Annotated in this window: 102 protein-coding genes, 1 tRNA gene and 2 riboswitches (2 of these 105 running past the window's edge); of the genes, 59 read left to right on the top strand and 44 right to left on the bottom strand. The window is 69.2% G+C overall.

The features are described from left to right. A protein-coding gene (locus tag HNR09_RS11110) for a hypothetical protein (protein WP_179542093.1) crosses the window boundary here: on the top strand, positions 1–204 show its end. 225 nt of this gene lie to the left of the window's left edge; only the last 204 of its 429 coding nucleotides appear in the window; the start codon falls outside the window, past its left edge; its stop codon occupies positions 202–204. Between the two features lie 10 nt (positions 205–214). Here the strand turns inward: HNR09_RS11110 and HNR09_RS11115 are convergent, their stop codons facing one another. The 3 genes from HNR09_RS11115 to HNR09_RS16390 form a co-directional block, all read right to left on the bottom strand. After that, on the bottom strand, positions 215–883 hold the full coding sequence (locus HNR09_RS11115) for an NADPH-dependent F420 reductase (protein WP_179542094.1): 669 nt from the start codon (positions 881–883) through the stop codon (positions 215–217). Next, on the bottom strand, positions 876–1,334 hold the full coding sequence (locus tag HNR09_RS11120) for a 23S rRNA (pseudouridine(1915)-N(3))-methyltransferase RlmH (RefSeq protein WP_179542095.1): 459 nt from the start codon (positions 1,332–1,334) through the stop codon (positions 876–878). Before HNR09_RS11120 ends, HNR09_RS11115 begins: the two co-directional genes overlap by 8 nt. A gap of 346 nt (positions 1,335–1,680) precedes the next feature. Next, positions 1,681–1,803 carry a hypothetical protein gene (locus tag HNR09_RS16390; RefSeq protein WP_281366350.1) on the bottom strand — a complete coding sequence of 41 codons (123 nt, stop codon included), beginning with the start codon at positions 1,801–1,803 and terminating at the stop codon, positions 1,681–1,683. Between the two features lie 119 nt (positions 1,804–1,922). Here HNR09_RS16390 and HNR09_RS11125 point away from each other — a divergent pair, with 119 nt between their 5' ends. Then, complete coding sequence (locus HNR09_RS11125) at positions 1,923–2,138, top strand: hypothetical protein (protein ID WP_179542096.1); 216 nt, start codon at positions 1,923–1,925, stop codon at positions 2,136–2,138. A 117-nt stretch (positions 2,139–2,255) separates the two neighbouring features. On the opposite strand, the gene HNR09_RS11130 is transcribed toward HNR09_RS11125, so the two are convergent. Next, a tRNA-Ser gene (locus HNR09_RS11130) sits at positions 2,256–2,344 on the bottom strand. Positions 2,345–2,512: 168 nt separating this feature from the next. Here HNR09_RS11130 and HNR09_RS11135 point away from each other — a divergent pair. Then, on the top strand, positions 2,513–4,522 hold the full coding sequence (locus HNR09_RS11135) for an FAD/NAD(P)-binding protein (protein WP_179542097.1): 2,010 nt from the start codon (positions 2,513–2,515) through the stop codon (positions 4,520–4,522). Between the two features lie 101 nt (positions 4,523–4,623). On the opposite strand, the gene HNR09_RS11140 is transcribed toward HNR09_RS11135, so the two are convergent. From HNR09_RS11140 to HNR09_RS11175, 8 genes are all read right to left on the bottom strand, one after another. Next, positions 4,624–6,531 (bottom strand): FAD-binding monooxygenase, encoded by a 1,908-nt coding sequence (locus tag HNR09_RS11140; protein ID WP_179542098.1) that lies wholly within the window; start codon positions 6,529–6,531, stop codon positions 4,624–4,626. A 2-nt stretch (positions 6,532–6,533) separates the two neighbouring features. Continuing rightward, on the bottom strand, positions 6,534–7,325 hold the full coding sequence (locus HNR09_RS11145; protein WP_179542099.1) for an HpcH/HpaI aldolase family protein: 792 nt from the start codon (positions 7,323–7,325) through the stop codon (positions 6,534–6,536). Next, on the bottom strand, positions 7,310–8,110 hold the full coding sequence (locus tag HNR09_RS11150; RefSeq protein WP_179542100.1) for a fumarylacetoacetate hydrolase family protein: 801 nt from the start codon (positions 8,108–8,110) through the stop codon (positions 7,310–7,312). Before HNR09_RS11150 ends, HNR09_RS11145 begins: the two co-directional genes overlap by 16 nt. An 11-nt stretch (positions 8,111–8,121) precedes the next feature. Continuing rightward, on the bottom strand, positions 8,122–9,231 hold the full coding sequence (hpaD, locus tag HNR09_RS11155; protein ID WP_179542101.1) for a 3,4-dihydroxyphenylacetate 2,3-dioxygenase: 1,110 nt from the start codon (positions 9,229–9,231) through the stop codon (positions 8,122–8,124). A gap of 57 nt (positions 9,232–9,288) precedes the next feature. After that, positions 9,289–10,830, bottom strand: coding sequence for a 5-carboxymethyl-2-hydroxymuconate semialdehyde dehydrogenase (hpaE, locus tag HNR09_RS11160; RefSeq protein WP_179542102.1), 1,542 nt, complete (start codon positions 10,828–10,830; stop codon positions 9,289–9,291). 41 nt (positions 10,831–10,871) lie between these two features. Further along, on the bottom strand, positions 10,872–11,555 hold the full coding sequence (locus HNR09_RS11165; protein ID WP_179542103.1) for a GntR family transcriptional regulator: 684 nt from the start codon (positions 11,553–11,555) through the stop codon (positions 10,872–10,874). Beyond that, entirely contained in the window at positions 11,552–13,042 is a 1,491-nt protein-coding gene (locus HNR09_RS11170) for a fumarylacetoacetate hydrolase family protein (RefSeq protein WP_179542104.1), read from the bottom strand. Before HNR09_RS11170 ends, HNR09_RS11165 begins: the two co-directional genes overlap by 4 nt. Before the next feature lie 159 nt (positions 13,043–13,201). After that, positions 13,202–14,683, bottom strand: a complete 1,482-nt coding sequence (locus tag HNR09_RS11175; protein WP_179542105.1) for an APC family permease — start codon at positions 14,681–14,683, stop codon at positions 13,202–13,204. 261 nt (positions 14,684–14,944) lie between these two features. Here HNR09_RS11175 and HNR09_RS11180 point away from each other — a divergent pair, with 261 nt between their 5' ends. Next, positions 14,945–15,922 (top strand): AraC-like ligand-binding domain-containing protein, encoded by a 978-nt coding sequence (locus HNR09_RS11180; RefSeq protein ID WP_179542106.1) that lies wholly within the window; start codon positions 14,945–14,947, stop codon positions 15,920–15,922. Between the two features lie 128 nt (positions 15,923–16,050). Further along, positions 16,051–16,725: a TetR/AcrR family transcriptional regulator gene (locus HNR09_RS11185; RefSeq protein ID WP_179542107.1), complete on the top strand. Its 675-nt coding sequence runs from the start codon at positions 16,051–16,053 to the stop codon at positions 16,723–16,725. On the opposite strand, the gene HNR09_RS11190 is transcribed toward HNR09_RS11185, so the two are convergent. Further along, positions 16,650–18,644: a primary-amine oxidase gene (locus tag HNR09_RS11190; protein WP_179542108.1), complete on the bottom strand. Its 1,995-nt coding sequence runs from the start codon at positions 18,642–18,644 to the stop codon at positions 16,650–16,652. The genes HNR09_RS11185 and HNR09_RS11190 overlap by 76 nt on opposite strands. 80 nt (positions 18,645–18,724) lie before the next feature. Between HNR09_RS11190 and HNR09_RS11195 the strand changes: the two genes are divergently transcribed. The 7 genes from HNR09_RS11195 to HNR09_RS11225 all read left to right on the top strand — a co-directional run bounded on the left by HNR09_RS11195 (position 18,725) and on the right by HNR09_RS11225 (position 25,758). Then, the gene (locus HNR09_RS11195; protein ID WP_179542109.1) at positions 18,725–19,246 is read left to right on the top strand and encodes a hypothetical protein; all 522 of its coding nucleotides are present in this window, start codon (positions 18,725–18,727) and stop codon (positions 19,244–19,246) included. A 37-nt stretch (positions 19,247–19,283) separates the two neighbouring features. Further along, positions 19,284–20,717, top strand: a complete 1,434-nt coding sequence (locus tag HNR09_RS11200; RefSeq protein ID WP_179542110.1) for an aldehyde dehydrogenase family protein — start codon at positions 19,284–19,286, stop codon at positions 20,715–20,717. 190 nt (positions 20,718–20,907) lie between these two features. Further along, positions 20,908–22,272: an MFS transporter gene (locus HNR09_RS11205; protein WP_179542111.1), complete on the top strand. Its 1,365-nt coding sequence runs from the start codon at positions 20,908–20,910 to the stop codon at positions 22,270–22,272. Positions 22,273–22,381: 109 nt separating this feature from the next. Further along, positions 22,382–23,458, top strand: a complete 1,077-nt coding sequence (locus HNR09_RS11210; RefSeq protein WP_179542112.1) for an ABC transporter substrate-binding protein — start codon at positions 22,382–22,384, stop codon at positions 23,456–23,458. Between the two features lie 158 nt (positions 23,459–23,616). Further along, the gene (locus HNR09_RS11215) at positions 23,617–24,561 is read left to right on the top strand and encodes an ABC transporter permease (protein WP_179542113.1); all 945 of its coding nucleotides are present in this window, start codon (positions 23,617–23,619) and stop codon (positions 24,559–24,561) included. A gap of 1 nt (position 24,562) precedes the next feature. Beyond that, positions 24,563–25,354 (top strand): ABC transporter ATP-binding protein, encoded by a 792-nt coding sequence (locus HNR09_RS11220; protein ID WP_179542114.1) that lies wholly within the window; start codon positions 24,563–24,565, stop codon positions 25,352–25,354. A gap of 113 nt (positions 25,355–25,467) precedes the next feature. Beyond that, positions 25,468–25,758 carry a hypothetical protein gene (locus HNR09_RS11225; protein WP_179542115.1) on the top strand — a complete coding sequence of 97 codons (291 nt, stop codon included), beginning with the start codon at positions 25,468–25,470 and terminating at the stop codon, positions 25,756–25,758. 8 nt (positions 25,759–25,766) lie between these two features. Here the strand turns inward: HNR09_RS11225 and HNR09_RS11230 are convergent, their stop codons facing one another. Both HNR09_RS11230 and HNR09_RS11235 read right to left on the bottom strand, forming a co-directional pair. Beyond that, a complete protein-coding gene (locus HNR09_RS11230; RefSeq protein ID WP_179542116.1) occupies positions 25,767–26,657 on the bottom strand; it encodes a transporter substrate-binding domain-containing protein in 891 nt (296 codons plus the stop codon). 110 nt (positions 26,658–26,767) lie between these two features. After that, positions 26,768–28,084, bottom strand: a complete 1,317-nt coding sequence (locus HNR09_RS11235) for a short-chain fatty acid transporter (RefSeq protein WP_179543164.1) — start codon at positions 28,082–28,084, stop codon at positions 26,768–26,770. 316 nt (positions 28,085–28,400) lie between these two features. On the opposite strand from HNR09_RS11235, the gene HNR09_RS11240 reads away from it, so the two are divergent. From HNR09_RS11240 to HNR09_RS16215, 4 genes are read left to right on the top strand one after another with little or no spacing between them, the layout of a single operon-like run. Beyond that, positions 28,401–29,603 carry an acetyl-CoA C-acyltransferase gene (locus HNR09_RS11240; protein ID WP_179542117.1) on the top strand — a complete coding sequence of 401 codons (1,203 nt, stop codon included), beginning with the start codon at positions 28,401–28,403 and terminating at the stop codon, positions 29,601–29,603. A 2-nt stretch (positions 29,604–29,605) separates the two neighbouring features. Beyond that, on the top strand, positions 29,606–30,469 hold the full coding sequence (locus HNR09_RS11245; protein ID WP_179542118.1) for an enoyl-CoA hydratase/isomerase family protein: 864 nt from the start codon (positions 29,606–29,608) through the stop codon (positions 30,467–30,469). After that, on the top strand, positions 30,466–31,359 hold the full coding sequence (locus HNR09_RS11250; protein WP_179542119.1) for a 3-hydroxyacyl-CoA dehydrogenase family protein: 894 nt from the start codon (positions 30,466–30,468) through the stop codon (positions 31,357–31,359). The genes HNR09_RS11245 and HNR09_RS11250 overlap by 4 nt, the downstream gene beginning before the upstream one ends. Continuing rightward, entirely contained in the window at positions 31,356–32,078 is a 723-nt protein-coding gene (locus tag HNR09_RS16215) for a Pr6Pr family membrane protein (protein ID WP_179542120.1), read from the top strand. The genes HNR09_RS11250 and HNR09_RS16215 overlap by 4 nt, the downstream gene beginning before the upstream one ends. A gap of 39 nt (positions 32,079–32,117) precedes the next feature. Here the strand turns inward: HNR09_RS16215 and HNR09_RS11260 are convergent, their stop codons facing one another. The 3 genes from HNR09_RS11260 to pdhA are packed head-to-tail and all read right to left on the bottom strand — an operon-like array spanning position 32,118 to position 35,954. Continuing rightward, a complete protein-coding gene (locus tag HNR09_RS11260) occupies positions 32,118–33,614 on the bottom strand; it encodes a dihydrolipoamide acetyltransferase family protein (protein ID WP_179542121.1) in 1,497 nt (498 codons plus the stop codon). Between the two features lies 1 nt (position 33,615). After that, entirely contained in the window at positions 33,616–34,710 is a 1,095-nt protein-coding gene (locus HNR09_RS11265; RefSeq protein WP_179542122.1) for an alpha-ketoacid dehydrogenase subunit beta, read from the bottom strand. A 2-nt stretch (positions 34,711–34,712) separates the two neighbouring features. Beyond that, complete coding sequence (gene pdhA, locus HNR09_RS11270; protein ID WP_179542123.1) at positions 34,713–35,954, bottom strand: pyruvate dehydrogenase (acetyl-transferring) E1 component subunit alpha; 1,242 nt, start codon at positions 35,952–35,954, stop codon at positions 34,713–34,715. Positions 35,955–36,154: 200 nt separating this feature from the next. Here pdhA and HNR09_RS11275 point away from each other — a divergent pair, with 200 nt between their 5' ends. From HNR09_RS11275 to HNR09_RS11285, 3 genes are all read left to right on the top strand, one after another. Beyond that, positions 36,155–36,646, top strand: a complete 492-nt coding sequence (locus tag HNR09_RS11275; protein WP_179542124.1) for an Lrp/AsnC family transcriptional regulator — start codon at positions 36,155–36,157, stop codon at positions 36,644–36,646. A 220-nt stretch (positions 36,647–36,866) separates the two neighbouring features. Further along, a complete protein-coding gene (gene paaZ / locus HNR09_RS11280) occupies positions 36,867–38,990 on the top strand; it encodes a phenylacetic acid degradation bifunctional protein PaaZ (RefSeq protein ID WP_179542125.1) in 2,124 nt (707 codons plus the stop codon). A gap of 103 nt (positions 38,991–39,093) precedes the next feature. Beyond that, positions 39,094–40,956 (top strand): OmpA family protein, encoded by a 1,863-nt coding sequence (locus tag HNR09_RS11285; RefSeq protein ID WP_179542126.1) that lies wholly within the window; start codon positions 39,094–39,096, stop codon positions 40,954–40,956. A gap of 10 nt (positions 40,957–40,966) precedes the next feature. Here HNR09_RS11285 and HNR09_RS11290 read toward each other — a convergent pair whose 3' ends face one another. The 11 genes from HNR09_RS11290 to HNR09_RS11340 form a co-directional block, all read right to left on the bottom strand. Continuing rightward, positions 40,967–41,737, bottom strand: coding sequence for an enoyl-CoA hydratase-related protein (locus HNR09_RS11290; RefSeq protein WP_179542127.1), 771 nt, complete (start codon positions 41,735–41,737; stop codon positions 40,967–40,969). An 82-nt stretch (positions 41,738–41,819) separates the two neighbouring features. Next, complete coding sequence (paaE, locus tag HNR09_RS11295) at positions 41,820–42,977, bottom strand: 1,2-phenylacetyl-CoA epoxidase subunit PaaE (protein ID WP_179542128.1); 1,158 nt, start codon at positions 42,975–42,977, stop codon at positions 41,820–41,822. Continuing rightward, complete coding sequence (paaD, locus tag HNR09_RS11300; RefSeq protein WP_179543165.1) at positions 42,977–43,510, bottom strand: 1,2-phenylacetyl-CoA epoxidase subunit PaaD; 534 nt, start codon at positions 43,508–43,510, stop codon at positions 42,977–42,979. Before paaD ends, paaE begins: the two co-directional genes overlap by 1 nt. Before the next feature lie 101 nt (positions 43,511–43,611). Continuing rightward, positions 43,612–44,439, bottom strand: a complete 828-nt coding sequence (gene paaC, locus HNR09_RS11305) for a 1,2-phenylacetyl-CoA epoxidase subunit PaaC (protein ID WP_179542129.1) — start codon at positions 44,437–44,439, stop codon at positions 43,612–43,614. Beyond that, positions 44,436–44,741, bottom strand: a complete 306-nt coding sequence (gene paaB / locus HNR09_RS11310) for a 1,2-phenylacetyl-CoA epoxidase subunit PaaB (protein WP_179542130.1) — start codon at positions 44,739–44,741, stop codon at positions 44,436–44,438. Before paaB ends, paaC begins: the two co-directional genes overlap by 4 nt. Positions 44,742–44,817: 76 nt before the next feature. Next, positions 44,818–45,849: a 1,2-phenylacetyl-CoA epoxidase subunit PaaA gene (gene paaA / locus HNR09_RS11315; protein WP_179542131.1), complete on the bottom strand. Its 1,032-nt coding sequence runs from the start codon at positions 45,847–45,849 to the stop codon at positions 44,818–44,820. A gap of 220 nt (positions 45,850–46,069) precedes the next feature. After that, positions 46,070–46,693, bottom strand: coding sequence for a TetR/AcrR family transcriptional regulator (locus HNR09_RS11320; protein ID WP_378937287.1), 624 nt, complete (start codon positions 46,691–46,693; stop codon positions 46,070–46,072). A 17-nt stretch (positions 46,694–46,710) separates the two neighbouring features. Continuing rightward, entirely contained in the window at positions 46,711–48,039 is a 1,329-nt protein-coding gene (locus HNR09_RS11325) for a phenylacetate--CoA ligase family protein (protein WP_179542133.1), read from the bottom strand. A gap of 3 nt (positions 48,040–48,042) precedes the next feature. Then, positions 48,043–48,501 carry a hydroxyphenylacetyl-CoA thioesterase PaaI gene (paaI, locus tag HNR09_RS11330; protein ID WP_179542134.1) on the bottom strand — a complete coding sequence of 153 codons (459 nt, stop codon included), beginning with the start codon at positions 48,499–48,501 and terminating at the stop codon, positions 48,043–48,045. A gap of 95 nt (positions 48,502–48,596) precedes the next feature. Next, a complete protein-coding gene (locus tag HNR09_RS11335; protein ID WP_179542135.1) occupies positions 48,597–49,598 on the bottom strand; it encodes an NAD-dependent epimerase/dehydratase family protein in 1,002 nt (333 codons plus the stop codon). A gap of 50 nt (positions 49,599–49,648) precedes the next feature. Then, complete coding sequence (locus HNR09_RS11340) at positions 49,649–50,398, bottom strand: M50 family metallopeptidase (protein ID WP_246348806.1); 750 nt, start codon at positions 50,396–50,398, stop codon at positions 49,649–49,651. A 249-nt stretch (positions 50,399–50,647) separates the two neighbouring features. Between HNR09_RS11340 and HNR09_RS11345 the strand changes: the two genes are divergently transcribed. From HNR09_RS11345 to metX, 4 genes are all read left to right on the top strand, one after another. Next, positions 50,648–51,829 carry an acetyl-CoA C-acetyltransferase gene (locus HNR09_RS11345; RefSeq protein ID WP_179542136.1) on the top strand — a complete coding sequence of 394 codons (1,182 nt, stop codon included), beginning with the start codon at positions 50,648–50,650 and terminating at the stop codon, positions 51,827–51,829. Positions 51,830–51,999: 170 nt separating this feature from the next. Continuing rightward, positions 52,000–54,411, top strand: coding sequence for a right-handed parallel beta-helix repeat-containing protein (locus tag HNR09_RS11350; protein WP_179542137.1), 2,412 nt, complete (start codon positions 52,000–52,002; stop codon positions 54,409–54,411). A gap of 103 nt (positions 54,412–54,514) precedes the next feature. After that, positions 54,515–54,631: riboswitch (SAM riboswitch) on the top strand. Between the two features lie 139 nt (positions 54,632–54,770). After that, positions 54,771–56,159, top strand: a complete 1,389-nt coding sequence (locus HNR09_RS11355) for an O-acetylhomoserine aminocarboxypropyltransferase/cysteine synthase family protein (protein ID WP_179542138.1) — start codon at positions 54,771–54,773, stop codon at positions 56,157–56,159. Positions 56,160–56,248: 89 nt separating this feature from the next. Then, complete coding sequence (gene metX, locus HNR09_RS11360) at positions 56,249–57,364, top strand: homoserine O-acetyltransferase MetX (protein WP_179542139.1); 1,116 nt, start codon at positions 56,249–56,251, stop codon at positions 57,362–57,364. Between the two features lie 25 nt (positions 57,365–57,389). Here the strand turns inward: metX and HNR09_RS11365 are convergent, their stop codons facing one another. Continuing rightward, positions 57,390–58,283 carry an SGNH/GDSL hydrolase family protein gene (locus HNR09_RS11365; protein WP_179542140.1) on the bottom strand — a complete coding sequence of 298 codons (894 nt, stop codon included), beginning with the start codon at positions 58,281–58,283 and terminating at the stop codon, positions 57,390–57,392. A 179-nt stretch (positions 58,284–58,462) separates the two neighbouring features. On the opposite strand from HNR09_RS11365, the gene HNR09_RS11370 reads away from it, so the two are divergent. Further along, on the top strand, positions 58,463–59,149 hold the full coding sequence (locus HNR09_RS11370) for an alpha/beta hydrolase (protein ID WP_179542141.1): 687 nt from the start codon (positions 58,463–58,465) through the stop codon (positions 59,147–59,149). Here HNR09_RS11370 and HNR09_RS11375 read toward each other — a convergent pair. Further along, entirely contained in the window at positions 59,118–60,638 is a 1,521-nt protein-coding gene (locus HNR09_RS11375) for a YfcC family protein (protein ID WP_218881927.1), read from the bottom strand. The genes HNR09_RS11370 and HNR09_RS11375 overlap by 32 nt on opposite strands. A 113-nt stretch (positions 60,639–60,751) precedes the next feature. Further along, the gene (locus HNR09_RS11380) at positions 60,752–61,000 is read right to left on the bottom strand and encodes an RNA-binding S4 domain-containing protein (protein ID WP_179542142.1); all 249 of its coding nucleotides are present in this window, start codon (positions 60,998–61,000) and stop codon (positions 60,752–60,754) included. Positions 61,001–61,084: 84 nt separating this feature from the next. Here HNR09_RS11380 and HNR09_RS11385 point away from each other — a divergent pair, with 84 nt between their 5' ends. From HNR09_RS11385 to HNR09_RS11410, 6 genes are all read left to right on the top strand, one after another. After that, the gene (locus tag HNR09_RS11385) at positions 61,085–62,059 is read left to right on the top strand and encodes a DMT family transporter (protein ID WP_179542143.1); all 975 of its coding nucleotides are present in this window, start codon (positions 61,085–61,087) and stop codon (positions 62,057–62,059) included. Positions 62,060–62,136: 77 nt separating this feature from the next. After that, positions 62,137–62,568 (top strand): VOC family protein, encoded by a 432-nt coding sequence (locus HNR09_RS11390; protein WP_179542144.1) that lies wholly within the window; start codon positions 62,137–62,139, stop codon positions 62,566–62,568. Positions 62,569–62,794: 226 nt separating this feature from the next. Beyond that, complete coding sequence (locus HNR09_RS11395; RefSeq protein ID WP_179542145.1) at positions 62,795–64,177, top strand: glycine--tRNA ligase; 1,383 nt, start codon at positions 62,795–62,797, stop codon at positions 64,175–64,177. A 144-nt stretch (positions 64,178–64,321) separates the two neighbouring features. After that, complete coding sequence (locus HNR09_RS11400; RefSeq protein ID WP_179542146.1) at positions 64,322–65,257, top strand: GNAT family N-acetyltransferase; 936 nt, start codon at positions 64,322–64,324, stop codon at positions 65,255–65,257. A gap of 48 nt (positions 65,258–65,305) precedes the next feature. Then, a complete protein-coding gene (gene dusB / locus HNR09_RS11405; protein WP_179542147.1) occupies positions 65,306–66,523 on the top strand; it encodes a tRNA dihydrouridine synthase DusB in 1,218 nt (405 codons plus the stop codon). A 21-nt stretch (positions 66,524–66,544) separates the two neighbouring features. Further along, positions 66,545–70,096, top strand: coding sequence for an ATP-binding cassette domain-containing protein (locus HNR09_RS11410; RefSeq protein WP_179542148.1), 3,552 nt, complete (start codon positions 66,545–66,547; stop codon positions 70,094–70,096). 7 nt (positions 70,097–70,103) lie between these two features. On the opposite strand, the gene bioB is transcribed toward HNR09_RS11410, so the two are convergent. Beyond that, positions 70,104–71,222: a biotin synthase BioB gene (gene bioB, locus HNR09_RS11415; RefSeq protein ID WP_179542149.1), complete on the bottom strand. Its 1,119-nt coding sequence runs from the start codon at positions 71,220–71,222 to the stop codon at positions 70,104–70,106. Positions 71,223–71,374: 152 nt separating this feature from the next. On the opposite strand from bioB, the gene HNR09_RS11420 reads away from it, so the two are divergent. Continuing rightward, positions 71,375–72,697, top strand: coding sequence for a deoxyguanosinetriphosphate triphosphohydrolase (locus HNR09_RS11420; RefSeq protein ID WP_179542150.1), 1,323 nt, complete (start codon positions 71,375–71,377; stop codon positions 72,695–72,697). 25 nt (positions 72,698–72,722) lie between these two features. Here HNR09_RS11420 and HNR09_RS11425 read toward each other — a convergent pair whose 3' ends face one another. After that, a complete protein-coding gene (locus HNR09_RS11425) occupies positions 72,723–73,118 on the bottom strand; it encodes a VOC family protein (RefSeq protein WP_179542151.1) in 396 nt (131 codons plus the stop codon). A 96-nt stretch (positions 73,119–73,214) separates the two neighbouring features. Between HNR09_RS11425 and HNR09_RS11430 the strand changes: the two genes are divergently transcribed. Continuing rightward, positions 73,215–73,811 (top strand): rhodanese-like domain-containing protein, encoded by a 597-nt coding sequence (locus HNR09_RS11430; RefSeq protein ID WP_179542152.1) that lies wholly within the window; start codon positions 73,215–73,217, stop codon positions 73,809–73,811. 29 nt (positions 73,812–73,840) lie between these two features. On the opposite strand, the gene HNR09_RS11435 is transcribed toward HNR09_RS11430, so the two are convergent. Together HNR09_RS11435 and HNR09_RS11440 are read right to left on the bottom strand one after the other, a co-directional pair. After that, positions 73,841–74,425 carry an aminoacyl-tRNA deacylase gene (locus HNR09_RS11435; protein ID WP_179542153.1) on the bottom strand — a complete coding sequence of 195 codons (585 nt, stop codon included), beginning with the start codon at positions 74,423–74,425 and terminating at the stop codon, positions 73,841–73,843. Positions 74,426–74,432: 7 nt separating this feature from the next. Then, complete coding sequence (locus tag HNR09_RS11440; protein WP_179542154.1) at positions 74,433–75,260, bottom strand: SAM-dependent methyltransferase; 828 nt, start codon at positions 75,258–75,260, stop codon at positions 74,433–74,435. Positions 75,261–75,386: 126 nt separating this feature from the next. Between HNR09_RS11440 and dnaG the strand changes: the two genes are divergently transcribed. From dnaG to HNR09_RS11465, 5 genes are all read left to right on the top strand, one after another. Then, positions 75,387–77,387 carry a DNA primase gene (dnaG, locus tag HNR09_RS11445; RefSeq protein ID WP_179542155.1) on the top strand — a complete coding sequence of 667 codons (2,001 nt, stop codon included), beginning with the start codon at positions 75,387–75,389 and terminating at the stop codon, positions 77,385–77,387. 202 nt (positions 77,388–77,589) lie between these two features. Then, the gene (locus HNR09_RS11450; RefSeq protein ID WP_179542156.1) at positions 77,590–80,268 is read left to right on the top strand and encodes a phosphoenolpyruvate carboxylase; all 2,679 of its coding nucleotides are present in this window, start codon (positions 77,590–77,592) and stop codon (positions 80,266–80,268) included. A 37-nt stretch (positions 80,269–80,305) separates the two neighbouring features. Next, complete coding sequence (locus tag HNR09_RS11455; protein ID WP_179542157.1) at positions 80,306–82,423, top strand: prolyl oligopeptidase family serine peptidase; 2,118 nt, start codon at positions 80,306–80,308, stop codon at positions 82,421–82,423. Positions 82,424–82,557: 134 nt separating this feature from the next. After that, entirely contained in the window at positions 82,558–83,592 is a 1,035-nt protein-coding gene (locus tag HNR09_RS11460; RefSeq protein WP_179542158.1) for an ATP-binding cassette domain-containing protein, read from the top strand. Beyond that, complete coding sequence (locus HNR09_RS11465) at positions 83,589–84,455, top strand: ABC transporter permease (protein WP_179542159.1); 867 nt, start codon at positions 83,589–83,591, stop codon at positions 84,453–84,455. Before HNR09_RS11460 ends, HNR09_RS11465 begins: the two co-directional genes overlap by 4 nt. Before the next feature lie 36 nt (positions 84,456–84,491). On the opposite strand, the gene HNR09_RS11470 is transcribed toward HNR09_RS11465, so the two are convergent. Then, entirely contained in the window at positions 84,492–84,917 is a 426-nt protein-coding gene (locus HNR09_RS11470) for a DUF4870 domain-containing protein (RefSeq protein WP_179542160.1), read from the bottom strand. 79 nt (positions 84,918–84,996) lie between these two features. Here HNR09_RS11470 and HNR09_RS11475 point away from each other — a divergent pair, with 79 nt between their 5' ends. The 4 genes from HNR09_RS11475 to HNR09_RS11490 all read left to right on the top strand — a co-directional run bounded on the left by HNR09_RS11475 (position 84,997) and on the right by HNR09_RS11490 (position 87,351). Then, positions 84,997–85,809 (top strand): SIR2 family NAD-dependent protein deacylase, encoded by an 813-nt coding sequence (locus HNR09_RS11475; RefSeq protein ID WP_179542161.1) that lies wholly within the window; start codon positions 84,997–84,999, stop codon positions 85,807–85,809. Positions 85,810–85,813: 4 nt separating this feature from the next. After that, positions 85,814–86,761, top strand: coding sequence for an undecaprenyl-diphosphate phosphatase (locus HNR09_RS11480; RefSeq protein WP_179542162.1), 948 nt, complete (start codon positions 85,814–85,816; stop codon positions 86,759–86,761). Continuing rightward, positions 86,758–87,063: a DivIVA domain-containing protein gene (locus tag HNR09_RS11485; RefSeq protein WP_179542163.1), complete on the top strand. Its 306-nt coding sequence runs from the start codon at positions 86,758–86,760 to the stop codon at positions 87,061–87,063. Before HNR09_RS11480 ends, HNR09_RS11485 begins: the two co-directional genes overlap by 4 nt. 117 nt (positions 87,064–87,180) lie before the next feature. Then, positions 87,181–87,351 (top strand): DUF3117 domain-containing protein, encoded by a 171-nt coding sequence (locus tag HNR09_RS11490; RefSeq protein ID WP_179542164.1) that lies wholly within the window; start codon positions 87,181–87,183, stop codon positions 87,349–87,351. A gap of 24 nt (positions 87,352–87,375) precedes the next feature. On the opposite strand, the gene HNR09_RS11495 is transcribed toward HNR09_RS11490, so the two are convergent. Beyond that, positions 87,376–88,026 (bottom strand): O-methyltransferase, encoded by a 651-nt coding sequence (locus HNR09_RS11495; RefSeq protein ID WP_179542165.1) that lies wholly within the window; start codon positions 88,024–88,026, stop codon positions 87,376–87,378. Positions 88,027–88,170: 144 nt separating this feature from the next. Between HNR09_RS11495 and HNR09_RS11500 the strand changes: the two genes are divergently transcribed. From HNR09_RS11500 to HNR09_RS11510, 3 genes are all read left to right on the top strand, one after another. Further along, entirely contained in the window at positions 88,171–88,986 is an 816-nt protein-coding gene (locus tag HNR09_RS11500) for a hypothetical protein (protein ID WP_179542166.1), read from the top strand. A gap of 20 nt (positions 88,987–89,006) precedes the next feature. Beyond that, positions 89,007–89,693 carry a twin-arginine translocase TatA/TatE family subunit gene (locus tag HNR09_RS11505; RefSeq protein ID WP_179542167.1) on the top strand — a complete coding sequence of 229 codons (687 nt, stop codon included), beginning with the start codon at positions 89,007–89,009 and terminating at the stop codon, positions 89,691–89,693. Between the two features lie 134 nt (positions 89,694–89,827). Then, on the top strand, positions 89,828–91,276 hold the full coding sequence (locus HNR09_RS11510; protein WP_179542168.1) for an APC family permease: 1,449 nt from the start codon (positions 89,828–89,830) through the stop codon (positions 91,274–91,276). A gap of 60 nt (positions 91,277–91,336) precedes the next feature. Here HNR09_RS11510 and HNR09_RS11515 read toward each other — a convergent pair whose 3' ends face one another. The 4 genes from HNR09_RS11515 to HNR09_RS11530 form a co-directional block, all read right to left on the bottom strand. Beyond that, a complete protein-coding gene (locus tag HNR09_RS11515; protein WP_179542169.1) occupies positions 91,337–93,418 on the bottom strand; it encodes a TRAP transporter permease in 2,082 nt (693 codons plus the stop codon). Continuing rightward, positions 93,415–93,930: a DUF1850 domain-containing protein gene (locus tag HNR09_RS11520; protein ID WP_179542170.1), complete on the bottom strand. Its 516-nt coding sequence runs from the start codon at positions 93,928–93,930 to the stop codon at positions 93,415–93,417. Before HNR09_RS11520 ends, HNR09_RS11515 begins: the two co-directional genes overlap by 4 nt. Then, the gene (locus HNR09_RS11525; RefSeq protein ID WP_179542171.1) at positions 93,899–94,969 is read right to left on the bottom strand and encodes a TAXI family TRAP transporter solute-binding subunit; all 1,071 of its coding nucleotides are present in this window, start codon (positions 94,967–94,969) and stop codon (positions 93,899–93,901) included. Before HNR09_RS11525 ends, HNR09_RS11520 begins: the two co-directional genes overlap by 32 nt. A gap of 196 nt (positions 94,970–95,165) precedes the next feature. Then, entirely contained in the window at positions 95,166–96,296 is a 1,131-nt protein-coding gene (locus HNR09_RS11530) for a P-loop NTPase (protein WP_179542172.1), read from the bottom strand. A 139-nt stretch (positions 96,297–96,435) separates the two neighbouring features. Here HNR09_RS11530 and HNR09_RS11535 point away from each other — a divergent pair, with 139 nt between their 5' ends. Continuing rightward, on the top strand, positions 96,436–97,329 hold the full coding sequence (locus HNR09_RS11535) for a YflT domain-containing protein (protein ID WP_179542173.1): 894 nt from the start codon (positions 96,436–96,438) through the stop codon (positions 97,327–97,329). A gap of 157 nt (positions 97,330–97,486) precedes the next feature. On the opposite strand, the gene HNR09_RS11540 is transcribed toward HNR09_RS11535, so the two are convergent. Continuing rightward, positions 97,487–97,759: a GlsB/YeaQ/YmgE family stress response membrane protein gene (locus HNR09_RS11540; RefSeq protein ID WP_179542174.1), complete on the bottom strand. Its 273-nt coding sequence runs from the start codon at positions 97,757–97,759 to the stop codon at positions 97,487–97,489. A 197-nt stretch (positions 97,760–97,956) separates the two neighbouring features. Next, complete coding sequence (locus tag HNR09_RS11545) at positions 97,957–99,552, bottom strand: aminopeptidase P family protein (RefSeq protein ID WP_179542175.1); 1,596 nt, start codon at positions 99,550–99,552, stop codon at positions 97,957–97,959. A 59-nt stretch (positions 99,553–99,611) separates the two neighbouring features. Between HNR09_RS11545 and HNR09_RS11550 the strand changes: the two genes are divergently transcribed. The 14 genes from HNR09_RS11550 to HNR09_RS11615 form a co-directional block, all read left to right on the top strand. After that, positions 99,612–100,472 carry a PHP domain-containing protein gene (locus tag HNR09_RS11550; protein WP_179542176.1) on the top strand — a complete coding sequence of 287 codons (861 nt, stop codon included), beginning with the start codon at positions 99,612–99,614 and terminating at the stop codon, positions 100,470–100,472. A gap of 47 nt (positions 100,473–100,519) precedes the next feature. Further along, the gene (locus HNR09_RS11555; protein ID WP_179542177.1) at positions 100,520–101,173 is read left to right on the top strand and encodes a TetR/AcrR family transcriptional regulator; all 654 of its coding nucleotides are present in this window, start codon (positions 100,520–100,522) and stop codon (positions 101,171–101,173) included. A 44-nt stretch (positions 101,174–101,217) separates the two neighbouring features. Continuing rightward, positions 101,218–101,451, top strand: a complete 234-nt coding sequence (locus HNR09_RS11560) for a DUF3107 domain-containing protein (RefSeq protein ID WP_179542178.1) — start codon at positions 101,218–101,220, stop codon at positions 101,449–101,451. An 8-nt stretch (positions 101,452–101,459) separates the two neighbouring features. Beyond that, the gene (locus HNR09_RS11565) at positions 101,460–103,097 is read left to right on the top strand and encodes a DEAD/DEAH box helicase (protein WP_179542179.1); all 1,638 of its coding nucleotides are present in this window, start codon (positions 101,460–101,462) and stop codon (positions 103,095–103,097) included. Positions 103,098–103,125: 28 nt separating this feature from the next. Beyond that, on the top strand, positions 103,126–104,046 hold the full coding sequence (locus tag HNR09_RS11570) for a DNA-methyltransferase (RefSeq protein WP_179542180.1): 921 nt from the start codon (positions 103,126–103,128) through the stop codon (positions 104,044–104,046). After that, positions 104,043–104,900: an ABC transporter ATP-binding protein gene (locus HNR09_RS11575; RefSeq protein WP_179542181.1), complete on the top strand. Its 858-nt coding sequence runs from the start codon at positions 104,043–104,045 to the stop codon at positions 104,898–104,900. The genes HNR09_RS11570 and HNR09_RS11575 overlap by 4 nt, the downstream gene beginning before the upstream one ends. After that, the gene (locus HNR09_RS11580) at positions 104,900–105,553 is read left to right on the top strand and encodes an ABC transporter permease (RefSeq protein WP_179542182.1); all 654 of its coding nucleotides are present in this window, start codon (positions 104,900–104,902) and stop codon (positions 105,551–105,553) included. The genes HNR09_RS11575 and HNR09_RS11580 overlap by 1 nt, the downstream gene beginning before the upstream one ends. Beyond that, on the top strand, positions 105,550–106,212 hold the full coding sequence (locus HNR09_RS11585; protein ID WP_179542183.1) for an ABC transporter permease: 663 nt from the start codon (positions 105,550–105,552) through the stop codon (positions 106,210–106,212). Before HNR09_RS11580 ends, HNR09_RS11585 begins: the two co-directional genes overlap by 4 nt. A 67-nt stretch (positions 106,213–106,279) precedes the next feature. Continuing rightward, on the top strand, positions 106,280–107,194 hold the full coding sequence (locus HNR09_RS11590; RefSeq protein ID WP_179542184.1) for an ABC transporter substrate-binding protein: 915 nt from the start codon (positions 106,280–106,282) through the stop codon (positions 107,192–107,194). 218 nt (positions 107,195–107,412) lie between these two features. Beyond that, a riboswitch (SAM riboswitch) is annotated at positions 107,413–107,499 on the top strand. A gap of 3 nt (positions 107,500–107,502) precedes the next feature. After that, entirely contained in the window at positions 107,503–109,224 is a 1,722-nt protein-coding gene (locus tag HNR09_RS11595; RefSeq protein ID WP_179542185.1) for a nitrite/sulfite reductase, read from the top strand. After that, positions 109,221–109,955, top strand: coding sequence for a phosphoadenylyl-sulfate reductase (locus HNR09_RS11600; RefSeq protein ID WP_218881928.1), 735 nt, complete (start codon positions 109,221–109,223; stop codon positions 109,953–109,955). Before HNR09_RS11595 ends, HNR09_RS11600 begins: the two co-directional genes overlap by 4 nt. 1 nt (position 109,956) lies before the next feature. Continuing rightward, positions 109,957–110,904 (top strand): sulfate adenylyltransferase subunit CysD, encoded by a 948-nt coding sequence (gene cysD, locus HNR09_RS11605; RefSeq protein WP_179542187.1) that lies wholly within the window; start codon positions 109,957–109,959, stop codon positions 110,902–110,904. After that, complete coding sequence (locus HNR09_RS11610) at positions 110,904–112,265, top strand: sulfate adenylyltransferase subunit 1 (protein ID WP_179542188.1); 1,362 nt, start codon at positions 110,904–110,906, stop codon at positions 112,263–112,265. The genes cysD and HNR09_RS11610 overlap by 1 nt, the downstream gene beginning before the upstream one ends. A 3-nt stretch (positions 112,266–112,268) precedes the next feature. Beyond that, positions 112,269–113,140: the 5' portion of an ABC transporter substrate-binding protein gene (locus HNR09_RS11615; RefSeq protein WP_179542189.1), read on the top strand. It continues 274 nt past the right edge of the window; only the first 872 of its 1,146 coding nucleotides appear in the window; it begins with the start codon at positions 112,269–112,271; the stop codon falls past the right edge of the window.

Below are 113,140 nucleotides of genomic sequence, written 5' to 3' on the forward strand. Positions count from 1 at the left end.
CCGGAGAACGTGAAGGAGACGCTGCTCATCGGCATCCAGGCGGCAGGAGCCGCCCGGCAAAACGCCGTCGTCGTGCAGGTGCTGTGGCGTGCCGATCACACGGAGATCGCAGCCCACACCCTGCAGGGGGCCGGGGCGCCGGACAGCATCGCGGCTGCCCTCGACCGGGTGGCGGAGATCGTCACGGCGACCGGCTCCGGCTGAGCTGCCCGGATCAGCGCGCGAAGGGCAGCAGATCGTCCCGGCGCACCGGACGGTTGAACAAGGGGCCGTCAGGCTCCAGAATCCGCCCCGCGGCCAGTGGGCCGAGGGAGACCGGATCGAATCCCATGGCCTCGATCAGCATCATGACCAGGCCTCGGGCGGCGCCGTCGTCGCCGGCTGCTCCCAGCGCCCGGCGCTGATCCAGGGGCAGGTCTCGGTCCGCGGCGTCGTCGAACTCGCCGTGCGAGACATGGTTGAGGGCCTTGACCACCCGGGAGCCCGAGAAATGGCCGGCCACCGCCAGCGAGGTGGGCAGCTGTTCGTCCGCGGCCGCCTGAAGCCATCCGGGCAGCACCTCGTCCTGCCAGGCGTTCGTGGCATCCACCAGCACACAGCCCGCCACCCACTCCGGCTCGACATCGTCGAGATCCTCCTGAGGAACGGCGAGGATGACCAGCCCGTTCTCATGCTCACGGGTGCGCGCCGCGACGTCCTCCGCGATGACGGCGACGGCGCCGGGGGCGTAGATCTTCAGATGGTGCCGCAGCGCTCGAGGCGGCCGGGTGGAGCAGATGTCCACCTCGAACCCGGCCTTCACCAACGTCCGGGCGAAGGCGGTGCCGGCGCGTCCGGCGCCCAGGACACCGATCACCGGGGGCAGGAGCGTGTGCTCAGACATGGTGGTACGGCCTCCCGCCGGCGATCTCCTGAGCCCGGTACACCTGCTCGGCGAGGATCATCCGCACCAGCTGGTGCGGGAACACCAGCCGGGAGAGCGACCAGACGAAGTCCGCCCGGGCATGCAGCTGGTGGCTGACTCCGTAGGCGCCGCCGATCACCAGCACCACAGGGTGGCCGACGTCGAACTGGCCCTGCAGATGCTTCGCGAGGTCGGGGGAGTCGATGTTCTTGCCCCGCTCGTCCAGCAGGATGACGTGGTCCTGATCCCGAACGGCGCCCAGGATGCGGGCGGACTCCTCGTCGCGGGCGGCATCGCCCTCTCGGGAGGAGTGCGGAAGCAGCTTCCAGCTCAGGTCATAGGGCTTGCGCAGCCGCTTGGTGTAACGCTCGATGCCGTCCACGGCCCACGCCTCATGCTTCTTGCCGATGGCGACCACGCTGATGCTCATGGGTCATGAGCCTATGCGGGCTGCAGGAGGGGCGTCCAGAGAGGGGACGGGGAAGGCCCCCGGGTTGGCCGACGCTGAGGGGGCGTTGAAGAAGGCCAGCCCGGGGGCCGCATCACTCGCACCTCTATGAGGTGACTCCTACGCTACGAGGCGAGGATGAGCAGGAGCCTGTGATCGGCTGGTGATCCTCTGGACGTGATTCCGCGACTTCATCCTCCGGGGAGGTTCGGATGATGTGCGCGCACGACGACGCCCCACCCGCAGCGCTCCGGGGAGGGGTGGCGAACTCGGCACGCGGGCTCAGGAACGCCGTCTTCTTCTCCGCAGACGGCGTGTGTTCGTTGTCTCACTGCCTCCTGCGACTGCGGCGTCCGGCGTTCTCGGGAGGAGCGGACTGGCGCCCGAAGCGACGACGCACCAGGCGAAGGACGAATCCCGCGATCTTCATGACGAGGTACCGGATGATCATGACTGGATAGTAGCCGAGGAGGCCGCGCGAGATGCCAGGAACCTGCCCGCCGGAGACCAGCGTCGCCCTGATCGTGTTGACTGGACTGTGTCGTGCACGGAGACATCGGGAGGACTGACGTGAACCGTCAGACGAAGAAGCAACGGAACTGGTCTGCTGCCCAGGGAGCCTTGTCTGGTGCCGCCTTCGTATTACTCGGCATCGCGATCGCTTCAGGGGAGCTCCATCTGGGTTCCATCGTGATTCCCAGCAGCATCCCGTTCGGGACAGCAATCATGCTGGCAGGAGCGGCCTACGCCGTCGCTTCCCTGCTCACGCTGAATCGTCGGAGGTGACGGTGGACGAGCCCCGGGGGCCCTGAGCGCTTCGTCGACGGTGGACGAATCCATCGAACCTGGGGACAGAAGAGGCCCGGACCCCGCCACATCGGCGGGATTCCGGGCCTCATTCGGCGGAGGCGGGGGGATTTGAACCCCCGGTCCGGGATAAACCGGACCCTTCATTAGCAGTGAAGTCCGTTCGGCCGCTCCGGCACGCCTCCTGTGCGCCTGGAACCCCACGGGGATCACCCACGGCTCGTCCAGACGCCCCACTAGAGTAGCGGGAATCCTCCTGAGAGCACAAAAGCGGGAGCGCAGCCTCCGAGGCGCCGCACAGTACCCTGGTCTGGACACCTTTCGGGAGCTCGCCAGACAGGAGGCCTCAGCGGATGAGCCAGGCCGAGACACCGCAGACGGCATCGGCGAGCAGGGAGCACGTCATCGCCGTCGTCGGCGCCGGCCCGCGGGGGACCTCCTTCCTGGAGCGGCTGCTCGCCCACCTGGACCATGTGCCGGACCCTGTGCCACAGATGCGCATCGTGGTGCTGGATCCCGCCGCCCATGGCCCAGGCCGGGTCTGGGATCCGGAGCAGTCACCCCTGTACCTGATGAACACTCCGGCCAGCTATCCCACGGCGGCCCCGGCGGGGGAGACCAGACAGGAGCTGGCAGCCTCTGCGATCTCGCTGAGCTTCGCCCGGTGGCGACGCACCCGCTTGGGAAAGCTCGACGACGCCGACTACCCCACCCGCGCGGACTACGGCCGGTATCTCACCGAGCTGCACGAGGACGCCGTCGCCCTGCTCGGCGCCCGTGACGGGGTGGAGGTGGAGGCCCGGCGAGTCCAGGTCACGCGCCTGCACCGCTATGACGACAAGGGACAGGACGGCGAAGGCCAGGACGGTGCCGCACGAAGCTCACGCCTCGGATCAGCTCCCTGTCCCTACAGGCTGACCTGCGACGACGGTGCCGTCCTCGCCGCCGACGCCGTGGTCCTCGCCCTCGGCCACGTGCCGGCGCGGCTCAGCGACTCCGGGCAGCATCTGGCCGAGGTGGCCGGTGACCTGGGCCTGCACTACTCGCCCCCGGCCATCCCCACCGACGTCGACGTGGACTCGATCCCGGAGGGAGAGACGGTGCTGGTCCGCGGAATGGGGCTGAACTTCTTCGATCTGATGATCCAGCTCTCCGCCGGCCGCGGCGGACGATTCCGTCACCTTCCAGAGAATCCGCCGGGTCGCCGTCTGGAGTACCATCGCAGCGGCGGGGAGCCGCACCTGGTCGCGGGTGCCCGCCGAGGAGCCCCCTACCGGGCCAAGACGACCGCCGCAGGCTTCGTCCCGGCAGGCATCCGACTGGTCCACTTCACTGACGAGGCCGTGGAGGGGGCCGAGCGTCGCCATGACCTGCTGGACTTCGCCGCGCACCTCTGGCCGCTCGTCCATCGCGATGTCCTGTGCACCTACTATCGGACGCTGGCCGCCGTCCACCCGGAGCTGTTCCCCGCCGGGCCGGACGCATTCCTCGTCTCATTCGACGAGCTCCTGGCGGATCCCGGGGTCGGCGAGCAGGTGCTGGCCGTCCAGGGGCAGCACCTGCTTCATGAGCATGCCCCGGACGTGCTGTGGTTCGACATCCGCTCGCTGGGTCGGCCCTTCGACGACCTCGTCTTCGACTCTGCGGACCATCACCGGGACCACATGCTCGCCTACCTGGAGGACGACGCGACCACCTCGGCAGCAGGCGCGGCGAGCCCGGTGAAGATGGCCATCGGTGCGCTGCACGCCGCACGCATGGAGCTCAAGGCGCTCATCAGCGAGGGCAGGGTCTCCACCGACAGCCAGGTGGCTGAGATCGAGGGCTGGTTCGAGCCCTTGGTGGAGGGGCTGGCGAGCGGCCCGCCGCTGCAGCGCATCGAAGAGCTCGCTGCCCTGACCCGCGCCGGTGTGGTGGACTTCCTCGGACCAGACCCGGTCTTCGACGTCGACCGTGAGGCTCGGGCCTTCACCGCTGAGTCTCCGTGGGTGGCGACCGAGCCGGTGCGAGCGCACCGGCTCGTGGAGGCGATGATGCCGGCCAACCGGGTGCAGATGTCCTGCTCACCTCTGGTGGCAGGTCTGCTCGAGGACGGCCTGGCGCGCCCGAAGGAGGTCGTCGACGTCTCCGGCACCGCCCGGGCGGGAAAGGGCTTCGACGTCACCGAGACGCCCCACCGGCTCATCGACGCCGAGGGCACGCCGCTGGAAGGCGTCTATGTCCTCGGCCTGCAGCTGAGCTCGGTGCAGTGGGGCACCGCCATCGCCGCCGAGTCCGGCGGTGACCCCCGCTCCGGAGCCCGCACCCTGGCCGACGCCGATGCCGCGGCGGGCAGCATCCTGCAGAGCGCACTGGGCGGCTGAACGGCCCCGGCACAGCAGGTGGCTCTGCGGTTTGAGCCCTTATGACGCGATGTTCGCCTTCATAAGGGCCCGATCCGCAGAGCCACTGGGGAAGGCGCCCCTCAGGCGCGCTCCCGCATCCGCGCGTCCAGGGTGTTCTGCGCGAAGAACTCCGCCAGCCCTGAGGTGTCGGTCAGCGGCAGGACCTGCGCCACGTACTGGTCCGGACGGACCACGACGACGGCGCCCTCCCGGGAGATGCCGCGGGCCTCGAAGATGTCCTCGTCATCGAGCACGGCGAAGACCTTCTCGTACTGCAGCAGCCGGAAGGGCCCCACCTCCGGCAGGAAGATCCGCGGGGCGTCGGTGACCTCGAACTCGGTGTGCCGCTGCTGGTAGACGACCTTGACGTCGACGAGCGCATCGACGTCCTCACCCTCGGGAGTGCAGCGCACCACCGGGGAGTCCGGGGACTCGGCCATCCACTGCGCCCAGTCGGTCAGCGCGGAGGGCTGTCCGGCGGCCGGGCGGTCGGCGAAGGCGTATATCCGCCAGCGGCCGTCCGCTTCGGCCTGGTGGCCCAGGTGCAGCGGATTGGTGTCGCAGACCCGCACCACTCGGGAAGATTTGAACCGCTTGCCCACCGGGAAACCCTCGGCCAGCCCCTGATGCTCGTCGGTGCCGATGACCATCGAGGGTTCGTACTGGGTCATGAAGCCGGCCGGGAACTCCGCGGTCTTGACGTAGAAGTCCTCCAGCTCGGAGGGGTCGCTGAAGTCTTCCGGCCGCTTGGCCATCATCGTGGACCACTCGCGGTCGAAGTCGATCAGATTCTGCGCGATCACCTGGCGCTCGGCCGAGTAGGTGCGCAGCAGGTCCTCCGGACTGCGCCCGGAGAGCACATGCCCCAGCTTCCAGCCCAGGTTGAAGCCGTCCTGCATGGACACGTTCATGCCCTGCCCGGCCTTGGCGGAGTGGGTGTGGCAGGCGTCTCCGGCGATGAACACCCGCGGGGTGTGCGAGCCGCTCGCCCCGTCATCGACGTCGTCGAACTTGTCTGTCAGCCGGTGGCCCACCTCATAGACGCTGTGCCAGGCCACATTGCGCACCTGAAGCGTGTAGGGGTGCAGGATCGCATTGGCCTTCTGCGCGATCTCCTCCACCGTGGTCTCCCGGATGCGCGCCTTGCGCTCAGGGGTGACCTCGCCGAGGTCCACATACATGCGGAACAGGTGGCCGCCTTCCCGCGGGATCAGCAGGATGCTGCCCCCGGAGTGGGACTGGATGGCGCATTTGAGCCGGATGTCGGGGAAGTCCGTGCGGGCCAGCACGTCCATCACACCCCAGGCGTGGTTGGCCTGGTCGCCGTCGAGGCTGCGCCCGATCGAGGCGCGCACCCGGCTGCGGGCGCCGTCGGCTCCCAGCACGTACTTCGCACGGATCACGCGTTCTTCGCCTTCCCGCGGGCCGGAGGTGTGTCTGACCCGCACGGCCACCGGGTGCTCCCCGGAGTCCTCCACAGTGAGGTCCAGGAACTCGATCCCGTAGTCCGGGCGCATCCGGCTTGGTGAACGCTCCATGAAAGCGCCGAAGTGGTCCAGGATGCGCGCCTGGTTGACGATCAGATGCGGGAACTCGCTGACGTCCTGCGGATCGTCCACCGGCTGGGCGGCGCGCGCGATGTGCTCCGGGTGCTCGGTGTCCGGCTTCCAGAACGCCATCTCGGTGATGTGATAGGCCTCGCAGGAGAGCTCCTCGGCGAAGCCGAAGGCCTGGAAGGTCTCCACGCTGCGGGCCTGGATGCCGTCGGCCTGACCGACCTGAAGCCGGTGGGGGCGGCGCTCGATGATCCGGGTGTGGACCTCCGGGAACATGGACAGCTGGGCGGCTGCGATCATTCCTGCCGGGCCGGTGCCCACGATGAGCACGTCCATCTCGTCAGGGAGATCCTCGGGACGGTCCAGACCGATCCCGGCGGCGGGGCGGATGCGCGGATCCGTGGAGACGTAACCGTGGTGGTGAAACTGCATCGTCATGCTCCTGCGGGTGGCTGGGGGATGAACTCGGCGGCGAGGCGCTCGGCGCCGCGGGCGGCCAGGGAGACGTCGGCGCCCACCAGGATCCAGTCGGCGCCCGCGGCCACGTAGCCCCTGGCGACGTCCGGGTCGAAGGCGTTGACACCGACCGGCACTCCGGCGGCGCGTCCGGCGGCGAAGGACCGCTCGACGGCGGCGACGACGTCCGGGTGGGTCTGCTGGCCGAGCAGCCCCATGGAGGCGGACAGATCGGAGGGTCCCAGGAAGATGCCGTCGATGCCGTCCACAGCGGCGATGTCCTCGGCGTTCTCCACACCCTCGACGGTCTCGATCTGGACGAACACCGAGACGTGCTCGGCACCGCGGGCCAGATAGTCGGGAACCCGGCTCCATCGGCCGGAGCGGGCCAAGGCGCTGCCGATCCCGCGTCGGCCCGCCGGGGGGTACTGCGCGGCGGCGGCGACCTCGCGGGCCTCCTCGGCGGTGGAGACCATCGGGACCAGGATGTTCTGGGCCCCGAGGTCGAGCACCTGTTTGATGGTGACCGCATCCGCTGACGGGACGCGCACGATCGGGGTGACGGGGTATCCGGAGACCGCGTGCAGCTGGGCGAGGATCGACTCCAGGCCGTTGGGGGCGTGCTCCATGTCCAGCAGCAGCACGTCCAGCCCGCCGCCGGCCATGACCTCCGCCATCACCGGCGATCCGGAGCAGACCCAGCCCCCCACCAGGGGGCGATCGGAGTCGGTGAGCCGTTCGCGCAGGGTGGGGCTCAGATGAATCGGCATGTCACAGCTCCCAGTTCTCCGTAGTCACAGTGGACGGTGTCTCCGGGGTGGACCCACATGGGCCGGGTGAAGGATCCGGCGAGGATGATCTCTCCGGCCTCGAGCCGGTCCCCGTGTCCGGCGAGCCGGTCGGCCAGCCAGGCGACCCCGCGGGCGGGGTGGCCCAGCACGGCGGCGGCCACCCCGGACTCCTCGATGGTCTCGTTGCGGTACAGCAGCGCGGAGACCCAGCGGAGGTCGACGTCGTGGGGCCGCACCGGCCGACCGCCGTAGACCATGGCACCCATCGCGGCGTTGTCACTGATGGTGTCCACGATGCTTCGTCCCTCCATCTCGATGCGGCTGGAGAGGACCTCGAGGGCGGGCACCACGTAGTCGGTGGCGTCCAGGACGTCGAAGATCGTGGTCTCTCGGCCGGTGAGATCCCTGCCGGACAGCTCCCGGCCCAGGACGAAGGCCAGCTCCACCTCCACTCGCACTCCGGTGAAGGAGCCGTGCTCCAGCACCGCACCGGTCTCATGGACCATGTCGGCGAAGATGGTGCCGTAGTCGGGCTCCGTGATGCCGGTGGCGACCTGCATGACCTTCGAGGTCAGACCGATCTTGTGGCCGGCCGGGCGGCGGCCGGCCTCGATGCCTCGGCGTCGCCACTCGTTCTGCACCGCGTAAGAGTCCTCCACGGTCATCTCCGGGTGACGGGCGGTCAGCAGCGGAACCATGGAACGGTCCCGCTCAGCGGCTGCCAGCTCGTCGGCGATCTGTCCGATCTGGGTCTCAGTGAGCATGTGTTCCTCCTCTAGAGCTGGTGGCCCAGCTTGTACTCGCCCTGCTTCCAGGTGGGCATCGACTCCGCGCCCTCGTCCGCCCGGGTGTAGGAGAATCCGTCGGCTCCGATGGTCACAGCCATCTCGGAGTCGTCGGTGCGTTCGGCGGTGGGCACCGGGCGTCCCTCGAGGTCCAGCACCGTGGAGGCCTCGGTGTACCAGGAGGGGACCACCGGGTTGCCCCACCAGTCGCGGCGCTGGTTGTCGTGGACGTCCCAGGTGACGCGCGGGTTGTCCGGGTCGCCGGTGTAGTAGTCCTGGGTGTAGACCTCGATGCGGTGCCCGTCCGGGTCGCGCAGGTAGAGGTAGAAGGCGTTGGAGACCCCGTGCCGGCCGGGGCCGCGCTCGATGTGGTCGGAGAGCCGCAGCGCACCCAGCTTGTCGCAGATGGCCAGGATGTTGTGCTTCTCATGGGTGGCGAAGGCGACATGGTGCATCCGGGGCCCGGCGCCGCCGGTCATGGCGGTGTCATGCACTGTGGGCTTGCGGCGCATCCAGGCGGCGTAGGTGGTGCCGGCGTCGTCCTGGATGTCCTCGGTGACGCGGAAGCCGAGGGTCTCCATGTATCCCACGGCTCGCGGCACGTCCGGGGTGACCTGGTTGAAATGGTCGATGCGCACCAGCGCGCCGGGGGAGTAGAGGTCATAGCGCCAGGCGAGCCGCTCCACATGTTCCACCTCGTGGAAGAACTCGTAGGGGAAGCCCAGCGGGTCCTGCACTCGGACCGAGTCGCCGAGTCCCTTGACGAAGCCCTCGGAGTTCCGCTTCACCGGGCAGCCCAGCTCCCGGTAGAAGGCCTCGGCGCGGTCCAGGTCCTCCGGACTGCGCACCCGGTAGGAGAAGGCGGCGACGGCGGCCTCGTCCCCCTTCCGGAGGATCAGGTTGTGATGGATGAACTCCTCCATGGAGCGCAGGTAGATGGCGTCCTCGTCCTCCTCGGTGACCACCAGGTCCAACACGTCCACGTAGAAGTCACGGGAGCGCTGCAGATCGGTGACCACCAGCTCCATGGAGGCGCACCGCAGGATGTCCGGCGGCGGAGTGGAGGGGGTCGGGAGGGGGTTCGGGTTCGTGTCTGTCATGCTGAGCGTCCTTGCTGCTGATGAGGATGAGAGGGGATGGGGCAGTGCGGTGCGGGGTCAGTCGGCCTTGCCGAAGACCGGGTTGTGGACCTCGCCGAGATTGATGTGGACCGCCTGCTGGTCGGTGTAGAAGTCCAGGGAGCGGTAGCCGCCCTCATGGCCGAGGCCGGAGGCCTTCACCCCGCCGAACGGGGTGCGCAGGTCTCGGACGTTGTTGGAGTTCAGCCACACCATGCCGGCGTCGACTGCCTGGGCGAAGTTGTGGGAGCGCTTGAGGTCATTGGTCCACACGTAGGCGGCCAGTCCGTACCGGGTGTCATTGGCCAGGGCGAGGGCCTCCTCCTCGGTGTCGAAGGGTGTGATGGCGACGACGGGCCCGAAGATCTCCTCCTGGAAGATCCGCGCGGTGGGCGGGACGTCGGCGAAGACCGTCGGTGCCACGAAGTTCCCCGACTCGAAGCCCTCCGGACGGCCGCCTCCGGCCACGAGTCGGCCCTCGGTCTTGCCGAGCTCCACGTAGCTCATGACCTTCTCGTAATGCTCCGGGTGCACCAGGGCGCCCACCTCGGTGGACTTCTCGTGCGGCAGCCCGACCTTCACCCGCTTCGCCTGGGCGGCGTAGCGCTCCACGAACTCGTCGTAGAACTCCCGCTGGACCAGGATCCGCGAACCGGCGGTGCAGCGCTCCCCGTTGAGGGAGAACACCCCGAAGATGGTGGCGTTGACAGCGGCCTCCAGGTCGGCGTCGGCGAAGACGATCGCCGGGGATTTCCCGCCCAGCTCCATGGACAGGCCCTTCAGGTGCGGGGCCGCGTTGGCGAAGATCAGCTGACCGGTAGCGGACTCACCGGTGAAGGAGATCAGCGGGACCTCCGGGTGCTTGACCAGGGCGTCGCCGGCCTGCTCGCCGAAGCCGTTGACCAAGTTGAACACGCCCTGCGGCAGGCCGGCCTCTTCGAAGATGCCGGCCCACAGGCCGGCGGAGAGCGGGGTGAACTCCGCCGGCTTGAGCACCACCGTGTTGCCGGCCGCGATGGCCGGGGCGAGCTTCCAGCTCTCCAGCATGAACGGGGTGTTCCAGGGGGTGATGAGACCGGCGACGCCGATGGGCTTGCGGTTCACATAGTTCACCTGCCGGCCGGGCACCTTGTAGACGTCGTCGGCCTGCGCGACGATCAGGTCCGCGAAGAACCGGAAGTTCTCCGCGGCCCGGCGCGCCTGACCGAGAGCCTGGGTGATCGGCAGCCCGGAGTCGAAGGACTCCAGCTCGGCGAGCCGATCTCCGCGGGTCTCCACCAGGTCCGCGATGCGATGCAGCACCCGGGAGCGCTCGCGGGGGAGCATGCGCGGCCAGGGACCCTCGACGAAGGCACGCCGTGCGGCGGCCACGGCACGGTCGACGTCGGCGGCCTTGCCGGAGGCGGCCTGGATGTAGGTCGCGTTGGTGACCGGGTCGATGACGTCGAAGGTCTCGCCGTCGGTGGAGTCGACGAACTCGCCGTCGATGTAGTGCCGGATGCTCTGCGGCAGGTCTGTGGGCACACGGTGCCCGGCGGTCTCGGTGACGGGGCCTGCGGTCTGGGTCTCCAGGGAGTTCATGGGGTCCTCTCAGGGCGGGGTCTGGGCGGGGTCTGGTGTGGTCAGGGGCTGACTGTCGAGGGGGCGCCGGTCTGGCCTCGGTAGGCATCTACGGTGCGCCACTTGTGGTGCCGCACCGCCATCTCGATCTCCACCGGGTCAGCATTCTCACGGATCAGCGTCAGGATGTGCTCGTGCTCGGCCACGGAGAGCGGTGCCCGCTCCGGGACGAAGCTGAAGGTGGAGCTGCGCAGCCCGGAGAGTCGGTTCCAGCCGCGGTCCACCAGGTCGGCGATGTGCGGGTTGGGGCAACGGTGCACCAGGGCGCGGTGGAACCTCTCGTTCAGGGCCGTGAACACCGTGGGCTCGAAGTGGTCCAGCAGGGCCCGCATCTGCTCGTTGATCGCCTCGGCGCGGTCGAGGTCGGCCTCGCTCATCCGGCTCAGCGCCAAGGCGGTGGCCGCGCCCTCGAGCACTCCGAGGGTCTGCATGGTGTCGATGTACTCGCTGGCGTCCACCATGGCGACCCGGGCGCCGATGTTGCGCTCGAACTCGATCAGTCCCTCGGCCTCCAGGCGCCGCACGGCTTCGCGCACCGGCACCGTGCTGACGCCGAGCTCCTTGGCGATGGTGCCCAGCACGAGCCGGTAGCCGGGGTTGAAGTCGCGGCTGATGATGCGCTCGCGGATCCACCGGTATGTGCGCTCGGACTTGCTGGCCTGCTCATCGATGCGGATTGCGGTCATCGGGTCTCAGATCCCTCGTCGGCGGCACTCGCGGCGGCCTCATAGCGGGCCCTCCACTCGGCGTTCATCGGGAACAGCCCGTCGACCGGATGCCCGGCGCTGACCTGCTCGGCGACCCAGGCGTCCTCGGCCTCCTTGGTCAGCGCCGCATCCACGACCTCTTCGGCGAGCTGCGGGGGAAGCACGATGACGCCGTCGTCATCGCCGACGATCACGTCGCCCGGTTGGACGGAGGCTCCGCCGCAGGCGATGGTGACGTCCACGTCCCAGGGGACGTGGCGGCGGCCGAGCACCGCGGGATGCGGGCCCTGGCAGAAGACCGGGAGGTCGATCTGGGCGACGGTGGAGTGATCGCGGACCCCGCCGTCGGTGACGATCCCGGCGGCGCCGCGGGCCTGAGCGCGCAGGGCCAGGATGTCGCCGAGCGTGCCGGAGCCGGTCTCGCCGCGGGCTTCGATGACGATCACCTCGCCGGCACCGACATCGTCGAAGATCCGCTTCTGGGCGTTGTAGCCGCCGCCGTGGCTGCGGAAGAGGTCCTCTCGGCCCGGGATGAAGCGCAGGGTGCGGGCGGTGCCGACCATCTTCCGGCCGGAGCGGGTGGGGCGAGGGCCGTCGATGGTCACGGTGTTGAACCCGCGGCGGCGCATCTCCTGAGCCAGTCCGGCCACCGGGACCTCCTCGAGCTTGGCGCGCAGCGACTCGCTGAGCCCGCTGGTCTGTTCCGGCAGATCGGCCGCCGTCCGCGATCCCCAGGCCTCCTCGCGCTGGGCGTCGTCCACCGAAGGGAGGCTCCCGAGGGCGGGATCGAAGTCTCCGGGGCCTTCGATGACGATGGTGCGCAGCCGACCGGTGGTGGGCCCGCCGACGACGTCGACCTCCACCTCGACGACGTCGCCCGGTTCCGCCACGGATGCGCCGGCGGGTGTGCCGGTGAGGATGACGTCCCCCGGCTGCAGGGTCAGATGCTGTGACAGGTCGGCGATGAGTTGGGGGAGGGGGAAGATCATCCCCGCGGAGGTGTCCTCCTGGACCAGGTCGCCGTTCTTCCAGGTGCGCAGGCGCAGCGCCGAGGGGTCCACGTCGGTGGCGGGGATCAGCGTGGGACCCATCGGGGTGTAGCCCTCACGGCCCTTGTTGCGGACGTTGGAGCCCTTGTCATTGCCGCGCAGGTCATAGAGACCGAGGTCATCGGCGGCGGTGATCCAGCCGATGTGCCCCCAGGCCTCCTGGAGGCTGACCCGCCGGGCGGCAGTGCCGATGATCAGGGCGATCTCACCCTCGAAGCCGAGCAGCTGGGTGCCGGCGGGACGCTCCACGTGGGCTCCCGAGGAGGCCAGCGAGCTGGCGGGCTTGAGGAAGTAGGAGGGGGAGGCCGGCCGCCGTCCGCGCTGCTCGGCGCGGGAGGCGTAGCTGATGTGCACCGCGATGATCTTGCCCGTGGGCCGGGGGAGGTCGGCGGGCCAGGCAAGGGTCTGGTCAGTCATGGGGTCTCCTCGTCGCAGCGGTGAGAATGCGGGGCGAGGGTGCGGGGCTGACCTCGCCATCATCTCGCAGAATCATATCACTGATCGTATATCATCTGTGATCCGATGCACATTCCTCCGGGAGGCGCGCCTGAGGCGGCATCGGGCGAGGGGATCGGGTCAACCGATGGTGGCCTGCTCCACCGCCGCATAGACCTCGGGCCTGTTGCTGCGCAGGAACTGTCCCCAGGCCAGACCGGCCAGGCCGGAGCCCACGATGATCCCGGGGATGATGACGACCAGCGCGGAGAAGCCCTCAGCTTCGATCATGACGTCGAAGTTGACCATGATCAGCACGGCGATGACCGCGAAGCCGGTGGCGGCGATCAGCGGCGCCACCAGGCGCAGGAACACGGGATGCCGATCAGGGTCCCGGCTCAGGTGCCGCATGATCGCCACCGACGTCACGCAGAGCAGCAGCACCATGCCGAAGCCTGCGGCGTTGGTCAGCCAGGGGAACATCGTCAGCACCGGGTACAGCGGCCCGAGGTCGGAGCCGGCGCCGCTGGCGGCGAAGACCACGATGAACACCAGGCCCAGCACGCTCTGAGCCAGCGAACCCGCCACCGGGGCGCCGCTTCTCGTGCTGGTGGCCCCCAGGATGGAAGGCAGCACGCGGGCGCGGCCCATGGAGAAGAAGTACCGCGCGGCGGCGTTGTGGAAGGCGATCATCGCCGCGAGGATGCTCGTCAGGAACAGTACCGCCGCCAGATTCGTGACGATCGCCGGGACATGCTGGCCGAGGAACACGAACATGAGATCGGGCCCCCACTGCTGGGACTCCGCCACCATCAGCGAGGGTCCCACGCCCACGGAGAACGCCCAGGCGGAGAAGGCATAGAACAGGGCGATGATGCCCACGGCGATGTAGGTGGCCCGGGCGACGGAGCGCGCCGGATCCTTCGCCTCCTCGGAGTAGATGGCGCCGGATTCGAACCCCATGAAGGCGGCGATGCCGAAGGCGAGCATCGCGCCGAAGCTGCCGGTGATCCAGTGTTCCGGCATGAACGCCTCCACGGTGACGCCCTCTGGTGCCACGCTGAAGGAGAGCAGGCTGACGGCGACGACGATGACGAACTCCAGTGCCACGATCACCGCCAGCACCTTCGCGTTGAGATCGACTCGGTTCACCCCGAGCAGTCCGACCACGAGCCACCCGACCAGTGCGCAGGCCCACCAGGGCGCGGTGATCCCGAAGAGGTCTCCGACGATCGAGGAGGCCGCGAACCCGAAGACCCCGTAGAGGCCGATCTGCATGGAGTTGTAGGTGACCAGCGCCAGGAACGAGGTCCCGATGCCGGATCGTGTCCCCAGGCCGGCGGTGACGTAGGCGTAGAAGGCGCCCGCGTTCTGGATCAGCGAGCTCATCCTGCCGTACCCGACGGAGAAGAAGACCAGGATGATTCCGAGGATGAGGTATCCGACGGGCACGCCGAGCTCCCCGGTGACGGCGAAGCTGGTGGTCGCCCCGCCGGCCAGGACGGTCAGCGGTGCCGAGGCGGCGATGATGAGGAAGACCAGCGCGGGGACGCCGAGGGTGCGCCTGGCCAGGGCGGCCTCCTCGGGGGCTGGAGTCTGCGTGGTGAGGATCGGGTCATTCATGTCTGGGCTCCGTCTCGTGCAGTCGAGTGACGGTGGGTGAGTCCAGTGTCAGGCGCGGGCGGAGTCGAGTCTTGTGCCACCGTGCACGTGAGTTGACCGGCTGGGTGCCGGAGCGACCTCTTGCCTTGGCCTATGAGGTGTGCCACACTCCAATCACGCTGACTTCACCTCTCTGAAATAGGTGTGCAGTCATCATTGAGCAGGTGCTCAATAAAAAAGCACCATCACCGGGCAGACTGTCACCAGAAAACGGGAGGGGCCATGGATCACCGACGCGAGGGCGATGTGGTCCTCGACTTCCCGAGCCCCGCCGTGGATCTGCCCACCTGGCGTGCCGCGATCGCGGCAGCTGTGGTGCCGCTGGACATCCGCGCTGAGGACGGGATCCCTTTTCGCGGGCAGCTCCGCCGCGCGACGGTGGACCACGTCGGGATTTTCCAGCTCGTCACGACTCCGCACACGGTGCGGCGGACCCCGGAGCTGATCTCGGTGGATGACGCGCGGTTCTACAAGGTGAGTCTCCAGCTCTCTGGCAGCGGCACCCTGGAGCAGGATGGACGGACCGCCATTCTGGAGCCGGGCGATCTGGCCATCTATGACACCCACCGGCCCTACCGGCTGCACTTCTCCGAGCCCAGTCAGGCGATGGTGATGGTGTTTCCGCAGGAGCTGGTCGACCTCACTCCGGAAGAGGTCTCCTGCGTCACCGCCACGTGCTTTCCCGAAGGGCACGGATTCGGACGGATGATCAATCCCTTCTTCGTGGAGCTGGGGAGGAACCTCGACCAGCTCCACGGCACCTTCGCCTCCCGGCTGGTGCATTCGGCCCTGGATCTGATGGTCACGATGCTCTCGCAGGAGCTGCACGAGCGGCACGACACTCCCGCCCGCGGGCTGGGACGCGAGGTCCGTCAACACATCCTGCGGAGGTTGGGTGATGAGACTATGACGCCGGCCTCCATCGCAGCGGCCCACTACATCTCGCTGCGCTACCTCTACACCATCTTCTCGGAGGAGGGGCAGACCGTCTCGGCATGGATCCGCTCTCGGCGTCTGGAACGCATCCGGCGGGACCTCGCGGATCCTCTCCACACGGATCGGTCCATCTCAGCGGTGGCTGGACGATGGGGTCTCCACGACGCAGCTCACTTCTCACGGATCTTCAAGGCTGAGTTCGGCGAGTCTCCCAGCGCTTATCGCCGTCGGCACCTCTCCCAGGACCTGCCGATCGCTGTCTGAGCGTCAGCACGAGGCGGTGGTCTCAAGCCTCAAGCCTTAAGCCTCAAGCCTCAAGCCCCGGACCTCTGGCTCGGGGCGGGCACGGCGCCGTCTGCGCGATCCAGGGTGTTTGGGAGAGAATCGGACACATGCCCAAGAAGGTCGATCGCACAGCGCGCCGGGACGAGATCGTGCGCACCTACCTGAAGATCGCGGCGCGCGACGGCATGGAGGCCGCCACCACACGTGCGCTGGCCGCCGAGCTCGGCGTGGCCGTCGGCTCTCTGTGGCACTACTTCTCCGGCTTCGACGAGGTCCTCTCCAGTGCGTTCCGGATGATCTTCGACCGGACCAACGCCCGCATCGGCCACCTCGTCGAAGGTCTCGACGGATTGGCAGCGCTGCGTGCCATGCTTGAAGAAGTCCTGCCGATCGGCAGCGTCCCCCGGGACGAGGCCTACGTGGTGGTGAGCTTCTGGGGGCGCGTCGCGGCGAACCCCAGCGTGGGAAGCCTGCAGGTCGCGGTCGAGCGACAGTGGCGTTGGCAGATGAGCGGGTTCCTCCGTGAGGCTGTCGACGCCGAGGAGCTGCACCCGGATGCACCGGTGGAGGACATCGCCGATGCTCTGCTGTACTTGGTCACCGCCTCACAGTTCGAACGCGTGCTCGGCACGCCCTTGGGCCAGGGGGTCAGGCTCTGGCAGATTCTGCGCCACCACCTGGCCCCCTGGATGACTGAGCGGGCGGCTCAGCAGTGGCAGCCGCCGTCGAGCGGGGCTGGCGATTCGGAGGAGGCGGACGCCTCCGGCGCACCGGAGGCATGACAGTGCCCGCCGGTCTCCGGCGGAACGTCCAGGGTGGGGTTGCGGTCGAAGAACCCGTTCGGCGTCATGCGGAATCCCGCATAGTCCACCGGCATGATCGGCCAGTCCTCGGTGCGTGGGAAGTGGGTGAGGCCGAAGGTGTGCCAGAGCACCACGTCCTCCCCGTCGATCGCTCGGTCCTGCGCCGCGTACGTGGGGAGGCCGTCGTCGCCCGGGTTGAGGTTGACGAGCCGGCCGGCGGGATACAGCTCCTCGGCGTCGTACCGGGTCACCCACAGATGATGCGCGGCGAAGGCCGCGCGACGCCGGATCGGGGAATCGTCGGCCGCCAGCAGCGTGGGTGAATCCTCTGCGTGGAGCACGTAGGCGGTCGGCTGCCCCAGGCGGTTGGTGGCCTCGGTGCTGCTGATGCGCCAGAGGCGTCCTGCGGAGCCGTCCGCATCGCGGATCGCCTGCTGTTCAGACGGCAGTCGGGTGATCGTGCGGTTGAACGTGTTGCCCCACGGATTGGTCTGAGAGGTCGGTTCGCGGACGACGTCGATCTCGTCCACCGCGTTCGCGGTGCCGTCGACCATCATGTCCATCCGTGCGCAGAACAGGTGCTGATGGATCGGGGCGCCGAGTCCCGGGGCGATCTCGGTGGAGTACGGGTAGTCGCCGCCGGGGTGGGCGTTGGTGAACACGATGCCGGTCGCTTTGGACTCCAGCTCGATCTTCCCATCCAGGTACAGGTGCCAGTAGAACCCGTAGTCGTAGTTGCCCACGGTGACGAAGAAGGAGATGACCAGGCGCCGCTGGCGGCGGACCTCCGAGCTGCCGGAGAAGTCGTCAGTGTGCTTCCACAGGATGCCGTAGTCCTCCTCGTGGATGCAGATGGCGTTCGGCAGCGTCTGCGGGCGGCCGAAGTCATCGGCGACGACGGCGTCCACGTAGGTGATCTCGCCCTTGCAGTCGCAGCCCAGCTCCAGGGCGTTGGCCAGACGCCCGAACTGGAACTCGCCGACGTCGTAGTAGTTCTGCCAGGCGTTGGTGGGGGAGGGGTCTCCGTAGCTGACCACCATCTCCGCCACGGAGCCGCGGTACATGATGGGGCGCCGGCGCCCCTGGTCGGAGAAGCTGAGATCGTGCAGGGTCAGGCCCTCCCGGCCGTTGAACCCCAGGCGGACGCTCCAGTTCTCCCATTCCAGCACGCCGTCGTCCCACGTGAAGCTGACTCCCTCGGGCTGAGTGATGGAGATCGGCCTCAGCGAGGTGCGGAACTCGCCGCGCACGGCCGGGTCCAGGTAGTCGCCGGACTCCTCCGGGACGTGGGTCACCTCGGTCTCGACGACGCGTAGGACCTTCTGGTCGGTCATGTCGATGTGGGCGACCACGCCGCCGATCGGGTGGGCCCAGATGGAGTCGGTCGGGTAGTCCTGTCGGAAGGAGAGAGCACGCAGGATGCGGTGCCCCCTTTCGTCCGCATAACCGAAGACACCGGCGGAGAGGCCGATGACGACCACCCTTTCGAGGTCGGTCACTCCGCGGCGCCTCAAGGCTTCGACGTAGCGTTCGTCGGCCTTGAGGACGTCGTCGGCGCCGAAGAGCTCCTCCATGAAGATCGGGCCGGTGCCCTGCTCCTCGACATCGATCCGATGGTCGGAGGCGATGGCGTCGCCGTCCAGGTCGACGACGACGTCGCGGACGGCGTTCGTGGCCAGGTCTGTGACGACCAGTGACGCCTGGCGGGGGAGTCGTTGATCCGGTGTCCAGGCCAGGACCTTCTGCTTCTCCGGTTCACGCAGCATCAGGTAGCTCACGCGGGCGGAATCGGGCAGCAGGCCGTGGTGCTGCAGCAACGTCCGGATCCGGCTGATCTCCTCACCGGAGAGCGGGGTCAGCGGGTGGGGGGCGGCATCGCCCGAGGTCTTGTCAGTCATCGAACTCCTCCTTATAGTTGAGCGCACGCTCAATATAAATATGGCACAGTTCACAGCACCCAGGGAAGGGGGCGACGCTCATGGCATCCGTCGGCCTGCGTCGCACCGCGGCGACCTGTGCGGCTCTCTCCGGCGTGGTCCACCTGGTCCTGCTGGGCCATGGAGGTCTGCTGATGAGTCTCGCCATGGCCGCCATGGCCGTGGTGTGCCTGCCGTGCGCGGGCCACCTCTGGCGCGGCGAGTCGCTGCGCGCCTGGACGACGGTCGCCGTCATGAGCGTCGGAATGCTGATCCTGCATCTCCGTCTGATGAGGCCGAACGGCGCTGAGGCGGGGAATCCCGACGGACTCGAGGTGGAGGTGTCTCACCACGGCGGCGGCGTCGGGCTGGCCGAGATGCACGAGCCGCTCATGCACCTCGCACTGGGGCTCGCGACGACGGAGGTCCTGCTGGTGCTGGCGGCCATGTGCTGGCAGCTGCGGTGGCGGCGCCGGCAGGGACGGGGCCGGGCTGCTCGTGTCGAGGAGACGGCGCACTCCCGTCCTAGAAGGCTGCAGGAGAAGACAACATCGTCCCTGCAGCTGTCGCGCACAGTGAAGTGAACGAAGCATTCCTGACAATGGAGGAGGAGTTACCGCGATGACGACGCAGAACGTACCCCAAAAGGTGTCTCTGCTGGAGCGAATTCAGTCGGCCAGCGGGGGTCGGGAGATTCTGGATCCGGCCACCGGCGAGGTGGTCGGTCGAGCCCCGGAGGCCACCGAGAAGGATCTGGATGCCGCCGTGGCCCGGGCCAAGGCCGCCCAGCCCGGGTGGGCCGCCCGGTCGGATGATGATCGTGCAGGCCTGCTCAACGCGGCCGCTGAGGCGATCGAGGCTCATGCCGAGGAGCTCGCGGTGCTGCTGTCCCGGGAGCAGGGCAAGCCGCTCAACGGCCCCAATGCCCGGTTCGAGGTCGGGGCCTGTGTGGCTTGGCTGCGCGCCACCGCCTCCTTCCCCATGGACCCGGAGGTCATCGTCGATGACGAGTCCGGCCGGGCCGAGCTGCATCACCGCCCGCTGGGGGTCATCGGGGCGATCGGTCCCTGGAACTGGCCGATGATGATCAGCATCTGGCAGATCGCTCCCTCCCTGCGCATGGGCAACACCGTGGTGATCAAACCCTCCGGATACACCCCGCTGTCCGTACTGGGGCTGGTGGACGTGCTCAACACCGTGCTGGATGCTGATGTGCTCATCGCCGTACCCGGGCGCGGAGACATCGGGGACCGACTGACCCGGCACCCCGACATCGCCAAGATCATGTTCACCGGCTCCACACCCACGGGCAAGAAGATCATCGCCGCAGCCTCCGAGACCGTGAAACGGCTGACCATGGAACTGGGCGGCAATGATGCCGGCATCGTCCTGGACGATGCCGACCCGGCCGCGATCGCTGAAGACCTCTTCTGGGGCGCGTTCATCAACACCGGGCAGACCTGTGCGGCCATGAAACGGCTCTATGTCCCGGATGCCCTCTATGACCAGGTCTGCCAGGCTCTGGTCGAGGTGGCCCAGCAGATGCCCATGGGAGTCGGGTTGGAGGAGGCAAATGTGCTGGGCCCGGTGCAGAACCGAGCCCAGTGGGAGATCGTGGACCGGCTCGTCACTGCTGCCAAAGAGTCCGGAGCCAGGATCCTGCTCGGTGGGGACCCTGACCCCCAGGTTGTCGCAGGGAGGGGCGGGCACTTCTATCCGACCACCCTGGTCGCCGACATCGATCCGGACAACCCTCTGGTGGTCGAAGAACAGTTCGGCCCGGTGCTGCCGATCATCCGCTACACCGATCTCGATCAGGCCATCACCGACGCCAATTCGCTGGAGGTCGGGCTGGGCTCCTCGGTCTGGTCCTCGGATCTGGGCCGGGCCCGGGCTGTGGCGGCCCAGCTGGAGGCCGGCACCACCTGGATCAACAAGCACGGCGCCGTCGATCCCCGGGTCCCTTTCGGCGGGGCCAAAGAATCCGGATTCGGTCTCGAGTTCGGCACCCACGGGCTGCGCGAGGTCTCCCAGCCCCACGTCATCAGCTGGTGAGCCCACCCGCAGGGCCCACCCTGAGGCTGTCCTGATCCGGTCGATCGCCAGGCGGAGGAGGATGCACTTTTCAACTGACCAACCGTTCGGTCAATAAATCTGATACATTCTCCTCCAGAGGTGACCTGCATCACACGCAGGGGCCCGTCCAGGGCGGTCCATCCGCATTGAACCTGCATCCGGAGATGACATGAGCCAGACCATCTATCTCAGCACCGAAGGCCATGAGCTGACTCGCGAGGAGAAGAAGGTCCTCGCGGGGACTCTCGTGGGCACCACCATCGAGTGGTACGACTTCTTCATCTACGCCCAGGCGGCGGGCTTCGTGCTGGCCGTGCTGTACTTCGAGCCGCTGGGCCAGGAGAACCAGGCGCTCGCTCAGATCATCGCCTGGGCCTCGGTGGGCATCTCCTTCCTCTTCCGGCCCCTGGGGGCCGTACTCGCCGGGTGGCTGGGGGACCGGTTCGGACGCAAGATCGTCCTGGTGGTCACCTTGATGGGCATGGGCGGGGCCACTGTGCTGATCGGGCTGCTGCCTACCTACGCCACGCTGGGCATCGCCGCCCCGGTGATCCTGATCCTCCTGCGGATCCTGCAGGGTCTTTCGGCCGGCGGGGAGTGGGGCGGTGCCGCCCTGCTCTCGGTGGAGCACGCGCCGCGCCACAAGCGCGGCCTCTTCGGCGCCTACCCGCAGATCGGTGTGCCCCTGGGAATGCTGCTGGCCACCGGCTTCATGTTCGGCCTCAATGCGCTCACCACAGAGGAGCAGTTCCTCGAATGGGGCTGGCGTGTGCCGTTTCTCTTCTCCTTCGTGCTGATCATCGTCGGCTACCTGATCCGAGTGAAGGTCGACGAGTCTCCGGTGTTCACGGAGATGAAGGAGCGCAAGAAGGAGTCCTCGGCGCCGCTCAAGGAGCTGCTGACCACGCACAAGAAGTACACCTTCCTGGCCGCGCTGATCTTCGCGGCGAACAACGCCGCCGGCTACCTGGTCATCGCCTTCTTCGCCGCCTACGGCGTGAACCACCTGGGCATGGAACGCACCGAGACGCTCATCGCCTCGCTCATCGGCGGCGTCGGGTGGTTCATCTTCACGCTCTTCGGCGGCTGGGTCTCCGACCGTATCGGCCGAGTGCGGACCTTCCAGATCGGCTACGGCATCATCATCGTCTGGGCCGTGCCGATGTGGTTCCTGCTGGACACGGCCTCGCTGCCGCTCTTCGCTCTGGCGATCTTCCTGCTCACGGTGGGCCTCGGCCCCTCCTACGGACCGCAGTCCGCGCTGTATGCGGAGATGTTCCCGGTCTCGATCCGATTCTCCGGCGTCTCCATCGGCTATGCGCTGGGCTCCATCATCGGCGGCGCCTTCGCCGCCACAATCGCCCAGACGATCCTGGACACCACAGGAAAGTCCTGGCTGATCGGCCTCTACATCGCCGCCCTGGCCGTGATGTCCTTCCTGGCCGTCTCGGTGGTCCCGAAGGGCTTGCAAGGCATCAACCTGATCGACGACAGCGAGCGTGAGGAGCTCATCACCACGAGGTCTTCGCGCTGACACGCCCGCCCAGGGCAGACAATCGACACCGAAGTCGAGCATCATGGCAGTCAGGCACCGCTGACCTGCACGCATGCCTGCCCAGCACCCCTAGATGAGGAGAACCCCCATGAGACACCGCACCCACGCCCTGAGACTCTCCGCGGCCGCCGCCGCGGCGGCCCTCCTGCTCACCGCCTGCGACGGAGGAGGCGATGGCCCAGGCGACGACGGCGAGGAGAACGGCGACGGCGGCGACAGCTACTCGATCGGCATCACCCAGATCGTCGCCCACCCCTCCCTGGACGCCGCCCGTGACGGTTTCCAAGCGGCATTCGACGAGGCCGGCGTCGAGGTGGACTGGGACGAGCAGAACGCCCAGAATGACCAAGCCACGGCGTCCAACATCGCCGGAACATTCGCTACCGCCGGTCATGACCTGGTCCACGCGATCGCCACGCCCACCGCCCAGGCGGCCGCCCAGTCGATCACCGACATCCCCATCGTCTTCTCTGCGGTGACCGAGCCGCAGGAGGCCGGCCTGGTCGAGGACTGGGACGCCCCCGGCGGCAACGTCACCGGCGCCTCGGACATGAACCCAGTGGCCGAGCAGCTGGAGCTGCTGCAGGAGATCGCCCCGGACGTGGAGACCGTCGGCATCGTCTACTCCTCCGGGGAGGTCAACTCTGCCGTCCAGGTGGAGCTGGCTCAGGAAGCCGCCGAGGAGCTCGGCCTGGAGATCCAGGAGGTCACCGTCTCGAACTCCTCCGAGGTCCAGCAGGGCGTGGAGTCGCTCGACGTGGACGCGATCTACGTGCCCACGGACAACGCCGTGGTCTCGGCGCTGGAGTCGGTGCTGCAGTATTCGCACCAGAACGAGATCCCTGTGATCGCGGCCGAGGGCGACTCGGTGCAGCGCGGGGCGCTGGCCACCTACGGCATCAATTACGAGCAGCTGGGACGCCAGGCGGGCGAGATGGCGCTGCGCATCCTGCAGGACGGTGAGGACCCCGCAGAGATGGCGGTGGAGACCGGCAGCGTCCTCGAGCTGATCGTCAACCCGGAGGCCGCCGAGCTGATGGGCATCGAGTTCGACGACGAGCTGCTCGACCGCGCCGACGGCGTCGTCGGTGAGGACCTCGAGGCGGAGGACCCCGCCGAAGCCGGTGAGGACGAGGACTCCGACGAGGATGACGAGGACGAGTGACCCGTGCGGGAGGACTCCCGCGTAGGATCACGCACGACAGAAGAGCACCAGGGCGGGCACCGGAACGGCCACACCAGGCCGCGCCGGTGCCCGATCCCTGGGCGGACATGGACACGTCGTCGGCCGAAGACCCGTCCGATGGCGGCGAATGAGGACACATGATCACAGCATTGGAGCTCGGGCTGATCTACGCGATCATGGCCCTGGGCGTGTACCTGACCTTCAGGATCCTGAACTTCCCTGATCTGACGGTGGACGGCTCGTTCACCTCGGGTGCGGCGACGGCGGCGATTCTGATCACCAACGGTGTCAACCCCTTCCTCGCGACGGCGGCGGCCTTCGTCGTCGGGTGCGTGGCAGGCCTCATCACTGGGCTGCTGCACACCAAGGGGAACATCAACGGCCTGCTGGCCGGCATCCTGACCATGATCGGGCTCTACTCCATCAACCTGCGCATCATGGGCGGGGCGAATGTGCCCCTGCTGGGGCAGGACACCGCGATCAGCGCGCTGCGCGGCGTCGTCGGGGTCGGCTGGACTTCGGTGCTGGCGCTGGCCGCCGTCGCGGTGGTCTTCAAGCTCATCATGGACTGGTACCTGCACACGGACAACGGGCTGGCTCTGCAGGCCACCGGTGACAATGAGCAGATGATCCGCTCCTTCGCGGTCTCCACCGACCGGCAGAAGATCGTCGGCCTGATGCTCTCCAACGGCCTGGTGGGGATCTCCGGTGCGGTGGTCGCTCAGCACCAAGGCTTCGCCGACATCGGCATGGGCATCGGTCTGATCCTGGTCGGTCTGGCTTCGGTGATCGTCGGGCAGGCGATCTTCGGCACGCGCAGCGTCTTCCAGGCGACCCTGGCCGTGGTGCTCGGAGCGGTCATCTACCGCCTGGCCATCCAGTTCGCCCTGAACCTGGGGCTGAACCCGAACGACATGAAGCTGATGTCCGCCGTCCTGGTGGTGGCCGCGCTGCTGCTGCCGCAGTGGAGGGGATTCGCGAAGCTGACCCGGCGCAGGAAAGGTCGCTCGGCGCTCACCGCAGCGGCCGAGGCCACGCTGACCTCTGACGCCGCGGCCGGCGCCGGCAAGAAGGGAGCCTGACATGCTGAGCATCGCATCCGTGGCCAAGACGTTCTTCCCTGGAACCGTCAACGAGCGCCGCGCCCTGGTGGACGTCGACCTGGAGATGGTCGAGGGCGACTTCGTCACCGTCATCGGTTCGAACGGAGCCGGCAAGTCCACGCTGCTGAACACCGTGGCCGGGCGCATCATCCAGGACGAGGGCATCGTCTCCCTGGACGGCAAGAACGTCAGCCGCCTCCGCGAGCACCAGCGGGCCTCGATGGTGGGACGGGTCTTCCAAGACCCGATGGCCGGCACCGCGCCGAACCTCACGATCGAGGAGAATCTCTCCCTGGCCGACCGCCGTGGGAAGCCCCGTGGGCTGGCCCGGGGCGTGACCAAGGCCAAGCGGGAGCGCTTCGCCGAAGCCCTCACCCAGTTGGAGCTGGGCCTGGAAAGCCGCCTGAAGACCAAGGTGGGGCTGCTCTCCGGTGGGCAGCGGCAGGCGCTGAGCCTGCTGATGGCCACCTACTCCGATCCACGCGTGCTGCTGCTGGACGAGCACACCGCCGCTCTGGATCCTCAGCGCGCCGAGCTGGTGACCCGACTGACCCGGACCGTGGTGGAGGAGAAGGGGCTGACCACGCTGATGGTCACCCACAACATGGTCCAAGCCTTGGAGGTCGGCAATCGGCTGATCATGATGCACGAGGGCCGGATCATCCTCGACGTCGGCCCCGAGCGGAAGTCCCAGATGACCCCGGAGGACCTGCTGGCCGAGTTCGGCAAGCTCAAGGGCGCCGTCGTCGACGACAAGACGATGCTGCAGTAAGGCCCCTCCTTCACCGTTGAGCTGGTGAGTTTCCGCCTGAACTGGCGCCCCAGAGGCGTCTTTCGGGCGGAAACTCACCAGCTCAACGTGTTCTGAGCGGTAGCGTGGACCGCATGACTGCTGACGCGCTGTTGCTCCTGGCCGCCAACTCGCTCGTCCCCACCGGGTGGGAGGCCGTCGCCAGCGGGGCGGGGCTCCTGACGCTCGCCCTGCTCGTCTGGGCGCTGGTCGAGATCTTCCGCTGCCCTGGCCTGGCCTCCGGGTGGAAGCTGGTGCTGGGGCTGCTGGCGTTCACGCTGCCGTTCTTCGGTCCGCTCATCGCGGTGGTCATGGCACGATCGCACCGTCGGCGGGTGCTCTCCGGGGAACTCGCCCTCACAGCTATGGCCCCGCCCGCCCGCTGAGCCGCCGGTCAGAGGTCGACGTCGTCGCCGAACCAGGGCTCGGTGATCTCTTCGTAGGTGCCGTCGTTCAGAGTCATGGTCAGCCACTGGTCCACGTAGTGCTTCATCACCATGTCTCCGCGGGGGAGCATGTAGGCCTTCTCGAAGTAGTCGAATGGCTCGTCGGGATTGACGGCGCAGAGCTCGTCGTACTCGTGGTCGATCCACAGCACCTCGGAACGGTCCGTGGTCATCACATCTGCCTCACCCTCGACGATCTGGTCGAAGATGGTCAGGTTGTCGTGGGTGATCAGGTTCCCCTCGGGGTAATGCTCCTGGGCGAAGACCTCGTTGGTCCCGCCGCTGGGCATGATCGAGGTGACGTCGGGGTCGTTGATCTGCTCGATCGTCCGGTAGTCGTCGACGTCCTCGCAGCGAGTGATGGGAGTCTTGCCGTCCTCCATCAGCGGCTCGGAGAAGAACACCTGCTCTGATCGGGCGGTGTTGATCGAGATGCCGCCTACCGCGATGTCGCAGTCCGCCAGGTAGTCCTCCATGAGGTCGTCCCAACTGGTCTGCACCCAGTCGATCTCCACGGCCAGGTTCTCGGCGAGGTCCCGGGCCATGTCCACATCGATGCCGGTGAATTCCCCGGTGTCCTCATCGAGCTCGGTGAACGGCGGGTAGTCCCCGGTGGTGCACACCGTCAGGGAGCCGCGGTCCAGCACCTCGTCCAGCAGCGACTCCGACTCGCCCGCCGGCTCCTGTCCGCCGGCCTGCTGGGCGTCAGAACCTGCGGGGGAGCAGGCGCCCAGGACGAGGGTCAGCAGTCCGGCGGTCGTCCACAGGGCACCGCCTCTGCCCGACACGCGAGGGACCTTCGCCTTCTCGGCGGTGCCTGGATGGTGGGGCTGCGGCATGGGCGTCTCCGATCGTGACAGGATGCTGGTGGTGCTCAATCCTGGCACGACGAGGTGTGGAATCTCACCTCCGTCTCAGCCTGTGGGCGCCGCGCCCTCAGGAGAGGCCCTCAGGAGACGATGAGCAGCGCCGCGGCGAAGACGATCCCGGAGGCGATGAGCACGATCGTGGTGTAGCCGAGGATGTCGCGCATCTTCAGCCCGGCGATCGCCAGCAGCGGCAGCGCCCAGAACGGCTGGATCATGTTCGTCCACTGGTCGCCGTAGGCCACCGCCATGATCGCCACCGCGGGATCGGTCCCCAGGGACTCGGCGGCCTCCAGCAGGATCGGTGCCTGCACGGCGATCTGTCCGCCGCCGGAGGGGACGAAGAAGTTCACGATCCCGGCCGAGAGGAACGCCCACAGCGCGAAGGTCTGGTCCGTGGAGATCGCCACGAAGAACTCGGAGAAGACCTGCATCAGGCCGGTGCCGGCCATGATGCCCAGAATCCCGGCGTAGAGCGGGAACTGCAGGAGGATGTCGCCGACGGTGCCCGCGGCCTCCTTGGTGAGCGCCAGCAGCTCGAAAGGGCTGCGCACCAGCAGCATGATCAGCGTCAGGAAGCTCCAGTTCACGATGTCCAGGGTCAGTCCGCCGCCTCCGGCGAAGTGGAGCGCGAGGTAGCCCACCAGCATCAGGCCGATCAGCGTCGTGGGGATCCTGCTGGCATCGACCCGGTCCGCAGGGGTGACGACCTCGTCGTCGATCTCGGCATCCCGCAGCCGGGCGTCCACCCCCAGGGTGACGACGTCGTGCGGGTTCCGTGGGGCGATGAGCATCAGCGCACCGGCGACGACGACGATCGTCACCGCCGCGGTGATCATGTTCCACCCGGAGAACACCGTCTCCGTGATGGAGAGGGGATCGCCCAGGATCTCGGCGACGAAGGAGTCCGGGGTGGCGGCGGTCAGCGGCCCTGAGGCCGAGTAGCCCATGTGCCACACCACGAATCCGGAGAAGCCGGAGGCCACCAGCATCGGAAAATGCATCGGCATGTCCCGGCGCCTGGCCTGCTCAGCGACCTCGCGGGCCATCAGCCCGCCGACCACCAGGCCCAGCCCCCAGGTGATCAGCGAGGCCAGCGCCGCCACCAGGAAGACGAACAGATAGGCCTGCATCGGGCTCTGCGGGACCCGCGCCAACCGGCGCAGCAGGGCCCGCACCGGTCGGGTGCTGGCGAGGATGTACCCCAGGAACAGGATCAGGGCGATCTGCGTCATGAACTCCAGCAGGCCGGCCAGCCCCAGTCCCCATTCCTCGACCACCTCCAGCGGCCCGGCCTCGGTGAGCAGCAGGGCCAGGATCGCCACGATGACGGTCAGCCCGATCGCGAAGACCAGTGCTGAGGGGATCAGCTTCTCCACCAGCGTGTTCAGCGGTCGCATGATCGGGCCGAGCGGGGCTCCTCCGCCGGCTCCGGCAGGCTCCTCCTGTGAAGGCTTCGCGGTCACATCATCCTCCTTGACGCGTGAGACACCCGCGCCTGGCTCCGGCGCGGCAAGGCACCGAAGGCGTGACGCACATCACCGACAGCTTGCCAGATCTCTGGGGCGAATCCCTGGAGAACCGCCCATCTGCCCGAACCTGCTGGTGATTGACCTCACAGCCCGGGCGTGGAAGTATCGAGGTGAACGATCGGTCAGTAATTCCGGGGCCGCGCCCGCGCGCCTCCGGAGCATCAGCCACAGTCGGAGGAACCCCGTGACCACGCCCGCCTTCCTCGTCTCCGGGACACGCACCCCGGTCGGCCGCTACGGCGGTGCCCTCTCGATGGTCCGGCCGGACGATCTGGCCGCCCGGGTGATCCGCACCGTCGTCGAGGACGCCGGCATCGACCCCTCCGACGTCGACGAGGTCATCTTCGGCAACGCCAACGGCGCCGGAGAGGAGAACCGCAACGTCGCCCGCATGGCTTGGCTGCTCGCCGACTTTCCGGACACCGTCCCCGGCATCACGGTCAACCGACTCTGCGCCTCGGGCATGAGCTCCATCGCCCAGGCCCATCACATGATCGCCGCCGGCGCGGCCGACCTGGTCGTCGCCGGGGGAGTGGAGTCCATGTCCCGGGCGCCCTGGGCCATGGCCAAGCCCACCAGCGGCTTCGCCAAGCCCGGAGAGGTCGTGGACACCTCCATCGGCTGGCGATTCGTCAACCCGAAGTTCCTCACCATCGACAAGCGCACCTACTCCATGCCGGAGACCGCCGAGGAGGTCGCCCGTGTCGAGGGCGTCACACGCGAGGAGGCCGACGCCTTCGCCGCCGAGTCCCAGCGCCGGGCCCTTGCCGCCGTCGACGCCGGCCGCCTCGCCCGCGAGATCACCCCGGTGGAGGTGCCCGGGCGAAGGGGCGCGGTCACCGTGGTCGACACCGACGAGGGTCCGCGCCCCGGCACCACCGTGGAGACCCTGGCCGGGCTGCGCCCCGTGATCGCCGGCGGCAGCGTCGTCACCGCCGGGAACTCTTCCTCACTCAACGACGGCGCCTCCGCCGTCATCGTGGCCTCAGAGGCCGCCGTCGAACGATACGGGCTGACTCCGCGCGCCCGCATCGCCGGAGGGGCGAACGCCGGTCTGGCCCCGGAGATCATGGGCATGGGGCCGGTCCCCGCGAGCCGCAAGGCCCTGGACCGCGCGGGTTGGAGCACCGGCGAGTTGGAGGCCGTGGAGCTCAACGAGGCCTTCGCCACCCAGTCCCTGGCCTGCATCCGCCGCCTCGGCCTGGACCCCGCCCTGGTCAACGCCGACGGCGGCGCGATCGCCCTGGGACACCCGCTGGGCTCTTCCGGGGCGCGGATCGTGCTCACCCTGGCCCGGCGCATGGAGGACGAGGGTGCTCGCCGCGGCCTGGCCGCCATGTGCGTGGGTGTGGGCCAGGGCTCCGCCCTGCTGCTGGAGCAGGTGTGACCATGGCCCACGGACTGCACGAGCTCGATCCCGAAACCTTCACCACCCTGCGCATCACGGACGCCGAGGACCGCATCCATGCCCGCCTGGACCGGCCCGACGTGCGCAACGCGATCGACGCCACCATGATCGAGGAGCTCCACGCGCTCTGCGCCCACCTGGAGCACGACCCGAAGATCCTCATCCTCTCCGGCACCGACCCGGACCCGGCGACCGGCCGCCCCGGCGTCTTCGCCTCCGGCGCCGACATCGGCCAGCTGAGGGAACGCCGCCGGGACGACGCCCTGCGCGGAGTCAACTCCACAGCCTTCGACCGGCTCGCCAAGCTGCCGATGCCGGTGATCGCCGCCCTGGACGGCTATGCCCTGGGTGGCGGGGCCGAACTGGCGTGGGCCGCCGACTTCCGGCTCGGCACCCCTGAGCTGACCGTGGGCCAGCCCGAGACGTCCCTCGGCATCATCCCCGCCGCCGGTGCGCTGTGGCGCCTGCGCGAGCTCGCCGGCGAGCCGCTGGCCAAGGAGATCCTGCTCGCCGGGCGCATCCTGGATGCCGAGGAGGCACGGACCCACGGCCTGATCAACGCGATCCATCCCGCCGAGGAGCTGCTCGACGCCGCCCACGCTCTGGCCGATCGCATCGCCCGCCAGGATCCGCTGGCGGTGCGGATCTCCAAGCAGGTGTTCTCGCTGCCCCGTGAGGCCCACCCCCAGGTGGACAACCTCGCCCAGGCCATCCTCTTCGAGTCCGAGGCCAAGTTCGACCGCATGCAGGCGTTCCTGGACCGGAAGAAGGCCCGCAGCACACGCCGGTCAGAGGCGACGTCGCCGGAGACGTCCCCGGCCCAGACCTCAGGAGACCACACATGAGCGCCCGCCCCGAGACTTCCCAACCGTCCACCGTCGGGGTGCCTTCCACCGTCGGCGTGCTCGGCGGCGGCCGCATGGGGGGAGGCATCGCCCACGCTTTCCTGATCGCCGGCGCCCAGGAGGTCGTCGTCGTCGACGTCTCCGCCGAGGCCGCCGACGCCGCCCGCGGACGCATCGAGGGCGACGTCGCCGCCTCCCTGCAGCGCGGGAAGATCGATGGCGAGCTCACCGACTGGACCACCAGGCTGACCGTCACCGCCGACGTCGCAGACTTCGCCCGCTGCGCCTTGGTGATCGAAGCCGTGCCCGAGGACATGGACCTGAAGACCGCTTCGCTGCGCCGCGTGGAGGAGCAGCTGGCCCCGCAGGCATGGCTGGGCACCAACACCAGCTCTCTCTCGGTCACCGACCTCGCCGAGCATCTGCAGCGTCCCGAGCGGTTCTGCGGGCTGCACTTCTTCAACCCGGTGCCGGCCTCCAAGCTCGTGGAGGTCGTGCTCGCCGGGACCACTGGTGAGGAGCTCGCCGCGCTCAGCCCCCAGTGGGTGGAAGCCCTGGGCAAGACCCCCGTGGTGGTGAAGGACGCCCCCGGCTTCGCCTCCTCGCGGCTCGGAGTGGCCATCGGGCTGGAGGCCATCCGCATGGTCGAAGAGGGTGTGGCCAGCCCGGAGGACATCGACAACGCCATGGTGCTGGGCTACAAGTTCCCCATCGGGCCGCTGGCGCTGACCGACATCGTCGGGCTCGACGTGCGCCTGGGCATCGCCGAATACCTCGAATCCCGACTGGGGGAGCGGTTCACCCCGCCGCAGCTGATGCGGGAGATGGTCGCCCGCGGCGAGCTCGGCCGTAAGACCGGCAAGGGGTTCTACGACTACCCGCCGCAGTGAACCACCGACCCGCCGATGACCACGGCTCCAGTTCCGGCCCCAGCCTCGGCGGCTGGACCGGCTCGACGACGGCACGGTGCCTCCACGCCGTCGTCGCGCTGGTGTGTGCGGCCGGCCTGGTCACCTCGCTGCATCTGGGCTGGACCACGGACACCGACCTCCCCCTGGGTGTGGGCTACCACGGCGGATTCACCGCCGGCTGGGAGCACACGCTCAACCAGCCGGCCTACTTCACGGTGCTCTCGGGGCTGCTGGCCTGCCTGACCTCGGCGATGCTCGCCCTGCGGCCCCACCGGACCTCGGAGATCTTCCGCGCCGCACGGCTGTGTGCCGTGGTGTGCGTGATCATCACCGGGATGGTGTTCAACCTGCTGCTGCGGGGCCCCGACGTGCTCACCGGAGTGCGGTGGATCAATGACACCGTCCTGCACCTGATCGTGCCGGTGCTGGTCCCGGCGGTGTGGATGCTGGTCGGACCGCGGGGGTGGGTCACCGGACGCGTCGTGGCGCTGTCCCTGGTGGTTCCGGTGGGCTGGCTGGGGGTGACCTTGGCTCGCGGGCCGAGGATCGACTGGTACCCCTACGACATCCTCGACGTCCCTGGGATGGGATACGCCGGCGTCGGGGTCTACATCGGCTCCATCCTGGCCGGCTATCTGGCCGTGGCCTGCCTGCTGTGGGGGCTGGATGCCCTGCTGACGAGGCTCACCCCGGAATGAGCCGGCGCCGGCTCCTCGAGCTGACGCCGGCCCATCGTCTCAGAGGTCGGCCAGAGCGGTGGAGGGATCCTCCACGCAGCGGGCCACGAAGTCCAGGAACCCGCCGGCGGCGCCGCCGTCGCAGACCCGGTGGTCGAAGGCCAGGGTGAGTGTGCTGATGCTGCGCACGGTCAGCTCCCCGTCCACCACCCAGGGGCGCTCCAGGATCCGGCCGAGGCCGAGGATCGCCACCTCCGGGTGGTTGATGATCGGCGTGGCGCCGTCGGAGCCGAACACTCCGTAGTTGTTCACCGTGAACGTGCCACCGGTGAGCTCCCTGCCGGAGATCGTCCCCTCGCGGGCTGCACCCACCAGCCGGCCGATCTCCTCGTGGAGGGCCCGGGCGGAGAGCCTCTCCGCGTGACGGATCACCGGCACCACCAGACCGGCGTCCGTCTGGGCGGCGAAGCCCAGGTTGACCCCGTCGAAGTGCACGATCTCCTGCTCACCGTCCTCGCGGGTGTCCACCCGTGTGGCGAGCTCGGGGTGCCGGGCCAGTCCGGCCAGCACGAACCGTCCGATCAGCGCCAGCAGGGAGGGTGCCGCGGCGCCGCTGGTCTGGGCCTGCCGCTTCAGCCGCGCCCGCAGGGCGAGCAGCTCGGTGAAGTCGGCGTCCTGCCAGACCGTGGCCTCCGGGATCTCGCGGCGTGAGCGGGACAACGTCGTGGAGACCGCCTTGCGCAGCCCGGTGACGTGCACGCGCTCGCTGACCTCCAGCCCGCCCGGGGCCGGCCGGGACGACGGCGCCGGGGCCGTCTGCTCCGTGGCCTGTGGGGCGCTCGGCGCCGGCACGGCCGCCGATGTCGCTGGGGCATCCCCGCCCGGGGGCCGGGTCTCGGCGACCTTCGGGGCGGAGGTCCTGAGGGCGGCGAGCACATCAGCTCGCACGATCAGCCCCTCCGGGCCGGTGCCGGTCACGCCGCCCAGCGGGATCTCGTGCTCGCGGGCGAGGCGACGCACCAGGGGGGAGGAGACTCGCGGGGCCTGCTGTGGGGTGCGTTCGGCGAGGGCCACGGTGGTGTCGCCTCCGGCACGGCGTCGGCGTCGACGGCGTGATCCCGAGGAGGCCTGAGTGCCATAGCCGATGAGGACATGTCCCGATCCTTCGTCGGAGCTGTCCGCCGGAGTCTCCTCCGATGCCGCGCCGGCGGCCGTGCCCTCGGAGGGGACGGCCGTGCCGGCCCGCTCCTCCTCGCGGTAGCTCAGCGCACCGGCCGAGTCGGCGTCGTGCTGGTCGGCGTCGTCGAGCCAGCCGCCGCTGCCGTCGGTGTCCACGGTGATCAGCGGCTCCCCGACGATGAGCGTCTCGCCGACCGCGCCGTGTAGCCGCACCACGATGCCCGCGTACGGGGAGGGGACCTCGATGGATGACTTCGCGGTCTCCACCTCGGCGATGGGCTGGTCCACCTCGATCATCTCGCCCTCGTCCACCAGCCAGCTCAGCAGCGTGGCTTCGGTGAGTCCTTCGCCCAGATCGGGCAGATTGAAGGTGGTCATCTCAGTCCTCCCACTGCAGCTCGTCGAGGGTGTCCAGGATCCGCTCCACGCTGGGCAGGTGATGCTCCTCGAGCTTCGGAGACGGGTACGGGATGTCGAAACCGGTCACCCGTCTCACCGGGGAGGCCAGCGAATGGAAGCAGCGTTCCTGAATCCGGGCGACGATCTCTCCGGCCACGGACACGAAACCCTGCGGCTCGGCGATGACCACGGCGCGGCCGGTCTTCTCCACGGTGGCGGTCAGCGCGGCGTCGTCGAAGGGCACAATGCTGCGCAGGTCCAGGACCTCCGCGGAGATGCCCTCCTCAGCCGCGGCCTCGGCGGCCTTCAGTGCCACGGACACCGAGGGTCCGTAGCTGATCAGCGAGACATCGGTGCCTTCGCGGGCGACGACGGCGCGGCCCTCCGCGCCCACGCCGGCGGCGGTGCCGGAGGAGTCCGGATCCTCGTACTGCTCGCGGAGAGCGGCCAGGTCGACCGGCTCCTTGGTCCAGTAGAGCTTCTTCGGTTCGAAGAAGACCACCGGGTCTGCGGAGTCGATGGCCTCGCGCAGCATCAGGTAGGCGTCGGCGACGGTGGCTGGGGTGTAGACCTTCAGGCCGGGCGTGTGGGCGTAGTAGGCCTCTGAGGAGTCGCAGTGATGCTCCACCCCGCCCACGCCGCCCCCGTAGGGCACGCGGATGACCATCGGCAGGCGCACGCGGCCGCGGGTGCGGTTGGCGATCTTGGCGATGTGGCTGAAGATCTGTTCCAGCGCCGGGTAGGCGAAGGCGTCGAACTGCATCTCAATCACCGGCTTCATGCCGTTGATCGCCATGCCGGTGGCCATGCCGGCGATCCCGGACTCCGCCAGCGGGGTGTCGAAGCAGCGGTGTTCTCCGAAGCGCTGGGTGAGTCCGTCGGTGATGCGGAAGACGCCGCCCAGGGTGCCGACGTCCTCGCCGAAGACGCACACCGAGGTGTCGGCCTCCATGGCGTCGGACATCGCGGTGTTCAGGGCGGCGGCGAAGGTCGTGGCCTTCGGCGCCGGTGCGGAGCGCGAGGCGTCCGCAGCTGCGGGTGCGGGGGTGGTGGCGGTGTCGGTGGCGGGGGCCATGGTCAGTCCTCCTGGCTGCGCTCGAGCTCGTCGGCCAGCAGGGCGCGCTGTTCGCGCAGCTGGGCGGTGGGAGCGGAGTAGACGTGGTCGAAGATCTCCAGCGGGTCCATCTCAGGCTCGGTGGTCATCGCCTGGCGCAGCGAGGCGGCGACCTCCTCCGCCTTCTCCGTGATGCGGGACTCGACGGTCTCGTCGAGCACCCCCTTGCCGGTGAGGAAGGTCTTCATGCGCTGCAGCGGGTCCCGCTTCTTCCACTGCTCGACCTCGTCGGCGTCGCGGTAGCGGGTGTCGTCGTCGGCGTTGGTGTGGGCCTGCATGCGGTAGGTGGTGGCCTCCAGCAGCAGCGGCATGGAGTGCTCGCGGGCCAGGTCCACGGCGCGGCGCAGGGTGGCCAGTACGGCCACCATGTCATTGCCGTCGACCTGCTCGCCGGCCATGCCGTAGCCGATGGCCTTGTGCGCCAGGGACGGTGCGGCCGTCTGGTGGGACAGCGGCACGGAGATGGCGTAGCCGTTGTTCTGTACGAAGAACACCACCGGGACCTCGAAGACGGCGGCGAAGTTCAGCGCCTCGTGGAAGTCGCCCTCACTGGTGGCACCGTCGCCGCACATGGCGAGCACCACGGTGTCCTCGCCGCGCAGCTTCGCCGCATGGGCGACGCCGACGGCGTGCAGCAGCTGGGTGGTCAGCGGAGTGGACAGCGCGGAGGTCCGGTACTCGCGCGGGTCGTAGCCGCAGTGCCAGTCGCCGCGGAAGGAGACCATGACCTCCAGGGGATCCACACCGCGGGTGAGTGTGGCGACGGTGTCCCGGTAGGTGGGGAACATCCAGTCGCCCTGGTCCAGGGCGAGGGCCGCACCCACCTGGCAGGCCTCCTGGCCGTGCGAGGAGGGGTAGACGGCCAGCCGGCCTTGGCGCACCAGGGCGTAGTTCTGGTCATTGACGCGACGCCCGACGACGAGCGCCTCGTAGGCGGCGAGCAGGGCGTCGTCCTCAGGGATGGGGTATTCGTGGCCGGGGCTGGTTCCCTGCTCCGCCTCGGGGATCAGTGTGCCCTCGGGGGAGAGCATGCGGATCTGCCGACGGGCCGGGAGCATGTACTGCTCCGGGGTGATCCCGAAGCTGCTGCTGGCCTCCAGGATGTGGGCGGCCTGCTCGGCCTTCTCGTGGCCGGGGGCCTCCACGGTGAACCGGGGGTCCTCGGCGGGGGTCGCCTCGCTGGCAGCTGCTGTGCCGTGCGTCATGGCGTCCAGCCTCCTCAGATGTGTCGCCGGATCGGTGCGTCTCGGCATGGGTGCCTCACTGGTGATGCTTCGAGTGTGACTCAGCTCATGCCTCGGCCTCCAGCCCTGCCGAGCATCGGAGACATCGTCTCGCCTAGAGAGGATTCAGCTGGACGTACTGTCAGAATTTGCGGCATGTGCGCCTGGTATCGTCCAGAGATATGAGCAGTCTCCTGGACGAATATCCACGCAGCGGGCGTCCCCTGGATGCCGTGGACCATCGCATCCTGGCCGCCCTGAGCGCCGATGCGCGCAAGTCGGTGACCAGCATCGCCCAGGAGCTGCACCTCTCCCGGGCCAACGCCTATGAGCGCATCGCCAGGCTCCGCGAGGCCGGGGTGCTGCGTGGCTACACCGCGGTGATCGATCCGCGTGCCGCGGGGTTGGCCACGGCCGCCTATGTGTTCCTCACGCTGAAGCAGGATGACTGGGAGGTGCTGCGCTCCGCGCTGGCCGGTGAGCCGGCGGTCCGGCATCTCTCGCTGGTGGGCGGGCAGTACGACGCCGTGCTGCTGGTGCGCACCCGCACGGTGGAGGAGCTGCGCCGGGTGATCTTCGAGCGGATCCAGTCGCTGTCCTGCGTGCAGTCCACGCAGACCGCCTTGATCTTCGACGACCACGCCGAGCACCTGCATGCGGCCCCGGAGGGGTGAGGAGTGAGGGCGGGCTGTCACCGGGTCCTCCACCTGCATCGATAGGCCGATTTGTAGGGATTATGCCCCCTGTTTGGGCCTCTGGCGCCTTCGAATTGACCACTCGACGTTGGGGTGAAGGGAGCGTCGTCGCCAGCTCCTCGAAAAGTGGTGGCGATCACGTTAGGATGACAGTGATTACCGACCGTTCGGTCAGTTTCACTGCTGTCGAGAGGACGTCATGACTGCCACTGCCACATCCGCCGAGGCCGGCTCCGCCGTCACCGACCTGCTGCCCAGCTACATCCGTGATGCCTGGTGGACCCCGGCGAACCCGGAGAAGATCGCCGAGGTCCGGGACGCCTCCACCGGCGAGCCCGTCTGTCGGATCTCGACTGACGGCCTGGACACCCGCGCCGCCGTCGCGCACGCACGCAGCGCCGGCCAGGTCAGCCTGGGGGAGATGACCATCCACCAGCGCGCCCTGCGGTTGAAGCACATCGCGGCCTACCTGGATGACCATAAGCAGGAGCTCTACGACCTCTCCGATCGCACCGGATCCACCCGCCGGGACCACCTGATCGACGTCGACGGCGGCATCGGGACCCTGCGCGTGTTCTCCTCCAAGGGGCGCAAGGAGCTGCCCAACGCCGATGTCATCGTCGACGGCGACGTGGAGCAGCTCTCCCGCGATGGTTCCTTCCTCGGTGAGCACATCTACACCCGGCTGACCGGGGTGGCTGTGCAGATCAACGCCTTCAACTTCCCGGTCTGGGGCATGCTGGAGAAGCTCGGTCCCAGCTTCATCGCCGGGGTGCCGACCATCGTCAAGCCTGCCAGCCAGACCGCGTACGTCACCCAGGCCTGCGTGCGCCTGATGCTGGAGTCCGGGCTTATGCCCGAAGGAGCGATCCAGCTGATCTCCGGTTCCGCCCGAGACCTGCTCGACCACCTGGACCATCGTGACCACGTGGCCTTCACCGGCTCGGCCGGCACCGCCCAGACGTTGCGCTCCCACCCGAAGGTGCAGAATGAGGGTGTACGGTTCACCGCCGAGACCGACTCGCTGAACGCGGCCATCCTCGGCCCTGACGCCGGCCCAGAAACCCCCGAGTTCGAGGCGTTCATCAGATCGGTGACTCTGGAGATGGCCGCCAAGGCCGGGCAGAAGTGCACCGCGGTGCGCCGGACGATCGTGCCCAGCGAGCATGTCGACACGGTCATCGAGGCCCTGCGCTCTCGCATCGAGTCTCGGGTGGTCCTCGGTGACCCGCGGGACGAGGCCACCACAGTGGGTGCGCTGGCCTCCAAGGATCAGCAGGCCGAGGTGAGCCGGGCCGTGCAGACCCTGCTCAGCGCCGGAGGGGAGCTGTGCCTGGGCGGGCCTGAGGGTGACCTCGGCGCCGCTGACGCGCAGGCTGGGGCGTTCTTCCCGCCCACGGTCCTGTCCTTCGCGGACCCCCGCACTCCGGAGGTCCACTCCGTGGAGGCCTTCGGCCCGGTCACCTCCGTGCTGGGCTATGCCGACGTCGACGACGCCGTCGAGCTCGCCGCCCTGGGCGGCGGCTCGCTGGTGGCCACGGTCTGCACCCATGACCCGCACACCGCGGCGGCCTTCGCGCGCGGCATCGGCTCCCACCACGGGCGTGTGCTGTTCCTGGACCGCGACGACGCCAAGACCTCCACCGGTCACGGCTCCCCGCTTCCGCACCTCGTCCACGGCGGACCCGGACGTGCCGGCGGCGGCGAGGAGTTGGGCGGCGTGCGCGCGGTGAAGCACTACATGCAGCGCACCGCCGTGCAGGGATCGCCCGATCTGCTCACCGGTGTCACTGGAGTGTGGCACCGTGGGGCGCAGGCGAACACGGCCACCCCGGAGACGGTGGCCTCCGGCGAGGCCGTCCACCCGTTCCGGAAGTCGCTGGCGGAGCTGCGGATCGGGGACCAGTTCGCCTCCGGGCTGCGAAAGGTCAGCCTGGAGGACATCCTGGCCTTCGCAGAGTCCACCGGGGACACCTTCTACGCCCACACGAACGAGGAGGCCGCCATGGCCAACCCGTTCTTCCCGCGCCGGGTGGCCCACGGCTACCTGCTGGTCTCCTGGGCCGCCGGGCTGTTCGTGGAGCCCGAACCGGGGCCCGTGCTGGCCAACACCGGCCTGGAGAACCTGTCCTTCCAGACTCCGGTCACCTATGACGACTCTATCCGCGTGACGCTGACCGCCAAGCAGATCACCCCGCGCGAGACCGACGACTTCGGCGAGGTTCGCTGGGACACCGTGCTGCACAACCAGCACGACGAGGTCGTGGCCACCTATGACGTCCTGACGCGAGTGGCGAAGGAGAAGCTGCCTGAGTGGGTCTGAGGCGCCGGCTCGCGGAGCCGCCGTCGTGCTGTGGCCGTTGACACCCCTGAAGTGATTTGCGATAGTGAACTCCAGATGGTCGGCTCCGGTGGAAGGCGGACACATGTCCTCGACGCGCAGGCTCCAGCAACCGCTCGCTCTGGCGGCGTTGACGGCGTTCCTCGCCGCCGGCTGCGTGCCGCTCGGGGAGGCCGTCGATCCCCCGGATGCTGAGGCGACCTCCGGCCAGGCGCAGGACGAGAGCCCGGAGGGCGGCGAGGGGGTCGAGACCGTCGACGACGGGTCCGGGGAGTCCGAGGCCGGAGGCGCCCAGGGCGATGCCGAGCCTGCGGACCACGAGGAGGACGCGGAGGACGCGGAGGACGCGGAGGACGCGGAGAAGGATCCCAGCTCTGATGCGGACGATCACCCGCCCGTGGTCGCCGAGGCGAGCATCTGGGACCACACCGCGGCCGAGCTGGTCGACGTGCAGGTCAGCGTGTACCCCCTGGTCCGGGACTCCCATGACGGCGAGGACTACCTCGCCGCGCGGATCGACTTCGAGCTGGCGGACGGTTCGGGGCGTTTCGACCTCGAGGCGGCGCTGACGTCACCGGACACCGACCCCACCGAGATCCGACTGGTCGACACCGAGGCGCTGGATGTGCAGGCCCCGCTGATGGTCTCCGACGGCGAGCTCTCGCTGCTGCCGGTGCAGATGGAGTACGACATCGTCTTCCCCGGGGACGTGGCCACCTGGACGGGCTTCTATGAGGATCTCGGGGTGGAGTCCAGCGCGGTGCTGGTGCCTTACTTCGGCCTGCTGGAGGACGTGGCGGTCCTCTATCCCGAGGACCTCGACGCGCAGGTCCTGGAGTCGTACCTGCTCGTCGAGGATCTGGGGTTCGATCCGGTCAGGGTGCTGCCCCGCACCTACCCGGCGGACGTCTACCGGGAGCGCGACGGCGGCGACGTCTCCATCCGCGACGATGACGGCCAGGCGACTCTCACCATGGCCTCCGACGTGCTCTTCGACGTGGACGAGCATGACCTCGACGATGACGCCGACGTCGCGCTGCAGGCCGCTGCGGAGGAGCTCGAGCGGCTGGACGGGGGTGAGCTGTTCATCGTCGGGCACACTGATGACGTCCTGGACGAGGACCACAACCAGGCGCTCTCCGAGCGGCGCGCGGAGTCCGTGCATGACCGGCTAGACGAACTCACGGACCTCTCAGCCTTCGAGATCACGGTCGAGGGGCGGAACTTCCAGGAGCCGGTGGCGGACAACGAGATCGATGAGGGGCGGGCGCAGAACCGGCGGGTGGAGCTGCTCTTCGAGCTGCCTGAGCTGGAGGACCTCACCGATCTGCAGCAGATCGGTGAGCCGGCGGATCCGGAAGGGCCGGTGGGGACCGCCGGTGAGGTCTTGGAGGTCACCGCAGAGGACGGCAGGGCCGCGGAGGTCGCCGTCGAGGAGGTGTATCGGCTGGACAACCTGCTGGTCGGCAGGCTCTCCGTGGAGATCACCCAGAATGCGGAGGGCCACGACACCTCCGGGCAGCTGGCCTGGCCGTTCAGCTTCGGAGACGACGGCCTCCGAGAGGAGCGCGAGTCCCTCGGCGAAGGCGGACAGGTGGACGCGGTCACCCTGCTGATCGGTGACAGCCGGGTGTTCCCGCTGGAGATGAGCGGACGTGGGTGGATCACCGGCGTCGATGATGACGGCGAGTTCCTCCAGGTGGACCTGCCCTGGTACAGCCCGCTCGCCGACCGCTATTTCGGTGGGGGCCACGATGCGGTCGAGGGCACGCGCGGGGTGGTCACCGTGCTGTGGCCGCTGGTCTCCTCCGAAGAGGTCACCATCGACGTGCCGGTGGAGACCGAATATGAGGACCGTGAGGGCTTCGACCCGTGGAGGTTCGAGGACGTCCCGGTGGTGGACGGTCTCCAGCGATCGGAAGCCGACGCCGACAAGGACGAGGACTGACCCCGGGCCGTCACTCGCCGCGGAAGGTGGGCTTGCGCTTCTGCTGGAAGGCGGCGAAGCCTTCGGCGTAGTCGGCGGAGCCGCAGAGCCGCCCCTGGGCGCGGTTCTCCTCGTGCAGAGACTCCCACAGGCCGATGCGCTCGTCTCGGATCCGGGACACCAGAGTCTTGGATTCGCGGAAGGCCAGGGTGGCCCCCGACGCCGCCCGCCGCGCCTTGCCGCGGCTGAAGTCCACCAGCTCCTCGGCGGGCACGGCGCGGGAGAACAGCCCGGCGGCCACCGCCTCCGCACCTGACATCAGGTCTCCGGTGTAGACCAGGTCCAGCGTGCGGTGGGCCCCCAGCCGCTCGGTGAACAGGGCGTGCCCGCCGGAGTCCAGGGTGGCGCCCAGTGCGGCGAAGGGGGAGCCGATCTTCGCGGTCTCGGCCACGTAGACGACGTCGGTGGCGATCGCCAGACCCAGCCCCACTCCGAGGCAGGCTCCCTGCACGGCGGCGAAGGTCGGTGCCGGGAAGTCGGCCATCCGGCGCAGCACCGGGGTGACCCTGTCCTGCAGGTAGCCCAGGGCGTCGTCCGTGGCGGGCTCCACCGCGGAGATGTCCCGGCCGGCGCAGAAGCCCTTGCCCTCGCCGCGCAGCAGCACCGCCCGCGCACCGGCGTCCTCAGCCTGGCGGTAGGCGTCGTCGAGGGCGGTCAGCGCCTCCTCGTCCAGGGAGTTGAGCTTCTTGGGCGCGTCCAGGACGATCTCGGCCAGGCCGTCGTCGATGGCGATGCTGATCACGGGCAGCTCCTCGCTGGGGGGGCGGGTCTGGATGTGCGGGTCTGAATGTGCGGGTCTGGATGTGGGGGTCCGGCCGGGTAGGTCAGGCGTCGTAGTCGACGACGAGCTTCTCGGCGGTGGGTCGGGTCTGGCAGGTCAGCACGAAGCCGGCCTCGACCTCGTCGGACTCCAGGGCGTAGTTCTCCTCCATGTCGAACTCGCCGCGGACCACCTTCGCGCGGCAGGTGCCGCACACCCCGCCTGCACAGGCGAAGGGCACGTCGGAGCGCGAGCGCAGGGCGGCGTTGAGCACGGTCTCCCCGGAGCCCTTCGGCGAGGTGACCTGCCCGGTGAGCCCGTCGAGGGTGAACTCGATCTCCACGGTCTCGCCGTCGGCGTCGGCCTCCACCTTCCGCCCCTGGTGCCCCTCCGGGCGGTCCGGCCGGCCGCTGGAGAACAGCTCGAAGCGGACCTTCTCCTCGGGCACGCCGCGGGCGGCCAGCGAGTCGCGCACCAGCTGGACCAGCTCGAAGGGGCCGCAGAGGAACCACTCGTCGGTCTCCGGCACCCGCAGCACCTTGTCGAGCAGGTCGCTGAGCTTCTCGACGTCGATCCGTCCGGTCAGCAGCGGATTGATGCGCTGCTCGCGGCTGAGCACGTGGTGGATCGCCAGCCGGGCCGGGTAGCGGTCCTTCAGGTCTCCCAGCTCCTCGGAGAACATCACGTCCCCGGCAGAGCGGTTGGCGTAGACCAGGTCGAAGGTGGAACTCTCGGAGGCGGCCAGCACCGAGCGGGCGATCGCCATGATCGGCGTGATCCCGGAGCCTGCGGCGAAGGCCACCAGGTGCACGTCCGGGCGTTCCGCCACGGCCTCGGCGGCCAGCTCCTCCGGCCGGTTCATCGAGGTGATCGCGGTCTTGGAGACGAAGGTGCCGGTGGGGTTCATCACCTGCAGGGTGTCCCCGGGCGCCAGGTTCTCGTTGGCCCAGCTGGAGAAGGCGCCGCCGAGGTCCCGCTTGATCGCGATCCGGATCTCCCCGGCAGTGGGCTCCTGGCACAGGGAGTAGGAGCGCCGGATCTTCTCGCCGTCGATCTCCGCCCGCAGCGCCACGTACTGGCCGGGCGCGTAGTCGAAGTCCTCCTGCAGCTCCTCAGGCACGGCGAAGGAGACCTCCACCGAGTCGGGGGTGAGTCGCCGCACCTCAGAGACGGTCAGCGTGGAGAACTTCGCGCGACGGCGCTTGGTCGTCTTGATCTGCATCAGTGCACCTTGAAGTGGTCGAAGGGCTCCAGACACTCGCGGCACTGGTAGAGCGCCTTGCAGGCGGTGGAGCTGAAGCGGGTCATCTCGCGGGTGTTCGGGGAGTCGCACTGCGGGCACTTCACGCTCAGCCCTACCGCGATCGGGCCGACGGCGGCGCGTCCGGTGGGCGGGGCGATGCCGTACTCGCGCAGCTTGGCCCTGCCCTCCTCCGTCATCCAGTCCGTGGTCCACGCCGGCTGCAGCACGGTGTCCACCCGCACCTGCTCGTGCCCGGCGGCGCGCAGCGCCTCGCGGACATCGCTGGTGATGGTGTCCATGGCCGGGCAGCCGGAGTAGGTGGGGGTGATGACGACGACGGCGGTGCCGTCCTCCTCCAGGCGGGCGTCGCGCAGGATGCCCAGATCCTGGATCGAGAGCACCGGGATCTCGGGGTCGTGGACCGTGGCGGCGATCTCGCGGACGCTGCGCTCGCCGTGGTGTGTCGGCGCAGCGGGCGCGGCAGCGTCATGGTCCGGGTGGCCGGCCATCATGGTTTCGGCGACGATGCGCGAGGCGCGACCGACGTCATGTGCCTCAGGGGTGACGCTCATCGCTGTCTCCTCCCGGTCAGTGGCGTGCAGCATGGCAGTGCTCACCACGTCGCTCCGGGGTGCTGGCGGGCCAGCACCTGCATCTCGGTCAAGATGTAGCCGCGCTGCTCGGAGAAGCGGCCGCTGCGGTCAGAGCCGTAGGCCCCGGAGATGTCCGGCACGGTCAGTCCGGCCTGCTCGATGATCTCCTGCAGCAGGCTCAGCGTCTCCTCGCGCAGGGACGAGGGCAGCACGGCGACGTCGCCCAGCCCGGTGAGGGGGTCCACGTCGATGAAGAGCTCTTCCACGTAGGACCACAGGGAGTCCAGGCCGGCCTGCATGCGGTGGGCGGACTCCTCGGTGCCGAGTCCGAGCCTCAGGGTCCACTGGGCGGCATGGTCCTGGTGGTATCGGACCTCTTTCAGGGCCTTGTCCGCGATCGCGGCCAGGGTGGGGTCGGTGGAGTGCACCAGGCGCCGGTAGAGCTGAAGCTGGTAGGCGCTGAAGATCAGCTGCCGGGCGATGGTCTGCCCGAAGTCGCCGTTCTCCTGCTCCACGAGGCGGCAGGAGCGGAACTCCTCCTCGTCCCGGAAGTAGGCCAGGTCATCCTCCGTCTTCCCCCAGGCGGTGCCCGCGTAGCTGAGCAGGAAGCGGGCGTGCCCCAGCAGGTCGAGGGCGATGTTCGCCAGGGCGACGTCCTCCTCCAGCTCCGGGGCGCGGGAGATCCAGGCGCTGAGCCGCTGGGCGAGGATCAGCGCGTCGTCGCCGAGGATGAGCGCATAGCGTGCGGTGGCCTCATCGGCCACGGCGTCCGAGGCGGCGATCTCCTCAGCGGTGATCGCCTCGCCCTGGGACTGGCGGGTCGCGGAGTCGTGGGATGCGAAGCTCACAGGTGCTTCACTCCCTCGGACTGCGTGTAGTAGGTGGCGTGGCGGTAGCTCTTGCCCTGCGGAGATTCGAAGAATCCGCCCTTGGAGTCAGGGTCGGAGGCCATGATCGCTGCCGCCGGGACCACCCACACCGAGGTGCCCTCGTTGCGCCGGGTGTAGAGGTCGCGGGCATTGCGCAGCGCCATCGTGGCGTCGGGGGCGTGCAGGGAGCCCGCGTGGACGTGGGAGAGTCCGCGGGAGGAGCGGATGAACACCTCCCAGAGCGGCCAGCTGCTGGAGTCTGCGGCGTCGATGGAGGTCATGGCCTCGCCTTTCCTGAAGTGGTCTCGGGCCCTGGGTGGAGGAAGGTCTCCGTGGGAGGAGGGCTGGTGGGAGGTGTCAGGCGCCGAGGAGGGCGGACTGGTCCTGCTGCCCCCGGCGGGCGTAGGCGGTGGCCGCCTCGCGCACCCAGGCGCCGTCGTCGCGTGCGTTCCGGTAGTGCTCGAGCCGCTGACGGCTCAGCGGGCCGTTGCCCTTGAGCACGGAGAAGAACTCGTCCCAGTCGAGATCGCCGAAGTCGTAGTGACCGCGCTCCTCGTTCCACGTCAGGTGCGGGTCGGGGAGGGTGAGTCCCAGGGCGTCGGCTTGCGGCACGATCATGTCCACGAAGCGCTGGCGCAGCTCGTCATTGGAGAAGCGCTTGATGTTCCAGGCCATGGACTGGTTCGAGTTGGGAGAGTCGGAGTCGGGCGGGCCGAACATCTGCAGCGCCGGGCCGTAGAAGCGGTCCACGGCCTCCTGGGCCATGCGGTGCTGTGCGTCGGTCCCGTGGGAGAGGGAGTAGAGGATCTCCCACCCCTGGCGCTGGTGGAACGACTCCTCCTTGCAGACGCGGACCATGGCTCGGCCATAGGGCCCATAGGAGGCTCGGCACAGCGGCACCTGGTTGGTGATCGCGGCGCCGTCGACGAGCCATCCGATGGCGCCGACGTCGGCCCAGGTGCGGGCCGGGTAGTTGAAGATCGAGGAGTACTTGGCCCGGCCGGTGTAGAGCTGGTCGAGCATCTCGTCGCGGGAGGTGCCCAGGGTCTCGGCGGCGGAGTACAGGTAGAGCCCGTGGCCGGCCTCGTCCTGGACCTTGGCCATCAGGATCGCCTTGCGCTTCAGGCTGGGTGCGCGGGTGATCCAGTTGCCCTCCGGCTGCATGCCGATGATCTCTGAGTGTGCGTGCTGGGAGACCTGGCGGACCAGGGTCTTCCGGTATGGGTCGGGCATCCAGTCCCGGGGTTCGACGCGGGAGTCGGCGGCGATGAGCTCTTCGAAGCGGGCCTGGCCGACCTCTGCGGCCTCCTCGGCTGCGGCCGCGTCAGAGTCGTCCGCCAGGCGGAGCTGAGCTCCGTCGGACTGCTGAGAGGTGTGGTGCGCCGTCATGGGTCCTCGATTCCGTCGCAATAATTACCGACCGTTCGTTCAGTATAGCAGGACGGGTGTGATGGTCAACACAGAATTCGGGACTGCGTGGGTGAGGGGCGGGTTCGGCAGCGGGTCCGGCAGGGCTTCCGGCGTCGAAAGGTCGATTCGAAGCGATCTTCGGGCCGTTTCGAGCCTCGGATCCCTTCGAATCGACCTTTCGATGCAGAGAGTGACGGTGTCAGGGGCGCTGGGTGCGCAGGCCGTCCAGCAGCAGGCGCATCACCGTGTCAGCCAGGGCGTCATCAGGCTGGCCTCCCTGCGGGCGGTACCAGTCCACGATGGAGTTGACCATGCCCATCGCCAGGCGGGAGGCGGTGCGGGCGTCCACGTCCTCACGCAGATCGCCGTCACGCTGGGCCTCACGGATGAGCTCTGCGATGCGCAGCGTGATCTCACGCCGCCGCTGCAGTGCCTTGACCTCCAGCTCCGAGTTGCCCCGCAGCCGCAGCAGCAGGGTCACGTACGGCAGGGAGCCGGTGAGCACCTTCACCGACTCGCGGATGATGGTCTCCAGCTCCTGGACGGCCGGCGCGCCGGGTGCCGCAGCGTCGCTGACCACCCGCTCGAGCTCCGCCAGCGACCGGTTCAGCGCGATGTCCAGGATCTCCTCCTTGGAGGAGACATGGTGGTAGATCGCTGACTTGGAGATCCCCAGCTCCCGGGAGAGCGCGCCCATCGACGTGGCGTCATAGCCGTGGCGGTTGAACGTCTCCACGCAGACGGTGAGGAGTCCCTCGCGGTCGTAGCCGGGCCGCCCGCGGCGCGAGGCTCCGGAGGAGGTCGGAGGCGAGGTCATGGTCATCAGACTATCCGCCCGGCCTAGCGCGGACGCTCGTCGTAGATGCGGCGCAGCTTGCCCGAGGAGCGGGCCAGCGAGCCCGGTTCCTCGACGGAGACCCGGCAGCTGGAGCCGACGCGGACCTTGATCCGGCGGGCCAGCTCCTGGCCCGCCGACTCGGCCTGTGCGCCGTCGCACTCCGGGCGGCGTTCGATGTGCACCGTCATCTCGTCCATCGTCCCCGGGCGGCTGAGCCGGAGCTGGAAGTGCGGCGAGAGCTCGTCGATCTCCAGCGCGATCTCCTCGATCTGGGAGGGGAACAGGTTCACACCGCGCAGGATGATCATGTCGTCGGAACGACCGGTGATGCGGCCCATCCTCCGGTGGCCGGGACGGTCGGTGCCCGGCTCGAGGCGGGTCAGGTCATGGGTGCGGTACCGGATGATCGGCAGCGCCTCCTTGGTGAGCGTGGTGAACACCAGCTCTCCGTCCTGCCCGGTGGGCAGCGGCTCTGCGGTGAAGGGGTCGATGATCTCCGGGCGGAAGTGGTCCTCCCAGATCGTCGGTCCGTCCTGCATCTCCCAGGACTCACCGGCCACGCCCGGCCCCATCACCTCGGAGAGCCCGTAGATGTCGCACGCCTTGATCGCGAAGGTCTCCTCGATCTCGTGGCGCATCTGCTGGGTCCAGGGCTCGGCGCCCAGCACCCCGATCTCCAACGATGTCTCCCGGGGGTCGATGCCGGCGTCGCGGAAGGTGTCCGCCAGGGCCAGCAGGTAGGTGGGTGTGCACAGGATGACTCGGGGGCGGAAGTCCTGGATGAGCTGCACCTGCCGCTCGGACTGCCCGCCGGACATCGGGATCACCGTGCCGCCGAGCTTCTCGATGCCGTAGTGGGCGCCCAGGCCGCCGGTGAAGAGCCCGTAGCCGTACGCGTTGTGCACCATGTCGCCGGGGCGGACCCCGGAGAACCTCAGACAGCGGGCCAGCAGGGTGGCCCAGGTGTCGATGTCCCGCTCGGTGTAGCCCACCACGGTGGGTCGCCCCGTGGTGCCCGAGGAGGCGTGGATCCGGCGGACCTGGTCCATGGGCACGGCGAAGGCCTTGAACGGGTAGGCGCTGCGGAGGAACTCCTTGTCAGTGAAGGGGAACTGGGCGAGGTCCTCGAGCGTCTTCAGATGCTCGGGCTTCACGCCGTGGGAGTCGTAGAGCTCTCGGTAGGCGGGCACGTTCTCGTAGGCGTGATGCAGGGTCTGCTGCAGACGGGTCAGCTGGAGCGCCTCGATCTCGGCGCGGCTCATCAGTTCCTCGGGATCAGGCAGGCTCGCGTCGCGGGAGGGCCTGATGGTCTCATCGGAGAGGGCGCTCATGGCTCACTTCTTCTCGGGGGAGGCGATGGTGCGGGAACGGCCGCGGAAGACGGCGATGGTCTCGTCTGCGCGGGTGATGGTGACGTCGTAGATCCCGCTGCGTCCCGAGCGCGAGACCTCGACTGCCTCGGCGACGAGCTCGTCGCCCAGCCATGCCGTCTTCAGGAAGTTGATGTCGGCACCTGAGGCCACGGTGACGGTGGCGTCATCGCCCTCGGGATGGTTGCAGGCCATGGCGAAGCAGGTGTCGGCCAGGGTGAAGAGCATCCCCCCATGGACGATGTCGAACCCGTTCGTCATCTCGCGGCGCACGGTCATGCGCAGGCGGGCATGGCCGGGGTCTGCCTGGAGCACCTCGGCGCCCAACCAGCGCGTGCAGCGATCCGTCTCCAGCATCCGGTGCCGGGGGCCGTCGGCGGGCATGAGCACGCCTTCGTCGGTGAGCTGGGTGGACTCGGTCATCGGCACTCCTCGACTATTTCCAGACCGATTGGTCGGTAAGTCAACTCAAGCACCGCGCGGATGTGATGTCAAGCACATCGGATGAGGTCGGCCCGTCATCCCGCCTCGGCGACCTCCGCCACGAGGTCAGCGTAGCCGGAACGGAAGTCCCGGTGCTCCAGGTGGCCCAGGAAACGGCGAAGGCGCGTCCCGTCGACGGCCTTCCCATGCGCCCGGGTGGATCTCCACAGCAGGTCCTCCCGGCCGACGGCGAGCAGCTCCTCCAGGGACCCGTCGGCGGGCACCAGCTGCGGCCAGGGGCGGGGGAGCCCCAGCTGATCGGCCAGCCAGTCATGCACCATCCCCACCGGTACCGGAAGCTCGTCGACGCCGAGGAGCACCGAGGGACAGTGCTGTGCGGTCACCATGGCCGCGGCCGCGGCCGCGGCATCCTCGACATGGATCCGGTTGGAGATCCGCCACGGGTCGACGTCGGGCGTGGCGCCGCGCTGCTGCGCGCCGGCCCCCTGTGCGCCCGTGCCCAGCCGGCCGCCCAGTACCTGGTCCAGGAGTCGCCGTCGGCCCGGCCCGTAGATGCCGGAGAGGCGCAGCACGGTGGCCTCCACCGCGTCGTCGGAGCGCAGCAGCTGCTCGGTCTCGGCGAGGACCTCGCCGGTGGCGGTGTGCGGATGCAGGGCCGTGGACTCGTCCACCAGTCCGCTCTCCCCGCCGTGGACCGCGGTCGAGGAGATCAGCACCAGGCGCACCGGCCGCCCGGTCCTGCCGCCGAGCCGATCAGCCCGCTCGAGCAGCGCCCGCAGGCCGTCTCGGTAGACCGCCCGGTACCGAGCCGCGTTCCGCCCGCCGGCGGTCGGGCAGAACACGACGGCGGTGGTGTCCTCGGGCAGTTCGGGGAGCTGGGCCGGGTGCGTCAGGTCCGCCGACACGCCGGTGAAGTCCTCGGGCAGTGTCGTGGGGTCACGCTTCCAGCCGTCGACGGCGCGGCCTGCGTTCCGCAGGCGGCGCCCGATCCGCGTGCCGAGGTCACCCGCGCCGACGATCACGGTCCGCTCCGAGTCCGGGCCGGGCGAGGGAGAGGATGCAGTCCGCTCTGTCATGGGTGAGAGACTACCCGCCGGTCGGCCGGCAGCCCCAGGGCCGGCGGGCTTCACCCCCAGGGCCGCGGAACGCCCTCGAGCAGCTGCCAGGCCGCCGCGGCCAGGGCCGCCGCGCACACCAGCCAGAAGAGCCCCACCCACACGGCGGCCGGAATCCCGGTGAGCCGAGCCAGCTGGTCGGCGTCGCTGTCGGAACCGCGCGTCCGACGGCGCTGTCGCTGCAGCTCCACCACCGCTCGCGGGGCGGACAGCAGCAGGGCCCAGACCACCAGCTGAGCGGCAGCGGAGAGCACCGGGCCGGAGGCCCACCAGGACAGCGCGCCGACCGCTCCGCCGAGGGCGAGGACCACCCAGAGCCCGTAGAGGTTGCGCACCAGCAGCAGCATCAGGGCGCTGATCAGTACCAGGGCCCACAGCACTCCGGCGGCGTGTCCGGCCCCGAGCAGCAGGGCCCCGACCAGGCCTGCCAGGGCGGGGGCCGGGTAGCCCGCCAGCAGAGTGGCGATCATGCCCGGACCGTCGGGCCGGCCTCGTGAGACGGTCAGCCCAGAGGTGTCGGCGTGCAGTCGCACTCCCTGCAGGCGGCGCCCCACCAGGGCGGCGACGACGGCGTGCCCCGCCTCGTGCACCAGGGTCACCAGGTGCCGCACCAGTCGATGTCCGGGAGGACTCCACGTGACCACCAGCACCACGAGGGCCAGGATCAGGCTGAGCTCCCAGCCCAGCGGCTCCTGCTCGCTGATCACCCGGCCCCAGAGCTGTGTGGGCCAGCTCATCGCCGGCGAGGGAAGGTCGATCATGTCGGACAGTGTGCCGCCTGCGTCTGAACTCCTGCTGGAAGCGGCGGGCGGCCGCCTGAGGCCCGTGGCCTCGGGCTGGCCCAGGAGAGGGCGCCTGCCTCGGCTGGAGCCGTCGCCGTCTGACGTGACAGGGATCACCGCGATACGCTGAGCTGAGCCCAGGCGGGACGACGGCGTCCTCGGCGGCGTGGCCGCGGCGTCGTCCGATTCCTCGGGCCCATCGTGAACATCGTGCTGCAGAGGAGAGTCATGTCTGGAACTGTCATCGTCGCTGGTGCCCGAACTCCCATGGGGCGGCTGCTGGGCGGACTGTCGTCCCTCTCGGCCGCGGAGCTGGGAGCCGTGGCCCTGAGGGGTGCGCTCGAGCGGGCCGGGGTCTCCGCCGACGCGGTCGATTATGTGGTGATGGGGCAGGTCATCCAGGCCGGCGCCGGGCAGAATCCGGCTCGCACCGCAGCGCTCGGGGCCGGCGTCCCGGCCTCGGTGCCGTCCATCACGATCAACAAGGTCTGTCTCTCCGGGCTCAACGCCGTGGCCTCCGCGGACCAGCTGATCCGCGCCGGCGAGTGTGAGATCGTCCTCGCCGGCGGCATGGAGTCGATGTCCAACGCCCCGCACCTGCTGCCCGATTCGCGGACCGGCACCAAGTATGGGGACACGGCCCTGGTGGACTCCATGGCCTATGACGCGCTCTATGACCAGGCGACCTCCCAGGCCATGGGGGCGCTCACGGAGTCCTGCAACACCGGCGAGTCTGAGGTCTCCCGGCAGGAGCAGGACCGGGTGGCCGCCGGCTCCCACCAGCGCGCCGCCGCCGCGCAGGAGAAGGGCCTCTTCGCCGAGGAGATCGTCCCGGTGGAGGTGCCGCAGCGCCGCGGCGAGCCGGTCGTCGTCGACGCGGACGAGGGGATTCGTCCAGAGACCACCGCCGAGTCTCTGGGACGGCTGCGCCCGGCCTTCGCGAAGCAGGGCAGCATCACCGCCGGCACAGCCTCACAGATCTCCGACGGCGCCGCCGCCCTGGTGGTCATGTCCAAGGAGAAGGCCCAGGAGCTCGGGCTGGACTGGATCGCCGAGATCGGCGCCCATGGCATGGTGGCCGGGCCGGACTCCTCGCTGCAGCTGCAGCCCGCCCACGCGATCGCGGCCGCCTGCGCCAAGGAGGGCATCGACCCCGCCTCGCTGGACCTGGTGGAGATCAACGAGGCCTTCGCCGCCGTCGGGGTGGCCTCGGCCCGGAAGCTCGGCCTGGAGGAGGATCGGCTCAACGTCAACGGCGGTGCGATCGCTCTGGGGCACCCGGTCGGCATGTCCGGTGCGCGACTGGCGCTTCATCTGGCACTGGAGCTCGGGCGCCGCGGCGGGGGAGTCGGGGCCGCAGGCCTCTGCGGTGGCGGCGGTCAGGGCGATGCCCTGATCCTGCGCGTCTGAGCGGGTCGGATTCCCCTGCGGGGGTGGGTGAGTGCTGGTCAGTCCGCTGCGGGCCGCATCACGTCATGCTGAGTGGGCAATGCGCCAGGTCTCGAATCCGCTTCACTGTGACCGACATCACGTCTAGGTTGGACGGGAAACCGCTGTCCAGCTCCTGAGGGGGAGACGAGATGCCACCGTCCACCACGTCCATCGACGATCCGCACCACCGCCGAACACTCACGACGCCCGCTGTCCGCGGGACCACCGTCGCGGGTGCCCTGGCCCTGGTGGTGACGCTGCTGGCGCCGTCGTCGGCCTGGGCCGACACTCCCGCAGACGACCCTGCCGAGTCAGGGGGACAGACCGCCGAGGAGCTCGAGTGGCAGGAGATCACCTTCGGGCAGTCCACCGACCTGGACTTCTCCTCCAACGTGATGCCGGAGAAGGTCGGGGTCAACCACGCCGACCCGGACGAGCCGGGCACCATCGACGGCGAAGTCTTCATGGAGAGCCGGGGCGGCAAGCTCGCCCCCGGCCATGACGGACTGACCTTTTACCACGTCACCCTCGACCCGAACGAGCACAACTTCGTGCTCGAGGCCGAGGTCACGGTCCATCAGCTCGGCCCCGAGACCGGCGCGAGCCCCAACGGGCAGGAGGGTGCAGGCCTGATGGTCCGCGACCTCAACGGCGGCCCTCGTCAGGACCCCATGCTGGAGGGTTTCGAAGAGGTTCCGGCCGCCTCGAACTACGCCTCCTCCACAGTGCTGCGCCAGGGACCGGTCGGCATGACCCGCACCGGGGTGACCGAGCCGTGGGGGACTGTCGGATCCGAACGTCGCGCCACGAACCTCGGCGGGCACGGCCTGACGATCGACGAGCCGGTGACCATGCGGCTGGAGCGCACCGACGACTCGTTCGTGATGTCCACGACCTCCACGCATCTGGACGAGCCGGAGACCCACACCCACGAGCTCGACGGGGCGGACTGGGTCCAGGACATCGAGCCCGACCTGATGACCGTGGGGTTCTTCGCCTCACGGAATGTGGCGGTGACCTTCTCCGGGGCCTCACTGACCCTCAGCGACGCCGACACCCAGCCCCGTCCGGAGCAGCCTGAGCCGGTCACCCCGGTCTCCTTCGACCTGCGTGCTCCTGAGCACTCCGGCTCCACCAGCTACCCCTTCGCCGCCTCGGCCGGCCATCCGGGCACCGTGGACGTCGCCGTCGACGGGGAGACGGTGATCTCCGGGGAACCCATCACCGCCGAGGATGAGCTCACCGCGCAGCTTGACCTCCCGGAGGGCACCAGCACGGTCAGCTCGACCTATCACCCTGCGGAGGGCCCCGACCTGACTCCGATCACCCGCAGCGTCGAGGTCACCGTCCGGGAGTTCCACGACGCCCCGCTGATGGTCTCGCCCGACGGCACGCCGGACGGGGAGGGGACGGAGCAGAGCCCTCTGGACGTGCACACGGCGGTCCAGCACGTGCTGCCCGGTCAGACGGTGGAGCTGCTGGAGGGCGAATACCAGCCCGAGAGCACCATCTCGCTCAGCCCGGCCTACTCCGGCACCGTGGAGGAGCCCAAGACCCTCACCGCCGCCGAGGGCGCACAGGTCATCGTGGACGGCCGGTCCGCGCTGCAGCAGATCATCCGGCTCGACGCCGACCACTGGGTCGTCTCCGACCTGGAGCTCACCCGCTCGGCCGGCAACGGGCTGCGCTCCTCGGGATCGCACAACGTCGTCGACTCGATGATCTTCAGCCACAACGGCAACTCCGGCTTCCAGCTCTCCGGCGGCGGAGCCCCGGAGGACTGGCCCGCCGAGAACCTCATCGTGGACTCCGAGGCCCATGACAACCGGGACCCGGCTGACATCAACGCGGACGGCTTCGCGGCCAAGCTCGGGGTCGGCCCGGGCAATGTGTTCCGCGGCAACGTGGCCCACCACAACATCGACGACGGCTGGGACCTCTACAACCGCACGAACGAGGGCCCCAACTTCCCCATCACGATGGAGGGCAACATCGCCCACCACAACGGGCAGCTCTCCGACGGGTACAACGCCGGCTCCGGCATCGGCACCGGATTCAAGGTGGGCGGAGAGGGGCTTCCCGTGGACCATGTGCTCACCGGAAACCTGGCGTACGCGAACAACCTCGACGGCTTCTCCGACAACTTCAACCCTGGCCGGCTGACGCTGACCAACAACACCGCGGTGGACAACGTGCGGTACAACTACATCTTCCGCACCAACCCGTACTTCGAGCCGGAGGACCAGGGGATCTTCCGCAGCAACCTCTCAGTGCACTCCGGGGGCGACGGCCGGGCGGATCAGATCGCCGGAGACGTCGATTCCAGCAACGTCCTCTTCGACGGAAGCCGTTCACAGGCCGAGGGCGGCAAACGGCTGGTCCTGCCGCGGGATCTGGTCTCCATCGTCCCGCCCGGGGAGTATGAGCGGGACGAGGACGGTTCGCTGATCTGGGGTGACTTCGCGAAGCCGACCTTCCGTTCCATCCTGGTCGACGGCGGCGACGACGGCGGCCCCATCGGCGCGGTGGAGCCCGCGCCGCATCCGGGAGGGCGGGGCTGACAGAGTGCTGGGGCGTGCCGGGGTGCGGGGTGATCCGCGCCGACGGTGACATGCGAGGACACAGACTTGCCGGATCGTGGGGATCAGGGCACACTATGGGGCAGGTCAAGAGTGCCAGCGTCAAACCCCGGTTTGCTGGCCGGCAACCCTCCAGTTCGCGGTGGGGTGCCCCGGGTGACGACCAGGCCCTGCCGCCCATGCGGTGGGGCAAGCGCGGGCCATCACACATCACAGTGCGGCCCACCACCATGTCCTTCGCGACAGGGCCGCCACGCGGTGCAGTCTCTCGGGTCTTCGTGCCCGGAGTCTCTCCGATGCCGGTCCTGGCCACGCGACCGCATTGAACGGAGACACGTCCCATGACGACCACAGAGACCCCCAAGGCCCCTCGATTCGAGACTCAGCAGATCCACGCCGGTGCATTCCCGGACCCGGTGACCGGCGCCCGGGCGCTGCCGATCCAGCAGACCACCTCCTTCGTCTTCCCGAGCACCGAGGCCGCGGCCAAGCGGTTCGGCCTCGAGGAGCTCGGGCCGATCTACTCGCGGCTGACCAACCCCACCCTCGAGGCGGTGGAGAACAAGATCGCCGCACTCGAGGGTGGTGTCGGTGCGCTGCTGGTCTCCTCCGGCCAGGCGGCCGCCACCCTGGCGCTGCTGAACATCGTCGAGACAGGCGGGCACATCGTCGCCTCGCCCTCCCTGTACGGCGGCACCCAGAACCTGTTCAAGCACACCCTGCCCAAGCTCGGGGTGGAGGTCACCTTCGTGGAGGACCCGGATGACACCGAGTCCTGGAGGGCCGCGATCCGGGAGAACACCGGGGCCTTCTTCGGTGAGGTCGTGGCGAACCCGCGCGGAGACGTCCTCGACCTCGAGGCCGTCGCGGCGGTGGCCCACGAGCATGGTGCCCCGCTGGTCGTGGACAACACGCTGACCAGCCCCTATCTCATCCGCCCGATCGAGCACGGAGCCGACGTCGTCATCCACTCGGCCACCAAGTTCCTCGGCGGGCACGGCACCGCGATCGCCGGGGTGATCGTCGACTCCGGCGGCTTCGACTACACCCGGTACCCGGACAGGTTCCCCGGCTTCAACACCCCGGACGAGAGCTACCACGGCCTCGTCTACGGCCGGGACCTCGGTGCCGACGGCGTCTTTGGGGTCAACCTGTCCTACATCCTCAAGGCACGGGTGCAGCTGCTCCGTGACCTCGGCCCCTCCCTCTCGCCGCACAACGCCTTCGAGATCAACCTGGGCCTGGAGACCCTGAGCCTGCGCGTGGAGCGTCACGTGCAGAACGCTCAGCGGGTGGCTGAGTACCTGGAGGCGCACCCGGCGGTCAAGCGGGTCAGCTACCCGGGCCTGGCCTCGAGCCCTTGGTTCGAACAGGCGCAGCGGTACCTGCCCAAGGGAGTGGGCTCCGTGCTGGCCTTCGAAGTCGACGGGGGCGCCCCGGCCGGCCAGGCCGTGGCCGACGCCCTGGAGCTGCATTCTCTGGTGGCCAACGTCGGGGATGTCCGTTCCCTGGTGATCCACCCTGCCTCGACGACCCACCGCCAGCTGACCGAGGACGAGCAGCGTGCGGCCGGCGTCGTGCCTGGTCTGGTGCGTCTCTCGGTGGGGCTGGAGCACATCGAGGACATCCTCGCCGACCTCGAGCAGGCCCTGGCCAAGGCCGTCCCGGCCGGTGCCGACGGTCCGCAGAGTGAGAAAACGCCGGCCTCCGAGCCTGCTCCGGTGGGCTGAGGCTAACCTGAGAGACCACTGCGTCTCATCCACACCCGCCTGACCGTCATCGCCCAGCCGACCCGGACCGACACAGGAGTTCCCGCCCCATGACCGCCCAGGTGCTCACCGCGACACCGCGTCCCGCCGGTGCGCTCGCCATCGTCGACGTCGGCGAGCACACCTTCGAGACCGGAGGCACCCTGCCGCAGGTGCAGCTGGCCTACGAGACCTGGGGGACGCTCAACGAGGCACGGGACAACGCGATCCTGGTCGCGCACGCCCTCACCGGTGACACCCACGTCGCCGCCACCGACGCCGACCCGGCGCCGGGCTGGTGGGAGGGTCTGCTGGGGCCGGGGCGACCCATCGACACCACACAGTGGTTCGTGGTCGCCCCGGCGATGGTCGGCGGATGCTACGGGTCCACCGGGCCGGCCTCGCCGGATCTGGAGGGCCGCCCCTGGGGCTCGCGCTTCCCCTTCACCACCATCCGGGACTCCGTCGAGCTGGAGGCCCGGCTGGCCGATCACCTCGGGATCGCACAGTTCCGCACGGTCATCGGTGGATCCATGGGCGGGGCACGCGCTCTGGAGTGGGCGGCCACCTTCCCGGACCGGGTGCGAGGTGTGGCGGTCTACGCCTGCGGCGCCGCGTCCACCGCCGAGCAGATAGCCTTCGGCCAAGCGCAGATCAAGGCCATCGAGAACGACCCGCACTTCGCCGGCGGAGACTACTACGGCGGTCCGGCTCCTGAGGAAGGGCTCGGGCTGGCGCGGCGCATCGCCCACATCACCTACCGCACCGAGTATGAGCTCGGGGTCCGGTTTCAGAGGGAGCCGCAGGGCCAGGAGGATCCCTTCGCCTGGGCCGCCCGTCGGCGAGGCCGCTATCAGGTGGAGTCCTACCTGGACCACCAGGCCCGCAAGCTCGTGGGCCGCTTCGATCCCAACGCCTACATCGTCCTCACCGAGGCGCTGATGAGCCACGACGTCGGCCGCGGTCGCGGCGGCGTCGCCGCGGCGCTCTCCCAGGTCACCGCCACGCCGTTCATCGCCGCCGTGGAGTCGGACCGGCTGTACCTGCCTGAGCAGTCCCGTGAGCTGGCGCAGCTGCTGCCCGGAGAGCCCGAGGTGCACATGATCGCCTCACCGATCGGTCACGACGGATTCCTCACCAGCCCGGAGCAGCTGGCCGCAGAGATGCGGGAGACGCTGGGTCTATGATCCTTCGCGCCTGAACCGAGGCGTGTCACTTCTCGGCGCCCGAGGTCCCCGGCGGCATCGACCCGCCGAACAGCGGCTCGAAGGTGGGGCGCTTGGCGGTCACCCCGTCGCCGGAGGAGCGACCGCGCAGCCGCCGCACGACCCACGGGAACAGGTGGTGACGGGCCCAGACGACGTCGTCGCCCCGGGCCTCCCGCCAGCTGCGCTCGGGCACCGGGCGCGGAGCCAGCGGCTCCAGGTCATGGGCGACGTTGAGGGTGTCCAGCACCATCGTGGCGATCGTGTGATGCCCCAGCGGGGAGAAGTGCAGCCGGTCTTCGTCCCACATGGCCGGATGCGCCAGCTCGCGCAGCGCCCACATGTCGGCCACCAGGGCATCATGCCGGGCGGCGACGGTGCGCACGTTCTCGTTGTAGATGGCGACCTTGCCACGGATGGAGCCCACCACCGGGGTCTCGCGCACGTCGGGGCCGTTGAACAGCACCACGGTGGCGCCGGTGGTGGAGAGGATCTGGACCATGGTGTCCAGGGTCCGGGCGGTCTCGTCCGGGTCGCCCCCTGGCCGGATGACGTCGTTGCCGCCGGCACAGAGTGTGATGAGGTCGGGCTTCAGCTCCAGGGCCGGGGCGATCTGAGAGTCGCGGATCTGTGCGATCAGCTTTCCACGCACCGCCAAGTTGGCGTAGGCGAAGTGCGTGCCGCCTGCTGAGGCGACCGCACCGGCGGCCAGCTCCTCGGCCACTCGATCGGCCCAGCCGCGGTGGTAGCCGGGGCGGGATTCGTCGGGGTCACCGATGCCCTCGGTGAAGGAATCGCCCAGGGCGACGTAACGGGTCCAGGGGTGAGTGGGGCTGCCCGGCATCTCGCCGTGCGCCTCAGGGGGCTCGAGCTGCTCGTCTGATGGGTCCACGTGCCTCATTGTCGCTGAACTCGTCGGTCACTTCCATCATCCGTGAGACGGACGCCCACAGCTGGTCCCGCGGCACAGTCTCCTTGGCCGTGCCGGCACGCGAGTCCGGTGGAGATGAGAGGATGGTGCGGCCGTCCGGGCGCCCGCGCGCCCCGCCGTCCCCGTCTGAACCTGAGGAGACCACCCCGATGAACCCCGCCCAGCCCGAGCCCGTCGTCGTCTGGTCCCGCGAGGCGGAGGACCGTGAGGGTACCCCGCTGGTGGTGCTGCTGCACGGCTACGGCTCTCATGAGCATGATCTCTTCGGCCTGGTGCCGAGCCTGCCTGAGGAGTTCACCTACGCCTCGCTGCGTGCGCCGGTGCCCATGGGCCACGGCGGCTACACCTGGTTCGACCTCGACCCCGAGCGACTGGCCTACTCCTCGGCCGCGGCGCGCGACGCCGTCGAGGACCTCTGGGAGTGGATCGCCTCGGTGAAGGACCAGCACACTTCGGTGACGCTTCTGGGCTTCTCCATGGGCATGGCCATGGCGACCTCCCTGCTGCGCGCTCGTCCGCAGGAGTTCGCCGCCGTCGTCGGTCTCTCCGGCTTCGCGGTGGACCCCGGGCAGGCCGAGGACATGCAGGACTGGTTCGACGACGACGCGCTCGCGGCCCAGAAGGTGCCGTTCTTCTGGGGGCGGGACCAGGAGGACCCGGTCATCCCTGAGGCGCACATCGATTACACGCATCGCTGGGCGAACGCCAGGGTGGAGCTGACCAAGGTCCTCTACGCCGGGGCGGGCCACGGGGTCGTGCCGCAGGAGATCACGCATGTCGGCGAGTTCCTCACCTACATGGTGCTCAGGCCCATCCGGTCAGCTGGGCAGCGATGAGGAACCCGATGCCCACCAGTGCCCAGGCGGCGAACAGCGGCAGGTAGAACCGCAGCCACCGCTCCCACCTGACCCCGCCGATGGCCAGGGCCGCCATGAAGTAGCCGGAGGTGGGATAGAGGATGTTGGTGGGTCCGTCTCCGAGCTGGAAGGCCAGCACCGCGGTCTGTCGGGTGACGTCGAGCAGGTCGGCCAGCGGGGCCATGATCGGCATGGTCACCACGGCCTGACCGGAGCCGGAGGGGATCACGAAGTTGAACAGGCTCTGCACCGCGAACATCCCGACGGCGGCCAGTGCGGCCGGCAGTCCGCTGACCGCCTGGGCCAGGGCGTGGACGATGGTGTCGAGCACCAGCCCATCTTCCAGCAGCACCGCCACCGAGCGGGCGACACCGACGATGATGGCGCCCTCGAGCACGCTGCGCATGCCCTCGGAGAAGGCGCTGGAGATGGTCGAGGGCCCCAGCCCGCTGACCATGCCGATGATGACCATCAGCAGCAGGAACATCCCCGCCATCTCGATCATGAACCAGCCCTGGCTGGAGACGCCCCAGACGGTGACGCCCAGCACCGGCAGGCTCAGCACCAGAGCGAGTCGCTGGCGCCCGGACATCCGGCGGGCGGTCCGGGTGGCGCCGGCGCTGTAGAGCCGGCGCTTCTGATGCTCCTCGGGATCGTCGTGGATGAGTCCGGACGCTGGATCGGCCGCCACTCGACGGGCGTAGCGCACGGTCCACAGGCTTCCCAGGACGACGAGCGTCACCAGCAGCAGAGTGCGCAGTCCGGCACCGGAGAAGGTCTCGATGCCGGCGATCTGTTGGCCCAGTCCGGTGTTGATCGGGTTGAGGACCCCTGCGGTGAAGCCGGCGGTGGTGCCGATCAGCGCGATGGCGACCGCGGTGACCGAGTCATACCCGAGGGCGAGGACCACCGGGATCAGCACGGGGATGTAGACCAGCGCCAGTTCCTGGGTGCCGATGAGCGTGGCGATGGTGGCGAAGACGGTGATGAGGACGGGGATCAGCAGCAGCCGTCGGTGGGCGAAGGCCCGCAGGAGCCGGTCCAGGGCGTTCTCGATGATTCCGGTGCGGCGGACCACCATGAACGCCCCACCGATGACGAAGGTGAAGAAGACGACCTCTCCGGCGTCGACCAGGCCGCGCGGGATCGCGGTGAGGAAGTCCAGGAGGCCGGTGGGGGAGGCGGCCACTGCGCTGTAGCTGCCCGGGTCGATGACCTCGCGTCCGTCCGGGCCTTCGACCCGCGCGTACTGGTGGGCCGGGATCAGGTGGGTGGCCACGGCCGCCAGGGCCGAGAGGCAGAACAGCACCACGTAGATGTGCGGCATCCGGAAGCCGCGGCGACGGGGCCCCTCGGGCGGAGCGCTGGTCTCCGGGACGCCGTCCTGGAGGTCTCCGGGGACGTCGGTGCCCGGGGCAGGGCCAGGTGTGTCCCTGGTTCCTGCTGAGCTGGAATCCGTGGCTGACATCGGTGACCGGTCCCTCCTGCACGGTGCGTCACCGTGCCTCGGGGAGTCACATTAGGGAGGCGGTGTTTCGCAGGTGTCACACCGCGAAGAAGCAGCGGTTTCCGCTGAGGAGGTCACTCCGCGGTCGGTGTGAGGCGGGCGCTGGGGAGGCCCAGCTCCTCGCCGTCGAGCCGCACCACCTGGCCTCGGCGCACCTGCCGACCGCGGCGGGTCTCGACCTCATCGTCGACTGTCACCGCGCCGGCGGCGATCACCTCGCGGGCCATCACGCCGTCCTCCACGACGCTGGCCAGCTTCAGCAGCTGGCCGAGCCGGATGGACTCGTCACGGATCGGGACCTGCTCCACGTCATCAGCGCTCATGGTGTCAGTCTCTCCCAGCGGACCGGGCGCTGGCGAGTCGGGGCGGTCCGCACACCGATGCCAGGTGCCGCTAGGGTGAGGCGCATGAGCGCAGTCGATCAGTCTCGGCGGTCCTTCGCCGCATGGGTCGGGTTCCTCCTCACTGCGGTGGCCGCCGGTGCGGCCATCCCCAGCCAGGGGCGGGTGAACTCGGAGCTCACCGCCGAGGTGGACGACCCCTTCCTCGCCGCCCTCATCTCTTTCAGCACCGGACTGATCCTCATGCTGGCCATCGCCGGCCTCACCCCGAGGGGACGCCGCACCCTCCGTGAGGTGCGTCCGGCCCTGCGGCGCGGGGAGGTCCGCTGGTGGTACCTGCTCGCGGGCTGCATCGGCGGGTACTTCGTGCTCGCCCAGTCGTTGACGATCGGGATCATCGGTGTGGCCGTCTTCACCGTCGCTGTGGTCACGGGCCAGACACTCGGGGGCCTGCTCTGGGATCGCATCGGTCTCGGCCCGGCCGGTCGGAAGCGTCTGAACACCGTGCGCGTGCTCGGGGCGCTGCTGACCGTGCTGGCGGTGCTGTGGACCGTGTCTCCGCAGCTGAGTGGCCACACCGGGGCCTGGACCTGGCTGCTGCTGGTGATCGTCCCGCTGACCGCCGGATTCACCAACAGCGCCCAGCAGGCGCTCAACGGACGACAGTCCGCCGCCTACGGCAGCCCTATCCCTGCCACGCTGATCAATTTCATCGCCGGCACGGCGGTGCTGGTCCTCGCCTATCTGGTCAAGCTGCTGGTCAGCGGGGCGGGGGAGGCGCTGCCGTCCACCCCTTGGTTCTATCTCGGGGGCCCACTCGGCTGCGTGTTCATCGGCCTGGGCGCGGTGCTGGTGACCCGGGTGGGGGTCCTGCTGGCCGCCATGGGCATGATCGCCGGGCAGCTCATCGGATCACTCATGCTGGACCTCGTCGCCCCGGCCCCGGGCACAGTGATCACCACCGCCACGGTGCTGGGCACCCTGCTGACCCTCGTGGCGGTCGTCATCGCCTCCCTGCCGGACATCCGACGCACACGGTGAACGGTCGGAGGAGGGTGACCCGCGCGGACGAGGGTCAGTAGACTCGCGGTCTCGATCCGCGCCGGAAGGAGGCTGCGATGGAGCAGGGCATCCATATCATCACGGTGGCCACGCGTGATCTGGTCGCCGCACGACGCTTCTACGTGGGCGGCCTGGGCTGGCGGCCGGTCTTCGAGCTCGCCGGGGAGATCCAGTTCTACCAGGTGGCTCCGGGGCAGGTGCTGGGGCTCTTCGACGCGGAGATGCTCAGCGAGGACATCGGCGACGGGCGGGACCACGGCACCCCGAGCGGGTTCACCCTCGCCCACAACGTCCACGACGCCGACGCCGTGCACCGCACCGTGGAGCGCCTCGAGCGTGCCGGGGGCACGGTGCTCAAGCACCCTCAGCCCGCCGCGGTGCCGGGCATGCTGCACGCCTATGTGCAGGACCCGGTAGGTGTGGTGTGGGAGATCGCGTACAACCCCGGCTGGCGGGTGGAGGAGGACGGCGCCGTCGTCTTCGACTGAGGTGCGGGCCCGTACTGCCGTCTGTCCCCGTCGAGTTCATCTCTCCCCGTCGAATTCGGCGGGGACAGACGAACTCGACGGGGACAGAGAGGTGGCGACGCCGAGGGGCGGAGTGCGCGACGCCGACGGACCGTGACGGGCCTTGGGGGAATCGGCGGGGCGCCGTCCGGCGCGGTAAGCTTTCCCCCGTCTGTCCCGTCCCCTCCGACCTGAGGTGTACCGCCCTATGGCCCCCAAGACTGCCCTCGACCACGTGATCACCCTGGCGAAGCGTCGTGGCTTCGTCTTCCAGTCCGGTGAGATCTACGGGGGATCACGGTCGGCGTGGGACTACGGGCCACTGGGCACGGAGCTCAAGGAGAACATCAAGGCCGAGTGGTGGCAGACCTTCGTGCGCGGCCGTGGCGACATGGTCGGCCTGGACTCGGCCATCATCCTCCCGCAGGCCGTCTGGCACGCCTCCGGACATGTGAAGACCTTCACCGACCCGCTGGTGGAGTCCCTGCACACCCATAAGCGCTACCGCGCCGACCATCTGCTGGAGGCCTATGAGGCCAAGCATGGTCACCCTCCGGCCAACGGCCTGGACGACATCAAGGACCCGGAGACCGGCCAGCCCGGCAAGTGGACCGAGCCGCAGCAGTTCTCCGGCCTGATGAAGACCTTCCTGGGACCCGTGGACAACGAGGAGGGCCTGCACTACATGCGGCCCGAGACCGCCCAGGGCATCTTCGTGAACTTCTCCAATGTGATGACCTCGGCCCGGAAGAAGCCTCCCTTCGGCATCGGCCAGGTGGGCAAGGCCTTCCGCAACGAGATCACCCCCGGAAACTTCATCTTCCGGACCCGCGAGTTCGAGCAGATGGAGATCGAGTACTTCACCCACCCGGACGAGGCCGGCCACTGGTTCGACCACTGGGTCGACGCCTGCTACGACTGGTTCATCCGCCTCGGGCTGAACCCGGAGAACCTGCGCAAGTTCGACGTCCCGGAGGACGAGCGCGCCCACTATTCGGCCGCCACCATCGACCTGGAGTACCGGTTCGGCTTCCAGGGCTCGGCATGGGGCGAGCTGATGGGCATCGCCAACCGCACCGACTATGACCTGAGCTCTCATATCGAGGCCTCCGGGGAGAAGCTGCAGTACTTCGACCCGAAGACCGAGGAGCACTACACCCCCTACGTGATCGAGCCCTCCTTCGGTCTGACCCGCGCGATGATGGCCTTTCTCGTGGACTCCTACCACGAGGAGGAGGCCCCCAACGCCAAGGGAGGCGTGGACGTGCGCACCGTGCTGAAGCTCCACCCGAGGCTCGCCCCGGTGAAGGCCGCAGTGCTGCCGCTGTCCAAGAAGCCTGAGCTCGCCGAGCCCGCCCAGCGCCTGGCCGACGAGCTGCGCCGCAACTGGAACATCGAGTACGACGAGGCCGGGGCGATCGGCCGCCGCTACCGTCGTCAGGACGAGATCGGCACCCCGTTCTGCATCACCTATGACTTCGACACGCTCGAGGACCACGCCGTCACGATCCGTGACCGTGACGAGATGACCCAGGAGCGGGTGAGCCTGGACCAGGTGCAGGGCTACCTGGCCGCCAAGCTGCTGGGCTGATCGAGTGCCCGGCCGCGGGCCCGCCTCGCGGCAGGGCCCGCGGCCGGCCGCGCCCATCTTGCCGTCGCCCTGCGGCGGGACTAGACTCGCGTGGCTGATCAACCCTGCGCGCCCGCGCAGTGGCACGCATTCGAAGGACACGCGATGAGCACCACGCACGACACGGACCGGCTGACTCTCGAGTCCGGTCTCACCGTCCGGCCCTGGGCCGAGGGCGACGATCTCGCCCTGCTCCAGGTCTGGGGCGACCCGGAGAACGCGATGCACCACCAGGACCGGGCCCTGCTGCGGCCCTCCTCCAACGACCCGTGGTCGCGGTGCATCGTCGCCGAGGACCAGGGCGTCCCGGTGGCCGCGGCCACGATCCTGCGATCCTCGCTGCATCCGGACAAGCTGTCCTTCTACGCGGAGGTCGCCCCGGACCATCGCCGCCGGGGGGTCGCCGCTGAGCTGCTCGCCGTCCTCGAGGTCGAGGCGGGCAACTGCAGCGCCACGGGTCTGAAGGCCCGCTGCGCGAAGCGCTCCGCGGCCCAGTGCTTCCTCAAGGACAACGGCTTCTCCAAGATCCAGACCACCCGTCGGATCGTCGTCCAGGCTGGTGCCCTGCGCCTGCCGGACCTTGAGGGCACCGGACTGGACCTCCAGGAGATCGCCACCGGCTCGGTGGAGCTCAGCGGCCTGGTGGCTGAGTACTACAACGCCGTGCACGACTGGGATCGAGCCGAGATGACCATCGGCAAGGCTCAGCAGCTGCTGCTCGACGACACCACTGGTGCCTCCGGTGCGGTGATCCTGCGGGACGTCTCCGAGGACGGCGACGGCGCCATCCGGGCCTTCGCGGTCAGCTACACCCCGGAGCGCACGGAGGATCCCGCGGATGTGCTGATCGGTTGGAACCCCGAGCTCGGTGAGACCGAGGCGGAGGACCACGTCCGTTCGCTGCTGGCGCTGCTGGCCGCCCGCTATCCCGTGGAGCTCGAGGTGGACGACTCGATGGCTCCCCTCAAGGTCGTGACTGAGGAGCTGGTCGCCGACGGCGACGCCGAGGTCGACTTCGAGGCCATCATCTACGCCCGCTGACCACCCGGAGCTCCCCTGTTCTCCTGGCACCCCCACCGACCGGACACCATGACCGCACAGACTCTCCACGACGACCGGACCCGCGCTGAGACGCAGGCCGGCTCCGCCGACAGCCAGGCCTTGCTGCCCCCGCTGCAGCTGGGCCCCATCACTGTGGACACCCCGGTGGTCCTCGCGCCCATGGCCGGGATCACCAACACGGCCTTCCGGCGGCTATGCCGCGAACACGGCGGCGGCCTCTATGTCAATGAGATGGTCACCGCCCGGGCGTTGGTGGAGCGGCGTCCGGAGTCGATGCGGATCATCAAGCATGAGCCCGACGAGCGGCCCCGCTCCATGCAGCTCTACTCCGTGGATCCGGTGACCACCGGTCATGCGGTGCGGATGCTCGTCGAGGAGGACAGGGCCGACCACATCGACCTCAACTTCGGCTGCCCGGTGCCCAAGGTCACCCGCAAAGGCGGCGGCTCCGCCCTGCCCTGGAAGATCCGGCTGTTCGAGTCCATCGTCTCGACCGCCGTCCGGGAGGCCTCCCGGGCGAACATCCCGGTGACCGTCAAGATGCGCAAAGGCATCGACGAGGATCACCTGACCTGTCTCGAGGCCGGCAAGGTCGCTCGCGACGTCGGGGTGGCCGCCGTCGCGCTGCATGGTCGCACCGCGCGGCAGCACTACTCCGGGAAGGCGGACTGGGACGCCATCGCGGCCCTGCGTGAGTCCCTGCCGGACATCCCGGTGCTGGGCAACGGAGACATCTGGTCCGCTGAGGATGCGGTGCGCATGGTCGAGCAGACCGGGGTGGACGGCGTCGTCGTCGGACGGGGCTGCCAGGGGCGCCCCTGGCTGTTCGGCGATCTGCAGGCCGCCTTCGAAGGCCGCGAGGAGCGGCACCGCCCCGCGCTGCCCGAGGTCTCGGCGACGCTGCTGCGTCACGCGAAGCTGCTCATCCCGTACTTCGACGGCGACGAGCGTAAGGCCATGCAGGACATCCGCAAGCACGTGGCCTGGTACTTCAAGGGCTATCCGGTCGGTTCGCAGCTGCGCACCCAGCTGGTCACCGTCGACTCGCTGGCCATGCTGGAGGACCTGCTCGGTCAGCTGGACCAGAGCATCGGCTACCCCGGGGCCGACGTGGAGGGTCCGCGGGGTCGCGCCGGGTCCCCGAAGAAGGTGCACCTGCCCGAGGACTGGCTCGCCTCCCAGGAGCTCAACGAGGCTCAGCGCGAGATGATCGCCGCCGCAGAGGTCGACACCTCCGGAGGCTGAGCCGCCCGCGGGGCGGCTAAGATGAGTCAGGTGCCCGCTCCGCACCCTGCCCCTGACTCTCGCCGCATCTCCTGGAGGAGGCTCGCCAGCCCGCTCAGCGGATTGGCGGTGATGATCCTCGCCGTCGCGATGGTGGCGCAGTCCCTCGCCACGGTCGTCTCCGGGCGGCTCGCCGATGGCCCGACCCTCCACGGGGTGGTGATGCTCGGCGTCCTGATCGTCGGAGCGGCGGTCGTTCAGGTGGCCGCGCAGGTCTCCTGGGCCCATGTGATCGACCGGGCCGCCGGCACGCTGCGCCGTGACCTGCTCGCAGCAGCCTTCGCCCAGCCGCTCAGCGTGCTCAGCGAACAGGCGGTCGGCGAGGTCCTGGACCGGATCGACGACGACACCAACGCCATCAACAACCTCATGCGGGAGCAGTGGTGGGGGATGATGGCCACGGCCCTCGGCGCCGTGCCGCTCTGGATCGTCGCGGGGCTGATGTGGTGGCCGGCCGGGATCATCATGCCGGTGCTCGTGGCCGCCACCCTGCTGATGGTCCGTCCGCTGTTCGCCGTCATCGCGCACCGCAAGGTGATCAACGAGCAGTCCTGGACCGACCACGCCGCGGCCTTCGAGGAGGTCGTGTCGGCCCGTGACGACCTGCGCACCAGCGGCGGCCAGGCCTTCGCCATGCGTCGGGTCACGGCGTTTGCCGCGGAGATCCACCGGACGTTCCGCCGGATGATCGTCAAGGAGGCGGACCTGATCCTGCGCTCGCAGACGGCGCTGCAGGCGATGTTCGCCGGGATCGTGATCGCCGGCGTCGCGCTGGTCACCACCGGCGGCATAGAGCTGCCGCAGCTGATCACCTTGGTGCTGGCCACCACTCTGCTGATCGGACGGGTCGGTGAGCTCGTCAACCAGCTGCCTCAGCTGCAGGAAGGGCTCGGCGCGATCACCCGCGTCAAGCAGATGATGCAGGTCGAACCCGAGCCCGACGGCGGCGCCGGGTTCCCCGCGTCCCATGCTCTGGAGTTTCGCGGTCTGCACTTCTCCTACCCGGAAGGGGCCTTCGCCCTGCAAAACGTCTCCCTCAGCGTGGAGGACGGCGAGACCCTGGCCCTGGTGGGACGCACCGGATCGGGCAAGTCCACGCTCGCCTCGCTGGTGACACGCGCCACCGAGCCGCCGACGGGCACTGTGCTCCTCGGCGGCAGAGATGTGACCGGCATCGATCTTCAGCAGCTGCGCCGCGGCATCGGAGTGGTCACCCAGCGCACCGAGCTCCTCTCCGGCACGTTGGAGGAGAACATCTCCCTCTTCGCGCCCCTCCCTCGGGAACGCGTGGAGGCCGCCGTCGAGGAGCTGGGCCTCACCGACTGGGCGGCGCGGCTGCCCCAGGGGCTGGACACCCGCATGGGCGCCGGCGGGGTCACGTTGTCCGCCGGGGAGGAGCAGCTCGTCGCCTTCGCGCGGCTGTTGGTCCGTGACGTCGCGGTGGTGATCCTCGACGAGGCCACGGCCCGGATGGATCCGCTCACCGAGCGCCGGGTCATCCGAGCTTCAGAGCGGCTCCTCGCCGGGCGCACGGGGCTGCTCATCGCCCATCGGCTCACCACCGTCGCGCGTGCGGACAGGGTGGCGGTGCTGGACCATGGACGGGTCATCCAGCAGGGCAGGTACGGCGAGCTCGCCGCCGAGGTCGGCCCCTTTCAGGAGCTGCTGGAGGCCTCGAGGGAGCGCGACGGATCCATGGACGGCGATCCTGTGGGCGCGGCCCCCGGGGACGCCGAGCCGGAGGGCGGCCTCGAGGACGCCGAGACCACGGGGGCCGGGCCAGCCGGGCCGGTGCCTCTCGGCGGGGCGCGCAGGAGAGCCGAAGCACCTCCGAAGACGGTGACCGGGGACGGGCCGAGCCTGACCCGCGCGGTGCTCGCCGCCTTCGGGCATCTGCCGCGGTGGGGCTTGTTCGGCATGCTCATGTTCCTGCTCATCGCCCTGTTCTCCCCGCAGGGGCTCATCACGAACTGGCTGTGGGGGCGCATCGCGGGCTCCTTGGCCTCGGGCCGGGAGGATGTGTGGGGTCTGGTGATCCTGCTGGCCGGGGCCTCGGTGCTGATCATGCCGGCGGTCTTCGCCCTGGGCGTCAATCTCTACCCCCGCTGGTGGGTCTCCTGCCTGTCCCGGCATCGGACGCGCGTCCTCGCAGGCCAACTCGGTGAACCTCGGCTGGAGACCACCCCGCCCGGTGAGGTCGTGGCCCGCGCCATGGATGGGGACCGCATCCAGGACTACGCCGACCGCTGGGCGGACCTGTGCAACGCGATCATCATCGTGCTGCTCTCTGTCCTGGTCTCGGGCACCTGGTGGGTGGGAGGGGTGCTGGCCAGTGTGCTGATCGTCTCCGCTGCCGCATCCTGGGCGGGTCGTCCTGCGGCAGGACGTTCGGCCAAGCGCGCCGCCGATGCACGGGTGGAGTTCGGACGAGTGCTGGTCTCCGCGCTCGACGCCGCGCGGACCGTGAAGCTCTCCGCGGCGACCGCGCCGGTGAGCCGGCATCTGAACGCTGTGGACAGCCGACGGGTGGAGGCACAGGTCCGCGAGCATCGGATCCAGGCTGTCCTCGACGGCGTGCCCGGACTGGTGATCGCCGCGGGGGTGACCTTCTCCTGGGCCATGCACTTCACCGGCGCCTGGGGGCTGGCGACGACGGTCCTAGCCTCGGGAAGCGTGATGGGCTTCACCTGGTACGGCCTCTGCGCGGGCTCCGTGGTGACCAAGGCGCCGGGAGCTCGGGCCTGGCAGGTCGCCACCCAGCGGCTGGCGGGCGGGCAGAGCATCTATCGCCGGGTGGACGGCGTCCATGAGCTGGCCGGCTGCGCACCCCCGCCCGGGGACGAGCAGCATGATGAGTTCCGCAGTCTGACCCTGCAGGGCTTCTCCGCGGTCCACTCCGACGGCATCATCGGAGTGGAGGATGTGGACCTCACCGTCACCAGGGGCGAGCTGATCCTCATCCTCGGTGGCATCGGATCCGGGAAGTCCAGCCTTCTGCGGAGCCTCGCCGGCCTGGTGCCGCACCGTGGGAAGATCCTCTGGAACGGCGCGGAGGTCACCACGGACACCTTCCTGCGGCCCCGGCGCGTCGCCTATGTCGCCCAGATGCCTCGCGTGCTGTCCGGGACGTTCGACGACAACATCCGGCTCGACCATGATCGTGGGACATCCGAGGCTGTCCGCATGGCACGGATGGAGCAGGACATCTCCGATGCCGGAGGTCTCCACGCCGTCGTGGGACATCGGGGAGTGCGCCTCTCCGGCGGCCAGGTGCAGCGCCTCGCCACCGCACGTGCGCTGGCCACAGGCTCAGAGCTGCTGCTCGCGGACGACGTCTCCAGCGCCTTGGACGCATCCACGGAGGTCGAGCTGTGGCAGGCGCTGCGGGAGGAGGGCGTGACAGTGATCGGCTCGACCTCCAAGCGTGCGGCGCTCGCACGCGCCGACCGTGTCGTGATCCTCGAGGCCGGCCGTGTCGTGGCGGTCGGCCCCTGGCGGAGTCTGAGCCGGAGGTGGGCCCATCTGGCCGGCTGAGGCGGACTCAGGCGTTCGGCGCCGCCTCCGTGCCGGCACCGCGACGGCGGGTCGTCGGTGAGTCCGAACGGGAGTCTGGGACCTGGGCGCCTACCACGGTGAAGCCGGCGTCGCGGATCATCGTCAGGTCGTCCTGGGCCCCCTGCCCCTCCGAGGTCAGGTAGTCACCGAGGAAGAGGGAGTCGGCCACCTGCAGGGCCACCGCCTGGAGGCTGCGCAGGTGCATCTCGCGGCCTGCGGCGATGCGGATCTCCTTGTCCGGGCAGGTCATGCGCGCCACCGCGAGGATCCGCAGACAGGCCAGGGGGGTGAGCTCCCAGCGTCCCGCCAGCGGGGTGCCGTCGAAGGGCATCAGGAAGTTCACCGGGACGGAGTCGGCGTCGAGCTCGCGCAGCGCGAAGAGCGCCTCGACGAGCTGCTCGTCGGTCTCGCCCATGCCCACGATCAGCCCGGAGCACGGGGAGAGACCGGCGTCGACGGCTCGCCCGATGGTGGCGAGGCGATCCTCGTAGGTGTGGGTGGAGCAGATCTCCGGGTAGTGCGAGCGTGCGGTGTTGAGGTTGTGGTTGTAGGCGTCGACTCCGGCATCCCTGAGGCGGTCAGCCTGGTTCTCCTTCAGGAGCCCCAAGCAGGCGCAGACCTCGACCTGCGGGTGCTCCTGCTTGAGGCGCGCGGCGATGGTCCCCACCCGGTCGACGTCGCGCTCGGCAGGACCCGTGCCCGAGGCGACCAGGCACACACGGCGGGCTCCGGCGGCGACGCCGTGCCCGGCCTGCTCCACGGCCTGTTCGGGCTTCAGCCAGGTGTACTTCAAGATCTGGGCGTCGGTGCCCAGACGCTGGGAGCAGTACGTGCAGTCCTCCGGGCAGAGGCCGGTCTTGAGGCTGACCAGGTAGTTGAGCTTCACCTGCGTGCCCCGGTGGTGGTGGCGCAGTCGGGAGGCGGCGGCGACCAGGGTGAAGGTGTCGGCGTCCGGGGAGCGCAGCAGCGCCAGTGCCTCGTCCGCGTGCAGACGGTGGCCGTCCAGGATCTGCTGGGCGAGCTGTTCCGGCCGGAGCCCGTGCGGGGCTTCGATCGGCTCGGCGGTTCCAGCGGTGGGCCGGGTGCAGCACGCGGTGGTGGTCATCGGCAGTGTCTCCTTCAGGGGGGGCGACCGGTGAGCAGCGGCACAGTTTGAACAGTGTTCAAAAATGCCGGTGGAATCGAGTGTAGAGCACTCTGCGTCAGTGGCGCCCAGACTCCGTTCGGCGGCGTGCCGGGTTCCCGTAGGCTGGACGCATGACTGTGCAGAACGTCGAACGGGTCGAGGCCGGCTATGCGGCGCTGCGGTCCGGGTACCGGCCGGAGGACGAGGAGCGGTGGGTCCCCGAACATGGCAAGTCGGTGTACCGGTCCTCCTTCGAACGGGACCGTGCGCGTCTGCTGCACTCCTCGGCGCTGCGTCGGCTGGGGGCCAAGACCCAGGTGGTCTCACCGGATGCCGACGACTTCGCCCGCACCCGCCTCACCCACTCCCTGGAGGTCGCCCAGGTGGGCCGTGACCTGGGACGCATGCTGGGCTGCGACCCCGACGTCGTCGACGCCGCCTGCCTCTCCCATGATCTGGGCCACCCGCCCTTCGGACACAACGGCGAGTCCGTGCTCAACGAGCTCATGGGCGACGCCGGCGGCTTCGAAGGCAACGCACAGACCCTGCGCCTGCTCACCCGGCTGGAGACCAAGCGCTTCCACGCCGACGGACGGTCCGCCGGGCTGAACCTCACCCGGGCCTCGCTGGACGCCGCCGTCAAGTACCCCTGGCGGCAGCATGAGGCGCCGTCCCGAGCGGACGGGACCCGCAGTCCGAAGTTCGGCGCCTACGAGGACGACGTCGAGGTGTTCGCATGGATCCGCGAGGGTGTCCAGGGTCGTCGCCAGTCCATGGAGGCTCAGGTGATGGACGCGGCGGATGACATCGCCTACTCGGTGCACGACGTTGAGGACGGGATCTTCTCGGGGCAGTTCCAGCTGCGCTTCCTGGAGGTCCCGTTGCAGCGCAAGCGCGTGGTGCAGGTGACCAAGGAGTGGTACCTGCCGGGGACTGAGGAGGACCGCATCGAGGAGGCTTTCGACCGGCTCTCCGCGATGGACGGATGGGTCCGTGAGTCCGATGGCTCGCGTCGTTCTCTCGCCGCCCTGAAGAACATGACCAGCGAGCTGATCGGCCGGTTCTGCGGCGCCATCTACATCGCCACCCGCGAGGCCCACGGGGACCGACCGCTGGTGCGCCACGAGGCCGATCTGGTGGTGCCTCAGGAGACCGTGGAGGAGATCTCCGCGATGAAGGGGCTCGCCGCGGCCTACATCATGACCTCTGAGCAGCAGAAGCCGGTCTACCTGCGTCAGTCTGAGGTGCTCGAAGCGCTGGTGACGCTGCTCTCCGAGACGGAGGAGCGCTATCTGGAGCCCATGTTCCGACAGGACTGGCGGGATGCCGCGGACGACGTCGCCCGCCGTCGAGTGATCATCGACCAAGTCGCCTCACTGACCGATGGCGCAGCCTTGGAGTGGTACTACGCGCTGGTCCAAGGTCGGCCGTTCGCCAACCGGCTCTTCGGCTGAGCTCCGCGCTAGGTCGGTCCGCGGCTCAGGAGGCCGCCACCTCCGCCTCGGAGCGGAGCACGCAGAACTGGTTGCCCTCGGGGTCGGCGAAGACCACCCAGCCGGAGCCGGGGCCGTGGATGCCCCGGCGATCGGCGACCTCCACCGCGCCGAGGGCACGCACCCTTTCGATCTCCGCATCCCGCCCGCCCGTCCGGGGCCTGAGGTCCAGATGGATCATCGGGGCCTGCGCGGAGGCGTCCGGCACCTGGAGGAAGAGCAGCTGGTGTCCGGTGCCGGGGTCGATGATCATGCAGTGATCATGCCCCGGCTCGTTGGGGTCCCCAGGGATGTCGGTGTAGTCCAGCAGGCGCTTCCACCATTCGGAGAGGGCGTAGGCGTCGGTGCAGCTGATCGTGGTGTGAGAGACGAAGCAGGTCATCGGCACAGCGTAGACCGTGTGATGTCGCAGGGGGATGGGCGCTAGACTCGGGGTCGACCGTCACCAAGTGAGCACCCCGTCAGGTTGGAGAATCCCATGACCTCCGCGGATCCCACGACCATGCTGAGCGCCGAGGAGCTGCATGACATGCTCGTCGAGGGCGCTGAGCCGCTGATGCTGGATGTGCGTTCTGCTGCGGAGCACCGCGGCGCCCGCATCCCCGGTTCGGTGCTGGTCCCCGAGGACCTGGTTCGCGCCGAGACCCAGGCGCTCGCCGAGGCCTTGGATGAGGCGGACCGACCCGTGGTGCTGCTCTGCCAGGCCGGGCCGCGCTCTCAGCAGGCCCATGATCGGCTGGTCGGCGCCGGGGCTGAAGGGCTCCGGGTGCTCGACGGCGGCCTGGTTCGCTACCGCGCCGTGGCCGGAGACGGCGCCGTCGAGCTGGGCTCAGGCCCCTGGGCGATGGAACGCCAGGTCCGCATGGCGGCCGGCTCGCTGGTGCTGGCCGGGCTGGTCGGCGGGCGCTTCCTCGGTCCGAAGGCCCGCGTGGTGTCCGGAGCGATCGCGTCCGGGCTGATCTACTCAGCCGCCTCGGACACCTGCGGGATGGCGAAAGTCCTGGCCCGGATGCCGTGGAACCAGAGCCAGGACGCACCCATCGGCCTCCAGGACGTCCTGACTCGGCTGAACTGAGCGCCTCAGGCTCGGAACACCGCGGGCGCTCAGCCCGGCGGCGCGGTCCTGGTGATGTCGGCGGTGACGACGTCATAGGCGGCGAACAGCGCCGCAGAATCGACGAACAGGCTCAGCCCGGCGGCTCCTGCGCCCATGGCGATGCGCCCGGTGATGGACTCGTCGGCATAGATCGGCCAACGGACGCCCTCGGCGCTCTCGGCTCCGAAGGGCGTGATCGTGCCGGGCCGGTGCCCGGTGGCCTCCACGGCTTCCTCCGGGGCGGTCATGGACATCTTCTTCATCCCTGCGAGGCGCCGCAGTTTGGCCCAGTCGACCTGCCGGTCCCCGGGGATCAGGGCGAGCACGTAGCTGTGCTCCTTGGTGGTCTGGGTGACCTTGGCTCTGGCCACCAGCGTCTTGACGATCTCCCGAGGTTCGACGCCGACGGCTGCGGCGGCCTCCTGGAGTGAGTTCGCCTGGCCGCGCCGGATGAATCGCAGCTGGACCCCATGGGCGTCGGCGTCGCGGAGCAGCCGCTCCACGGAGGCGCGGTCCTCCTCGCTGAGGATGGCATCTGCCGGCCCGCCGGCGGCGAGTCCGGCGGTGGCCGCCGGATCAGGGGTCGTCTCCATGACGGGGTCAACCCGAGATCGAGGCCCCTGATTCCCCGCGCGCTGAGCCCGCGGCCAGCACGAGCGTCGCGAAGCCCATATGCCCGTGGTGTCCGCGCAGCCAGGAGCGGCGCAGGGTGTCGAGCCGCTCGCGCAGCGCAGGGGCCTCCGGATGATCCGGGTTCTCCAGCAGCCACTCTTCCTGGTTGCGGGTCATCCCACACTCGAAGTGATTCCATTCGTCGACGGTTGCCTCGTGCAGGTCCAGAAGGCGCCAGCCGGCCTGGGCGGCGGCCTCGACGACGTCGGGCAGCAGGTGGCTGTCGGATAGGGACGCGCCCTCCCACATCTGGGCCAGGCGGTCCTGGTCCGGCAGCCGGGCCCAGTGGTCGACGCCGAAGAGCAGCCGTGTGCCGGGGGCGGCGAGTCCCCGCAGCCGCAGCAGCGCTGCGGCGGGGGAGCCGCCCAGTGCGTGCCAGGAGCCGAGGCAGATCAGGGCATCGGCGCTCTCGGCCGTCCCGGCCAGCTCCACGCCGTCCTGCACGCGCAGCTCCACGCGGTCCTGGACGCCCAGCCGTGCGGCGCGCTCCTGGCCGCGGAGGATGTCCTGCTCCTCGAGGTCGACGCCCAGGCCGTGGGCGCCGGGCACCGCCATCACCGTGCGCAGCAGCTGCTCCGCCCAGCCACAGCCGACGTCGATGATCCGGCGCGGTGAGATCTCGGTGAGCTCGGTGATGAGCTGCTCGGACCGGGTGACGCTCATGGGGGAGCCGAAGGCGAGATCGAGGCCGTTGACCGGAGGTCCTGAGGGCACGGTGGCGTCCTGGGATGTGATCGGTGTCTCCATGTGAGGCATGGGCGGACCCTATCCGGGGCCGCGCACCGGGTGCCACCCCTGGGTGGTCGCGCCGGTTCACCACCGACGTCGTGGGCCTGTGGACAACAGGCGCGAGGATTTGCCACGACTGGCTAGAGTTGTCCTGTGGCAGGACTGATCAAGCGTGAAGACATCGACGCCGTGCGCGAGCGTGTCGACCTGCGCGAGGTCGTCGAGCAGTTCGTGACGCTCAAGGGTGCGGGCATCGGCTCGTGGAAAGGGCTCTGCCCGTTCCACGACGAGCGCACTCCCAGCTTTCACATCCGCCCCCATGTGGGCACCTACCACTGCTTCGGCTGTGGCGAGTCCGGCGATGTCATCGCCTTCCTGATGGCACTGGAGCACACCTCGTTCCAGGAGACGGTGGAGCGGCTGGCGGAGAAGGCCGGGATCACGTTGCGCTACGAGGACGGCGGCACCGGGCCCACCAAGCAGGAGGTCGGCCGCCGGCAGCGCCTGCTGGACGCACACAAGATCGCCGACGAATTCTTCCAGGCCCAGCTGCAGACCCCTGAGGCGCAGATCGGCCGGGAGTTCCTGACCGGGCGTGGCTTCACCCGGGAGCACGCCCAGCAGTTCTCGGTGGGCTTCGCGCCCAAGAGCTGGGACGCTCTGCTGAAGCATCTGCGTGCCCAGCGGTTCCACGATGAGGAGGAGCTGCGGCAGACCGGGCTGTTCTCCGAGGGGAGCCGTGGACTCTACGACCGTTTCCGGGGCCGCCTGATCTGGCCCATCCGGGACATGACCGGCAACACCGTGGGGTTCGGCGGCCGACGTCTCTTCGATGACGACAAGGGCCCGAAGTACCTGAACTCCCCGGAGACCCAGATCTACAAGAAGTCGCAGGTGCTCTACGGCATCGACCTGGCCAAGCGGAGCATCGCGAAGAAGCGTGAGCTGGTCGTCGTCGAGGGCTACACCGATGTGATGGCCTGCCATGTGGCCGGGGTGGACACCGCGGTGGCCACCTGTGGCACCGCATTCGGCGAGGGGCACGTGAAGATCTCCCGGCGGCTGCTCTCCGACGACGGCGGAGGCGGAGAGGTCATCTTCACCTTCGACGGCGATGAGGCCGGTCAGACCGCCGCGCTGAAGGCCTTCAAAGAGGACCACATGTTCCTGGCCCATACGTTCATCGCGATCGGACCTGAGGGTATGGACCCCTGCGATGTGCGCCAACATCGCGGTGATGACGCGGTGGAGGAACTCATCCGCTCTCGGCGGCCGCTGTTCGAGTTCGCGATCCGTGCCGGCATGAAGGACTACGACCTCTCCACGGTGGAGGGGCGGGTCGGGGCGCTGCGCTACGCCGCCCCGGTGGTGGCCGGCATCAAGGACTCGGCCCTGCGCCCGGCCTACACCCGGGAGCTGGCAGGTTGGCTGGGCATGGACATGGATGACGTGGCCCGCGCGGTGCACCAGTCTCGCGGGCAGGCTCCGCAGCGCGGCGGCTCCGCAGGGCAGGGCCCTCAGCGCGGGCAGCAGCGCGGACCCCAGGAAGCGCCTGGCGGCGACGTCGGGCACCAGCATGCCCACGTCCCTTCGGAGGACATGTATGCCCCCGGCCCTGAGGACTTCGGTGAGCCGCATCCTGGCCGGGGCCCCGGGACCGCCTCCCGGGCGCAGCAGTTCCCCCGGCCGGACACCCGTGACCCCGCGGTCATGATGGAGCGGCAGGCTCTGGAGGTGATCATCCAGCACCCCACCCGGCTGACCGCCGAGCAATGGGAGGAGATCTTCACCGTCCGTTTCACCGCCCCGGCTCACGCGGCGGTGCATGCGGGGATCCGCAGTGCAGCCGCCTCGGCCACGGACCCGCGGAACTGGGTCAGTGCGGTCAGCGAGGAGGTGCCGCAGCCGCTGCGCTCTCTGGTCGGGGAGCTGGCCCTGGCCCAGCTTCCGGCCCGCACCGAGGACGGCGTCGAGGCCTATTGCCAGTCCATCCTCAACCGCCTGGTGGAGCTGAAGATCACGCATCAGAAGGCTGATCTGCTGGGGCGGCTGCAGCGCATGGACCCGGCGGCGGACCCGGAGGAGTATCAGCGGCTCAACCGCGAGGTCATGGAGCTCGAACGGCGCCGTCGCGCACTTCGCGCCGAGGACTGATTCAGCCTACGGACCGCAGGCTGCGCCGTCGTCGTGAGGCCCGCGCGCCGTCTCGGCATGTGGCCCTCCACGTGCTGTGGATCTCATCACAGGCGCGGGGCTTGGTACCGTGGACTACGCTTCTGCGTGACGACGGGGTCGCGCGCACCTCCCTCATGTACATCTCGCGGAGTCTCTCCGCGGCCAGACACAGGAGATTCGCATGCCCCATCAGTCCCTGGCACCTGCGCGCACCCGCATCGCCGCCACGCACGAGATCCCCGAGGCCATGCGTCGCGACGTCGGCCTCCTCGGCGAGCTGCTCGGGCAGGTCCTCACCGAGTACGGCAGCCCTGGCCTGCTCGAGGACGTCGAGGCGCTGCGGGAGCTGACCATCGCCGCCCTGGAGGACGCCGACGGCCAAATCCTGGCGCGGGCCGAGGAGCTGGTCGAGTCGTTCTCCGCGGACCGGGCCAAGGAGGTCGCCCGCGCCTTCACCTGCTACTTCCTGCTGGCCAACCTCGCCGAGGAGCAGCACCGCATCCGCACCCTGCGTGTGCGGGACGGAGAAGTGCCGCTGGAAGAGCAGCAGCCGGCGGACTCCGTGGCCGCCGCGTTCGCGCACCTCCGGGAGGAGGTCGGCCAGGAGGAAGCCGAGCGCAGGCTCAGGGAGCTGCGCTTCCACGCGGTGCTCACGGCCCACCCCACGGAGGCGCGCCGCAACGCGATCGCCGCATCGGTGCGTCGCATCGGGGACCTCGTCGATCGTCGGGACGACCCGCGCATGGGCACCGGCGCGCTGGCGCAGAACCGTCGTGAGCTGCTCGAAGAGATCGACAACATGTGGCGCACCGCCCAGCTGCGGGTGTCCAGCCCATCCCCGCTGGACGAGGTGCGCACCGCGCTGGCAGTCTTCGACTCCTCCTTCTCGAAGGTCTTCACCCGGGCCTACCGCCGCATGGACGACTGGCTCCAGGGTCAGGCGGGCGGCACCGCAGCGCCCAAGGCGCCGGCCTTCATCCGGCTGGGCTCCTGGATCGGCGGCGACCGGGACGGGAACCCCAACGTCACCGCCTCGATCACCCGTGCCGCCGTCGCACAGGCTGCCGACCGGGTACTCGGTGACCTGGAGGCGCGTGCTCGCGCCGTAGGGCTGGCGATGACCCTCGACGACCGCTACACCTCGCCCAGCGACGAGCTCTCCGCCCTGTGGGGCCGCCAGCGTCAGCTTTCGGAGGAGCTCACCGACCAGGCCGCCCAGCACTCTCCCCGCGAACAGCACCGCCAGGTGCTGCTGGCCGTGGCCGGCCGCCTGGCCGCCACCCGTGCCCGCGACGCGGACCTGTCCTATGACGGACCCGAGGAGCTCATCGCCGATCTCCGGATCGTCCAGGCCTCGCTGGTCTCCGGCGGGGCGACGCGCGCGGCCCATGGTGATCTGCAGGAGCTGATCTGGCAGGTGGAGACCTTCGGCTTCCACCTGGCCGAGCTGGAGGTCCGCCAGCACTCCAAGGTGCATGCCCAGACCCTGGCCTGGCTCGAGGACCCGGAGGGCGCCGGGAAGACGGCGGTGCCGGGAGAGGAGGTCATCGAGACGTTCCGTGCGATCGCCTCGGTGCAGCAGCGCTTCGGTGTCGACGCCTGCCGACGCTACATCGTCTCCTTCACCCAGTCCGCGCAGAACCTCGCCGACGTCTACACGCTGGCGGAGAAGGCCCTCGGCGGGGTGGAGAACGCCCCGGTGCTCGATGTCATCCCGCTGTTCGAGACCTATGAGGACCTGCAGAACGCTCCTCGGATCCTCGAAGAGATGCTCCAGCATCCTGCGGTCCAGCGCCGGCTGGAGCAGACGGGTCGTCGCATGGAGGTCATGCTCGGCTACTCGGACTCGGCCAAGGACGTCGGCCCCGTGGGCGCCACGCTGGCCCTCTACGAGGCGCAGGAGAAGATCGCTGCATGGGCGGTGGCGAACAGCATCTCGCTGACCCAGTTCCATGGACGGGGAGGCGCCCTGGGACGCGGCGGCGGCCCGGCCAACCGGGCGATCCTCGCGCAGCCGCCGCATTCGGTGGATCTTCGGTTCAAGGTCACCGAGCAGGGAGAGGTGATCTCCGCGCGCTACGGCCACCCGGAGATCGCGCTGCGTCACATCGAGCAGGTCGCCGCGGCCACGCTGATGGCCTCCGCGCCCTCGACCGAGCAGCGCAACGCCGAGGCTGCCCGACGGTTCGCTCCGTTGGCCGAGAAGATGGACGCGGTCTCCAGGCGACGCTTCCACGGGCTGGTCGACGCCGAGGGCTTCGCCCCGTGGTTCGCCCAGGTCACCCCGCAGGACGAGGTCGGGCTGCTGGCCATCGGCTCCCGCCCGGCCAAGCGCGGCCTCTCCGTGGAGTCCCTGGAGGACCTGCGGGCCATCCCGTGGAACTTCGCCTGGGCGCAGGCGCGCATCAATCTGACCGGCTGGTTCGGGTTGGGCTCCGCGTTGGAGGCCGTGGGGGACCTGGAGGAGCTGCGCGAGGCCTATGCCGAGTGGCCGCTGTTCCGGGCGCTGATCGACAACATCGAGATGTCGCTGGCCAAGACGGACCGGCGGATCGCCGAACGATACCTGAACCTCGGCGACCGCGAGGACCTGGCCGGTCTGGTCCTCGAGGAGCTGGATCTGACCACCAAGTGGGTGCTGGCCATCACGGACCAGTCCCGTCTGCTGGAGGACCACCGCGTGCTCGGACGTGCGGTGGAGCTGCGCAATCCCTACGTGGACGCCCTCTCGCTGCTGCAGCTGCGGGCGCTGCGGGCCCTGCGGACCACCGAGCTGGACGACGCTGAGATCGAGGATCCGCGGAACCTGCTGCTGATCACGCTCAAGGGCGTCGCCGCCGGCCTGCAGAACACCGGCTGAGCCGCGGGCACCGGCGGCCGCCAGTATGATGTCCCCCATGGCCGTTACCTCGCGCAACCGTTCCGCACCGCCGCTCATCACCCCGGAGCACGACCCTCACCTCTGGCTGGAGGACGTCACCGGCGAAGACGCCCTGTCCTGGGTGCGTGCGCGCAACGCGCGCGCGGAGGCGGAGCTGGTCGACGAGGAGTTCATCGAGCTGGAGTCCAGCATTCGGGAGATCCTCGACGCCTCGGACCGCATTCCGGGGGTCTCGCGCAGGGGTGAGCACCTCTACAATTACTGGACCGACGCAGAGCACCCGCAGGGCCTGTGGCGCCGGACCACCCTGGAGTCGTACCGCACCGAGGCTCCCGAGTGGGATGTGCTCCTCGATCTGGACGCCCTCTCCGCCGCCGACGGCGTCACCTGGGTCTGGCACGGTGCCACCGTGCTGCGGCCCGCCGCCGAGGGCGAGCCGTGGCGCCATGCGCTGATCTCCCTCTCCCGGGGCGGATCCGACGCTGACATCACCCGGGAGTTCGACCTCGTCACGCGAGAGTTCGTCGACCCGGTGGATGGCGGGTTCTCCAAGCCCGAGGGCAAAGGATCGATGAGCTGGATCGACGCGGACACGGTCTATGTCGCCACCGATCAGGGGGAAGATGCCGTCACCACCTCCGGGTACCCGCGCACTGCTCGCCGCTGGCGCCGTGGCACCCGGCTCGAGGAGGCCGAGCCCGTCGTCTCTGTGGAGCCCGATCACATGGTCGCCGCCGCCGGGCACATCAGCACCCCTGGCTTCGAGCGCGACGTCGCGGTGCGCGTGCTGGGCTTCTACGACAGCGAGACCCTGCTCATCGAGGGGGACGAGCTGCACCGGGTCGAGGTGCCCACGGACGTGCGGGTCAGCATCCATCGGGACCTGTTCCTGTTCATGCCCCGTACCGAGCTCACCCTGCTGGGGCAGGACTTCCCGGGCGGCAGCCTCGTCGTCGCGGACATCGAGGACTTCATGTCCGGTGAGGCCGAGCTGACCCCGTTGTTCCTCCCGGACGCCTCCACGTCTCTGCAGGACGTCACGGCCACGCCGAGCTGCCTGGTGCTCACAGTCATGGAGGACGTGGTCCACCGCGTGGAGGCCCATGTCCGCATCAGTGAGGGCTCCTCCGCCTGGCGCCGAGAAGACATCTTCACAGACGTCACCGGAACCCTCTCCGTCGCCGCCGTCGACCCCCGGGAGTCCGAGGAGGTCTGGATCACCTCTGAGGATCATCTGAGTCCCTCGGCCCTGCATCTGGGGGACCTCTCGGGTCTGCTCGACGGCGGTCGTGAGACCCACGAGGTCCTCAAGCGTGCGCCTGAGCGATTCGACGCCACCGGACTCACCTCGGTGCAGCGCTTCGCGACCAGCGACGACGGCACCAGGGTGCCGTACTTCCTCATCGGTTCCGCCGAGCTGCTCGCCGAGAGCTCCGAGGCGGGCCCCCGCCCCACCGTGCTCTACGGCTACGGAGGGTTCGAGATCTCCATGACCCCGGGCTACCTGGCCGTCATCGGCAAGGCCTGGATGGAGTCCGGCGGTGTGTATGCGGTGGCCAACATCCGCGGGGGAGGGGAGTATGGGCCGGGCTGGCACCGTGCGGCGCTGCGGGAGAACCGGCCTCGCGCCTATGAGGACTTCGCGGCGGTGGCGAGGCATCTTGTCACCACCGGAGTGACCACCGTGCCCCAGCTGGCCTGCCGGGGCGGCTCCAACGGAGGGCTGCTCACCGGCAACATGCTCACCCAGTACCCGGAGCTCTTCGGTGCGGTGGTCATCCAGGTTCCGCTCCTGGACATGAGACGCTTCGCCGACCTGCTGGCCGGAGCCTCCTGGCGGGCTGAGTATGGTGATCCGGAGACCGAGGACTGGGAGTTCATGAGGAGCTTCTCTCCGTATCACCTGCTGCAGGAGGGCGGTTCCTATCCGGCGGTGCTGCTGACCACCTCCACCCGGGATGACCGGGTCCACCCCGGGCATGCCCGGAAGATGACGGCAGCGCTGGAGTCGCTGGGGGCGGACGTGCGGTACTGGGAGAACATCGAGGGCGGGCACGGCGGCGCCGCCAGCCCGGAGCAGCAGGCGCGGCTGAACAGCGTCATCCATCGGTTCCTCCAGCAGCAGCTGCGCTGATCTGCTCCGGGGTCCCAGCCGTCTCGGCCCGGTGGAGGCCGCGCAGCGGATGCCCGAGAGCCTGTACTTCTGAGTACGCCGTACGGTAGGCTGGTCGGATCATCCCAGCCCCCCTGTTGCAGAATGGAGCCCGCATGAGCGTGCTGCCAGCAGATCCGGCCATCGAGACCCGAGGTCTGATCAAGAGCTTCGGCGACACGACCGCCGTGGACGGCGTGGATCTGACCATCCCGCGCGGCGGCATCTACGGGGTGCTCGGGCCCAACGGTGCCGGCAAGACCACCGTGATCCGCATGCTGGCCACTCTGCTGCGCCCCGACGGCGGCCAGGCCACGGTCCTCGGCCATGATGTCTTCGCCGAGCCGGCGGCCATCCGCGAGAAGATCGCACTCACCGGGCAGTTCGCCTCCCTGGACGAAGACCTCACCGGCATCGAGAACCTCGTGCTGCTCGGGCGACTGCTGGGCTTCACCGCACGGAATGCCCGACGCCGGGGGCAGGAGCTGCTCGAGGCCTTCAACCTCGCCGAGGCCGCGAGCCGGCAGGTGAAGAAGTATTCGGGTGGCATGCGCCGACGTCTGGACATCGCCGGTTCCCTGCTGGTGACCCCGGAGCTCATGTTCCTCGACGAGCCGACCACCGGGATCGACCCCCGTTCACGCAACCAGGTCTGGGACATCATCCGTACCCTGGTCGGCTCGGGCACCACGGTGCTGCTGACCACGCAGTACCTGGAGGAGGCCGACCAGCTGGTCGATCGGCTCGCCGTCATCGACCACGGGCGGGTCATCGCCGAGGGCACCCCGGGGCAGCTGAAGGCCCAGGTCGGCTCCGGAGCGCTGACCGTGCGGGTGGTGGAGGCGGCACAGCGTGAGGAGGCCGCCGAGCTGCTGACTCAGACGATCCAGGCGCAGGTGATCCGTGAATCGGACCCGACGGCGCTGACGGCACGGCTCAACGAGGGGTCGCGCGCCGCCGCGGCGCTGACCGCGCTGGAGGAGGCAGGCATCGCCGTGGAGACCTTCGCACTGGGCCAGCCGAGTCTGGATGAGGTCTTCCTGGCGCTGACCGGGAAGAAGGCTGAGCCCGAAGGTGCCGGCGACGACGTCGCTGACTCCGAGGCCGGGTCCGCCGGGCATGGCGATGAGACGGAGGCGAACATCCGATGAGCACGAACGGGACGACGACGGCGACCGAGGCCGACAGGATCCGCCGCATCCTGGTCAGCCCGCAGGACAGGCCGGCCCGTGCCGGGGCGTTGAGCGCCTCGTTGACCTACGGGTGGCGGGCTCTGTTGAAGATCAAGCATGTGCCCGAGCAGCTCTTCGACGTGACGATCTTCCCCATCATGATGACGGTGATGATGACCTACGTCTTCGGCGGGGCCATCGGGGAAGGGCTGGCGGGAGGGGACTCCGATGCGGCGCTGGACGCCTACATCCAGTTCCTCATCCCCGGGGTCTTCGTGCAGACCCTGGTGATGATCACGATGTACACCGGGCTGACGCTGAACCGTGACATCTCCAAAGGTGTCTTCGACCGCTTCCGCTCGCTGCCCACATGGCGTCCCGCCCAGCTGGTCGGGGCGCTGCTGGGAGACCAGGTGCGCTACACCATCGCAGGGGTGATCATCCTCGCTGTGGGCTTCGTCATGGGATTCCGCCCCGAGGGCGGTCTCGGCGGCGTGCTCACGGCCTTCGTGCTGCTGCTGGTGTTCAGCTTCTGCCTCTCCTGGGTGTGGACCACGGTGGCGCTGCTGATGCGCACCGAGCAGGCAGCCATGGGCGTGTCGATGTTCATCATGATGCCGCTGACCTTCGTCTCCAACATCTTCGCCGACCCGGCCACCATGCCCGGCCCCGTGCAGGCCTTCGCCGAGGTCAACCCGGTCTCCACCGTGGTCGCCGCGATCCGGGACCTGATGGACGGCACGGTGGATCCCGCCGGCATCACGTCGGTGCTGATCTACTGCGCGGTGCTGGTCGCCGTGTTCGGGCCGATCTCGATGTTCATCTATAACCGGAAGAGCTGAGCCGCGCCCGTCCTGGGTCGTCGAATGTCGGTCGGATCACTTGATGAATCGGATGCTGATCGGGTAGCGGTACGGACGGCGGTTGTAGGCGGCCATGGAGGCCATGATTCCGAAGATGATCGCGCAGATCCACAGGGCGATCCAGAGCAGGATCCCGACGAGGACGAACATGAGGACGACGGAGATCATATAGCCGATGAAGAGCGTGATCTGGAAGTTCAGCGCCTCCTTGCCATGATCGTCGATCAGCCGGCTGCGTTCGCGGAAGACCAGCCACACCACCAGCGGGACCAGCCAGGAGAGGAAGACACCGCCGAGGTGCACGGCGACACCCCACCCCTGCTCCTCCCCGGGGGAGAGTGCCTGGACGCTGGGCTGCGCACCGCCCACAGGCTGCGGGGGCTGCTGCGGGTTGTTCGGGTCGAAGGGCTCAGGCCCCTGCCCGATGGGCTGCTGCGTCATGGTTCCTCCTGCGAGTGAAAGTGTGTCCAGGATCTTCTCAGCTTAGTGCGCCGGGGCGGGAGTGGATACGGTGGTGAGCATGCGAGAGCTGTCTGTGACCGAATCGGTGCCGGAGGACGTGGTGGCCCTGGTCCGCGATGCCCGCCGGGTGGTGGTGCTCAGCGGGGCGGGGATCTCCGCCGAGTCCGGGGTGCCCACCTTTCGTGAGGTCCAGCGCGGGCTCTGGGAACGGTTCTCCGCAGAGGAGCTCGCCACCCCCGATGCCTTCGACAACGATCCGGCCCTGGTGTGGACCTGGTACCGCTGGCGGCAGTCACTGATCGACGCCGTTGAGCCGAACGCCGGGCACCGGTGCCTGGCCGCGTGGCAGGAGCACCTCTCCGCCCAGCACGGTTGGCTGGCGGTGGTGACTCAGAACGTGGATGACCTGCACGAGCGCGCAGGGGCTGAGGTGCTGGGCCACCTGCACGGCAGCCTCGCCGCCCACCGCTGCGCCGACTGCGGCGAGCCGGCTGAGCTGCCGGCTCCGCGCTATGACGGCTTCACCGCGCCCCCGACGCCTGAGGACCCGCCTGGCTGCGAGAGCTGCCCGGACGGAGTGCTGCGGCCCGACGTGGTCTGGTTCGGCGAGATGCTGCCCGCCCCGGCCTTCGACGCTGCTGCCGCCGCCATCCGTGCAGCGGACCTGGTGGTCGTGGTCGGCACGTCAGGGATCGTGCAGCCGGCGGCCTCTCTGCCGCTGCTGGGGCTGGAGCGCGGCATCCCGCTGATCGAGATCAACCCGGAGGAGACCGGCCTGACCGAGGTCATGGACTTCGCGATCCGTGGGCGGTCCGGCGAGGTTCTTCCTCGACTGCTCTCCGCCGCTGGCGTTCCGACTGGCAGAAGGTGACGCGGTGACCCTGTGGGAATCCCTGCTCCTGGGCGTGGTCCAGGGGCTGTTCATGTTCATTCCGGTGAGCTCCTCCTCTCATCTGGTGCTGACCCAGCACTGGATGGCGGCCACCGGATCTCCGGTGCCCTCCCCGGACACCCCGGAGATGATCCTGTTCAACCTGGTGGTCCACATGGGCACGATGGTCTCGGTGGTGGTGGTGATGCACCGCCCCCTGGTGCAGCTGCTGAGCGGCACCGTCCGGGAGCTGCGACTTTTTGCCCGCCGTCGCTCCCTGCGCCACATGATCCATCTGCGGCTGATGCTCTTCGGGGTGGTCACCACCGGTGTCACCGGAGTGTTGGGACTGCTGGTCCGCGAGTACGGGACCGGGGTGTTCGCCACTCCGTGGGCCGTCTCTGTGATGCTGCTGGTCACCGGAGCGATCCTCTGGTGGACTGACACCGTCCGAGACACCTGGAGAGGTGCGGCGCAGATGACGATCTGGGTCGCGCTGCTGATCGGCCTGGCTCAGGCCGCCGCGCTGTTTCCAGGGCTGAGCCGCTCCGGACTGACCATCGCCGTGGCCCTGGCACTGGGCATGCACCGCAAGATCGCCGCGCAGTACAGCTTCTTCGTGGCCATCCCGACCATCGTGGCGGCCACGGGCCTGCAGTCACTGAGCCTGCTGGACCATCGCGGACCGTTGATGATCGGTGTCGACGCCTACGTGGTGGCGTTCCTGGTGTCTGCGCTGGTGGGCGCGGCGGCGCTGTGGCTGGTGCTGCGCATGCTCTACCGCGGACATTTCCGGGTCTTCGCGGTCTATGTCCTGATCCTCGCGGTGGTCACCCTGATCGTCCAGCCCGAGTCTGAGCCGGAGGAGCTCGCCGGCACCTCCGGCGCACCGGAGGTCCAGGAGGTCGTCCAGGCCGCAGACTCGGCGCCCGTGGACAGGGCGGAACCATGATCTGGCTCTACCTGCTCGCCGTGGCGCTGCTGGGCGTCGTCGTCGTGCTCCTGGTCGGCCGAGCTGAAGGCGCCGAACCTCCGGCGGAGGAGACCACCGCCGATGAGGTGGCCGAGCTGCTCGCAGAGCGCGCGGCCGCCCCCCTCACCGCAGCAGATCTGCGCGGGATCCGGCTCCAGCCGGCCCTGCGCGGCTACCGCATGGAGCAGGTGGACCGACTGCTCGACGCACTCGCCGATCAGCTCGAGACGCCGCGGAACCCGGATCAGCCGAGTGGCCGGAAGGGCCCCGGGCAGGGATGAGGCCGTGCTGATCAGGTCATACACCGGTTCTCCGGGTGACATTCGCCCCCGGTGGGGGATAATGGAAGGGGATGTGGGACACATCCGCCCAGAGGAACACCAGAAGGGATGCACTCGATGGCTGCAATGAAACCGCGTACCGGCGACGGTCCTATGGAGGTAGCTCAGGAAGGTCGCAGCCTCATCATGCGGGTGCCCATCGACGGTGGGGGTCGCCTGGTGCTGGAGATCAACCAGGAGGAGGCGCAGGCGCTCAAGGAGTGCCTGGTCAAAGCTGTGGGGGAGTGAGGCTTCCCTTCACGGGCTCTCCGGTCAGCGCCTGACGGCGACGAGCAGCCCGGTGCCGGTACCGAGCATCGTGGTGACCAGGCGCTCGTCGTCGCGCACGGTACGTTCCACCGCCCGTTTCCTGACGGTGGGCTCCTCTCGGACCGCAGGCCGCGGCAGGCGGTCATGGTCGAGCGCATCGTTGAGTATCAGCAGCCCTCCGGGCCGGAGCAGTCGCACGGCCTGCTCGACGAAATCTTCCAGGGCCGGACTGTCCGCGTCCAGATGCACCACGCAGTAGCCGCCGGTGGTGAGCCGGGGCAGGACCTCCTCGGCCCGTCCGGTGATCAGCCGGGTGCGCGCGGCGGGCACTCCGCCGTCCCGGAACGTGCCACGAGCCGCATGCAGATGATCGGCGTCGGGGTCGATGCTGGTCAGCACCGCCTCCGGGGAGGCCCCGCGCAGCAGCGAGAGTCCGGAGACGCCGACCCCGGTGCCGACCTCGACGACGCCACGCGCCTGGGCGGCGGCTGCCAGCACGGTCAGCGCCGCGGCGGTGCCCTCGCTGACCGGGGTCACTCCCAGGTCCTCGCCGCGCAGGCGGGCTGCCTCCAGGGCGTGATCCTCCGCCTGATGCTGCTCGGCATACTCCCAGCTGGCGTGCTTGGCAGTCTGCGGACTGTTGAGGGTTCTCATCTGGCCTTCCTGCGCTGACCTCGGGCTCCGTGGCGGAGCCTCGGGCGTCGCTCGCCGACGCGCTCGGCCACCATCCTATAGAGCCCTGATTCTTCCAGAGGTTTCCCAGCCTGCACTCAGCATTGACTCGCAGAATTGTCTCCGATGCCCACGTCCGTCACGCGCCGTCCCCTCACTGATCGTCGTTCCGCCAGGCCCCGCGCCGGCTGGCTCGTCGCGCTGTGTCTCGTGATCACCGTGGCGGCAGGTGTCGTGGTCTTCGCAGCAGCCTGGATCGTGGGAGGGCGCACGGCCGCCCAGCCTGACTCCGTGGAGTCCTTGCTGCCCACCGAGGGGCGCGCCTCCGTGCCCTCGGCCGTCCCTGCGCCGGCCGGAGCGTCCGAGCCGCAGATCCGGGCCGACGGCACCGCGCAGCTGCCTGGAGCAGTCGAGCGGACCACTGTCCACGAGGTCGATGTGGCCAGCCTGGACAAGCTCAAGCCGCTGGGCTGGACGGTCGGTCACCTGGTGGACTTCGGATTCGGGTTCGACCCCGAGCACGTCGAGACCGCCGTGGTCGACGGCGTACGGACCGTGGAGCTGCAGCTCTCCGAGGGAGGCGAGTACATCAGCATCGCGGAGACCCGCCCGGAGGGTGAGGCCGTCGAGCTCACCACGCTGGACGAGAAGTTCACCGAGATCCTCGATGACGAGAAGGTGGAGCATCAGCAGGTCACGCTGAGCACCGGCGAGGACTGCGACATCTACGTGGCCCGCCAGGATGACCGCTGGACAGCGACGGTGGAGTCGGCCGGAGTGCAGTACGTGATCACCTCGAACCTCCCGGACTCCGCAGCCCAGCAGGTGGCGGACTGGGTGATGGCCGCCGACCGAGCACGGGTGCAGATGCTGCCCGGCTCACCCTCCGGTGTCGACCGTCTGGAACGTGGACTCGACGAGCTGTTCAGGTGGATCGACTGAGTTCACGGTAGATTTGATCTGTGCTTGGTATCAACGGTTATGAGCTCATCATCCTGGTGGTGCTCGCTCTGGTCATCCTCGGCCCTGAACGACTGCCGCAGTATGCCCAGACGCTCGCTGAATGGGTCCGGAAGGCCCGCGGCATGGCCGAGGACGCCAAGCAGCAGTTCAAGGAGGAGACCGGGGCGGACTTCGAGGACGTCGACTGGAAGAAGTACGACCCGCGTCAGTACGACCCGCGGAGGATCATCCGCGAGGCTCTGGCCGAGGATTTCGAGAGCACCCGCCGCGCCGTCGGAGAGGTCCGCGACGCCGCACGCATCGAGGCGCCCCGTCTGCCACGCTCAGGGGCCGGACGAGCCGGCGGCCGCCGGTCCGGCCAGGGGCCACGGACAGGATCCTCCGGCAGTTCCCGCACGGCCTCGAGCGCCGCAGGGTCCGCCCCACGGACCAGCCCGAGCAGAGGCGCCGGCACGGACTCCAGCGCGGCCCAGCGTGCCGGCACCGCCGGGGCGGCGAAGCGCTCCGATGCTCCGGACCCTCGGGAGGTCTTCGGCTCCCGGGAGCGGGACACGGCTTCCGGAGCCCTGGCCGCCGGACTGGCGGGCGCCGCCGTCGCCGGCTCTCCGCAGCTCGGGACGGGCGAGGTCGGCGACGAGACTCAGGACGCCCCGCAGCCTGCGCCCTTCGACATCGACGCCACCTGAGACGACGCCGGTCGCCTGCCGTGTCTCAGGCGGCCCTGGAACCCTGCGGTGACACCTTCGTGAAACATCTCTAGGGTGTGATCCACACCTGAGCGTGTGTGGCATCACTCGTCGAGGAGACACGGAGGGGCACCATGGATGAGACAGCGACGCCGAGACGGTTCATTCCGTCTCTGGGACGCTTGGAGACGTTCTTCCTCGGGTTCGGGGCGATGATCGGCTTCGGCTGGATCGTCCTGACCGGGGACTGGCTCACCAGTGCCGGCACGTTCGGGGCGGTCTCGGCGTTCCTGATCGGTGCGGTCATCATGGCGCTGGTCGGGCTGGTCTATTCGGAGCTGGTCTCGGCCATGCCGCTGGCCGGTGGTGAGCACAACTACCTGCTGCGCGGCTTCGATCCCCGAGTGGCGATGCTGGGCTCCTGGGGGATCGTCGGAGGCTACGTCACGGTGGTGGCCTTCGAAGCGGTGGCCATCCCGCGGACGGTGGCCTACATCTTTCCGCAGGTCCATCAGATTCCGCTGTGGACCATCGCCGACTCCCAGGTGCACCTGACCTGGGCGCTGATCGGATCCGGTACAGCGGTGCTGCTGACCTGGCTGAACATCCGCGGCATCAAGCAGGCCAGTCTCTTCCAGACCTCGGTGATCATGTTCGTGGTGGTCGTCGCCGTGGTCATGCTCGCCGCTGCGCTGTTCGGCGGGGAGCCCTCGAATGCTGAGCCGCTGTTCACGGGAGGGTCAGCCGGGATCATCGCCGTGCTGGTGATGGTGCCCTTCCTGTTCGTCGGCTTCGACGTCATCCCGCAGTCCGCTGAGGAGGTCAAGCTGCCGCCGCAGAAGATCGGGCGGCTGGTGGTCTTCTCCGTGCTGGCCGCCGCGGCCTTCTACGTCCTCATCGTGCTGACCACCTCGGTGGCGCTGCCCGCCGACGAGATGGGCGACTTCGACCTCGCCACCGCTGACGCCATGACCGTGCTGATGGGAGCTCAGTTCTGGGGGAACATCGTGGTGGCCGGTGGGCTGGCCGGCCTGCTCACCTCCTGGAACGCCTTCCTGATCGGCGCCTCCCGGCTCATCTGGGCGATGGCGAACTCGGGGATGCTGCCCGCCTGGTTCGCCACGCTGCATGCCCGCAACGGCACACCGGTCAACGCGCTGCTCTTCATCGGAGGCCTTTCGGTGATCGCCCCGTTCTTCGGGGAGGCGATGCTGGTGTGGCTGGTGGACTCCGGCTCACCGAGCATCGTCATCACCTACCTGCTGGTGGCCGTGGTGTTCCTGGTGCTGCGGCGCCGGGAACCCGAGATGCCCCGGCCCATGCGGGTGGGCGGCCGCTCCGAGGTCGGCGGTCTCGTCGTGGGAGTGAGCGCCGTGGTCGCTTCCGCGGCGATGCTGATCCTGTACCTGCCGGGGATGCCGGCCTTCCTGGAGCCGCAGCCCTGGCTCATGTTCGGGCTGTGGTGGCTGCTGGGGATCACCTTCGCGCTGCGCCTGCCGGGCGGGGTGAAGCCCGGTGCCCGCGCCGAGGAGGACCTGCTGGCCGCGATCTCGGTGCGCCGCCGTCGTCGCAGGGCCCCGTGACCCGGGGATGACCTGAACCTGGGCCGTGTGCCCTGTGATCCCAGGACACACGGCCCAGGATCAGATCGCGCGGATGCTCAGCTTCCCGGCGCTCCGGGCCTTGAGCAGCTGCACGCCCAGCACCGCCACCACCAGCACCGCGCCGACGACGTCGTAGAGGATGTCGGCCGAGAGCATCATCACCGCGCCCACAGCCAGCACGATCCGCAGGTACCAGGCCATCGGCACCATGAAGTGGCCCTCCAGCGCCACGCCCAGCAGCAGCACGGCCAGCAGGGCGGAGGCGACGACGGTGACGCCGGTGATCAGGTCGACGTCGCGCAGGAGCAGATCCGGGTTGTAGACGAACATGTACGGGATGACGAAGCCGGCCGACGCCAGTTTGAATGCCGCGCCGCCTGTGGCCATCGGCTTGCCGCCGCTGATCCCGGAGGCCGCGAAGGCCGCCAGCGCCACCGGGGGAGTGATGTTGGCGAACAGGCCGAAGTAGAACACGAACAGATGCGCCACCAGCGGCTCCACCCCGAGGGTGGTCAGGGCCGGGGCCGCCATGGTGGCGGTGACGATGTAGGCAGGGATCGACGGGAGCCCCATCCCGAGCACCAGGCAGGCCAGCATCGTCATCACCAGGGTCCAGAACAGCACCCCTCCGGAGAGCTGCACGATGGCTGAGGCCAGGGTCACACCGAATCCGGAGATGGTCACCACGCCGACGATCACACCCACTGAGGCGCAGGCCACCGCCACGCCCAGCGCGGAGCGGGTGCCGTCCTCCAGGGCCTGCAGGAGGTCTCGGAGGCTCATCCGGCTGGTGCGCCACAGCATCGCCACGGCGATGGTGACCAGGATGGTCAGGAACGCCGAGTAGAGGATCGTCCGGCCGGAGAAGAACAGCATGTAGAGCAGGAACACCAGGGGGAGCATCAGATGCCCGCGCTCCTTGAGCACCCCGAGCACATCGGGCAGGTTCTCCTTGGCGATGCCTTTCAGACCCATGCGCGTGGCACGCAGGTGGATCTGCGCGATGAGGCTGACGTAGTACAGCAGAGCGGGCACGATCGCCGCCAGGGCGACCGTGGTGTAGGGGACTCCGATGGTCTCGGCCATGATGAACGCCGCCGCCCCCATGATCGGCGGCAGCACCTGGCCGCCCACAGAGGCGCTGGACTCGACGGCCCCGGCGAAGTTGCGGCTGTAGCCGATCTTCTTCATCAGCGGAATGGTGAAGGCCCCGGTGGAGACCACGTTGGCGATGGCCGACCCGTTGATCGAGCCCATGAACCCCGAGGCCAGAGTGGCGACCTTCGCGGGGCCTCCGCGGCTCTGACCGGCGATCGCCAGGGCGAGGTCGTTGAACATCTGGCTCATCCCGGACTTCGCCAGGAAGGCTCCGAAGAGGATGAACAGGAAGATGTAGGTGGAGGAGACCCCGATCGCGGTGCCGAAGACTCCCTCGGTGGTGGCGAAGAACTGATAGGCCAGTGTGTCCCAGTCATAGCCGCGATGCCGCAGCAGGCCGGGCAGCTCTCGGCCGTACATGCCGAACAGGACGAACAGCAGTGCCAGGATCGGCAGTGCCCAGCCCGTCACGCGGCGTGCGGCCTCCAGCACCAGCACCACCAGCAGGCTGGCCACGGCGATGTCGGCGGCGGTGAACCGCCCTGCCTGCAGCACCACGTCTTCGTAGTTCAGCCAGATGTAGAGCCAAGGCACCAGCGAGGCGATCGCCAGCACGGCGTCGGGGATGCGCCACCACTGCGAGGTGGCGCGTGCCGACGGCGGGTAGAGCATGAAGACCAGGAACAGGATCAGACTGACGTGCAGCGAACGGTGGATCAGGGTCGGGGGTGCGCCGAAGTAGGCCGTGTAGAGGTGATAGAGCGCGGTGAAGACCGCCACCGCGCTGATCAGCAGGGCCAATGGACGCCATGGCGCCCGTCGGATGCGGGACTCCGCGTCGTACTTCGAGACCGCCTCGGCCGCCTCCTGCTCCAGCACCTGCCGTTCCGACTCCGAATCCGGGATCAGCTCCAGTGTTCCGTCGGCGCCGAGAGGAAGGTCGGAGTCGGCGGCGGTGGTCCGCGCATCCTTCGTGTCGCGGGAGGTGCCGTCGTCGTCGGAGGTCTTCTTCTCCTTGATCATCCTGGCCTCAGTTCTAGGGGTTCGCTGTCGGGAAGCTCTCGGGCGTCGATGAGTCCGGTGTCGCCGTCGACGCCGATGCGGTAGTCCACCCGGTGGGAATGGATCCAACGGATCGCCTCGAAGGCACGATCGATGTCCTCGATGACGACTGTGCCGTCCTGGATGCTGACCGTGCCCTCATCCAGGGGCATCCCCGCGCCATATTCTTCGAACTCGGTGCGCACCAGCATCAGGGTGTCTCCGTCGACTCGGTAGCTGTCGGTCCATCGCGAACGCTCGATGGAGTGCACCCACGAGTGGGTGATGATCGAGCCGATCTCCACCGGCACGGAGGCGTAGACCTCCTCGGTGCGCTGGTGGCGGCAGATCAGGCGGCTCCCGCTGCCGCAGCCGACCAGCAGCAGGGGCGAGGTGAGCGCGACGGCGGCTGCCGCACCGGCATGGGTGAGCAGCCGCCGCCGTGTCAGGTCCTCAGGGAGGTCACTCGTCGTCGGTCTCGTCCTCCGCGTCATCCTCGGAGTCGGCGTCCTCGGCGTCGGCGTCGGCGTCGGTGTCCACACCCTGCTCCTCGAAGTACTGCTCGGCTCCGGGGTGCAGCGGCACGACCAGTCCTTCGGTGGCCGTCTCGAGGGTGATGCTCTCCGCCTCTGCATGGGAGGCATGCAGTCGGTCGATGTTGTCGAAGATGGCGGCGGTGACGTCATGGACCGCTTCCTCGCTCATCTCGGAGGAGACCAGCAGGTGATTGGTGACGCTGACCGTCTCCACGTCCTCATCGTCCTCGTAGGTGCCGGCCGGGATGATGTTCTCCCCGAAGAACTCGTACTCGGCGAGCAGGTTCTCCCGGCCCTCCCCGTCGATCGGGACGGTGACGAAGTCGGTGTTCGTCGCCAGCTCGGTCAGCGAGGGATTGGGCAGGCCCGAGGTGGCGAAGAGCGCGTCGATGTGGCCGTTGGCCATCTGATCCGTGGCCTCCGCGTAGGAGAGGTAGTCCTCGTTGATGTCGTCGTAGGAGAGGTCGTAGGCGCCCAGGACCATCTGCGCGTTGAGCTCCACCCCGGACCCCACGTCGCCGACGGCGACATTGGCGCCCTCGAGGTCCTCCACCGACTCGATGCCCGCATCGGCGCGGGCGATGAGCTGCACGGTGTTGGGGTACATGGTCATGATGGCCAGGAGGCCCTCGCGCGGGTCGTCCTCGAAGGGGCCGGTGCCCTCGAGGGCCTGGACGGTCGCGTCACCCATGGTGAAGGCGATCTCGGCGTTGCCGTCGGTGAGCAGGTTGATGTTCTCTGCGGAGGCGCCGGTGGCCTGCACGGAGGTGTCGGCCCCCAGCTCGTCGGCGAGCAGATCCGCCATGGTGGCGCCGATCTGGTAGTAGACGCCCGAAGAGCCGCCGGTGGCGATGGTCAGGAAGTCGGCGTCCTGGCTGCCGACCTCCTCCCCGCCCTCCGCGGCGGAGTCGCCGTCGTCGCCGCAGGCGGTCAGCAGCAGTGCTGAAGCCGCCAGCGCGGCTCCCGCAGTGCGGGCTCGTGCATGGGTGCGGATCATGATGTTCTCCCTCGTCATTCTGCAGTGCTGATGCCGTGCGGAGCACGCAGTGCCGTGACGCACAGCACCATACTAAGTGAGGGGTATCACCGGATGTGCCAGGCCGACCCGATCAGGCCGACCCGATCAGGCCGACCCGATCAGGCCGGGCCGATCAGGCCGACCCGATCAGGCCGGGCCGATCAGGCCGACCCGATCAGGCCGGGCCGAAGGGCAGACGGCGCTCGGCGAGGCTGCGGGGACGGCGGGCCATCCGGGAGGCGATCTCGCGCAGCGCGAACCCGGAGGGGGAGTCCGGCGCGGAGAGCACCACCGGAGCGCCGTCGTCGCCGGCCTGCCGCAGGCGGGTGTCCAAGGGGACGCTGCCCAGCAGCGGGACCGAGATCTCGAGCTGTTCGGTGAGCCTGTCGGCGACGATCTGCCCGCCGCCGGTGCCGAAGAGGTCCAGGGTCGTGCCGTCGGGCAGCGTCATCGGACCCATGTTCTCCACCACTCCGGTCACCTTCTGCTCGGTCTGGGTGCTCAGCCCTCCGGCGCGTTCGGCGATGGTCGAGGCGGCCGCCTGCGGAGTGGTGACCACCAGCAGCTCGGAGCCGGGCAGCAGCTGCGCCACCGAGATGGCGATGTCCCCGGTGCCCGGAGGAAGGTCCAGCAGCAGCACGTCGAGGTCGCCGAAATGCACATCGGTGAGGAACTGCTCGACCGCCCGGTGCAGCATCGGTCCGCGCCAGGCCACGGCCTGGTTGCCGTCGAGGAACATACCGATCGAGATCGTCTTCACCCCATGCGCGACCGGAGGCAGGATCATCTCGTCCAGGCGGGTGGGCTTGTCGGTGATGCCCATCAGGCCCGGCACGGAGAACCCGTGGATGTCGGCGTCGATGAGTCCGACCTTCAGGCCCTCCGCGGCCAGCGCGCAGGCGAGGTTGACCGTCACTGTCGACTTCCCGACCCCGCCCTTGCCGGAGGCGACCGCGTAGACGCGGGTCAGGCTGTCCGGCTGCGCGAAGCGGTTGATGCGCCCGGACTCGCCGCCGCGCAGCTGGTCCTTCAGCTCCGCGCGCTCCTCGGGGGTCATCACTCCCAGCTCCACCGATGCGGTGGTCACGCCCTCGGCGCGCACTGCGGCGGCGGTGACGTCATCGATGATCCGGCTGCGCATCGGACAGCCCTCGATGGTCAGTTTGATGCGGATCTCGGCCGCGCCGGCCTCGTCGACGTGGATCGCCCCGACCATGCCCAGCTGCGTGATCGGGAGCCGGATCTCCGGGTCGAGCACCTCGGAGAGTCGGGTGCGGATGCGCTCGATGACGGGGGATTCAGACACCCCACCAGTCTAGGGGCGCGAGGGGGCTCCCGTGCCGGGATATCGTCCTCGAAGAGTGCGCCCAGTGCGAACGTCGCGCCGCTGAGCCTGCACGACGTCGGAGAGCGGGCAGAATGGTGCCATGTCGACCAATGCTCCGATGACGTCTCCCCAGAACAGCGGGCTGCCCCGGGGTGAGCTGCTGGGCCGGTACCGCTCCTACGAGGACGCCCAGAAGGTGGTGGACCACCTGGCGGCGGCCGAGGACTTCGACATCAAGACGCTCTCCATCGTGGGCAATGACCTGCGCACCGTGGAACATATCCGCCGTCGGCTCTCCTACCCGCGTGTGGCGGGGGCCGGGGCCGCACAGGGCGCCATGTTCGGTGCGTTCATCGGTCTGCTGATCGTGCTGTTCAGCCCGGAGGCCGGCATCCCTGATCTGCTCCTGGCGGTGCTGCTCGGCATGGCGATCTGGATGATCGTCGGGGTGATCAGCTACGCCATCCGGCGGGGGCAGCGTGACTTCGCCTCCTCCTCGCAGCTGGTGGCCACCACCTTCGACGTCGTGTGCGACTTCTCCGTGGCACATCGTGCGCGGCAGCTGGTGGCCGGTGCAGGAGTTCGCGGGGTGACGGCGTATGACGACCCGACCTCCCAGCCGCTCGCCCCGGCGCATCGACCCCATGCCGCGCCGGCCCGGACGGTGGCCGCACCGCAGGGTGGATCCGAGATCGCCGGTGCCCCCGCCGCGGGCACCCCGGCCGCGCCGGCCCCACCCGACTCCGCGCATCGTGGCCAGCCGGCCGCGGAAGACCAGGCACGGCAGGACGCCGTGCTCGAACCGACCGCGCAGTTCCGCACCGGCTATGACGACCTCCCCGACGGTCGGCCGCGGTTCGGGGTCCGCGTCATGGAGCAGTCTCAGGAGCAGGGCGAGGCGCAGCGGGATGTGCCCGACGGCACGGCCCCGGAGGAGACCGCCCCGGGTGAGGCTCCCCAGGACGACGCTGCCCAGGACGACGCCGCGCAGCGGCCGGGCGAGCGCGGCTGACCGGGGCCCAAGGACAGAGAAACGGCACGCAGGGACACCCCACACCGAGACACAGCACACCCCGCCAGCACCTGGCCCCCATATCGTCGGGGAGCGGTGCGACGGGGTGTGCTGTGTCTCTGCTGCTGTGGTGTCTCCGCCTCCGCGGTGACTGCGGTCAGACGTCGGCGCCGCGTCGTCCGGCGATCGCCTGCCAGATGAAGGCGACGATCACGCCGCCGCCGATGGCGAACAGCCAGGTCGGGAGATCGAAGAACGCGTCATTCACGTTCACCCCGAAGATGGCGGAGGCGATGAACCCGCCGACCAGGGCGCCGAGCACGCCGGTGATCAGCGCTGCAATCCAGCCTCCCGGCTGCCTGCCGGGCAGGATCGCCCGTGCGATCGCCCCCGCGATGAGACCGAGGATGAGCCAACCGATGATACTCATGAGTTCCTCCTGATCAGGTTTCCGAGCCATGTGGCCGGTGATCACAGGATAGACCGGGAGATCCTGCAACAACAGCATTGTTCGCCCAGGTCAGGCCCCGGATTCCGGGGGCGGGCACAGGTGCCGCGTTCAATCCACGCAGGACGAGCCCCGGGCGCCGACACAGGGCGCCCGGGGCTCGTCGTGGTCGAGAGGGGTCAGCTCTCCCAGATCCGGCGCATCCAGGCCTCGACCTCGTCAGCGCCCCGCGGGAGCGCCGCCGAGAGGTTCTCCGCGCCGTCGGCGGTCACCAGGACGTCGTCCTCGATCCGCACCCCGATGCTGCGGTACTCCTCCGGCACGGCGAGGTCCTCGGCCTTGAAGTACAGGCCCGGCTCGATGGTGAACACCATGCCTTCCTCGAGCACGCCGTCCAGGTAGAGCTCACGCTTGGCCTGTGCGCAGTCGTGGACGTCGAGCCCCAGGTGATGGGAGGTGCCATGCGGCATCCACCGACGATGATGCTGACCCTCCTCGGAGAGGGCCTCCTCCAGGCCGACCGGCAGCAGACCCCAAGAGTCCAGGTGCTCGGCGAGCACACGGACCGCCGTCTGATGGATCTCTCGAAACCGGATGCCGGGGCGCACCACCTCGAAGGCGGCGTCGGCGGCCGCCAGCACAGCCTCATAGACCCGGCGCTGCACCGGGGTGAAACTGCCGCTGACCGGCAGGGTGCGCGTGATGTCGGCCGTGTAGAGGGAGTCCGCCTCCACTCCGGCGTCCAGCAGCAGCAGGTCGCCCTCGCGGACCTCGCCGGTGTTGCGGATCCAGTGCAGCACCGTGGCGTTGTTGCCGCTTGCCGCGATGGTGTCGTAGCCGAGATCGTTGCCCTCCATCCGGGCCCGGGCGAAGAACGCGCCCTCGACCACCCGCTCTCCGCGGGCGTGACCCACCGCGCGGGGAAGCGCGGCGACGACGTCGTGGAACCCGGCGATCGTGGAGTTCACCGATTCGCGCAGCTGTCCGACCTCCCAGTCGTCCTTGACCAGGCGCAGTGCCGAGAGCGACTCGGCCAGCTCGGCGTCGAGGGCGTCGGAGGCCTCCAGGTCCACACCGGTGTTGATGCGCGACGTGTCCACCAGCGCATCCACATTGAGGTCCACCTCGCGCAGCAGACGGATTCGGGTGCCGCCGATCTCCACCGCGCCGGCGTTCTTGGTCACGCCCACCTCGAGCTCGGAGATGTCTGCCGCGCGGATCCCCAGCCGCTGGCTGAACTCCTCCAGTCCCGGGCGGGGGCCGATCCAGAACTCGCCGTGGCGGGCGTCGGCGTAGAACTCCTCGCTGTCCCGGCCGGCCATGGGCTTGAAGTAGAGCGTGCACTCATGGTCGCCGCCGTCGTCCCCGGTGCCTTCGTCCACCGGCTCGAAGACCAGCGTCGCGTCCGGCTCGTGGTCCACGCCCAGGCCGGTGAGGTGGGCGAAGGCCGAGTGCGGGCGGAACCGGTAGTCAGTGTCGTTGGAGCGGACCTTCAGGGGGCCCGCCGGCAGCACCAGCCGCTCGCCGGGGTACGCCTCGGAGACGCGACGGCGGCGGAGGGCGGCGTGGTCGGCCACGGCGTCCCGCGGATGCTCGACCCTCTCTGCGGGCGCCCAGGAGGAGGCCATGAACTCCCGGAACGCCTCAGAGGTGGGGCGCTGGGAGCGGTTGGAGCCGCGGTCCTGCAGCGGCTGGGCGGCGGAGTCCTCCGCCGACGTCGGGGGCGCCGCGGCGGGCGCCTCGGATGAGGAAGCGTGATTCTGCGAACTGAGCATGGCCCCAGTCTTCCACCTTCGGGAGGCGGCTCCCAGGGGATGACGGTTACAGTGAGTCCATGGGCGTCGATCTCCACACGCATTCGTACTGCTCCGACGGTACGCAGTCGCCGGCAGACGTCGTGGCCAGCGCCCGTCGGGCGGGTCTCGACGGACTGGCGCTCACCGACCACGACACCACCGTCGGGTGGGCGGAGGCGATGCGCGCGGCCCAGGAGCACGAGATCCTGCTGATCCCGGGCATGGAGATCACCACACTGACCGATGATCGGATCAGCGTCCACATGCTCAGCTACCTCCATGACCCCCACCATGAGGGTCTGGCGCGCGCGATCCGCGACGCCCGTTCCGGTCGGATGGTCCGTGCCCGCCGCATGGCGGAGCGGCTGAGCATCGACTTTCCTCTGACCTGGGACGATGTGCTGAATCAGGTGGCCGACGGCGCCACGGTGGGCAGACCCCACCTGGCCGATGCGCTGGTCGCGGTGGGAGCGGTGGCCGACCGGCAGGAGGCCTTCGACCGCCTGCTGTTCAGGGGCTCGCCCTACTACGTCAGCCAGGAGAACATGCACCCGACGACGGCGATCCGTCTGGTCCGCGAGGCCGGGGGAGTTCCCGTGATCGCCCATTCGATGGCCTCCGGACGTGGACGCACGGTGTCCATGGAGCAGATGGAGGAGATGATCGACGTCGGCCTGGCCGGCGTCGAGGTCTGGCACCGGGACAACCCGGAGTCCGGTCGGCGGACGCTGCTGGAGCTGGCCCGCCGCCACGGACTGCTGGTGACCGGCTCCTCGGACTACCACGGGGCCGGCAAGCCGAACCTCATCGGGGAGAACACCACCGACCTGGACACGGTCGCCGAGCTGATGGATATGGCCTCCGGATCGCCAGCCTATGGGCGGGTGCAGGGGCTCTGAGGGAGTCCGGCTGTGCTGGTCGGCGGGGTTCCGTACACTGGGTGTCCATGACACAGGACGAGACCATCTCCACTCCGGCGCCGCAGCGGGCCAAGCGGATGCCGCGAGAGATGCGGCGACGCCAGCTGCTGGACTGTGCCCTGCAGGTCTTCGTGGCCAAGGGGTACCACAGCGCCTCGATGGACGACATCGCCGACGTCGCGCAGGTCTCCAAACCCGTGCTCTATCAACATTTCCCGGGCAAGCATGAGCTGTTCCTGGATCTGCTGGACTCCCACCTGGGCCAGCTGGAGCAGATGCTCACCCAGGCTCTGGGCTCCACGGAGGACAACAAGGAGCGCGTCTCGGCCACGATGACGGCGTTCTACGAGTTCATCTCCCGTGAGGATGAGGCCTATCGGCTGCTCTTCACCTCGGGGATGGACAATGACGAGGCCGTGCAGCCCCGCATGGACCGGTTCCATGACAACGTCGCCGTCGCCATCGCCGAGGTCATCGCCGACGACACCGGTCAGCCGATGGCCGAGGCCACGCTGCTGGGCCACGGGCTCATCGGCATGGTCACCTCGGCGGCCCGGCACTGGAGCAGACTCTCCGAGCGGCCGGACCTGGATGTCTCCTCGCAGCTGACCTCTCGTTTGGCTTGGCGCGGAATCTCGGGCTTCCCCAGGGAGCAGGACGGCGTCGTGCCGACACAGTAGGTAGTATCGGATCGGCACAGATCGCGCCGAGTCGAAGGAGTGGCATGGAAATTCGCATCGGAATCCAGAACGTCTCCCGCGAGATCGTCATCGAGACGGACGTCTCCGCGGAGGAGGTCGAGAAGTCGGTGGCCGACGCACTGGAGAACGCCAAGCCGCTGCTGACCCTCACGGACCGTCGTGAGAAGAAGATCGTGGTGCCGGTCGCCAGCATCGGATATGTGGAGATCGGCTCCGACACCAAACAGACTGTCGGCTTCGCCGCAGTCGCCGAATGAAAGTACCTATGACTGAAAAGACTGCTGAATCGGCCGAGGGCCTCGCGCAGGACGACGGCGGCGAGACCGCCGAGTCCGTCGTGACCTTCGCCGACTTCAACGTCCGCCCAGAGATCGTCGAGGCGCTCGCGGAGAAGGGGATCATCACACCGTTCCCCATCCAGGCCGAGACGCTGCCGATCGCCCTGGGCGGCTATGACATCATCGGGCAGGCCAAGACCGGCACGGGCAAGACCCTCGGTTTCGGAATCCCCGCTCTCCAGCGCGTCACCGCGCCGCAGGACCCCGGTTTCGACGAGCTGCCCGTCCCGGGTGCGCCGCAGGCGCTGGTCGTCGCGCCGACCCGTGAGCTGGCCGTGCAGGTCGCCTCGGACATCAAGGTCGCCGGCTCCACGCGCGGCGCCCGGGTGGCCACCATCTACGGCGGACGGGCCTACGAGCCGCAGATCGAGGAGCTGCAGCGCGGCGTCGAGATCGTCGTCGGCACCCCGGGTCGTCTCATCGACCTGCACCGCCAGCGGCACCTGAAGCTGAAGAACGTCCAGATCGTCGTGCTCGACGAGGCCGATGAGATGCTCGACCTGGGCTTCCTGCCCGACGTCGAGACCATCCTCGGCGCTCTGCCCCCGGTGCGTCAGACGATGCTGTTCTCGGCCACCATGCCGGGTCCGGTGGTGAGCATGGCTCGCCGCTACATGACCAAGCCGACCCACATCAGCGCGGCGGACCCCCTGGATGAGGGTGTGACCAAGAAGGACATCCGGCAGGTCGTCTACCGGGCGCACCACCTGGACAAGGACGAGGTCGTGGCCCGGATCCTGCAGGCCGAGGGCCGGGGGCGGACGATCGTCTTCACCCGGACCAAGCGCCAGGCCGACAGGCTCTCCACGGAGCTGATCTCTCGTGGCTTCGCCGCCGGCGCCATCCACGGCGACCTCGGTCAGGGCGCTCGCGAGCAGGCCCTGCGGGCGTTCCGCAATGAGAAGATCGACGTCCTGGTCGCCACCGACGTCGCCGCCCGGGGCATCGACGTCACCGACGTCACCCACGTCATCAATCTGACGGCACCGGATGACGAGAAGACCTACCTCCACCGCATCGGTCGCACCGGCCGGGCCGGGCAGAAGGGCACTGCGGTGACCTTCGTGGACTGGGAGGACGTCCCGCGCTGGAAGCTGATCAACCGGGCGCTGGACCTGGGCATCGATGACCCGGTGGAGACCTATTCCTCGTCACCGCACCTGTTCGCCGACCTGGACATTCCCAAGGGCACGAAGGGGCGGCTTCCGCGCCATAAGCGCTCCAAGACCAACCTGGACGACGAGACTCTCGAGGACCTCGGCGGGCCCTCTGCCGGCAAGGGCCGCGGCGGCTCCCGCGAGGGCCGCGACTCCCGTTCCGGCGGAGGCTCCCGTGAGGGCGCCCGTGAAGGCTCCCGCGGCGGTTCGCGCGGTGGTTCGCGCGGCGGCTCTCGGGGCGGCCGCGACCGTACGCGTCGTTCCTCCGATGGGGAGCGTCAGGAGTCCGGGGAGAAGCAGAACGGCACCACGGCCTCGGCCCAGAGCGAGGAGGCCTCGGGCGGGCAGCGGAGGCGCCGCCGCCGTCGTCGCACCGGCTCCGGCTCGAACTCGTCCTCCGGCGACTGAGCGCCCCCGGACCTGCGAGGACCCGAGGATGACCACCTTCGCCGTGGACGGGCCGTCGTTGGTGCTCGAGGGCGAGAACCTCGAACACCTGCGGCGGCTCCCCGACGGGGCCTTCGCGATGATCTACCTGGATCCGCCGTTCAACACCGGGCGGGCCCAACGGGCGGTCCGCACCACCACCGTCCGCCGTCAGGAGGGCACCGGTGGACGCGTCGGATTCGCCGGGCGCAGCTATGACACCTTTCGTGAGCTGCTGGCCCAGTATGACGACTCCTTCCCGGACTACTGGGAGTTTTTGGAGCCCCGCCTGCTCGAAGCCTGGCGGCTGCTCGATGAGACCGGGACCCTCTACCTGCACCTCGATTACCGCGAGGTCCACTACGCCAAGGTCATGTGCGATGTGATCTTCGGGCGGGACAGCTTCCTCAATGAGATCATCTGGGCCTATGACTACGGCGCCCGTACACGGAAGCGCTGGCCCACCAAGCACGAGACCATCCTGGTCTATGTGAAGGACCCCTCGAAGTACCACTTCGACTCCGAGGAGGTCGACCGCGAGCCCTACATGGCCCCCGGTCTCGTGACCCCGGAGAAGGCCGCCCGGGGCAAGCTGCCCACCGACGTCTGGTGGCACACGATCGTCTCCCCGACGGGCAGGGAGAAGACCGGTTACCCCACGCAGAAGCCCGTGGGCCTGGTCCGCCGCATGGTGCAGGCCTCCTCGCGCCCCGGCGACTGGGTGCTCGACTTCTTCGCCGGGTCCGGGACGCTCGGCGCGGCCGCCGTCGAGACCGACCGTCGGTTCGTCTGCATCGACTCCTCCGCGGAAGCCGTGGACGTCATGGCCTCGCGCCTCGAAGAGCACGCGGAGGTGCATCGGGCGCTGCGCGAGGACACTGTGGCAGATGCCGTCCTGGTCGGCGATGAGAGGGAGGCCCCGGCATCATGATCGAGTTCGACCAGGTGACCAAGACCTATCCGGACGGCACGACGGCGGTGCGCAGCTTCAGCCTGACCGTGCCCTCCCACACGACCACAGTGCTGCTGGGCTCCTCCGGCTGCGGCAAGACCACGCTGCTGCGCATGGTCAATCGGATGGTGGAGCCGACCTCCGGGGCGGTGCGCATCGACGGCCAGGACATCGCCGCCCGCCCACCGGTGCAGCTGCGGCGCAGCATCGGATACGTCATGCAGCATTCCGGGCTGATGCCGCACCGTCGGGTGCTGGACAACATCGCCACCGTGCCCCGGCTCAACGGGGTCTCCCGCGCGGAGGCGCATGGGCGCGCCAGGGACCTCATGGAGCTGGTGGATCTGTCTGCCGAGCTGGCGCAGCGTTTCCCGGGCCAGCTCTCCGGGGGGCAGCAGCAGAGGGTCGGTGTGGCGCGTGCGCTGGCCGATGACCCGAACATCCTGCTGATGGACGAGCCCTTCGGCGCGGTGGATCCTCTGGTGCGTGTGGAGCTTCAGGTGCAGCTGAAGCGGCTGCAGGAGGACCTGCGCAAGACGACCATCTTCGTCACCCATGACATCGACGAGGCGCTCACCCTGGGCGACCAGATCGTGGTGCTGCGCGCCGGGGGAGAAGTGGCGCAGGTCGGTTCTCCCCGCGAGCTCGTGGAGGACCCGGCCGACGCCTTCGTCTCGCGCTTCCTGGGTCTGGAGGAAGGCCGGCGTCGCCTCCATGCCTCACCCCGCGCCGACGGCGGGTGGACCGTCACCGACGGAGTCGGGCGGCCGGTGGGACTGATCGACGGAGCCGCTGGCGCCGAGAGCCTGGGTCATCTGCCCGGAGAGCACTGATGGAGTGGATCCTGGCGAACCTGCCACGCATCCTCGGCCTGACCGCGGACCACCTCCTGCTCAGTCTTCCTGCCGTGGCGGCCGCGTTCCTGATCTCCCTGCCGGTGGGGCGACTCGCCGATCGGCTCGGGCGGCTCCGTGAGCCGCTTCTCGGCTCGGTGGGGCTGCTCTACGCGATCCCGTCCCTGCCACTGTTCATCGTCCTGCCGATCCTGATCGGTACCGGCGTCCGTGACAGCCTGAACGTCATCGTCGCCCTCACCCTCTTCGGCCTGGCCCTGATGGCCCGTTCCTCCGCGGACGCCTTCGCCGCCGTCTCCGAGGACGTCCGGCTGGCCGCCACGGCGGTGGGCCACTCCCGGTGGGGCGGGTTCCTCACCGTGGAGCTTCCGCTGGCCGGGCCGGCGCTGCTCGCCGGGCTCCGGGTGGTGTCGGTGAGCACCATCAGCATGGTCAGCGTGTCCGCGGTGCTGGGGGTGACCAGCCTCGGATCGTTGTTCACCGACGGGTTTCAGCGCGGCATCGTGCCCTCGATCGTGGCGGGCATCGTGATGACGGTGCTGCTCGCCGTCGTCGTGGACCTGCTGCTGGTGGCGCTGGGTCGGTGGATCATGCCCTGGCAGCGCCCCCGGATCCGGGCAGGTGCGGCATGAACCAGCTCGTCGAAGCGCTCCACTGGGTGCTCAGCGCCGAAGCCTGGACCGGTCCCGGCGGGCTCGGGGCGCGCACGGCCGAACACCTCTGGTACACCCTGATCGCGGTCGGACTCTCGGTGCTGGTGGCTCTGCCGGCGGGCCTGATCATCGGCCATACGGGCCGGGGGCGTGCCGTGGCGGTGCTCTCCACCGGAGCCGCACGCGCGCTGCCCACTCTGGGGCTGATCACGCTGGCCGCACTGGCGGTGGGCATCGGACTCACAGCCCCGATGATCGCCTTCGTGGTGCTCGCGGTGCCCTCGATCATCGCAGGGGCATACTCCGGCGTGGAAGCAGTGGATCGGCGGGTGGTCGACGCGGCCCGCGCACAGGGGCTGAGTCCCTGGCAGGTGCTGACCACGGTCGAGGTGCCGCTGGGGCTGAGGATGATCCTCGGCGGCATTCGCCTGGCGACGCTCCAGGTCATCGCCACAGCCACGCTGGCCGCCTACGTGGGTGCCGGGGGCTTGGGGCGGCCGCTGTTCCTGGGCCTGCGCAACCATGACTATGCCATGATGCTGGGAGCGTCGCTCATGGTCATCGCCGTGGCGGTCCTGGTCGACGCCATGTTCGTCATCGCCCAGCGGACGCTCAGGAGGATCCCCGGGATCGTCTGAGCCTCAGGAGAGGATGGTCCCCGTGCCCTGCCCCATCAGTGAATCTTCCGGCCCCCGGGCCGTTCGTATGCGTCTCGCCCTCTCCCTGGGCGGCGTGGCCGCTCTCGGTCTGACCGCCTGTGCAGCGGATGATCCGCTGGCGGAGGGCGGGGGTGGCGACGACGGCGGGGGAGAAGGGGGCCCGATCGTCGTCGGCTCCCAGCAGTACTACTCGAACACGATCATCGCGGAGCTGTACGCCCAGCGCCTGGAGGCGGCCGGCCACGAGGTGGACCGGCAGTTCGACATCGGCCAGCGGGAGGTCTACATGCCGGAGCTGGAGGCCGGGGACATCGACGTCTTCCCCGAGTACGCCGGGAACCTGCTGCAGTATGTGGATCCGGAGTCGGAGGCCGCGGACCTGGAGAGCATCCTGAGCGGTCTCGAGGAGGGCCTGCCGGAGGGGATCACCGCGCTGGCGCCTGCCGAGGCCACCGATCAGGACAGCTTCGTGGTCACCGAGGATTTCGCCCAGGAGAACGGGCTCAGCAGCGTGGGGGATCTGGCCGGGGTCGAGGAGGAGCTGCGGATCGCGGCGAACTCCGAGTTCGAGACCCGTCCCTACGGGCCGGACGGCCTCCAGGAGGTCTACGGGGTGGAGGTCACCCTGGTGCCGGTGGAGGACTCCGGCGGGCCGTTGACCGTGCAGGCGCTGCTGGACGGGGACGTGCAGGTGGCCGACATCTACAGCGCCGATCCCGCCATCGAGGCCAATGACCTGGTCATGCTGGAGGACCCGGAGGATCTGGTGCTTCCCCAGAACATCGTCCCCCTGGTCTCGGAGGCCGTGGATGAGGAGGCGGCGGCGCTGATCGAGGAGGTCAACGCGGAGCTGACCCAGGAGGAGCTCAACGGACTCAACGCCGTCAGCGTCGATGACCAGGCCGCGGCCGCGGACGTCGCCACCCAGTGGCTCGAGGAGCAGGGGCTCGACGACGCCTGAGCACCTCCGCCTCTCATCGAGTGGGGGATCCAGTGCCGCTATGGCGCCGATGTCGCCTGAAAGCGGTAGCGAATCCCCCACTCGACGGGATCGGCAGCGCGTCCGCGGCTCCGTCGCGACCACCGCGCAATCCTGAATGAACACATGAACATAGATGACGGCATATGACGTCTTATCTTCTCCTGTGCCCTGACGTGCAGTAGCGTGGTGCTCACCACCGACCATCCAGAGCGGCCGAGAGATCTGGCTCCACGACGCCGCAGCAACCCGGGAGAGCCGGGTGCTCACGCCAGAACCGATGGAGGAGCATGAGCACCGATGTGTCTGCCGTGTCCACTCGCCGGCCGCAGAAGCGCCCGAACGGACAGTGGAAGATCGATGGCACCGAGCCGCTGAACCACAACGAAGAGTTCAAACAGGCCGACAACGGATTGAACGTCCGCGAGCGCATCGAGACGATCTACTCGAAGCAGGGCTTCGACTCCATCGACCAGGACGACCTGCGCGGCCGCTTCCGCTGGTGGGGTCTCTACACCCAGCGTCGCCCGGGAGTGCCGGCAGGCGCGCACAACTCGCTGCCGCCCGAAGAAGTGGATGACAAGTACTTCATGCTCCGGGTGCGCATAGACGGCGGCGCGCTGAGCACCGAGCAGCTGCGAGTCATCGGGGAGATCTCCCGGGAGTTCGCCCGGGACACCGCCGACGTCACCGACCGGCAGAACATCCAGCTGCACTGGGTCGGGGTGGAGGACGTCCCGGAGATCTGGCGCCGTCTCGAATCCGTCGGCCTGGGCACCACCGAGGCCTGCGGGGACACCCCGCGGGTGATCCTCGGTTCCCCTGTGGCCGGCATCGCCGCCGACGAGATCATCGATCCCACCCCGGTCATCCAGGAGATCGCACAGCTCTACATCGGAGACCCGGAGCTGGCGAACCTGCCGCGCAAGTACAAGTCGGCCATCACCGGCCACCCCTCCCAGGACGTCGTCCATGAGATCAACGACTTCGCGCTGGTCGGCGTCGTGCACCCCGACCACGGCCCCGGCTACGACCTGTGGGTCGGGGGCGGACTCTCCACCAATGCCCGGCTGGCCGAGCGGCTGGGGGTCTTCGTCCGGCAGGAGGAGGCCGCCGAGGTCTGGCACGCCGTCACCCAGACCTTCCGCGACTACGGTTTCCGTCGGCTGCGGAACAAGGCCCGGCTGAAGTTCCTGCTGGCCGAATGGGGTCCTGAGAAGTTCCGTCGGATCATCGAGGACGAGTACCTCGGCCGGCGTCTCACCGACGGCCCGGCGCCCGCCGCCCCGGACACCCCGGGAGACCACGTGGGCGTCCACCGGCAGAAGGACGGGAAGTTCTACATCGGGATCACCCCCACGGTGGGTCGGGTCTCCGGCACGCTGCTGGTCCAGCTGGCCGATCTGCTCGAGAAGCACGGCTCCCACCGGCTGCGCACCACCCCCCATCAGAAGCTGGTGGTCCTCGACATCCCGGAGGAGGAGGTCGAGGCCGCCTCCGCCGCGCTGGCTGACCTGGGGCTGGACCCCCGGCCGAGCGTCTTCCGCCGCTCCACCATCGCCTGCACCGGCATCGAGTTCTGCAAGCTGGCCATCGTGGAGACCAAGACCACCGCGGCTCGGACCATCGACGCCCTGGAGGAGCGCCTGGCCGACGTCGCCGACCAGATGCCGGTGCGGCTGACCCTGCACATCAACGGCTGCCCCAACTCCTGCGCCCGCATCCAGACCGCAGACATCGGGCTCAAGGGCCAGCTGCTGCCCGACGGCGACGGCGGCACGAGCCCGGGGTTCCAGGTCCATCTCGGCGGAGGCCTCACCTTCGTGGACCGTGACGAGGCTGGCCTGGGGCGCACCGTGCGCGGACTGAAGGTCACCGCCGAGGAGCTTGTCGACTATGTGGAGCTGCTGGTGCGCCGCTATCTCGCAGGACGCCAGACGGGCGAGACCTTCGCCCGATGGAGCCACCGCGTGGACGAGTCCGAGCTGCAGAAGGAGGTCGAGCCGGTATGACGGCCACGACTGACCCCCAGACCGGCCAGCAGCTGCGGGCGCTGGCCGCCGCCGGCGCCGAGGAGCTCGGCTGGAACGCCCCTGCCGAGCAGATCATCGGCTGGGTGGCTCGGAACGTCGCGACCGCCGACGTCGCCGTCGCCTGCTCCATGGCCGACGCGGTGCTGCCGGCGCTGGTCGCCGAGCAGCTGCCCGGGGTGGATGTGCTGTTCCTCGAGACCGGCTACCACTTCAGTGAGACCATCGCCGCCCGTGACGAGGTCGCCCGCCGGCTGGACGTCAACGTCGTCGACGTGACTCCGCGGCTGACCGTGGCGGAGCAGGACGTCGAGCACGGCAAGGACCTGTTCAGCCGGGACCCCGCTGCCTGCTGCCGGATGCGGAAGATGGAGCCCCTCGGGGAGGCGCTGAGCGGGTACAGGCTCTGGTTCACCGGAGTGCGCCGTGACGAGGCGCCCACCCGCGTGGACACCCCGCTGATCACCTTCGACGAGCTGCACGGGCTGATCAAGGTCAATCCGGTCGCCGCCTGGACCTTCGACGACCTCGTCGACCACTCGAACCGTCACGACCTCCCGGTGAACCTGCTGCTGCAGAACGGCTACCCCTCCATCGGCTGCCGTCCCTGCACCCGCCCGGTCGCCGCGGGCGAGGACCCCCGAGCCGGCCGCTGGGCCGGCAGCGGGAAGGTCGAATGCGGCATCCACACCACCACCGCCACAGGAGCCTGAGATGAGCACCGCCACCGCCGCACCCGCCCAGCGGGCCGCCGACGTCGTCGACCTCACCGGCCAGTCCGCCCTGGCCCGGCTGGAGGCCGAGTCCATCCACATCATCCGCGAGGTCGTCGCCGAGTTCGACCGCCCCGCCATGCTCTTCTCCGGAGGCAAGGACTCGGTGGTGATGCTGCACCTGGCCGCCAAGGCCTTCTGGCCCGGGAAGATCCCGTTCCCCGTGGTGCACATCGACACGGGCCATAACTTCGAGGAGGTCCTGGACTTCCGGGACCGCACCGTGGAGCGGCTCGGCCTGAAGCTGGTGGTCGGCAGCGTCCAGGAGCTCATCGACTCCGGGGAGCTGGCAGAACGTGCTGACGGCACCCGCAACCCGCTGCAGACCGTGCCGCTGCTGCGCACCATCGCCCAGCACCGCTTCGACGCCGTCTTCGGCGGCGCCCGCCGGGACGAGGACCGCGCCCGGGCCAAGGAGCGCATCCTCTCGCTGCGTGACGAGTTCGGCCAGTGGGACCCGCGCAGCCAGCGCCCCGAGCTGTGGAACCTCTACAACGGACGCCACCGCCCGGGCCAGCACGTGCGGGCTTTCCCGATCAGCAACTGGACCGAGTTGGACGTGTGGCGCTATATCGCCGCCGAGGAGATCGAGCTGCCCCCGCTGTACTACGCCCATGAGCGCGAGGTCTTCCACCGCGACGGCATGATCCGGGCCGTGGGGCCGCACAGCCTGCCCACCCCTGAGGAGCCCACGGAGCAGCTGCGCGTGCGCTACCGGACAGTGGGGGACATGTCCTGCACCGGGGCGGTGCTCTCCGATGCCGCGGACAACGCCGCCGTGCTGCGCGAGGTCGCCGCCGCCACCATCACCGAACGTGGCGCGACCCGCGCTGACGACCGGCTCTCCGAAGCTGCCATGGAGGACCGCAAGAAGGACGGATACTTCTGATGACCGCCACACTGTTCAGGCTGGCCACCGCCGGCAGCGTCGACGACGGCAAGTCCACCCTGGTGGGCCGCCTGCTCCACGACGCCCAGGCCATCCTCTCCGATCAGCTCGACGCCGTCGCCCGCTCCTCCAAGGATCGCGGCTTCGGCGAAGACGGCGCGGAGCTGGACCTCGCCCTGCTCACCGACGGTCTGCGCGCCGAGCGCGAGCAGGGGATCACCATCGACGTGGCCTACCGCTACTTCGCCACGGATCGGCGCAGCTTCGTGCTCGCCGACTGCCCCGGGCACGTGCAGTACACGCGCAACACGGTCACCGGCACCTCCACTGCGGATGCGGTGGTGCTGCTGGTCGACGTCCGCCACGGCGTGGTCGAGCAGACCCGTCGCCACCTGGCGGTGGCGCACCTGCTGAGGGTGGAGCACGTGATCATCGCGGTCAACAAGATCGACGCGGTCGACCATCGGGAGGAGCCCTTCCGGCAGGTGGAGGCCGACGTCGCCCGCATCGCCGCCGAGCTCGGAGCGGACTCCAGCGGAGTCTCCGGAGCGTGCGCCCCGATCGTGATCCCGGTCTCCGCGCTGCGCGGGGACAACGTGGTGGCACCCTCGGCGAACACCCCCTGGTACGAGGGCGAGGCGCTGCTGCCCATCCTGGAGCAGCTGCCCGACGCCGACCACGCCCGGCGCCGCACCGAGCCGCTGCGGCTTCCGGTGCAGACCGTCATCCGTCCCCATTCGGAGTTCCGCGGCTATGCCGGACAGATCGTCTCCGGCTCCCTGGCCGCCGGGGACGAGGTGCTGATCCAGCCCGGCGGGCATCGCACCGCGGTGACCGCCGTTCACCGGACCGCCCTGCAGGCCCGTGCCGCCGCAGAGCAGGGTGGAGCGAGCCTGCGCGCCGAGGCCCCGGAGTCCGTGGTGGTGGAGCTGGCCGGCCAGTTCGACGTCGCCCGGGGCCACCTGCTGGCCGCTTGCGAGGCCCCGGCCACGGAGCGTGACGAGCTGACCCTGGCCCTGGCCTGGCTCGGCGACGGCGCGCTCACCCCGGGCGCCCGTGTGCTGGTCAAGCACGGCACTCAGACCGTGAAGGGCCTGGTCGAGGAGATCACCGATCGGCTGGACCTGGCCACGCTGACCGGCCAGCCGACCCGGGAGCTGGTGCTCAACGACATCGGGACCGTCACCCTGCGGCTGGCCGGGGCGCTGTCGGTGGACGACTATGCCACCGCCAAGCGCACCGGCGCGGTGCTGCTCATCGACCCGGACAGCGGGGACACCCTGGCCGCCGGCATGGTGCGTCTTCCGGTCTTCGAGGAGTCCGAGGACCAGGACGACGATGCCGCGTGGTTGGCGGGGTGAGCCATGCGTCGCGTCCGCATCACCTCTGAGCTGACGACCGCTCCCGACGGACGGGTCCTCACCCGGGCCGCCGGGCCGCGGCGCGCGCTCGCGCTCGCCGTCGCCTCCGGCACCGCCCTGCTGGTGGGCAGCACCGCGGTGTTGGGAGCGACCTGGCAGGGAGAGCCGGAGCCTGGTGCGGAGATCTCCGCCGAGCAGCTCTACGCCGGGGACCAGCGGGCAGACTCTGTGCGACTGGGGTACTTCCCCAACGTCACCCACGCTCCCGCATTGGTGGGTCTGCAGGAGGAGCTCTTCACCGAGCACCTCGCCGGGACCGCCTTCCACGCCGAGACCTTCAACGCGGGGCCTGCGGCAGTGGAGGCGCTCACCGCCGGTGCGGTGGACGCCGCGTTCATCGGCCCTACCCCAGCCATCCACTCCTACGCCCAGTCGGCGGGGGAGAGCCTCTACGTGGTCTCCGGGGCGGCAGCCGGAGGAGTCCAGCTCATCGTCCGAGAAGGGATCGAGAGCCCGGAGGACCTGGCCGGGGCGGACCTGGCCACCCCGCAGCTGGGAGGGACCCAGGACGTCGCCGCCCGGGTGTGGCTGGCCGAGCAGGGCCTGACCGAGGACGTGGCGATCACGCCCACGGACAACCCGCAGACGCTGCGGCTCTTCGAACAGGGCAGGATCGACGCCGCCTGGGTGCCCGAGCCGTGGGCCTCCAGGCTGGTGCACGAGGCCGGCGGGCAGGTGCTCGTCGACGAGCGGGACCTGTGGCCCGAGGACCGGTTCCCCACCACGGTGCTCGCGGTGAACCAGGAGTTCGCCCAGGCATATCCGCAGACCGTCAAGGATCTGGCGGCAGCCACGGAGGCCGCCGTCACCTGGCT

Source organism: Nesterenkonia xinjiangensis (assembly GCF_013410745.1).
Classification (GTDB): Bacteria; Actinomycetota; Actinomycetes; order Actinomycetales; family Micrococcaceae; genus Nesterenkonia; species Nesterenkonia xinjiangensis.

Coding starts and splice junctions, on each gene's coding strand:
- HNR09_RS11115 (WP_179542094.1), bottom strand. CDS start 883: ATGTCTGAGCACACGCTCCTGCCCCCGGTGATCGGTGTCCTGGGCGCC.
- HNR09_RS11120 (WP_179542095.1), bottom strand. CDS start 1,334: ATGAGCATCAGCGTGGTCGCCATCGGCAAGAAGCATGAGGCGTGGGCC.
- HNR09_RS16390 (WP_281366350.1), bottom strand. CDS start 1,803: ATGATCATCCGGTACCTCGTCATGAAGATCGCGGGATTCGTCCTTCGC.
- HNR09_RS11135 (WP_179542097.1), top strand. CDS start 2,513: ATGAGCCAGGCCGAGACACCGCAGACGGCATCGGCGAGCAGGGAGCAC.
- HNR09_RS11140 (WP_179542098.1), bottom strand. CDS start 6,531: ATGCAGTTTCACCACCACGGTTACGTCTCCACGGATCCGCGCATCCGC.
- HNR09_RS11145 (WP_179542099.1), bottom strand. CDS start 7,325: ATGCCGATTCATCTGAGCCCCACCCTGCGCGAACGGCTCACCGACTCC.
- HNR09_RS11150 (WP_179542100.1), bottom strand. CDS start 8,110: ATGCTCACTGAGACCCAGATCGGACAGATCGCCGACGAGCTGGCAGCC.
- hpaD (WP_179542101.1), bottom strand. CDS start 9,231: ATGACAGACACGAACCCGAACCCCCTCCCGACCCCCTCCACTCCGCCG.
- hpaE (WP_179542102.1), bottom strand. CDS start 10,830: ATGAACTCCCTGGAGACCCAGACCGCAGGCCCCGTCACCGAGACCGCC.
- HNR09_RS11165 (WP_179542103.1), bottom strand. CDS start 11,555: ATGACCGCAATCCGCATCGATGAGCAGGCCAGCAAGTCCGAGCGCACA.
- HNR09_RS11170 (WP_179542104.1), bottom strand. CDS start 13,042: ATGACTGACCAGACCCTTGCCTGGCCCGCCGACCTCCCCCGGCCCACG.
- HNR09_RS11175 (WP_179542105.1), bottom strand. CDS start 14,683: ATGAATGACCCGATCCTCACCACGCAGACTCCAGCCCCCGAGGAGGCC.
- HNR09_RS11180 (WP_179542106.1), top strand. CDS start 14,945: ATGGATCACCGACGCGAGGGCGATGTGGTCCTCGACTTCCCGAGCCCC.
- HNR09_RS11185 (WP_179542107.1), top strand. CDS start 16,051: ATGCCCAAGAAGGTCGATCGCACAGCGCGCCGGGACGAGATCGTGCGC.
- HNR09_RS11190 (WP_179542108.1), bottom strand. CDS start 18,644: ATGACTGACAAGACCTCGGGCGATGCCGCCCCCCACCCGCTGACCCCG.
- HNR09_RS11195 (WP_179542109.1), top strand. CDS start 18,725: ATGGCATCCGTCGGCCTGCGTCGCACCGCGGCGACCTGTGCGGCTCTC.
- HNR09_RS11200 (WP_179542110.1), top strand. CDS start 19,284: ATGACGACGCAGAACGTACCCCAAAAGGTGTCTCTGCTGGAGCGAATT.
- HNR09_RS11205 (WP_179542111.1), top strand. CDS start 20,908: ATGAGCCAGACCATCTATCTCAGCACCGAAGGCCATGAGCTGACTCGC.
- HNR09_RS11210 (WP_179542112.1), top strand. CDS start 22,382: ATGAGACACCGCACCCACGCCCTGAGACTCTCCGCGGCCGCCGCCGCG.
- HNR09_RS11215 (WP_179542113.1), top strand. CDS start 23,617: ATGATCACAGCATTGGAGCTCGGGCTGATCTACGCGATCATGGCCCTG.
- HNR09_RS11220 (WP_179542114.1), top strand. CDS start 24,563: ATGCTGAGCATCGCATCCGTGGCCAAGACGTTCTTCCCTGGAACCGTC.
- HNR09_RS11225 (WP_179542115.1), top strand. CDS start 25,468: ATGACTGCTGACGCGCTGTTGCTCCTGGCCGCCAACTCGCTCGTCCCC.
- HNR09_RS11230 (WP_179542116.1), bottom strand. CDS start 26,657: ATGCCGCAGCCCCACCATCCAGGCACCGCCGAGAAGGCGAAGGTCCCT.
- HNR09_RS11235 (WP_179543164.1), bottom strand. CDS start 28,084: ATGCGACCGCTGAACACGCTGGTGGAGAAGCTGATCCCCTCAGCACTG.
- HNR09_RS11245 (WP_179542118.1), top strand. CDS start 29,606: ATGGCCCACGGACTGCACGAGCTCGATCCCGAAACCTTCACCACCCTG.
- HNR09_RS11250 (WP_179542119.1), top strand. CDS start 30,466: ATGAGCGCCCGCCCCGAGACTTCCCAACCGTCCACCGTCGGGGTGCCT.
- HNR09_RS11260 (WP_179542121.1), bottom strand. CDS start 33,614: ATGACCACCTTCAATCTGCCCGATCTGGGCGAAGGACTCACCGAAGCC.
- HNR09_RS11265 (WP_179542122.1), bottom strand. CDS start 34,710: ATGGCCCCCGCCACCGACACCGCCACCACCCCCGCACCCGCAGCTGCG.
- pdhA (WP_179542123.1), bottom strand. CDS start 35,954: ATGACGCACGGCACAGCAGCTGCCAGCGAGGCGACCCCCGCCGAGGAC.
- HNR09_RS11275 (WP_179542124.1), top strand. CDS start 36,155: ATGAGCAGTCTCCTGGACGAATATCCACGCAGCGGGCGTCCCCTGGAT.
- paaZ (WP_179542125.1), top strand. CDS start 36,867: ATGACTGCCACTGCCACATCCGCCGAGGCCGGCTCCGCCGTCACCGAC.
- HNR09_RS11285 (WP_179542126.1), top strand. CDS start 39,094: ATGTCCTCGACGCGCAGGCTCCAGCAACCGCTCGCTCTGGCGGCGTTG.
- paaE (WP_179542128.1), bottom strand. CDS start 42,977: ATGCAGATCAAGACGACCAAGCGCCGTCGCGCGAAGTTCTCCACGCTG.
- paaD (WP_179543165.1), bottom strand. CDS start 43,510: ATGATGGCCGGCCACCCGGACCATGACGCTGCCGCGCCCGCTGCGCCG.
- paaB (WP_179542130.1), bottom strand. CDS start 44,741: ATGACCTCCATCGACGCCGCAGACTCCAGCAGCTGGCCGCTCTGGGAG.
- paaA (WP_179542131.1), bottom strand. CDS start 45,849: ATGACGGCGCACCACACCTCTCAGCAGTCCGACGGAGCTCAGCTCCGC.
- HNR09_RS11320 (WP_378937287.1), bottom strand. CDS start 46,693: ATGACCATGACCTCGCCTCCGACCTCCTCCGGAGCCTCGCGCCGCGGG.
- HNR09_RS11325 (WP_179542133.1), bottom strand. CDS start 48,039: ATGAGCGCCCTCTCCGATGAGACCATCAGGCCCTCCCGCGACGCGAGC.
- paaI (WP_179542134.1), bottom strand. CDS start 48,501: ATGACCGAGTCCACCCAGCTCACCGACGAAGGCGTGCTCATGCCCGCC.
- HNR09_RS11335 (WP_179542135.1), bottom strand. CDS start 49,598: ATGACAGAGCGGACTGCATCCTCTCCCTCGCCCGGCCCGGACTCGGAG.
- HNR09_RS11340 (WP_246348806.1), bottom strand. CDS start 50,398: ATGATCGACCTTCCCTCGCCGGCGATGAGCTGGCCCACACAGCTCTGG.
- HNR09_RS11345 (WP_179542136.1), top strand. CDS start 50,648: ATGTCTGGAACTGTCATCGTCGCTGGTGCCCGAACTCCCATGGGGCGG.
- HNR09_RS11350 (WP_179542137.1), top strand. CDS start 52,000: ATGCCACCGTCCACCACGTCCATCGACGATCCGCACCACCGCCGAACA.
- HNR09_RS11355 (WP_179542138.1), top strand. CDS start 54,771: ATGACGACCACAGAGACCCCCAAGGCCCCTCGATTCGAGACTCAGCAG.
- metX (WP_179542139.1), top strand. CDS start 56,249: ATGACCGCCCAGGTGCTCACCGCGACACCGCGTCCCGCCGGTGCGCTC.
- HNR09_RS11365 (WP_179542140.1), bottom strand. CDS start 58,283: ATGAGGCACGTGGACCCATCAGACGAGCAGCTCGAGCCCCCTGAGGCG.
- HNR09_RS11370 (WP_179542141.1), top strand. CDS start 58,463: ATGAACCCCGCCCAGCCCGAGCCCGTCGTCGTCTGGTCCCGCGAGGCG.
- HNR09_RS11375 (WP_218881927.1), bottom strand. CDS start 60,638: ATGTCAGCCACGGATTCCAGCTCAGCAGGAACCAGGGACACACCTGGC.
- HNR09_RS11380 (WP_179542142.1), bottom strand. CDS start 61,000: ATGAGCGCTGATGACGTGGAGCAGGTCCCGATCCGTGACGAGTCCATC.
- HNR09_RS11385 (WP_179542143.1), top strand. CDS start 61,085: ATGAGCGCAGTCGATCAGTCTCGGCGGTCCTTCGCCGCATGGGTCGGG.
- HNR09_RS11390 (WP_179542144.1), top strand. CDS start 62,137: ATGGAGCAGGGCATCCATATCATCACGGTGGCCACGCGTGATCTGGTC.
- HNR09_RS11395 (WP_179542145.1), top strand. CDS start 62,795: ATGGCCCCCAAGACTGCCCTCGACCACGTGATCACCCTGGCGAAGCGT.
- HNR09_RS11400 (WP_179542146.1), top strand. CDS start 64,322: ATGAGCACCACGCACGACACGGACCGGCTGACTCTCGAGTCCGGTCTC.
- dusB (WP_179542147.1), top strand. CDS start 65,306: ATGACCGCACAGACTCTCCACGACGACCGGACCCGCGCTGAGACGCAG.
- HNR09_RS11410 (WP_179542148.1), top strand. CDS start 66,545: ATGAGTCAGGTGCCCGCTCCGCACCCTGCCCCTGACTCTCGCCGCATC.
- bioB (WP_179542149.1), bottom strand. CDS start 71,222: ATGACCACCACCGCGTGCTGCACCCGGCCCACCGCTGGAACCGCCGAG.
- HNR09_RS11420 (WP_179542150.1), top strand. CDS start 71,375: ATGACTGTGCAGAACGTCGAACGGGTCGAGGCCGGCTATGCGGCGCTG.
- HNR09_RS11425 (WP_179542151.1), bottom strand. CDS start 73,118: ATGACCTGCTTCGTCTCTCACACCACGATCAGCTGCACCGACGCCTAC.
- HNR09_RS11430 (WP_179542152.1), top strand. CDS start 73,215: ATGACCTCCGCGGATCCCACGACCATGCTGAGCGCCGAGGAGCTGCAT.
- HNR09_RS11435 (WP_179542153.1), bottom strand. CDS start 74,425: ATGGAGACGACCCCTGATCCGGCGGCCACCGCCGGACTCGCCGCCGGC.
- HNR09_RS11440 (WP_179542154.1), bottom strand. CDS start 75,260: ATGCCTCACATGGAGACACCGATCACATCCCAGGACGCCACCGTGCCC.
- HNR09_RS11450 (WP_179542156.1), top strand. CDS start 77,590: ATGCCCCATCAGTCCCTGGCACCTGCGCGCACCCGCATCGCCGCCACG.
- HNR09_RS11455 (WP_179542157.1), top strand. CDS start 80,306: ATGGCCGTTACCTCGCGCAACCGTTCCGCACCGCCGCTCATCACCCCG.
- HNR09_RS11460 (WP_179542158.1), top strand. CDS start 82,558: ATGAGCGTGCTGCCAGCAGATCCGGCCATCGAGACCCGAGGTCTGATC.
- HNR09_RS11465 (WP_179542159.1), top strand. CDS start 83,589: ATGAGCACGAACGGGACGACGACGGCGACCGAGGCCGACAGGATCCGC.
- HNR09_RS11470 (WP_179542160.1), bottom strand. CDS start 84,917: ATGACGCAGCAGCCCATCGGGCAGGGGCCTGAGCCCTTCGACCCGAAC.
- HNR09_RS11475 (WP_179542161.1), top strand. CDS start 84,997: ATGCGAGAGCTGTCTGTGACCGAATCGGTGCCGGAGGACGTGGTGGCC.
- HNR09_RS11485 (WP_179542163.1), top strand. CDS start 86,758: ATGATCTGGCTCTACCTGCTCGCCGTGGCGCTGCTGGGCGTCGTCGTC.
- HNR09_RS11490 (WP_179542164.1), top strand. CDS start 87,181: ATGGCTGCAATGAAACCGCGTACCGGCGACGGTCCTATGGAGGTAGCT.
- HNR09_RS11495 (WP_179542165.1), bottom strand. CDS start 88,026: ATGAGAACCCTCAACAGTCCGCAGACTGCCAAGCACGCCAGCTGGGAG.
- HNR09_RS11500 (WP_179542166.1), top strand. CDS start 88,171: ATGCCCACGTCCGTCACGCGCCGTCCCCTCACTGATCGTCGTTCCGCC.
- HNR09_RS11510 (WP_179542168.1), top strand. CDS start 89,828: ATGGATGAGACAGCGACGCCGAGACGGTTCATTCCGTCTCTGGGACGC.
- HNR09_RS11515 (WP_179542169.1), bottom strand. CDS start 93,418: ATGATCAAGGAGAAGAAGACCTCCGACGACGACGGCACCTCCCGCGAC.
- HNR09_RS11520 (WP_179542170.1), bottom strand. CDS start 93,930: ATGACGCGGAGGACGAGACCGACGACGAGTGACCTCCCTGAGGACCTG.
- HNR09_RS11525 (WP_179542171.1), bottom strand. CDS start 94,969: ATGATCCGCACCCATGCACGAGCCCGCACTGCGGGAGCCGCGCTGGCG.
- HNR09_RS11535 (WP_179542173.1), top strand. CDS start 96,436: ATGACGTCTCCCCAGAACAGCGGGCTGCCCCGGGGTGAGCTGCTGGGC.
- HNR09_RS11540 (WP_179542174.1), bottom strand. CDS start 97,759: ATGAGTATCATCGGTTGGCTCATCCTCGGTCTCATCGCGGGGGCGATC.
- HNR09_RS11545 (WP_179542175.1), bottom strand. CDS start 99,552: ATGCTCAGTTCGCAGAATCACGCTTCCTCATCCGAGGCGCCCGCCGCG.
- HNR09_RS11550 (WP_179542176.1), top strand. CDS start 99,612: ATGGGCGTCGATCTCCACACGCATTCGTACTGCTCCGACGGTACGCAG.
- HNR09_RS11555 (WP_179542177.1), top strand. CDS start 100,520: ATGACACAGGACGAGACCATCTCCACTCCGGCGCCGCAGCGGGCCAAG.
- HNR09_RS11560 (WP_179542178.1), top strand. CDS start 101,218: ATGGAAATTCGCATCGGAATCCAGAACGTCTCCCGCGAGATCGTCATC.
- HNR09_RS11565 (WP_179542179.1), top strand. CDS start 101,460: ATGACTGAAAAGACTGCTGAATCGGCCGAGGGCCTCGCGCAGGACGAC.
- HNR09_RS11570 (WP_179542180.1), top strand. CDS start 103,126: ATGACCACCTTCGCCGTGGACGGGCCGTCGTTGGTGCTCGAGGGCGAG.
- HNR09_RS11575 (WP_179542181.1), top strand. CDS start 104,043: ATGATCGAGTTCGACCAGGTGACCAAGACCTATCCGGACGGCACGACG.
- HNR09_RS11580 (WP_179542182.1), top strand. CDS start 104,900: ATGGAGTGGATCCTGGCGAACCTGCCACGCATCCTCGGCCTGACCGCG.
- HNR09_RS11585 (WP_179542183.1), top strand. CDS start 105,550: ATGAACCAGCTCGTCGAAGCGCTCCACTGGGTGCTCAGCGCCGAAGCC.
- HNR09_RS11590 (WP_179542184.1), top strand. CDS start 106,280: ATGCGTCTCGCCCTCTCCCTGGGCGGCGTGGCCGCTCTCGGTCTGACC.
- HNR09_RS11595 (WP_179542185.1), top strand. CDS start 107,503: ATGAGCACCGATGTGTCTGCCGTGTCCACTCGCCGGCCGCAGAAGCGC.
- HNR09_RS11600 (WP_218881928.1), top strand. CDS start 109,221: ATGACGGCCACGACTGACCCCCAGACCGGCCAGCAGCTGCGGGCGCTG.
- cysD (WP_179542187.1), top strand. CDS start 109,957: ATGAGCACCGCCACCGCCGCACCCGCCCAGCGGGCCGCCGACGTCGTC.
- HNR09_RS11610 (WP_179542188.1), top strand. CDS start 110,904: ATGACCGCCACACTGTTCAGGCTGGCCACCGCCGGCAGCGTCGACGAC.